The 112,032-nt window shown below is 71.9% G+C and carries 108 protein-coding genes and 2 pseudogenes (1 of these 110 only partly in view); 46 read left to right on the top strand and 64 right to left on the bottom strand.

From position 1 onward, the window contains the following. Window positions 1–491: the 5' portion of an NAD-dependent epimerase/dehydratase family protein gene (locus tag EJK15_RS01370; RefSeq protein WP_138708484.1), read on the bottom strand. It extends 319 nt beyond the left edge of the window; 491 of the gene's 810 nt are visible here — the first part of the coding sequence; the start codon lies at window positions 489–491; its stop codon lies beyond the left edge, outside the window. Beyond that, window positions 488–1,564, bottom strand: coding sequence for a Gfo/Idh/MocA family protein (locus tag EJK15_RS76100; RefSeq protein WP_138708483.1), 1,077 nt, complete (start codon window positions 1,562–1,564; stop codon window positions 488–490). Before EJK15_RS76100 ends, EJK15_RS01370 begins: the two co-directional genes overlap by 4 nt. A 122-nt stretch (window positions 1,565–1,686) precedes the next feature. Here EJK15_RS76100 and EJK15_RS01360 point away from each other — a divergent pair, with 122 nt between their 5' ends. Further along, window positions 1,687–2,286, top strand: coding sequence for a TetR/AcrR family transcriptional regulator (locus EJK15_RS01360; RefSeq protein WP_138708482.1), 600 nt, complete (start codon window positions 1,687–1,689; stop codon window positions 2,284–2,286). A gap of 10 nt (window positions 2,287–2,296) precedes the next feature. On the opposite strand, the gene EJK15_RS01355 is transcribed toward EJK15_RS01360, so the two are convergent. Beyond that, complete coding sequence (locus tag EJK15_RS01355) at window positions 2,297–2,944, bottom strand: class I SAM-dependent methyltransferase (protein WP_138708481.1); 648 nt, start codon at window positions 2,942–2,944, stop codon at window positions 2,297–2,299. A 114-nt stretch (window positions 2,945–3,058) separates the two neighbouring features. Between EJK15_RS01355 and EJK15_RS01350 the strand changes: the two genes are divergently transcribed. The 3 genes from EJK15_RS01350 to polX all read left to right on the top strand — a co-directional run bounded on the left by EJK15_RS01350 (window position 3,059) and on the right by polX (window position 7,460). Continuing rightward, entirely contained in the window at window positions 3,059–3,613 is a 555-nt protein-coding gene (locus tag EJK15_RS01350; protein WP_138708480.1) for a TetR/AcrR family transcriptional regulator, read from the top strand. A gap of 101 nt (window positions 3,614–3,714) precedes the next feature. Then, complete coding sequence (locus EJK15_RS01345; protein WP_138708479.1) at window positions 3,715–5,658, top strand: aconitate hydratase; 1,944 nt, start codon at window positions 3,715–3,717, stop codon at window positions 5,656–5,658. 83 nt (window positions 5,659–5,741) lie between these two features. Then, window positions 5,742–7,460 (top strand): DNA polymerase/3'-5' exonuclease PolX, encoded by a 1,719-nt coding sequence (gene polX / locus EJK15_RS01340; RefSeq protein WP_138708478.1) that lies wholly within the window; start codon window positions 5,742–5,744, stop codon window positions 7,458–7,460. A 90-nt stretch (window positions 7,461–7,550) separates the two neighbouring features. On the opposite strand, the gene EJK15_RS01335 is transcribed toward polX, so the two are convergent. After that, complete coding sequence (locus EJK15_RS01335) at window positions 7,551–8,519, bottom strand: CapA family protein (RefSeq protein WP_138708477.1); 969 nt, start codon at window positions 8,517–8,519, stop codon at window positions 7,551–7,553. Window positions 8,520–8,846: 327 nt separating this feature from the next. Beyond that, window positions 8,847–9,590 (bottom strand): SDR family NAD(P)-dependent oxidoreductase, encoded by a 744-nt coding sequence (locus tag EJK15_RS01330; RefSeq protein WP_138708476.1) that lies wholly within the window; start codon window positions 9,588–9,590, stop codon window positions 8,847–8,849. A gap of 225 nt (window positions 9,591–9,815) precedes the next feature. On the opposite strand from EJK15_RS01330, the gene EJK15_RS01325 reads away from it, so the two are divergent. Both EJK15_RS01325 and EJK15_RS01320 read left to right on the top strand, forming a co-directional pair. After that, window positions 9,816–10,370, top strand: coding sequence for a TetR/AcrR family transcriptional regulator (locus tag EJK15_RS01325; RefSeq protein ID WP_138708475.1), 555 nt, complete (start codon window positions 9,816–9,818; stop codon window positions 10,368–10,370). A gap of 282 nt (window positions 10,371–10,652) precedes the next feature. Continuing rightward, window positions 10,653–11,234 carry a carboxymuconolactone decarboxylase family protein gene (locus tag EJK15_RS01320; protein WP_138708474.1) on the top strand — a complete coding sequence of 194 codons (582 nt, stop codon included), beginning with the start codon at window positions 10,653–10,655 and terminating at the stop codon, window positions 11,232–11,234. A 97-nt stretch (window positions 11,235–11,331) separates the two neighbouring features. On the opposite strand, the gene EJK15_RS01315 is transcribed toward EJK15_RS01320, so the two are convergent. Together EJK15_RS01315 and EJK15_RS01310 are read right to left on the bottom strand one after the other, a co-directional pair. Continuing rightward, complete coding sequence (locus EJK15_RS01315; protein WP_138708473.1) at window positions 11,332–12,615, bottom strand: alpha/beta family hydrolase; 1,284 nt, start codon at window positions 12,613–12,615, stop codon at window positions 11,332–11,334. Window positions 12,616–12,640: 25 nt separating this feature from the next. Continuing rightward, window positions 12,641–13,081 (bottom strand): PPC domain-containing DNA-binding protein, encoded by a 441-nt coding sequence (locus EJK15_RS01310; protein WP_206060591.1) that lies wholly within the window; start codon window positions 13,079–13,081, stop codon window positions 12,641–12,643. Between the two features lie 343 nt (window positions 13,082–13,424). Between EJK15_RS01310 and EJK15_RS01305 the strand changes: the two genes are divergently transcribed. After that, on the top strand, window positions 13,425–15,110 hold the full coding sequence (locus EJK15_RS01305) for a DEAD/DEAH box helicase (RefSeq protein ID WP_138708471.1): 1,686 nt from the start codon (window positions 13,425–13,427) through the stop codon (window positions 15,108–15,110). 18 nt (window positions 15,111–15,128) lie between these two features. Here the strand turns inward: EJK15_RS01305 and EJK15_RS01300 are convergent, their stop codons facing one another. The 4 genes from EJK15_RS01300 to EJK15_RS01285 are packed head-to-tail and all read right to left on the bottom strand — an operon-like array spanning window position 15,129 to window position 18,971. Beyond that, complete coding sequence (locus tag EJK15_RS01300) at window positions 15,129–15,977, bottom strand: ROK family protein (protein WP_138708470.1); 849 nt, start codon at window positions 15,975–15,977, stop codon at window positions 15,129–15,131. After that, window positions 15,974–17,161 (bottom strand): sugar ABC transporter permease, encoded by a 1,188-nt coding sequence (locus tag EJK15_RS01295; RefSeq protein ID WP_138708469.1) that lies wholly within the window; start codon window positions 17,159–17,161, stop codon window positions 15,974–15,976. Before EJK15_RS01295 ends, EJK15_RS01300 begins: the two co-directional genes overlap by 4 nt. Next, window positions 17,151–17,879, bottom strand: coding sequence for an ATP-binding cassette domain-containing protein (locus EJK15_RS01290; RefSeq protein WP_138708468.1), 729 nt, complete (start codon window positions 17,877–17,879; stop codon window positions 17,151–17,153). Before EJK15_RS01290 ends, EJK15_RS01295 begins: the two co-directional genes overlap by 11 nt. Further along, window positions 17,880–18,971, bottom strand: a complete 1,092-nt coding sequence (locus EJK15_RS01285; RefSeq protein WP_138708467.1) for a sugar ABC transporter substrate-binding protein — start codon at window positions 18,969–18,971, stop codon at window positions 17,880–17,882. Window positions 18,972–19,093: 122 nt separating this feature from the next. Between EJK15_RS01285 and EJK15_RS01280 the strand changes: the two genes are divergently transcribed. Next, window positions 19,094–20,260 (top strand): ROK family transcriptional regulator, encoded by a 1,167-nt coding sequence (locus EJK15_RS01280; RefSeq protein ID WP_206060590.1) that lies wholly within the window; start codon window positions 19,094–19,096, stop codon window positions 20,258–20,260. Window positions 20,261–20,273: 13 nt separating this feature from the next. Here the strand turns inward: EJK15_RS01280 and EJK15_RS01275 are convergent, their stop codons facing one another. Beyond that, on the bottom strand, window positions 20,274–21,398 hold the full coding sequence (locus EJK15_RS01275; RefSeq protein WP_138708466.1) for an amidohydrolase family protein: 1,125 nt from the start codon (window positions 21,396–21,398) through the stop codon (window positions 20,274–20,276). Window positions 21,399–21,645: 247 nt separating this feature from the next. On the opposite strand from EJK15_RS01275, the gene EJK15_RS01270 reads away from it, so the two are divergent. Together EJK15_RS01270 and EJK15_RS01265 are read left to right on the top strand one after the other, a co-directional pair. Beyond that, on the top strand, window positions 21,646–22,113 hold the full coding sequence (locus EJK15_RS01270; RefSeq protein ID WP_138708541.1) for an anthrone oxygenase family protein: 468 nt from the start codon (window positions 21,646–21,648) through the stop codon (window positions 22,111–22,113). Window positions 22,114–22,176: 63 nt separating this feature from the next. After that, window positions 22,177–23,148 (top strand): aldo/keto reductase, encoded by a 972-nt coding sequence (locus tag EJK15_RS01265; RefSeq protein WP_138708465.1) that lies wholly within the window; start codon window positions 22,177–22,179, stop codon window positions 23,146–23,148. A 77-nt stretch (window positions 23,149–23,225) separates the two neighbouring features. Here EJK15_RS01265 and EJK15_RS01260 read toward each other — a convergent pair whose 3' ends face one another. After that, the gene (locus EJK15_RS01260; protein ID WP_171074041.1) at window positions 23,226–24,170 is read right to left on the bottom strand and encodes a DUF2157 domain-containing protein; all 945 of its coding nucleotides are present in this window, start codon (window positions 24,168–24,170) and stop codon (window positions 23,226–23,228) included. Between the two features lie 169 nt (window positions 24,171–24,339). On the opposite strand from EJK15_RS01260, the gene EJK15_RS01255 reads away from it, so the two are divergent. From EJK15_RS01255 to EJK15_RS01230, 6 genes are all read left to right on the top strand, one after another. Then, window positions 24,340–25,392: an aldo/keto reductase gene (locus tag EJK15_RS01255; RefSeq protein ID WP_138708463.1), complete on the top strand. Its 1,053-nt coding sequence runs from the start codon at window positions 24,340–24,342 to the stop codon at window positions 25,390–25,392. Between the two features lie 73 nt (window positions 25,393–25,465). Next, entirely contained in the window at window positions 25,466–25,735 is a 270-nt protein-coding gene (locus EJK15_RS01250; protein ID WP_138708462.1) for a metal-sensitive transcriptional regulator, read from the top strand. A gap of 76 nt (window positions 25,736–25,811) precedes the next feature. After that, window positions 25,812–27,146 (top strand): MBL fold metallo-hydrolase, encoded by a 1,335-nt coding sequence (locus EJK15_RS01245; protein WP_138708461.1) that lies wholly within the window; start codon window positions 25,812–25,814, stop codon window positions 27,144–27,146. 133 nt (window positions 27,147–27,279) lie between these two features. Continuing rightward, window positions 27,280–27,879, top strand: coding sequence for a rhodanese-like domain-containing protein (locus tag EJK15_RS01240; protein WP_138708460.1), 600 nt, complete (start codon window positions 27,280–27,282; stop codon window positions 27,877–27,879). A gap of 60 nt (window positions 27,880–27,939) precedes the next feature. Beyond that, window positions 27,940–28,803 (top strand): sulfite exporter TauE/SafE family protein, encoded by an 864-nt coding sequence (locus tag EJK15_RS01235; RefSeq protein WP_138708459.1) that lies wholly within the window; start codon window positions 27,940–27,942, stop codon window positions 28,801–28,803. A 71-nt stretch (window positions 28,804–28,874) separates the two neighbouring features. Then, window positions 28,875–29,714, top strand: a complete 840-nt coding sequence (locus EJK15_RS01230; RefSeq protein WP_138708458.1) for a universal stress protein — start codon at window positions 28,875–28,877, stop codon at window positions 29,712–29,714. Between the two features lie 79 nt (window positions 29,715–29,793). Here the strand turns inward: EJK15_RS01230 and EJK15_RS01225 are convergent, their stop codons facing one another. The 3 genes from EJK15_RS01225 to EJK15_RS01215 form a co-directional block, all read right to left on the bottom strand. Next, window positions 29,794–30,957, bottom strand: a complete 1,164-nt coding sequence (locus tag EJK15_RS01225; RefSeq protein ID WP_171074040.1) for a class I tRNA ligase family protein — start codon at window positions 30,955–30,957, stop codon at window positions 29,794–29,796. An 82-nt stretch (window positions 30,958–31,039) separates the two neighbouring features. Further along, window positions 31,040–32,329 (bottom strand): ArsB/NhaD family transporter, encoded by a 1,290-nt coding sequence (locus EJK15_RS01220; protein WP_138708457.1) that lies wholly within the window; start codon window positions 32,327–32,329, stop codon window positions 31,040–31,042. Then, complete coding sequence (locus EJK15_RS01215) at window positions 32,326–32,772, bottom strand: CBS domain-containing protein (RefSeq protein WP_138708456.1); 447 nt, start codon at window positions 32,770–32,772, stop codon at window positions 32,326–32,328. The genes EJK15_RS01220 and EJK15_RS01215 overlap by 4 nt, the downstream gene beginning before the upstream one ends. Window positions 32,773–32,974: 202 nt before the next feature. Here EJK15_RS01215 and EJK15_RS01210 point away from each other — a divergent pair, with 202 nt between their 5' ends. Next, window positions 32,975–34,309, top strand: a complete 1,335-nt coding sequence (locus tag EJK15_RS01210; protein WP_240776691.1) for a cation:proton antiporter — start codon at window positions 32,975–32,977, stop codon at window positions 34,307–34,309. Window positions 34,310–34,348: 39 nt separating this feature from the next. Continuing rightward, window positions 34,349–34,903 carry a hypothetical protein gene (locus tag EJK15_RS01205; RefSeq protein ID WP_138708455.1) on the top strand — a complete coding sequence of 185 codons (555 nt, stop codon included), beginning with the start codon at window positions 34,349–34,351 and terminating at the stop codon, window positions 34,901–34,903. 114 nt (window positions 34,904–35,017) lie between these two features. On the opposite strand, the gene EJK15_RS01200 is transcribed toward EJK15_RS01205, so the two are convergent. The 4 genes from EJK15_RS01200 to EJK15_RS01185 all read right to left on the bottom strand — a co-directional run bounded on the left by EJK15_RS01200 (window position 35,018) and on the right by EJK15_RS01185 (window position 41,868). After that, a complete protein-coding gene (locus EJK15_RS01200; protein ID WP_138708454.1) occupies window positions 35,018–36,055 on the bottom strand; it encodes a LacI family DNA-binding transcriptional regulator in 1,038 nt (345 codons plus the stop codon). Between the two features lie 307 nt (window positions 36,056–36,362). Continuing rightward, complete coding sequence (locus tag EJK15_RS01195) at window positions 36,363–37,907, bottom strand: SLC13 family permease (RefSeq protein WP_138708453.1); 1,545 nt, start codon at window positions 37,905–37,907, stop codon at window positions 36,363–36,365. Between the two features lie 26 nt (window positions 37,908–37,933). After that, window positions 37,934–40,729, bottom strand: a complete 2,796-nt coding sequence (locus EJK15_RS01190) for an FAD-binding and (Fe-S)-binding domain-containing protein (RefSeq protein ID WP_138708452.1) — start codon at window positions 40,727–40,729, stop codon at window positions 37,934–37,936. After that, window positions 40,726–41,868, bottom strand: coding sequence for a pyridoxal-phosphate-dependent aminotransferase family protein (locus EJK15_RS01185; protein WP_138708451.1), 1,143 nt, complete (start codon window positions 41,866–41,868; stop codon window positions 40,726–40,728). The genes EJK15_RS01190 and EJK15_RS01185 overlap by 4 nt, the downstream gene beginning before the upstream one ends. Before the next feature lie 89 nt (window positions 41,869–41,957). Between EJK15_RS01185 and EJK15_RS77360 the strand changes: the two genes are divergently transcribed. From EJK15_RS77360 to EJK15_RS77350, 3 genes and pseudogenes are all read left to right on the top strand, one after another. Beyond that, complete coding sequence (locus EJK15_RS77360) at window positions 41,958–42,671, top strand: IclR family transcriptional regulator (protein ID WP_138708450.1); 714 nt, start codon at window positions 41,958–41,960, stop codon at window positions 42,669–42,671. Window positions 42,672–42,689: 18 nt separating this feature from the next. Then, window positions 42,690–43,404 (top strand): annotated as a pseudogene (locus EJK15_RS77355) (cytochrome P450); the annotation flags it as partial. After that, window positions 43,397–43,696: a peptidase inhibitor family I36 protein gene (locus EJK15_RS77350; protein ID WP_138708449.1), complete on the top strand. Its 300-nt coding sequence runs from the start codon at window positions 43,397–43,399 to the stop codon at window positions 43,694–43,696. The pseudogene EJK15_RS77355 and the gene EJK15_RS77350, both read left to right, overlap by 8 nt. Here the strand turns inward: EJK15_RS77350 and EJK15_RS70000 are convergent. Then, window positions 43,686–43,883 (bottom strand): hypothetical protein, encoded by a 198-nt coding sequence (locus EJK15_RS70000; RefSeq protein ID WP_171074030.1) that lies wholly within the window; start codon window positions 43,881–43,883, stop codon window positions 43,686–43,688. The two genes, EJK15_RS77350 and EJK15_RS70000, sit on opposite strands and share 11 nt — an antisense overlap. Window positions 43,884–43,971: 88 nt before the next feature. Next, window positions 43,972–44,946 carry an aldo/keto reductase gene (locus tag EJK15_RS01160; RefSeq protein ID WP_138708448.1) on the bottom strand — a complete coding sequence of 325 codons (975 nt, stop codon included), beginning with the start codon at window positions 44,944–44,946 and terminating at the stop codon, window positions 43,972–43,974. Window positions 44,947–45,098: 152 nt separating this feature from the next. Between EJK15_RS01160 and EJK15_RS01155 the strand changes: the two genes are divergently transcribed. Further along, a complete protein-coding gene (locus EJK15_RS01155) occupies window positions 45,099–45,677 on the top strand; it encodes a TetR/AcrR family transcriptional regulator (protein WP_138708447.1) in 579 nt (192 codons plus the stop codon). 75 nt (window positions 45,678–45,752) lie between these two features. Next, window positions 45,753–46,913: an MFS transporter gene (locus tag EJK15_RS01150; RefSeq protein ID WP_138708446.1), complete on the top strand. Its 1,161-nt coding sequence runs from the start codon at window positions 45,753–45,755 to the stop codon at window positions 46,911–46,913. A 102-nt stretch (window positions 46,914–47,015) separates the two neighbouring features. Here EJK15_RS01150 and EJK15_RS01145 read toward each other — a convergent pair whose 3' ends face one another. Continuing rightward, window positions 47,016–47,486, bottom strand: a complete 471-nt coding sequence (locus tag EJK15_RS01145) for a nucleoside 2-deoxyribosyltransferase domain-containing protein (protein WP_171074038.1) — start codon at window positions 47,484–47,486, stop codon at window positions 47,016–47,018. Between the two features lie 89 nt (window positions 47,487–47,575). Here EJK15_RS01145 and EJK15_RS01140 point away from each other — a divergent pair, with 89 nt between their 5' ends. Together EJK15_RS01140 and EJK15_RS01135 are read left to right on the top strand one after the other, a co-directional pair. After that, a complete protein-coding gene (locus tag EJK15_RS01140; RefSeq protein WP_138708444.1) occupies window positions 47,576–48,319 on the top strand; it encodes a phytanoyl-CoA dioxygenase family protein in 744 nt (247 codons plus the stop codon). Between the two features lie 7 nt (window positions 48,320–48,326). After that, a complete protein-coding gene (locus tag EJK15_RS01135) occupies window positions 48,327–49,280 on the top strand; it encodes an alpha/beta hydrolase (RefSeq protein WP_138708443.1) in 954 nt (317 codons plus the stop codon). 143 nt (window positions 49,281–49,423) lie between these two features. Here the strand turns inward: EJK15_RS01135 and EJK15_RS01130 are convergent, their stop codons facing one another. The 6 genes from EJK15_RS01130 to EJK15_RS01105 form a co-directional block, all read right to left on the bottom strand. After that, a complete protein-coding gene (locus tag EJK15_RS01130; protein ID WP_138708442.1) occupies window positions 49,424–49,900 on the bottom strand; it encodes an aspartate carbamoyltransferase in 477 nt (158 codons plus the stop codon). Next, window positions 49,890–50,321: a MarR family winged helix-turn-helix transcriptional regulator gene (locus EJK15_RS01125; protein ID WP_138708441.1), complete on the bottom strand. Its 432-nt coding sequence runs from the start codon at window positions 50,319–50,321 to the stop codon at window positions 49,890–49,892. The genes EJK15_RS01130 and EJK15_RS01125 overlap by 11 nt, the downstream gene beginning before the upstream one ends. A 41-nt stretch (window positions 50,322–50,362) precedes the next feature. Beyond that, window positions 50,363–50,860, bottom strand: a complete 498-nt coding sequence (locus EJK15_RS01120; RefSeq protein ID WP_138708440.1) for a DUF4396 domain-containing protein — start codon at window positions 50,858–50,860, stop codon at window positions 50,363–50,365. A 94-nt stretch (window positions 50,861–50,954) separates the two neighbouring features. Next, the gene (locus tag EJK15_RS01115; RefSeq protein WP_240776690.1) at window positions 50,955–53,093 is read right to left on the bottom strand and encodes a DEAD/DEAH box helicase; all 2,139 of its coding nucleotides are present in this window, start codon (window positions 53,091–53,093) and stop codon (window positions 50,955–50,957) included. A 106-nt stretch (window positions 53,094–53,199) separates the two neighbouring features. Continuing rightward, entirely contained in the window at window positions 53,200–54,624 is a 1,425-nt protein-coding gene (locus EJK15_RS01110; RefSeq protein ID WP_138708438.1) for an MFS transporter, read from the bottom strand. A 240-nt stretch (window positions 54,625–54,864) separates the two neighbouring features. Next, complete coding sequence (locus EJK15_RS01105; protein ID WP_138708437.1) at window positions 54,865–55,533, bottom strand: TetR/AcrR family transcriptional regulator; 669 nt, start codon at window positions 55,531–55,533, stop codon at window positions 54,865–54,867. A 94-nt stretch (window positions 55,534–55,627) separates the two neighbouring features. Between EJK15_RS01105 and EJK15_RS01100 the strand changes: the two genes are divergently transcribed. Next, entirely contained in the window at window positions 55,628–56,359 is a 732-nt protein-coding gene (locus EJK15_RS01100) for a MerR family transcriptional regulator (RefSeq protein WP_171074037.1), read from the top strand. A 27-nt stretch (window positions 56,360–56,386) separates the two neighbouring features. Here EJK15_RS01100 and EJK15_RS01095 read toward each other — a convergent pair whose 3' ends face one another. Further along, window positions 56,387–56,833, bottom strand: coding sequence for a CBS domain-containing protein (locus EJK15_RS01095; protein WP_138708435.1), 447 nt, complete (start codon window positions 56,831–56,833; stop codon window positions 56,387–56,389). 182 nt (window positions 56,834–57,015) lie between these two features. Between EJK15_RS01095 and EJK15_RS69995 the strand changes: the two genes are divergently transcribed. Next, complete coding sequence (locus EJK15_RS69995; protein ID WP_171074036.1) at window positions 57,016–57,183, top strand: hypothetical protein; 168 nt, start codon at window positions 57,016–57,018, stop codon at window positions 57,181–57,183. A 162-nt stretch (window positions 57,184–57,345) separates the two neighbouring features. Here the strand turns inward: EJK15_RS69995 and EJK15_RS01090 are convergent, their stop codons facing one another. The 3 genes from EJK15_RS01090 to EJK15_RS01075 all read right to left on the bottom strand — a co-directional run bounded on the left by EJK15_RS01090 (window position 57,346) and on the right by EJK15_RS01075 (window position 59,994). After that, window positions 57,346–57,627 (bottom strand): hypothetical protein, encoded by a 282-nt coding sequence (locus tag EJK15_RS01090; protein ID WP_138708434.1) that lies wholly within the window; start codon window positions 57,625–57,627, stop codon window positions 57,346–57,348. 311 nt (window positions 57,628–57,938) lie between these two features. Further along, on the bottom strand, window positions 57,939–58,601 hold the full coding sequence (locus tag EJK15_RS01085; protein WP_171074035.1) for a potassium channel family protein: 663 nt from the start codon (window positions 58,599–58,601) through the stop codon (window positions 57,939–57,941). A 226-nt stretch (window positions 58,602–58,827) separates the two neighbouring features. Next, window positions 58,828–59,994 carry an epoxide hydrolase family protein gene (locus tag EJK15_RS01075; protein WP_138708433.1) on the bottom strand — a complete coding sequence of 389 codons (1,167 nt, stop codon included), beginning with the start codon at window positions 59,992–59,994 and terminating at the stop codon, window positions 58,828–58,830. Window positions 59,995–60,058: 64 nt separating this feature from the next. Between EJK15_RS01075 and EJK15_RS01070 the strand changes: the two genes are divergently transcribed. Next, window positions 60,059–61,024, top strand: coding sequence for a helix-turn-helix transcriptional regulator (locus tag EJK15_RS01070; protein WP_171074034.1), 966 nt, complete (start codon window positions 60,059–60,061; stop codon window positions 61,022–61,024). Between the two features lie 21 nt (window positions 61,025–61,045). Beyond that, window positions 61,046–61,618, top strand: coding sequence for an NADAR family protein (locus EJK15_RS01065; RefSeq protein ID WP_138708431.1), 573 nt, complete (start codon window positions 61,046–61,048; stop codon window positions 61,616–61,618). 1 nt (window position 61,619) lies between these two features. Here the strand turns inward: EJK15_RS01065 and EJK15_RS01060 are convergent, their stop codons facing one another. From EJK15_RS01060 to EJK15_RS01040, 5 genes and pseudogenes are all read right to left on the bottom strand, one after another. After that, complete coding sequence (locus tag EJK15_RS01060) at window positions 61,620–62,162, bottom strand: RNA 2'-phosphotransferase (protein ID WP_138708430.1); 543 nt, start codon at window positions 62,160–62,162, stop codon at window positions 61,620–61,622. Window positions 62,163–62,268: 106 nt separating this feature from the next. Beyond that, a pseudogene (locus EJK15_RS77345) lies at window positions 62,269–62,580 on the bottom strand (ADP-ribosylglycohydrolase family protein); the annotation flags it as partial. Further along, the gene (recD2, locus tag EJK15_RS01050; RefSeq protein ID WP_240776689.1) at window positions 62,469–64,613 is read right to left on the bottom strand and encodes an SF1B family DNA helicase RecD2; all 2,145 of its coding nucleotides are present in this window, start codon (window positions 64,611–64,613) and stop codon (window positions 62,469–62,471) included. The gene recD2 and the pseudogene EJK15_RS77345, both read right to left, overlap by 112 nt. 23 nt (window positions 64,614–64,636) lie before the next feature. Continuing rightward, window positions 64,637–65,890: an erythromycin esterase family protein gene (locus tag EJK15_RS01045; protein WP_138708429.1), complete on the bottom strand. Its 1,254-nt coding sequence runs from the start codon at window positions 65,888–65,890 to the stop codon at window positions 64,637–64,639. Next, window positions 65,887–67,026 carry an acetate/propionate family kinase gene (locus tag EJK15_RS01040; RefSeq protein ID WP_138708428.1) on the bottom strand — a complete coding sequence of 380 codons (1,140 nt, stop codon included), beginning with the start codon at window positions 67,024–67,026 and terminating at the stop codon, window positions 65,887–65,889. Before EJK15_RS01040 ends, EJK15_RS01045 begins: the two co-directional genes overlap by 4 nt. A 114-nt stretch (window positions 67,027–67,140) precedes the next feature. On the opposite strand from EJK15_RS01040, the gene EJK15_RS01035 reads away from it, so the two are divergent. Genes EJK15_RS01035 through EJK15_RS01020 form a run of 4 tightly spaced genes read left to right on the top strand, consistent with a single transcriptional unit; the run spans window position 67,141 to window position 71,180 of the window. Then, the gene (locus EJK15_RS01035) at window positions 67,141–67,629 is read left to right on the top strand and encodes a (2Fe-2S)-binding protein (protein WP_138708427.1); all 489 of its coding nucleotides are present in this window, start codon (window positions 67,141–67,143) and stop codon (window positions 67,627–67,629) included. Continuing rightward, window positions 67,626–68,597 (top strand): FAD binding domain-containing protein, encoded by a 972-nt coding sequence (locus EJK15_RS01030; RefSeq protein WP_138708426.1) that lies wholly within the window; start codon window positions 67,626–67,628, stop codon window positions 68,595–68,597. Before EJK15_RS01035 ends, EJK15_RS01030 begins: the two co-directional genes overlap by 4 nt. Further along, complete coding sequence (locus EJK15_RS01025) at window positions 68,594–70,624, top strand: xanthine dehydrogenase family protein molybdopterin-binding subunit (RefSeq protein ID WP_138708425.1); 2,031 nt, start codon at window positions 68,594–68,596, stop codon at window positions 70,622–70,624. Before EJK15_RS01030 ends, EJK15_RS01025 begins: the two co-directional genes overlap by 4 nt. A 52-nt stretch (window positions 70,625–70,676) precedes the next feature. Beyond that, a complete protein-coding gene (locus EJK15_RS01020; RefSeq protein WP_138708424.1) occupies window positions 70,677–71,180 on the top strand; it encodes a DUF6328 family protein in 504 nt (167 codons plus the stop codon). Window positions 71,181–71,354: 174 nt separating this feature from the next. Here the strand turns inward: EJK15_RS01020 and EJK15_RS01015 are convergent, their stop codons facing one another. Beyond that, entirely contained in the window at window positions 71,355–72,545 is a 1,191-nt protein-coding gene (locus tag EJK15_RS01015; RefSeq protein ID WP_276615344.1) for an alpha/beta hydrolase, read from the bottom strand. Window positions 72,546–72,885: 340 nt separating this feature from the next. Here EJK15_RS01015 and EJK15_RS01010 point away from each other — a divergent pair, with 340 nt between their 5' ends. Together EJK15_RS01010 and EJK15_RS01005 are read left to right on the top strand one after the other, a co-directional pair. Next, a complete protein-coding gene (locus EJK15_RS01010; protein WP_138708423.1) occupies window positions 72,886–73,257 on the top strand; it encodes a hypothetical protein in 372 nt (123 codons plus the stop codon). A 154-nt stretch (window positions 73,258–73,411) separates the two neighbouring features. After that, window positions 73,412–74,017, top strand: a complete 606-nt coding sequence (locus EJK15_RS01005; RefSeq protein WP_138708422.1) for a hypothetical protein — start codon at window positions 73,412–73,414, stop codon at window positions 74,015–74,017. A 20-nt stretch (window positions 74,018–74,037) separates the two neighbouring features. Here EJK15_RS01005 and EJK15_RS01000 read toward each other — a convergent pair whose 3' ends face one another. The 4 genes from EJK15_RS01000 to EJK15_RS00985 form a co-directional block, all read right to left on the bottom strand. Continuing rightward, window positions 74,038–75,051, bottom strand: a complete 1,014-nt coding sequence (locus tag EJK15_RS01000; protein ID WP_138708421.1) for a LacI family DNA-binding transcriptional regulator — start codon at window positions 75,049–75,051, stop codon at window positions 74,038–74,040. A gap of 148 nt (window positions 75,052–75,199) precedes the next feature. Beyond that, entirely contained in the window at window positions 75,200–76,636 is a 1,437-nt protein-coding gene (locus EJK15_RS00995; protein WP_206060589.1) for a glycoside hydrolase family 32 protein, read from the bottom strand. A gap of 21 nt (window positions 76,637–76,657) precedes the next feature. Continuing rightward, the gene (locus tag EJK15_RS00990; protein WP_171074033.1) at window positions 76,658–76,795 is read right to left on the bottom strand and encodes a LacI family DNA-binding transcriptional regulator; all 138 of its coding nucleotides are present in this window, start codon (window positions 76,793–76,795) and stop codon (window positions 76,658–76,660) included. Between the two features lie 80 nt (window positions 76,796–76,875). Further along, window positions 76,876–77,268, bottom strand: coding sequence for an SRPBCC family protein (locus tag EJK15_RS00985; RefSeq protein WP_138708419.1), 393 nt, complete (start codon window positions 77,266–77,268; stop codon window positions 76,876–76,878). Window positions 77,269–77,436: 168 nt separating this feature from the next. On the opposite strand from EJK15_RS00985, the gene EJK15_RS00980 reads away from it, so the two are divergent. From EJK15_RS00980 to EJK15_RS00965, 4 genes are read left to right on the top strand one after another with little or no spacing between them, the layout of a single operon-like run. Beyond that, window positions 77,437–79,002, top strand: a complete 1,566-nt coding sequence (locus EJK15_RS00980; protein WP_206060588.1) for a TIGR02677 family protein — start codon at window positions 77,437–77,439, stop codon at window positions 79,000–79,002. Continuing rightward, complete coding sequence (locus tag EJK15_RS00975) at window positions 78,999–80,210, top strand: TIGR02678 family protein (protein ID WP_138708418.1); 1,212 nt, start codon at window positions 78,999–79,001, stop codon at window positions 80,208–80,210. The genes EJK15_RS00980 and EJK15_RS00975 overlap by 4 nt, the downstream gene beginning before the upstream one ends. Continuing rightward, window positions 80,207–84,346, top strand: a complete 4,140-nt coding sequence (locus EJK15_RS00970) for a TIGR02680 family protein (RefSeq protein ID WP_138708417.1) — start codon at window positions 80,207–80,209, stop codon at window positions 84,344–84,346. Before EJK15_RS00975 ends, EJK15_RS00970 begins: the two co-directional genes overlap by 4 nt. Beyond that, window positions 84,343–85,494 (top strand): TIGR02679 family protein, encoded by a 1,152-nt coding sequence (locus EJK15_RS00965; RefSeq protein ID WP_138708416.1) that lies wholly within the window; start codon window positions 84,343–84,345, stop codon window positions 85,492–85,494. Before EJK15_RS00970 ends, EJK15_RS00965 begins: the two co-directional genes overlap by 4 nt. Window positions 85,495–85,517: 23 nt before the next feature. On the opposite strand, the gene EJK15_RS00960 is transcribed toward EJK15_RS00965, so the two are convergent. Further along, window positions 85,518–86,456, bottom strand: a complete 939-nt coding sequence (locus EJK15_RS00960) for a carbohydrate kinase family protein (RefSeq protein WP_138708415.1) — start codon at window positions 86,454–86,456, stop codon at window positions 85,518–85,520. A gap of 148 nt (window positions 86,457–86,604) precedes the next feature. On the opposite strand from EJK15_RS00960, the gene EJK15_RS00955 reads away from it, so the two are divergent. From EJK15_RS00955 to EJK15_RS00940, 4 genes are read left to right on the top strand one after another with little or no spacing between them, the layout of a single operon-like run. Continuing rightward, entirely contained in the window at window positions 86,605–87,597 is a 993-nt protein-coding gene (locus EJK15_RS00955) for a sugar ABC transporter substrate-binding protein (protein ID WP_138708414.1), read from the top strand. A gap of 10 nt (window positions 87,598–87,607) precedes the next feature. Next, on the top strand, window positions 87,608–88,570 hold the full coding sequence (locus EJK15_RS00950) for an ABC transporter permease (RefSeq protein WP_206060587.1): 963 nt from the start codon (window positions 87,608–87,610) through the stop codon (window positions 88,568–88,570). After that, complete coding sequence (locus EJK15_RS00945) at window positions 88,567–89,382, top strand: ATP-binding cassette domain-containing protein (RefSeq protein ID WP_138708412.1); 816 nt, start codon at window positions 88,567–88,569, stop codon at window positions 89,380–89,382. The genes EJK15_RS00950 and EJK15_RS00945 overlap by 4 nt, the downstream gene beginning before the upstream one ends. A 9-nt stretch (window positions 89,383–89,391) precedes the next feature. Next, the gene (locus tag EJK15_RS00940; protein ID WP_240776702.1) at window positions 89,392–90,423 is read left to right on the top strand and encodes a LacI family DNA-binding transcriptional regulator; all 1,032 of its coding nucleotides are present in this window, start codon (window positions 89,392–89,394) and stop codon (window positions 90,421–90,423) included. A gap of 82 nt (window positions 90,424–90,505) precedes the next feature. Here the strand turns inward: EJK15_RS00940 and EJK15_RS00935 are convergent, their stop codons facing one another. The 3 genes from EJK15_RS00935 to EJK15_RS00925 all read right to left on the bottom strand — a co-directional run bounded on the left by EJK15_RS00935 (window position 90,506) and on the right by EJK15_RS00925 (window position 92,834). Continuing rightward, window positions 90,506–91,402, bottom strand: coding sequence for a TIGR03620 family F420-dependent LLM class oxidoreductase (locus EJK15_RS00935; RefSeq protein ID WP_138708411.1), 897 nt, complete (start codon window positions 91,400–91,402; stop codon window positions 90,506–90,508). Window positions 91,403–91,622: 220 nt separating this feature from the next. After that, window positions 91,623–91,955 carry an ArsR/SmtB family transcription factor gene (locus EJK15_RS00930; RefSeq protein ID WP_138708410.1) on the bottom strand — a complete coding sequence of 111 codons (333 nt, stop codon included), beginning with the start codon at window positions 91,953–91,955 and terminating at the stop codon, window positions 91,623–91,625. 222 nt (window positions 91,956–92,177) lie between these two features. Next, window positions 92,178–92,834 (bottom strand): TetR/AcrR family transcriptional regulator, encoded by a 657-nt coding sequence (locus EJK15_RS00925; RefSeq protein WP_171074032.1) that lies wholly within the window; start codon window positions 92,832–92,834, stop codon window positions 92,178–92,180. A gap of 97 nt (window positions 92,835–92,931) precedes the next feature. Here EJK15_RS00925 and EJK15_RS00920 point away from each other — a divergent pair, with 97 nt between their 5' ends. Then, complete coding sequence (locus EJK15_RS00920) at window positions 92,932–93,456, top strand: hypothetical protein (RefSeq protein ID WP_138708408.1); 525 nt, start codon at window positions 92,932–92,934, stop codon at window positions 93,454–93,456. Between the two features lie 76 nt (window positions 93,457–93,532). Here EJK15_RS00920 and EJK15_RS00915 read toward each other — a convergent pair whose 3' ends face one another. The 3 genes from EJK15_RS00915 to EJK15_RS00905 form a co-directional block, all read right to left on the bottom strand. Then, entirely contained in the window at window positions 93,533–93,853 is a 321-nt protein-coding gene (locus EJK15_RS00915; protein WP_138708407.1) for a hypothetical protein, read from the bottom strand. A gap of 172 nt (window positions 93,854–94,025) precedes the next feature. Continuing rightward, window positions 94,026–94,721: a crotonase/enoyl-CoA hydratase family protein gene (locus tag EJK15_RS00910; RefSeq protein ID WP_138708406.1), complete on the bottom strand. Its 696-nt coding sequence runs from the start codon at window positions 94,719–94,721 to the stop codon at window positions 94,026–94,028. A gap of 56 nt (window positions 94,722–94,777) precedes the next feature. After that, window positions 94,778–95,605 carry a PIG-L family deacetylase gene (locus EJK15_RS00905; RefSeq protein WP_138708405.1) on the bottom strand — a complete coding sequence of 276 codons (828 nt, stop codon included), beginning with the start codon at window positions 95,603–95,605 and terminating at the stop codon, window positions 94,778–94,780. On the opposite strand from EJK15_RS00905, the gene EJK15_RS00900 reads away from it, so the two are divergent. Beyond that, complete coding sequence (locus tag EJK15_RS00900) at window positions 95,606–95,833, top strand: hypothetical protein (RefSeq protein WP_138708404.1); 228 nt, start codon at window positions 95,606–95,608, stop codon at window positions 95,831–95,833. Window positions 95,834–95,841: 8 nt separating this feature from the next. Here the strand turns inward: EJK15_RS00900 and EJK15_RS00895 are convergent, their stop codons facing one another. The 13 genes from EJK15_RS00895 to EJK15_RS00835 all read right to left on the bottom strand — a co-directional run bounded on the left by EJK15_RS00895 (window position 95,842) and on the right by EJK15_RS00835 (window position 108,449). Further along, entirely contained in the window at window positions 95,842–96,726 is an 885-nt protein-coding gene (locus tag EJK15_RS00895; protein ID WP_138708403.1) for a tyrosine-type recombinase/integrase, read from the bottom strand. Between the two features lie 570 nt (window positions 96,727–97,296). Further along, the gene (locus EJK15_RS00890; RefSeq protein ID WP_138708402.1) at window positions 97,297–98,697 is read right to left on the bottom strand and encodes a tetratricopeptide repeat protein; all 1,401 of its coding nucleotides are present in this window, start codon (window positions 98,695–98,697) and stop codon (window positions 97,297–97,299) included. Between the two features lie 129 nt (window positions 98,698–98,826). Next, entirely contained in the window at window positions 98,827–99,921 is a 1,095-nt protein-coding gene (locus EJK15_RS00885; RefSeq protein ID WP_240776687.1) for a glycerophosphodiester phosphodiesterase, read from the bottom strand. A 106-nt stretch (window positions 99,922–100,027) separates the two neighbouring features. After that, window positions 100,028–100,555, bottom strand: a complete 528-nt coding sequence (locus EJK15_RS00880; RefSeq protein ID WP_206060586.1) for a hypothetical protein — start codon at window positions 100,553–100,555, stop codon at window positions 100,028–100,030. A 78-nt stretch (window positions 100,556–100,633) separates the two neighbouring features. Continuing rightward, window positions 100,634–101,359 (bottom strand): helix-turn-helix transcriptional regulator, encoded by a 726-nt coding sequence (locus tag EJK15_RS00875; RefSeq protein WP_240776686.1) that lies wholly within the window; start codon window positions 101,357–101,359, stop codon window positions 100,634–100,636. A gap of 220 nt (window positions 101,360–101,579) precedes the next feature. Next, window positions 101,580–102,578 (bottom strand): hypothetical protein, encoded by a 999-nt coding sequence (locus EJK15_RS00870; RefSeq protein WP_171074031.1) that lies wholly within the window; start codon window positions 102,576–102,578, stop codon window positions 101,580–101,582. 153 nt (window positions 102,579–102,731) lie between these two features. Continuing rightward, the gene (locus EJK15_RS00865) at window positions 102,732–104,123 is read right to left on the bottom strand and encodes an amidase (protein WP_138708400.1); all 1,392 of its coding nucleotides are present in this window, start codon (window positions 104,121–104,123) and stop codon (window positions 102,732–102,734) included. An 82-nt stretch (window positions 104,124–104,205) separates the two neighbouring features. Then, window positions 104,206–105,021 carry an amino acid ABC transporter permease gene (locus EJK15_RS00860; protein ID WP_138708399.1) on the bottom strand — a complete coding sequence of 272 codons (816 nt, stop codon included), beginning with the start codon at window positions 105,019–105,021 and terminating at the stop codon, window positions 104,206–104,208. Further along, a complete protein-coding gene (locus EJK15_RS00855; RefSeq protein ID WP_138708398.1) occupies window positions 105,018–105,686 on the bottom strand; it encodes an amino acid ABC transporter permease in 669 nt (222 codons plus the stop codon). The genes EJK15_RS00860 and EJK15_RS00855 overlap by 4 nt, the downstream gene beginning before the upstream one ends. A gap of 4 nt (window positions 105,687–105,690) precedes the next feature. Beyond that, complete coding sequence (locus EJK15_RS00850; RefSeq protein ID WP_240776685.1) at window positions 105,691–105,975, bottom strand: type 2 periplasmic-binding domain-containing protein; 285 nt, start codon at window positions 105,973–105,975, stop codon at window positions 105,691–105,693. 7 nt (window positions 105,976–105,982) lie between these two features. Beyond that, window positions 105,983–106,726 carry an amino acid ABC transporter ATP-binding protein gene (locus tag EJK15_RS00845; RefSeq protein ID WP_138708397.1) on the bottom strand — a complete coding sequence of 248 codons (744 nt, stop codon included), beginning with the start codon at window positions 106,724–106,726 and terminating at the stop codon, window positions 105,983–105,985. A 101-nt stretch (window positions 106,727–106,827) separates the two neighbouring features. Next, complete coding sequence (locus EJK15_RS00840) at window positions 106,828–107,667, bottom strand: glutamate ABC transporter substrate-binding protein (protein ID WP_240776684.1); 840 nt, start codon at window positions 107,665–107,667, stop codon at window positions 106,828–106,830. Between the two features lie 95 nt (window positions 107,668–107,762). Next, window positions 107,763–108,449 (bottom strand): response regulator, encoded by a 687-nt coding sequence (locus tag EJK15_RS00835; protein WP_138708396.1) that lies wholly within the window; start codon window positions 108,447–108,449, stop codon window positions 107,763–107,765. 159 nt (window positions 108,450–108,608) lie between these two features. On the opposite strand from EJK15_RS00835, the gene EJK15_RS00830 reads away from it, so the two are divergent. Beyond that, window positions 108,609–111,467 carry a hybrid sensor histidine kinase/response regulator gene (locus EJK15_RS00830; RefSeq protein WP_138708395.1) on the top strand — a complete coding sequence of 953 codons (2,859 nt, stop codon included), beginning with the start codon at window positions 108,609–108,611 and terminating at the stop codon, window positions 111,465–111,467. A 118-nt stretch (window positions 111,468–111,585) separates the two neighbouring features. On the opposite strand, the gene EJK15_RS00825 is transcribed toward EJK15_RS00830, so the two are convergent. After that, the coding region (locus EJK15_RS00825; protein ID WP_206060585.1) for an NBR1-Ig-like domain-containing protein at window positions 111,586–112,032 on the bottom strand (447 nt) is incomplete at its 5' end.

The raw sequence follows: 112,032 nt of genomic DNA, 5'->3' as shown, positions 1-112,032 counted from the left end.
TAGAGGCCGGTGCCGCGCTCGGCGGCCTTGCGGGCCAGGAGGCCGGGGACGATGCCGGCGCCGTTGCCGTACACCATGCCGGGCCTGATCACCTGGCCCCCTGCGGCGAGGACGCGCCGCTCGGCCTCCGCTCGCCAGGCCACGATCGGGTGGGGGTCGGGCGCGCTGTCCTCGTCCACCGGTCCGCCGCCCAGCACGGCGGCGCCGGTCGTGTGGACGACCGGGACGCCGGCGGCGATAAGGGCGTCCACCCCGGCCAGGTCGGCCTGCTCGCCGAGCGGCGGACCGGCGTGCACCACGCGGTCGAACCCCTGGGCGGCGCGCGTCAGCGAGGCCGGATCGGTGAGGTCCCCCTCGACCGGCAGGCGTCCCTTCGCCGGGGCCCGGCCGTCCGGCCGCCGCAGGACGGCGACCGCGTGCCCGGCCCGCTCGAAGGCGGCCGTCACGGCCGAGCCGATGTGGCCGGTGGCGCCGATGATCAGGACTTTCATGCGATCTCCTTCTTGACACCGGTCTGCGCGGCGCGCTCGATGGCCGCGATCAGCCGGTGGTGGCGGGCGGCGGTGCGGAAGCCGGGGTGCGGGTCGCGGCCTTCACCGATCGCCCGGGCGAGGTCCCGGTAGAGGGCCGCGATGTTCGCGGCGGGGCCGTCGGCCGGGTGGAAGGGAACGGTCCGGTACGTCTCGGGCACGTCCACCCGCTCTGCGCCGACGTGGATGTCCCAGTCGGTCCAGTGCAGGTAGCTCCCCGGCCGGGCGGGGGTGACGGTCAGCGCGCCCTCGGAGCCGACGAGCTTGACGAAGAACCCGTCGGGGGCGCCGCCGGCGCCGTGCACGGCGACGGACGCGGTGGCGCCGCCGTCCAGCGTCCCGTGGAGCAGGACCTGGTTCGGCACCCCGTTGGCGATCGTCTGGCCGGTCCCGGCGACCTCGACCCGGTCGTACAGCCGGGGCAGCCGCGCCGCCACCTCCACCAGGCTTCCCACCATGCGCTCCAGCGTGGCCAGGAAGTGCCCGGCCATGATCGTCAGGACCGAGGTGCCGCCGGCGGGATCGGCGCCCCACGCGAGCTCCGGCGCGATGGCGGCACCGCCGAGGGAGCCGCCCGAGGCGACCATGATGGCCGACTCCAGCCGTCCGATCCGGCCGCCGGCCACCAGGTCCGCGACGAAGCGGGCGTCCGGTGAGTGGTAGCCCTGCAGGACCACGGCGTTCGCCACCCGGGCGGCCGAGGCGGCCGAGGCCAGCTCGTCCGCCTCTGCCGGGTCCACGGTCAGCGGCCATTCGGAGAGCACGTGCTTGCCCGCCTCCAGCGCGGCCCTGATCACTTTCGCGTGCCGCGGCGCCCGTACCGACACCACGACGAGGTCCACGTCGCGATGGGCGATCAGGGCCCCCGCGTCGCCGAACGCGAGCGGCACGTCGAAGGCGGCGGCGACCCGGTCCGCGCTCGCCTGGTTGGTCGTCGCGACCGCGGTGACCTGGAACTCGGCCAACCCCGCCAGCGCCGGCAGATGCGACACGCTCGCCCAGCCGCTCGCGCCGACGATTCCTATTTTGATCACGTGGTCCGCCCTCCAGTTTTATACCGGTCGGTATGAAACTAGGGGAGGCGCGGCGTGGATTCAAGAGGTAACGTACCGATAGGTAAAAAACGCGGAGGTAGAAAACCCGGAGGAGGTACGGCATGCCAGGCGGACGCCCGCGCGCCTTCGACGCCGACGCCGCGCTCGACCGGGCCTTGGAGGTGTTCTGGCGGCAGGGGTACGAAGGGACCTCGCTGTCGGACCTGACCGCGGCGATGGGCATCAACCGGCCCAGCCTGTACGGGGCCTTCGGCAACAAGGAGCAGCTGTTCGTCAAGGCGCTGGAGCGCTACGTCAGCGGCCCTGGCGCGTTCGCCGCCGACGCGCTGGCGGCGCCCACCGTCCGGGAGGTCGTCGAACGGCTGGTCCACGGGGCCGTCGAGCTGACCTCCGGCCCGGACGCGCCGCGGGGATGCCTGAGCGTGAACAGCGTGCACGCGTGCGGCCCGGACTCGGCGCCGGTTCGCGACGCGGCCGTCGCGTGCCGCATGGCCGGTGAGACGGCCCTGCGGCGGCGCCTGGAGGGTGCCCCTGACCTGCCCGACGGGTACGACGCGGCCATCTTGGCCCGGCTGGTTCACACCGTCACGGACGGCATCGCGGTGCAGGCGGCCGGCGGGCACACCCGTGACGAGCTGCGCCAGGTCGCCGATCTCGCCCTGCGCACCCTCCTCCCGCCGGCCCCCAGCACCGGACCTTGATTCACCGGTTCTACGGCCGTGTGGCGCGGACGTAGTACAGCAGGTACGGCAGGTCGCCTTCGGACTCCACCTCGAACCCGGCATCCGGGATCATGGTCCCCAGCAGGTCGCGAGGGTCGTGCCGCATGGCGGGACCGGACAGCACGCCGACGATGTGCCTGGCCAGGCGGTTGACCGGCGGGCGGAACTCGGCGATGAGCAGCCGCCCGCCCGGCCGCAACACCCGGAACATCTGCCGCATCGCCTCGGGCCGGGCATCGGCGGGCATGTGGTGCACGGCCAGGCTGGAGACCACCAGGTCGAACGAGTCATCGGGGAACGGCAGGCGCTGACCTTCCCCCACCACGTAAGCGCAGTTGGCCGGAGCGTGAGCGGTGGCGTAGTCGATCATCGCGGGGGCCGGGTCGATGCCGGTGACCTGGCCGTTGGGCGTGACGACGGGGGAGAGGATCCGGCTGAGGTAGCCGGTGCCGCAGCCGACGTCCAGGACCCGATCGCCGGCTCGCGGCCGGGCCGTGGCGGCCACGCGGGCGAAGGCGGCCCGGCGGCCGCCCAGGAAGCCGATCGAGGCGAAGATCTCGTACGCCCGTGGATGGTCGATCGTGCCGCCCGCGTCGACGTGTTCCGAGTGGTTGTGCAGCAGCTTTCCCAGGCCCATGGCATTGCCTCCAGAATCGAACAACCTGTTCAGTTATGAATGATGCGTTCATAATGAGGAGGGGTCAACGAGCAGATCGGCCGTGCTGTGCCGTACTGAACAGGAAGCGGGAAAATGTCCGGAGACCGGAGGGTACGGCGCACGCGGCGGGCCGTCCAGGAGGCGCTCGTGGCGCTGATCCTGGAGAAGGGCTATGACGCGGTGACCGTCACCGACATCATCGACCGCGCGGACGTGGGCCGGTCCACGTTCTACGCCCACTTCACCGACAAGCAGCACGTGCTGTTCAGCAACCTCGACGAGCTCGCCTTCCTGCATCCCGCACCCGCCATCCGCCCAGGGGAGCTGTTCGCGTTCAGCCTGCCGATGTTCGAGCACGTGTGCGAGCAGCGGCAGCTCGTGCGGGCGCTGCTGGGACGGCGCAGCGGCGGCCTGGTGGTGGCGCGCGGCGAGCAGTTGCTCAGCGGCATCGTCAGGAGCGAGCTCGCCGCCGCGGGCGCCCGGGCGCCGGCCTCGCTCGACCTGCTGGTGATCTGCGTGGTCGGCGCCTTCATGGGGCTGCTGCGGGCGTCGGTGGACGGCGAGACCTCCGCCTCGCCCGCCGAGCTGGACGCCGCCTTCCGCGCGGCGGTCGCGCCCGGGGTGCGGGCGGTGCTGGGCCAGGAGTAGCTCACGCGGAGAACCTCCAGGCCCGAGCCCTCGGCGCGGGTTTGCGGGCGCCCGCCCCGGGTAGTCGGCCACGGCTCACGAGCGGCGAATGGGGGACGCGGATGGCTCGCGCCGAGGGGCGTGGACCGGTGAACCTGGCCCAGAAACTGATCAGCGCGCATCTGGTCGGCGGCGAGATGCGGCCGGGCGAGGAGATCGGGCTGCGCATCGACCAGGCCCTGATTCAGGACGCCACGGGCACCATGGTGATGCTGGAGCTGGAGGCGCTGGGCCTGGACCGCGTACGCACCGAGCTGGCGGCCCAGTACGTCGACCACAACCTGCTGCAGTCCGACGAGCGCAACATGGCCGACCACCTGTTCCTGCGCTCCGCCTGCCAGCGTTACGGGATCTGGTACTCACCACCCGGCAACGGCGTCTCCCACCCCACCCACATGCAGTACTTCGGCGTGCCGGGCAAGACGATGGCCGGCGCCGACTCCCACACCTGCGCCGCCGGCTCGCTGGGCATGCTGGCGATCGGCGTGGGCGGCCTGGAGGTGGCGATGGCCATGGCCGGGCAGCCGCTGTACGTGACCATGCCGCGGATCTGGGGAGTACGGCTGACGGGTGAATTGCCGGACTGGGTGAGCGCCAAGGACGTCATCCTGGAGCTGCTGCGCCGCCAGGGCGTGTCGGGCGGCGTACACAAGATCATCGAATACCACGGCCCGGCGCTGGGCACGCTGAGCGCGATGGACCGGCACGTGATCGCCAACATGGGCGCCGAGCTGGGCGCCACCACGTCGGTGTTCCCCTCCGACGAGCGGGTCCTGGAGTTCCTCGACGCCCAGGGACGGGCCGGCGACCACGTCGAGCTGGCGGCCGACCCGGACGCCGGATACGACCTGCAGGACGAGATCGACCTGTCGGCGCTGGAACCACTGATCGCGCGTCCCGGCTCGCCGGGAAACGTGGTCCCGGTACTCGAAGCGGCCGGTGAGCCGGTCCACCAGGTGGTGGTGGGCTCATCGGCGAATCCGGGGCTGCGCGACTTCCTGGTGGTGGCGGAGATGTTGCGCGCCCGGCAGGTGCATCCGCAGGTGTCGCTGGAGATCAATCCGACCTCCCGGCAGATCCTGGCCGACCTCGCCAAGAGCGGCGCCATCACCGCGCTCGTCGAGGCGGGCGCCCGTATTCACCAGACCGGCTGCCTGGGCTGCATCGGCATGGGCCAGGCCCCGGCCGTCGGCCGCAACAGCCTGCGTACCTTCCCCCGTAACTTCCCCGGCCGCTCCGGCACCCGCGACGACTCGGTCTGGCTCTGCTCTCCCGAGACCGCCGCCGCGGCGGCGCTCACCGGCGCCATCACCGACCCGCGCGCCCTCGGCCTGGAGTACCCGGATGTACGGCCGCCGCGAACGGTCAGTGCCATCACCGGCCCGCTCCAGCCGCCCCTGCCGATCGAGCGGGCCCGCCAGGTCGCCCTGGTCAAGGCCGACAGCATCGGTTCGCTGCCCGAGCTGGATCCGCTGCCCGACTCACTCACCCTGCCCATCGTGCTGAAGGTGGGCGACGACGTCTCCACCGACGAGATCATGCCCGCGGGCGCCCGGGCGCTGCCGTACCGCAGCAACATCGCGGCGCTCGCCGGCTTCGCCTTCGGCCAGATCGACGAGACCTACCCGGAGCGGGCCCGCGCCGCGGGGCCGCACGCCATCGTCGGCGGGCGCAACTACGGGCAGGGCTCCTCCCGCGAGCATGCCGCGATCGTCCCCCGCCACCTCGGGCTCCGGGTCGTCATCGCCAAGTCCTTCGCCCGGATCCACTGGCAGAACCTGGCCAACTTCGGCGTGCTGGCGCTGGAGTTCGCCGACGAAGCCGACTACGACCGGCTCGCCGCGGGCGCCGAGCTGCGCCTGGACGGGCTGCGCGAGGCGGTGGAGACCGGGAGCGAGATCACCGCCGACGGCGTCCTCCTCCGGCATCGCCTGTCCCCCCGCCAGCGCGCCATGGTCCTGGCCGGCGGCTGGATTCCCCAGGTCAGGAGCGCCGTACACAGGTAAGCGCCACGCCGGCCCAGTCCCTTCATCCGGATATTTGCCGAGATTTCGGGATAGGGGAGTTCAGGAGGGAGGCGATGATTCGCATGGCACGTACCAACGACGACGTGGCCGCTGTGCTGGAGGAGTACGCCGACCTGCTCGCCATCACCGGTCACGAGGACTTCAAGATCCGCGTCTACCAGAAGGCCGCCCGGTCGATAGGCGCCTATCCGGACGACATCGCCGGCTACGACGCCGGCGCGCTGAGGCAGATCCCCAACGTGGGCGAGTCGATCGCCGCCAAGGTCGCCGAATACCTGAGCTCCGGCACCATGACGAAATTGGAGGAGCTCCGCGGCCGCGTCCCCGCCGGGGTCCGCGCGCTCACCCACATCCCGACGCTCGGGCCCAAGCGGGCGATGGAGCTGCACCGGCACCTCGGCGTGGACTCACCGGAACGCCTGGAGGCGGCCATCCAGGCCGGTGCCCTGCACGGCCTGCCGGGCTTCGGCCCCAAGACCGAGGAGAACCTGCTGCACGGCATCGCCCTGATGCGCGACGCCGGCGAGCGGGTCCACCTGGGCGTGGCCATGCCGCTTGCGGAGGATGTCGTGGCGGCACTCCAGGCGGTGCACGGCTGCCGGCGATGCGACTACGCCGGGTCGCTGCGCCGGATGAAGGACACCATCGGCGACATCGACGTCCTGGCGACCTCCAACCGGCCGAGGGTGCTGATGGACGCCTTCGCCGGCCTCCCCCAGGTGAGCGAGGTCATCGTCCGTGGCGACAAGAAGACCTCGGTACGCACCGTCCAGGGGCTGCAGGTGGACCTGCGGGTGGTGCCGCCGGACGCGTGGGGCGCGGCCATGCAGTACTTCACCGGCGCCAAGGCGCACAACATCCGCACCCGCGAGATCGCCCTCCACCACAAGCTCAAGCTGTCGGAGTACGGCGTGTTCGACGCCGTCACCGAAGAGAAGATCGTCTCCAAGACCGAGGAGGAGGTCTACCGGCGGCTCGGCCTGCCCTGGATCCCGCCGACGCTGCGCGAGGACACCGGCGAGATCGAGGCCGCGCTGGCCGGGGAGCTGCCCGAGCTGGTCACGGAGGCCGATGTGCGCGGTGACCTGCACACCCACACCGATCTCACCGACGGCCACGCGCCGCTCGAGGACATGGTGGCGGCCGCGGCCGAGCGCGGGTACGCGTACTACGCCGTCACCGACCATGGGCCCGACCTGTACATGCAGCAGATGACGCTGGACAAGGCCACGGCGCAACGCGAGCGGCTGCGCCGGCTGGACGGCACGGCCGGGCTGCGGCTGCTGCACGGCATCGAGCTCAACATCGACCCCGACGGCGAGGTGGACTGGCCGCCCGACGTGCTGGCCGATTTCGACCTGTGCGTCGCCTCGGTGCACTCCCACTTCGACCTGCCGCGCGCGAAGACGACCCGGCGGCTGGTCCGCGCCGCGCGGAATCCGCGGGTCAACATCATCGGCCATCCCAGCGCCCGGCTGATCGGCCGGCGGCCGCCGATCGACGCGGACTGGGACCAGGTCTTCCAGGCGTGTGCCCGCTCCGGCACCGCACTGGAGATCAACGCCTTCCCCGACCGCCTCGACCTGGCCGCCGAGCTCATCCGGCGGGCCCGGTCGTACGGGGTGAGGTTCGCCGTCGACAGCGACGCCCACGCGATCGGCCATCTGGCCAACATCCGCTACGGCATCGGCACGGCGCAGCGCGGCTGGCTCACCGCGGAGGACGTGATCAACACCTGGCCGTTGGACCGGCTCACCGCCTTCCTCCGCAAGAACCGGTGAAGACCAGCCCGGTGAAGAGGAGCGCGGTAGCCCGGCCATGGACTCCAGCCGCTGGATCCGGCCGGCGATGGGCGGGTGCGTGAACGCGGGTCAGCGCATGTCCGTGATCAGCAGGTCGTCCTCCCACGTGGCGGTGGTGCCGAGGTCCGCACACGCCTTGGTGAAGCGCTGGGCCAGCCAGGAGCGCTCCTCGCCGGTTGCCAGGACGGTGCGGCAGTACTCGAGCTTGATCGGTATGGCGCGCAGCCGTATCGGGCCGATGTCGTCGACCGTCACCAGGAACAGCAGTGACAGATCGTTGCGCAGGTCGGGGTCCACGATGTAGTCGTCGAGGAAGTCGCCCAGGTCGTACAGGACGGGCGGCGCGACACCGTGGACCACGTGCGCGGAGTGGCCGGCGACCATGGTCGCTCCGGACTCGACCAGGGTCTCGGCGGCCGCGCGGATGTAGGGCTGCGGAGCGGCCGTCATGTTGGGGCCCCAATGGGGGATGACCAGCACGGCATCCGTTTCGGCCCGCATCCTGGCCACCGTGCCGGTCAGCCAGGACGGCACGCCGGAGGGCAGGTCGGCGTAGGCCACACCCGGCCGGTCGGGCAAGGCCGCGTAGTCCGCCGGATGATCGGTCGCGCCGATGACGGCGATCCGCAGTCCGCGGACGGCGAGGACGACCGGCTGCCGCGCCTGGGCCTGATCGGCGCCCGCGCCCACGGCGCGGATCTCCACGCGTTCGAGATGCGCGCGGGTGTCCAGCAGCGCGTCATGGCCGTAGTCGAGCGCGTGGTTGTTGGCCAGCGTGACGCAGCTGACGCCGATTTCGGCGAGCAGGTCCGCGGCCTGCGGCGGTGCGCGGAAATGGAACGGCTTGCCGGGTGCCGCCCATGGGGTTCCGCGGTCGGAGATGCAGCATTCGAGGTTCAGCAGCACCGCGTCGGCCTCGGACAGGTGGGCGCGGACGCCGTCCGACAGGTACTCGGCCGGGTCGGTGGACATGGCCAGCAGGTCGGCGACGCCGCGGCCGAGCATCGTGTCACCTGCCAGCGCGAGCGTGACGGTCACAGGAATCCCCTGCCTCGGGGCGGCGTGCTCAAACGCCTCCGGCGGGCTCCGCCTCGCCCGCGCGCTGCACCGGATCGGCCCCGGACCTGACCTGGCTCGACACCCGCGTCGCGTTCGGCGATCTGGACGCGCAGATCTCGTGGCGCGGGGCCTGGGACAAGGTCGCGGAGGCCACGGACGCCCTGGTCGGCCGCAGATTGCACGGCAAGGCCGTCCTCGAGGTCCAGCTCTCGCGCGGATGACCTCGGCGCGCCGGCGGGGCTACTCGGCGCCCAGGACGGTCCGGCCGCCCTCCTCGGGCGGCGAGCGGCTCGCGATCGTTGACCGTCAGGCCGCCGACCAGCCACCGTCCACCGGGACGATCGCGCCGTTGATGAACGAGGCGGCGTCGGAGGCGAGAAAGAGCGCGGCGTCGGCCATCTGCTCGGGCTGGGCGAGGCGCTCGCCGAGGGCGAGCACGGGGCCGAGCCGGGCCGCGCCGGTCTGGTCGAAGGTGGCGTTGGTGGCGATGTTGGTCATGGTGGGACCGGGCAGGATGGCGTTGCAGCGGATGCCGTCCTTGGCGTACGCCCAGGCCACGCTGCGCGTCAGGCCGACCACGCCGTGCTTGGACGCGGTGTAGGCCACGCCCGCCGCGCCGCCGCGGATCCCGGCCTCCGAGGCGGTGTTGACGATCGCGCCGCTGCCCTGGCGCAGCATGTGCGGCAGCACGGCGTGCGTGACCAGGAACGTGCCGGTCAGGTTGATCCGCAGGACCCGCTCCCACATCTCGACCGTGGTGTCGGCGGGCAGGGCCATGGTGTCCATGATCCCGGCGTTGTTGCACAGCACGTCGATGCGGCCGTACGTGCTGATCGCGGTCTCGACCAGCCTGGCGACCGACGCCTCGTCCGAGATGTCGGCGGCGACCGCGATGGCGGAGTCGCCGAGGTCCGCGGCGGTGCGCTCGGCGCTGTCCGGGTCGACGTCGCAGACCACCACGCGGCCTCCGGCCTTGGCGAACGCGATGGCCATCGCCCTGCCGATCCCGGAGCCCGCTCCGGTGACCAGGCTGATGCGGTTGTCGCTCAAGGGTTCGTCCTTTCGATCGGGCGTTCGCCGTGTACCGGGCCGGACAGCGACGGGTGCGCTGAGCCTGGGCAGCTGTGACCCATGACCGTGTTGCCGGCGACATGCCTCTCATAACCGGACACTATTGTCCGGTTGCCATACCGTAACCGCTGCCACCTGCGCGTGTCGAGCCGTCGGGGCGGCCAAATTTCCGGACAACATTGTCCGGTTGCTACCGTGGCGGCTATGCCTGATGTGCGTCGAACCAACAGAGGACCCAGTGCCGCGGCGGAGAACCGGGCGGCGCTGATAGCGGCGGCCCGCGAGGTGTTCGCCACGGCCGGGTACGACGCGCCGCTCAGCACGGTCACCCGCGTCGCCGGGGTCGGCCAGGGTAGTCTCTACCGGCACTTCCCTGATCGGATCAGCCTCGCGCTGGCGGTGTTCGAAGACGGTGTCGCCGAACTGGAGGCGCTGGCCGCCCAGCCCGGGATCGTCCTCGACGACGTGCTGGCCCTGATCACCGAGCAGGCCATCGGTTCGACCGCGTTCATCGACATGGTCACCGTGGGCCCGATCGACGCCCGCATGATCGAGGTGCGCGACCGCGTGGCCGAGCTGCTGGCGGGCGTGCTCACCAAGGCCCAGCAGGCTGGTGAGATCCGCGCGGACGCCACGGCCGAGGACCTGGTCCTGGCGGTCGGCATGCTGGCCGGAGTCCTCGGCAAGACCCCGGCGCCCGACCGGCCGGCGACCGCGGAACGGGTGTGGAGGCTGCTCCGGGAGGGGCTCGACGCCTGATTCGCGCCTCGACGATCCGTCCTGCGCCACGGCGGGACCAAGGCGACCGCGTTCGGCATCCACTTCGCCACCGCCGTCGTCGTCCTCATCAGCGCGGCCCTGCTGTTCGCCGTCTGAGCGCGCGGCTCCTCCGTCCCTATCGACGATCTCCGGCCTCACCTCGCGCGGCCGGCTGGATCCGGGCGCCCGTGGCACCCCATGCGTCTGGCATCATCGTCGCGTCCGTTCACGCGATGACCTTGGAGGCCAGGTGCTGCACATCGACGGTGGCAGGACGCACGCATGACCGCGCGGCTGCCTGGGCTGCTGCCCGGCGACCTGGACGAGGAGCAGGCCGAGGTCTACCGCGCCATCGCGGGCGGACCCCGGGCCGCGGGACCGCAGGTGTTCGCCCTCACCGACGAGGAGGGGCGGCTGCGTGGCCCGTTCAACGCCATGCTGCTGAGCCCGTCCGTCGGCCTGGCCCTGCAGGCGGTCGGAGCGGCGGTCCGCTACCGCTCCGTCCTGACCGACCGGATCAGGGAGCTGGCGATCCTGGTCGTGGCCGCGCATTGGGGCAGCGACTTCGAACGCCAGGCGCACGAGGCCGTGGGCAGGGCATGCGGCCTGACCGAGGCCGAGCTGGCCGCGCTGCGCCAGGGCCGGCTGCCCGAGCTGCCCGACCCGGGCGAGACGGCCGCCGTACGGGCCGCCGCCGCGCTGACCGGGGCGGGCGCCCTGACCGACGAGGAGTACGGCGACGCGGTGGCGGCGCTGGGGGAGCGGGGCCTGTTCGAGCTGACGACGCTGGTCGGCTACTACGCCACGCTGGCCCTTCAGCTGAGGGTCTTCGCGGGGGAGGGCCATACCGGCGATCGCGCTTGATCGTTCCTCAGGTTACGGGCCTTGGACAAGGGGCAGCAGGTCAGTCCCGCGCCCGGATGCGAGCGGTCTGTCAAGGGGGATGACCCGGTTTCGTGCTTCACCTCGATCCCGCGTGGCTGCGGAGGAGGTGGCGGGCGAACCAGTCACTGGCCAGCTCGGCCACGCGCTCCAGAGCGCCGGGCTCCTCGAACAGATGGGTGGCGCCGGGCACGATCTCCAGCTGGCTCTCGCCGCCCAGCCGCTGCTGCGCGGACCGGTTCAGCTCCAGCACCGCCTCGTCGTGCTGGCCCACGATGAGCAGCGTGGGGGCGGTGACCGCGGCCAGGTGAGGACCGGCCAGGTCCGGCCGTCCGCCCCGGGAGACCACGGCGGCGACGCCGGATTCCCGGCCGGCGGCGGCCCACAGCGCCGCCGCGGCGCCGGTGCTGGCGCCGAAATAGCCGATGCGGGCGGCAGGCGCCCGCTCGCGCAGCCAGGCGGTGGCCTGCCGCAGCCGCTCGGCGAGCAGCTCGATGTCGAAGACGTTGCGCCGATCGGCCCCCTCGGCGCCGGTCAGCAGGTCGAACAGCAGCGTGCCCAGGCCGGCCTGGTTGAGCACCCCGGCGACGTAGCGGTTGCGCGGGCTGCGCCGGCCGCTGCCGCTGCCGTGCGCGAACACGACGATCGCGTCGGCCCCGTCCGGCAGGACCAGCGTTCCGGGCAGGTCCGCGGCCCCTGCCGGCACGCGTACCTCCTCCTCCCGGTACGGCCGGTCGCCCGCGCGGCGCAGCAGGTCCGCGACCTCGTCGTCGCCGACCTGGCGGAAGTCGTGGTACCACAGGCCGATGCCGCCGAGGTCGGCGGGCGTCTCCAGGCAGATCACCTCGTCGGCGTCGGCGCGCAGCAGCTCGGCCGCCTCCGGCGGGCACACCGGCGCGGCCAGGACGATGCGGGAGGCGCCCTGGGCCCGGGCGACCTGGCACGCCGCGCGGGCGGTCGATCCGGTGGCGATCCCGTCGTCCACGATGACCGCGGTCCGGCCGGTCAGGGAAACCTTCGGCCGCCCGGCGCGCACCTGCTCGGCGCGGCGCCGGAGCACCGCGTGCTCGTTCTCCTCCACCCGTGCCATGTCCTCCGGGCTCAGGCGGGCGGCGCGGATGATGTCCGGGTTGAGGACGCGTACGCCGTCCTCGCCGATCGCCCCGAACCCCAGCTCCGGCTGGATCGGCACGCCGAGCTTGCGGACCAGGATGACATCCAGCGGCGCCCCCAGCGCCTGGGCCGCTTCGAAGGCGACCACCACCCCGCCGCGCGGCAGTCCCAGGACCACGACATCCTGCCCACGCAGGTGCTCGAGCCGGGCGGACAGGCGGCGTCCGGCGTCTGTGCGGTCGGCGAACATGGTCGATCCCCCCAGCTGTTTCGGTTCAGGTGCCGGCGTCGAGGTCGATGAGGGTCAGTCCGGTACGTGGATCGTGGCGGCGGCGCAGATATCGGGGCGACTGGGTGACGATCACCTCCAGGGTGGGCCACACCTCCCCGGCGAGCAGATGGCCGCCGCGCGCGTCGCCGTCGGGCAGCCCGACGACCACGTGGGCGTGCAGCTGCGGCTGACTGCCGTCCTCGGCCATGGCGAAGTCGCCGACCAGGGCCAGCACCTCGGTCTGCCGATCGACCGAGATCCGGCGGAAATCCTTGGTCGACGGGTCGAAGAAGCCCAGGGTGGCCCGCCGGAACCCGCCGATCCCGGTCAACCGCGCGGCCCGGATGCCGCTCTCGGCAGCCCACCTGGTCAGGCAGTCCACCGCCTCGTCGCCGGATTCGAGGATGACCGCGTAGGTCTGCTCATCCTCGGTGGAAAGCCGCATGGCCTGCATGAGGGCACCCTGCCCAGAGGTCCGAGAAGCCAACATCGGACCGTGAGCAAGGTCGCATCACTCGGGAGAGGCGATGTGTTTCCCCGGTTCTCCGGCGACGACGCAGGTCATCGCAGAGCGGCGCTACCCCGCAGGTCAGGACTGTCACATCCGGATCAGCAGGCCGGCTTTTCCCCGGTGGAATGGGGCAGTGAGCGGCCGGGGACGGCCTGAGCGGGGGTCTCGGTTGCAGCCTGTACTCAGGGCAGATGGGACTATGGCAGGCGGCGGCGATTGCCACGCCCCGGCAGCAGGGGCTGTCGACGTAGCCGTGGGAGTCCGTGAGGAGTCGGCGATGACCATGAACGAAACCGGCGGCGAGGCCACCTTCGCCGATCTCGGGCTACGACCTGAGCTGTTGCAGGTGCTGTCCGCTCTGGGCTACGAGGAGCCCACCCCGATCCAGCGGGAGGCGATCCCCCCGTTGGTGGAGGGGCGTGATCTGCTCGGGCAGGCGGCGACGGGCACCGGCAAGACCGCGGCGTTCGCGTTGCCCGTGCTGCAGCGCATGGCCGGGCCGGGGGCTGCCGGGCCGGTGACGCTGGTTCTCGTGCCCACCCGGGAGCTGGCCATTCAGGTCTCGGAGGCGTTCCACCGGTATGGCCGCGAAATGGGTGCCCGGGTCCTGCCGATCTATGGCGGAGCACCCATCGGCCGGCAGTTGCAGGCGCTCAAGCGCGGGGTGGATGTCGTGGTCGCGACACCGGGACGGGCCCTCGACCACATCGGCCGGGGGACGCTCGACCTCGAAAGTCTGCGCACCGTCGTGCTGGACGAGGCGGACGAGATGCTCGACATGGGGTTCGCCGACGACATCGAGGCGATTCTGGCTTCGACTCCCGAGGATCGCCAGACCGTGCTGTTCTCCGCGACCCTTCCGCCGCGCATCGATGGGATCGCCCGCCGTCACCTGAACGACCCCGTCCGGATAGAAATGGGGCACAAGGCGGCGGAGGGCGGCCAGACGACTCCGTTGGTGGAGCAGAGCGCGTACCTGGTCGCCAGGGCGCACAAACCCGCCGCACTCGGGCGCCTGCTGGACATCGAGGCGCCGGCCGCGGCGATCGTCTTCTGCCGCACCCGTGACGAGGTCGACCAGCTCACGGAGACCATGAACGGGCGCGGCCACCGCGCCGAGGCCCTGCACGGTGGGATGGACCAGGAGCAACGCGACCGAGTGATGTCACGGGTGCGGGGCGGGACCGCAGACCTGCTCATCGCGACCGACGTGGCCGCGCGAGGTCTCGACATCGAGCAACTCACCCACGTCGTCAACTACAACGTCCCGTCCGCGCCCGAGGCGTACGTGCACCGCATCGGCAGGGTGGGCCGCGCCGGCCGCGAAGGCGTGGCGCTGACCTTGGCCGAGCCGCGCGAGCACCGCATGCTCAAGGCCATCGAGCGGGTGACCGGGCAGCGGATCTCGGTGGAGCGGCTGCCGACCGTCGCCGACCTGCAAGCGCGCCGGATGGAGCTGACCCGGGCCGCGCTGGAGGAATGCCTCCTTCAGGACGACCTCGGGCCCTTCCACGTGGTGGTCGAGTCGCTCACCGATGAGTTCGATCTCATGGAGGTGGCGCTCGCCGCGGTCAAGCTGGCGCACGAGTCCAGCGGGGCCGCACTCGACGAGCAGGAGATTCCCGAGGTGGCCCCGCGGACCGTGGACAAGGGGCGCGGGCGCCGGGAGGCCGGCCCCGGCAGGGAGCGGGCTGCTCGTGCCCCGGCGGGTGGAATGGCCCGCCTCTTCTTCAGCCTGGGACGCAGCGCGGGGATCCGGCCGCAGGACCTGGTGGGCGCGATAGCCGGCGAGTCGAGCCTGAGCGGGCGCGACATCGGCGCGATCGAGATCGCCGACCGGTTCTCGCTGGTGGAGGTGCCGCAGGACGCGGCCGACGAGGTGATCGCCGCCCTCCGGCGGACCACCATCAAGGGAAGGCGGCCAACCGTCCGCCGCGAGCGCGACATGCGCGAAAGGCGCTGATCGCGCGAGCGGGCGGGCTCAGATCAGGGCGTGGGCGAGGGCCAGGGCGCCGAGCAGCGGGGCGTCGTCGGTGAAGCGGGCGGCTCGCAGCTCCGGCGGGAACGGCACGACGCGCCGCACCTCCCGCGTCAGCGGCGGCAGGATGCGTGCCCCCTCGGCCATCATGCCGCCGCCCACCACCACGCGCTCCGGGTCCAGGGCCACGCACAGGTTCGCGACGGCCATGGCCAGCGTGCGCAGCGCCTCGTCCACGAGCACGGCCGTCTCGGGCAGCCCGAACAGGGCGCCCGCCGGCACGGTACGGCCCAGCAGGGTGGAGCCGTGCGCGACCAGCGCCCCGCCCGAGAAGCGCTCCTCGAGTGGGGCGTGCCCGTCGGCGAAGGACGGCTCGCCGGGCTCGGCGAGCAGATAGCCGATCTCGCCCGCCGCGCCGTGCGCACCGTCGACCACCTGCCCGCCGACGACCAGGGCGGCCGCCAGTCCGGTGCCCAGGTTGAGGTAGAGGCCGGTGGAGACGCCGCGGAGCGCTCCCCAGCGGAGTTCCGCCACGGCCGCCGCCTTGACGTCGTTGCCGATCGCGACGGGGATCTTCCCGTACTCCTCGCGCAGCAGCCGGGGCAGCTCCAGGCCGTTCCAGCCGGGTACGTTCGGCGCCAGCAGCACCCGGCCGCCACTGATCACCCCGCAGGTCGAGAAGCCCACCGCGGCCGGGGCGCGATCCAGCCCCCTGGCCGCCTGCAGAGCTCTGGCCAGGGGGTTCTCGCCGGTCTCCAGGCGTACCCTCGTCGCGATCTCGGGCCCGTCCGCGCCGGACAAGCCGACGGCGATCTTCGTGCCGCCCACGTCGATGCCGAGGACCCGCCTCACCTGGCGCTGCCCCTGCGGGCGACCGAGTCGATCGCCACGGCCAGGGCCAGCACCGCCGCGGTCACCATGAACCTGACGGAGGAGTCCACGTTGAGCAGCAGCATCCCGTTGGTGATCGACTGGATCACCAGGATGCCGAGCAGCGCCGCGTACGGCCGGCCACGGCCCCCGAACAGCGACGTCCCGCCGATCACCGCGGCGGCGATGGCCATGAGCAGGATGTCGCTGCCGCCGGACGCCTGGTTCACCGCGGACAGGCGGCTGGCCGCGAGGATCCCGCCGAATCCGGCGAGCACGGAGGCCAGCACGAACGCCATCACCCGGATCCCGGTCACGTTGATCCCGGCCCGGCGGGCGGCTTCGGCGTTGCCGCCCACCGCGTACGTCCACCGGCCGAACACGGTGTGCCTGAACACGAGGTCGAGCGCGATCACCAGCGCCCCGAAGATGACCAGCAGCAGCGGCACGCCCCGGTCGGCGGACAGGATGGCGACGGTCCCCGCGAGCACCGCTGCCATCCCGCCGATGCGCAGCGCGGTGAGGTACCCCGCAGGCGCCGGCAGGTCCGCCGCCCGCCGCGCCCGCCTGCCGATCGTCGCGGCCGCCGCCCAGCCACCGGCCAGCGCCGCCACCAGAGCCCAGGCGAGCCACGCCGGCAGCCATGTGTCACTCAGCTTCGAGACGAACCCGTCGAACGGCAGGTTGATCGTGCCGCCCTGGCCGAGCAGGTAGAGGAGCAGCCCCTGCCAGCCGATCAGCCCGGCCAGCGTCACGACGAACGACGGCATGCCCAGCCGGGTGTGCATCAGCCCGTGCAGCAGGCCGATGGCGCCGGCCGCCGCGAGCGCGACCGCGATGGCGGCCACGGGGTTCCACGACTGCTTGACGTACAGGATCGTCATCACGACCGCGCACAGGCCGCTGACGGAGCCCGCCGAGAGGTCGATCTCGCCGAGCAGCAGCACCATGATGATGCCGAGCGAGATCGTGCCGGTGGCCGCCAGCTGCAGGGCGAGGTTGGTGAGGTTCTCGGGGGACAGGAAGTGCTCGTTCAGCGTGCCGAAGACGGCCGCGATGACGACGAGCCCGGCGGCGACCGGCCAAGCTCCGAGGTCTCCGCGTCGCAGCCGCCCCACCGCCTCCTTCGGCGTGTACGGCCTGCGCGCCAGCGTGTCAGCGTTCATCTGTGCTCGCTCCGGTGATCGCGGCGACGATGGCCTCCTGGGAGGCGTCGGCCGTGGGGAACTCGCCGGCGTTGCGGCCGAGCCTGAGCACGACCACCCGGTCGCTCATCGCCCGCACGTCGGCGAGGTTGTGGGAGATGACCAGCACGGCGAGGCCCCGGTCGCGCAGGCGGCCGATCAGGTCGAGGACCTGGGCCGTCTGCTCCACGCCGAGAGCGGCGGTGGGCTCGTCGAGGATGACCAGGCGAGGCTCGCCGATCAGGGCCCGGGCGATGGCCACGGACTGGCGCTGGCCGCCGGAGAGCATCGCGACGGGCACTCTGATGTCCCGGATCCGCACGTCGAGGGAGGTCAGCAGGTCGCGGGCGGCGCGTTCCATGGCGAGGTGGCCGAGCACCGACCAGCGGCGGCGTTCGGCGCCGAGATACAGGTTGGCGACCACGTCGAGGTTCTCGCAGAGGGCGAGATCCTGGTAGACGGTGGAGACGCCGAGGGCCTGGGCGTCGCGGGGAGTGGCGATCCTGACGGGACGGCCGTCCACGGTGATCGTTCCGGTGTCGGGGGTGATGACCCCGGCCAGGGCCTTGACGAGCGTGGACTTGCCGGCTCCGTTGTCGCCGACGAGGGCCACGACCTCCCCTGCGCGCAGGTCCAGGCTCACGCCGTCGAGGGCCTGGACCGCGCCGTACGTCTTGGAGATGCCGGTGACGGAGAACATCTACTGGATGCCCGCCTTCGCGCACGCGTCCTTGACCTCGGGGGTGCAGATGTCCGCGACCTTGTAGAACCCGTCCTTGACGATCGTGTCCTTGATCTTGTCCTTGGTGACGGGGATGGGGTCGAGGAGGAAGGCGGGGATGTCGGCGGTGCCGTTGTTGACCTTGGTGGGCGCGGCGGGCCCCTGGCCCTTGGTGAGCGCGACGGCGAGCTCGGCGGACTTCTCGGCCTCGGCCCTGATGTCGAGGTAGACGGTCATGTACTGCTCGCCGGTGAGGATCCGCTGGACCGCCGCGAGCTCGGCGTCCTGGCCGGTGATCGGCGGGAGCTCCGTGTAGCCGGCGCGCTTCATCGCCGCGATGGCGCCGCCGGCCATGCCGTCGTTGGCGGACAGCACGCCCACGACGGTGTCGCGGCCGAGCGCGGTGATCGCCTGCTCCATCTGCTGCTGGGCCTTGTCCGGGCTCCAGTCCGGCGTGTCGAACTCCTTGCCGATCTGGACCTTGCCGTCGAGGATGTTGTGCGCGCCCTTCTTGTAGTCGGCCGAGCTCGGGTCCGTCGGGGCGCCGTTGATCATCACGATCTGGCCCTTGCCCGTGCCGCCCTTGGCGGCGAGCGCGTCGAGCAGCGCCTGGCCCTGCATCTCGCCGACCCGCACGTTGTTGAACGAGACGTAGTAGTCGTAGCCGATGCCGGAGATCAGCCGGTCGTACGCGATGACCGGGATCTTCTTCTGCTTGGCCTGGTTGACCAGCGGGGCCACCGCGGCGGCGTCGACCGCGTCGAGCACCAGCACGTCGGCGCCCTGGGTGAGCGCGGCCTCGACCTGCTGTTGCTGCTTGGCGGCGTCCTGGTCGGCGTTGCCGTAGAGCACCTTGCAGGCGGGGCAGAGGGCCTTGACCTTCGATTCGAAGAGCGGCCGGTCGAAGGCTTCGTATCTCGTGGTCTTGGACTCCGGCAGGAAGAGGGCGATCGTCGCCGCCTCCTCCTGGGGGACGGCGGACGAGGTGCCGCCTGCGCCGCCGGATCCGGTGCCGCAGGCGGCGGCCAGCAGGACCGCCACGGCGGGAAGCGCCTTCCATCCTCGGTGCATCGCATTGTTCCTTTCGCGCGGATTCGCCGGCGTCGGCAACCCACTATGGTGGTAAGAAAGGTAGTTTACTATCAAGGGCGTTGGCTACCCTTTCGTTGGTTCACATCAAGAAGGAGGCCGGAGTGCGTGGTGAGCTGGGGAACCCGCGGCTGTTGCGGGTGATGAACGAGCGGCGCCTGCTCGACCGGCTGCACGACCACGGCCCGGCGTCCCGCGCCGACCTGGCCAAGGTCACGGGGCTGTCGAAGCCCACGGTCTCGGCGGCGCTGGCCGGGCTGGCGGAGGACGGGCTGGTCCACCTGGTGGGCGAGGTGTCCGGCCGGCCGGGACCGGTGACCTCGCTGTACGACATGAACGCCGGCTCCGCGCACGTGGCGGGCATCGACATCGGGCGCGACTGGAACCGCGTCGCCGTGGCCGACCTGAGGGGCACGTTCGCAGGGCGCAAGGACGGCCGCAACGACGCCCGCAACACGGCCGACCTGGCCCGCCACGTACGCGAGCTGGCCCACGCGGCCGCCGCGGAGGCCGGCCTGGAGTGGTCCGCCATCACCTGTGCCGTCGCCGGCACGCCGGGCGTCTACGACCCGGTGGCGGGACGGCTGGAGTTCGCCTACAACCTGCCGGGCGCCGACCTGGTCGAGCATCTCCGCTCCGCGCTCGAGTCAGACCTCCTCATCGAGAACGACATCAACCTCGCGGCCGTCGGCGAGCACGCGTACGGCGAGGGCAGGGGCAAGCAGCACTTCGCGCTCGTCTCCATCGGCACCGGAGTGGGCATGGGCATCGTGGTCAACGGCGAGCTGTACGTCGGCGCCCGCGGAGCCGCGGGTGAGGTGTCGTACCTGCCTGCCACCGAGGACCCGGCCGCGGCGGGGGGCCCGGACGCCCTGGAGCACGGCTCCACCGAGGCGGTGGCGTCCGCGCCCGGCGTGGTGCGTGCGGCCCGCGCCGCCGGGCTCGACCTGGGGAGCGCGAAGGAGGTCTTCGAGGCGGCCGGGCGGGGCGATCCCACCGCCCTGGCCGTGGTCGAGGCCGAAGGGCAGCGCATCGGCGGGCTGGTCGTCGCGGTCGCGGCGGTCCTCGATCCGGAGGTGATCGTGCTGAGCGGCGGCGTCGGGCGCAACCTCGATCTGCTCGGCGGCGCGATCGAGCGCCGCGTGGCCGCGCTGGGTCCGCTCCGGCCGCAGGTGGTGGCGAGCGCGCTCGGCGACAGCGGGGTGCTGCTCGGCGCCGTCGCCCGCGCCAGGAAGCGGGCCTGGGAGCTCATCTTCGAGGCCCGCCTATGAAGGTCGGCGTGCGTCAGGCGGAGGGTCGCCCCATCCGGTAGACGGCCAGCGGACGCCGCAGCGCGGTGATGTCGGCCAGCGGATCGCCCGCCACGGCCAGCAGGTCGGCGTCGAACCCGGGCGCGATGCTGCCCTTGCGCTCTCCCACGCGGCAGGCCCGGGCCGCGACCGAGGTGATCGATCGCAGCACGTCGACGGCCGCGTACCCGTGCTCGACCAGCATCTCCGCCCCGTACGGCAGCACCCCGTGCGGCTTGGGCGGCGCGATCCCCGCGTCCGTCCCGATGACGAAGTCCACCCCGGCGGCGTTGATGGCGCGCAGCCCCTCCATCATGCCGGCGATCCGCTGCTGGATGCGCGGTGGCGGCGGCACCGGGCTCGGCGCCAGCCCCGCCGTGAGCGACACGACGACGTCGGAGGCGGCGAGCCGCGCGATCAGCCCGTAGTCCACCTCGTAGGACTCCTCGGTGAAGAACGAGCAGTGCTCGATCGAGTCGAACCCGGCCTCCAGGGCGTGCGTGATCCCCTCCGCGCAGTGGGCATGCCCGGTGATCGGCAGGCCGTGCGCGTGGGCCTCGTCGGCCGCCGCCTTCAGCTCGGCGGGGCCGTACTGGAGCCGGTGCGAGTGCGTGCCCGGCGTCATCTCGCCGCCCGTCACCATCATCTTGATCACATGTACGCCGCGCGCCGCCCGTTCCCGTACGGCCTCGCGCACCCCCTGCTCGCCCGCCGCCTCCCCGCCCAGGAACCAGCAGTGCCCCTTGGGCGGGGTGATCGGCGGCCCGGCGGAAAGGATCTCCGGCCCGTCGAGCCCGAGGCCGAGCCCGAGCGCCAGATAGTCCCGATCGCCCAGGTCGCGCACCGTGGTCACACCGGCCGCGAGGTGCCGCCGCGCGGCCGATCGCATCCGGTCGGCGAGCCCCGGCTGCTCCAGCGTCCCCACGACGTCGAGGCCGGCGTCGAAGGCCAGGTGGACGTGGCAGTCGATCAGCCCGGGCAGCAGCGTGACATCACCCAGGTCGACCGTGGCGGGCCCGTCGCCGGCGATGTCGGCGACGCGCCCGTTCTCGACGGTCACCACCTGGTCGTCGTGCATTTCCCGGCCGTCGAAGAGACGGCGAGCACGTATTGCGAGCATGCGGCCACCGTCCCAGAGCCGCGCCGGAAGCGCCTGAGTATGCCCTACTCAATCGATGCGGACTCCCGCGCATGGACCGGCCCGTCGACGGCACCGTCGTCAAGGGAGCCGCCCGCCAATAAGGTGGAAGGACCCCGCCCCGTGCTCTCCTGGCGGGCCGCACGCGACAGCCCGGCGACAGGCCCACGAGAACGCGATGTGAGCCCCTGAGCCGATCCTTCGCCCGCTTGGAGGACACGTGGAAGTGATGCGGATCATCGCGCTGATGGCCGCCACGATCTCGACAGGGCTCGTGGCGGGGGTGTTCGGCCTGTACGCCCATACGATCATGCCAGGCCTCGGCAGGACAGACGACCGCACCTTCGTCGGCGCGTTCCAGGCCATCGACCGGGCGATCATCAACCCGTGGTTCCTGGGCGGCGGCTTCTTCGGCGCGCTGGTCTTCACCGTTCTCGCCGCGATCACTCACGCCGGCCGGCCGGCCCTGCCCTGGATCGTGGCGGCGCTCATCCTGTACGCCATCACGTTCGTCATCACCGTCGCCGTCAACGTGCCGCGCAACGACGCGATCAAGGCGGCCGGGGACCCCGACGGGATCGACCTCGCCGCTGTCCGCAAGAGGTTCGACGAGGCGCGCTGGCGGAGCTGGAACATCATCCGCGTCATCACCTCCACGACCGCCTTCGGCCTGCTCGCCTGGGCGCTCACCCGGTGACCGATCTCGGGCGGCCGGTACGATCATGTTGCGGAATGTCGGAGACGAGGAGGGGTTCGCGGGATGAGGACCGACCGCCTGGGGCGCGGCGCGATCGAGGTGACGGAGCTGGGGTTCGGCGGCGGGCCGCTCGGCGGGCTCTTCGAGCCCCTGGACGACGACACCGCCGCCGGGGCGCTGGCGGCGGCCTGGGACGCCGGGATCCGCTACTTCGACACCTCGCCGCACTACGGGATCGGCCACTCCGAGCGCAGGATCGGCGAGTTCCTCCGTACGAAGCCCCGGGCGGAGTTCACCCTGTCGACGAAGGTGGGCAGGCTGCTCGTCCCGCAGGAGGCGGCGGGCCGCATGGACGAGAGCTTCCAGGTGCCGGCGACGCACCGCCGCGTGTGGGATTTCTCGCGCGACGGCGTGCGCCGCAGCGTCGAGGACTCCCTCGCCCGCATGGGCGTCGACCGGATCGACATGCTGTTCCTGCATGACGCGGAGCAGCACTTCGAGGCCGCGCTGCGCGACGGCTACCCGGCGCTCGCCGAGCTGCGCGCGGAGGGCGTGGTCGGCGCCGTCGGCGCGGGCATGTACGACAACGTCAAGCTCACCAGGCTCGTCGCGGAGACCGACGTCGACGTGGTGATGCTGTCCGGCCGCTACACGCTGCTGGACCAGCGCGCCCTCGACGACCTGCTGCCCGCCTGCGCCGAGCGCGGAGTGTCCCTGCTGGCCGCCTCGATCTTCAACTCCGGCCTGCTCGCCACGCCGCGGCCGGCCCCCGGCGCGCGTTTCGACTACGAGCCGGCCTCCGCAGAGCTGCTGAAGCGGGCGCACCGCATCGCCGACGTCTGCGAGGCGCACGGCGTGACGCTGCCGCAGGCGGCGATGGCGTTCCCGCTGCGTCACCCGGTCGTCGCCGGCATCGTGGTCGGCATGCGCTCGTCCGAGGAGGCGCGCCGCAACGCCGAGTCCTTCGAGGCGGAGATCCCCGAGCTACTGTGGGCCGGCCTGCGCGCCGAGGGCCTCCTCGACGAACGGCACTGATCCGCCCCTGCGAGCCTCCGCGACTCCACGTCGCCGGACTGCCCGATGGACGACCGGGGGAGCAGGCGACCTCCCGCTCAGCCATCCGTCCCCGAGCGTGACGCGCGGTGCAGCCGGATGCCGAGCACGGAGGAGGCGACGAGGACGGCGCCCGCGATCATAAGGACGAGCGAGCCGCCGACCGCGCCGTCGGTCCAGTCCCAGATCGCCTCCGGCATGGACAGCGTGAACCCGGCCACGCCGGCCACGAGCAGCACCCACGCCCGTTCCCACCGGTACAGCACCAGACAGCCCACGGCCACGGCGAACGTCAGCCCGTACGCCCAGGCGGTCCCGTCCGCATCGCCGAGCCCCCACTGGCCTCCGAGCAGGGCGATGGCCGCGCCGAGCCCCAGCCCCAGCCGCCGCTGCCCGATCACGCCGGCCAGCACCAGCGCGGTCCACAGCACGCCCGTGGCGACGAGCGACACTCCGACCCCCAGGGCGGAGCCGTCCGTGATCTCGCCGGCGACCGCCCCGGCGGCGAGCGCGGCGAACCCCGCGCACGCGAGCGCCCCGGGCACGGCGGGCAGCACGGCATATCCGCCCACGGCCACCACCAGGCCCGCCACCGCCGCGATCATCGACTCGTGAGCGCCGGCGATCTCTCCTGCGGCCAGCGCGGCCGTGCCCGAGGCGAGCGCCAGCGCCACCGAGCCGGAGCGGCCCCGTACGGTGGCCGTCTGCTCCCGCGGCCGGGTGCCGGCCAGCGCGATCCCGGCGGCGAGCAGCGCCGCGGTGGTGGCCAGCAGAATGACGATCCGCGCGGTGTGCGTCAGGTCCTCCCACGACGTGCCCACCAGGGAGAGCGCCCCGGCCAGCAGCAGGCCGCCGCCGACGTACCCGGCCACCTCCGCCCACCGCGCCCGCGCGGGCCGCGGCGCCGCCTCGTCGAGCGCGTCCCGCACGGCCATGGCCTGCTCGGCGGAGAGCACGCCCTCGCGTACGAGCCGCTGAAGCACTTCGTCCCGCGTCTTGGTCACCTCGTGCTCCTTACCCGTCCTGCGTCGCCTTACAGGCCCAGGGCGGCCCGATCGCCGGCTCATCCTGCCGGGTCGGCCGCGGCCGGTCCACGAACATCTAATGGAACAGTTATCCCGTTAGTGCGCTATGCTCTTAACGGAAATATTGACCCGTTAAAGAATGGAAATCATGGAATATCGGCAGTTGGGCGCGTCCGGGCTCAAGGTCCCCGCGCTGAGCTTCGGCGCCGGGACGTTCGGTGGCAAGGGCGAGCTGTTCGGCGCGTGGGGCAACACCGACGTGGCGCAGGCCGGCCGGCTCGTGGACATCGCCCTCGACGCGGGGGTCACCATGTTCGACACCGCCGACGTCTACTCCGACGGGGCCTCCGAGGAGGTGCTCGGCCAGGCGATCAAGGGGCGGCGTGACCGGCTCCTCATCTCGACCAAGGCCGGGCTGCCCACGGGCGACGGCCCGCACGACGCGGGCACCTCGCGACCCCGCCTGATCAAGGTGGTCGACGACGCGCTGCGCCGCCTCGGCGCCGACCACATCGACCTGTTCCAGCTGCACGCCTTCGACGCGGCCACACCGATCGAGGAGGTGCTGTCCACGCTCGGTGACCTGGTCCGGGCCGGGAAGCTCCGGTACGTCGGCGTGTCCAACTTCTCCGGCTGGCAGCTCATGAAGTCGCTCGCGACGGCGGACCGGTACGGCTACCCGCGCTACGTGGCCCACCAGGTCTACTACTCCCTGGTCGGCCGCGACTACGAGTGGGAGCTGATGCCGCTCGGCCTCGACCAGGGCGTCGGCGCCCTCGTGTGGAGCCCGCTCGGCTGGGGCCGCCTCACCGGCAGGATCCGGCGCGGCCGCCCGCTTCCCGAGGGCAGCAGGCTGCACCGCACCGCCGCCTTCGGCCCGCCGGTCGACGACGAGCGCCTCTACACGGTGGTCGACATCCTCGACGAGATCGCCGGGGAGACCGGCAGGACCGTACCGCAGGTCGCGCTGAACTGGCTGCTCCAGCGGCCGACCGTGGCCTCGGTCATCGTCGGCGCGCGCAACGAGGAGCAGTTGCGCGACAACCTGGGCGCCGTCGGGTGGAGCCTCACCCGCGACCAGGTGGCCAGGCTCGACGCCGCCAGCACCGCCACGGCCGCGTACCCCTACTACCCGTACCGGAGCCAGGAGGGCTTCTCCCGCCTGAACCCGCCCATCGAATCCCTCGTCCACGCAGGCTGAACGCGCCCGGGCGGCCGCTCGCCGGCGGCCGCCCGTTTGCGTGCCGCATACCCCCTGGGGTACCTTCGGCTCCATGGAGCTGAACGAGAGCATGGTGGGTGACGCGGTGACCCGGCTGCGCAGGGCGCATGGCCAGCTGGCCGGCGTGATCGCGATGATCGACGCGGGGGAGGACTGCGCGAAGGTGCTCACCCAGCTCGCCGCCGTCTCCAAGGCGCTGGACCGCGCCGGATTCAAGATCGTCGCGAGTGGGCTGCGGCACTGCCAGGCGGCCCAGGATCGCGGGGAGGAGCCGCCGATGAGCCTGGCCGAGCTGGAGAAGCTCTTCCTCGCCCTGGCCTGAGCGGCCTCCCGGGGCTCATGCGGGCCCCTTTTATGTCTTTTGGATACCCCCTGGGGTATGGAGAGGATGGACGCACATGGATGTCACGACGTTCCGGACCCCTGGCCTCGGCGACCAGACGTACCTGCTGTCGCACGACGGCAAGGGGATCCTGGTCGACCCGCAGCGCGACATCGACCGCTTCCTGCGGGCGGCGGCCGAGCGGGACGTGGAGCTGCGGTTCGTGCTGGAGACGCACCTGCACAACGACTACGTCTCGGGCGGTCAGCAGGCCGCGCGGCGCACCGGGGCCGAGCTGGTGCTGCCGGCCGCCGCGGCGGCGGCCTACCGGCACACGGCGGCCTTCCACCTGGAGGACATCGAGGGCGGCGGCGGGCTGACGATCCGCCCGGTTCACACGCCGGGGCACACGCCCGAGCACACCAGCTACCTGGTGCTCGTCGACGGGGAGCCGGTGGCGGTGTTCTCGGGCGGCAGCCTGCTGGTGGCCTCCGCCGGGCGGCCCGACCTGCTCGGCCCCGGACGCGCCCGCTCACTGGCCCGCCTCCAGCACGGCTCGCTGCGCCGGCTGGCGGCGCTGCCGCCCGAGGCCGGGCTGTTCCCGACGCACGGCGAAGGGTCGTTCTGCACGGCGACCGGTGCGGGCCGGTTCACCTCCAGCATCGGGGCGGAGGCGGAGGACAATCCGCTGCTGGCCATCGAGGAGGTGGAGGAGTTCGCCGACCGGCTGCTGGCCGCGCCGATGCCGATCCCGGCCTTCTACCGGCACATGGGGCCGGCCAACACCGCCGGCGTGCCGCCCATGCCGTCCGTACGGGTCCCCGAGCTCGACCGGGCGCCGGACGGCACGCACGTCGTCGACATCCGGCCCCGGCAGGCGCAGGCCGGTGGCATGCTGCCCGGCTCGCTCGGGATCGAGCTGAGCGACGACTTCGGCAGCTGGGCGGGCTGGCTGCTGCCGTACCAAGAGCCGATCACGCTGGTCGCCGAGCCGGGCCAGGACGTCGCCGAGGCCGTCACCCAGCTCGCGCGGATCGGCATCGACACCGTCCAGGGGGTCGTCCGCGACCTGGGCGAGGCCGCCGGGCAGGCGTACTCGCTGGCGGAGCTGCCGGCCTTCGCGACCCTGCTCGCGCAGCCCGGCGCCCAGCTCCTGGACGTGCGCATGCCGAACGAGCGGGAGGACGTCCGCTTCGAGGGCGCGGTGGAGCGCTTCCTGCCCGACCTGTTCACCGAGGGCGTTCCCGCCGAGCTGGACCGGTCGCGGCCCGTGCTCGTCGCCTGCGGCTCCGGACGCCGGGCGGCCATCGCCGCGAGCGAGCTGGCCCGCCAGGGATACCGGCCCGTCGCGCTCACCGGCGCGGGGATCCCCGACGTCGTCGAAGCCCTGCGTACGAACCAAGCCGCCTGACCGAAAAAGACCGGCGGCCCTGCGTACGAACCAGGCCGCCTGCCCCAAAACGACCGGCCGCTTTGAACCGGGCGGCTCCCTCGAGCCGAACGGCCCCACGAACCGAGCAGCACTCTGAAACGGAGCGACACCCTTGTCCCACATCGACCCCACCTCCGCCCGATCCCTGATCGCGGCCGACCCCTACGTCCTGGTCGTGGACGTCCGCACCCCGGCAGAGTTCGAGTCCGCGCACATCGACGGGGCCGTCAACCTGCCGCTGGACCAGGTGGACGCGCACCTGCGGCGCATCGTCACCAGCGCGGGCGGGCGCATGCTGCTCATCTGCCAGTCCGGCAACCGCGCCGAGCGTGCCAGGACGGCTCTGGCCGGGGCCGGGCTCGCGGACGTCGCGGTCCTGGACGGCGGCATGAACGCCTGGATCGCGGCCGGAGGTCCCGTCAACCGGGGCCGCCCGCGGTGGGCGCTGGAGCGGCAGGTCCGCCTCGTCGCCGGGAGCATCGTGTTCACCGCTGCCGTGGCCGGCTTCTGGGTGCCCGCGGCCGCGCTCGTGGCGGCGTTCATCGGCGGTGGGCTGACCGTCGCCGCCCTCACCAACACCTGCACCATGGGGCTGCTGCTGTCCAAGCTGCCCTACAACAGGGTCGGCGGGGCGGACGTCGAAGCCGCCATCGCACGGCTACGCGGCGGGCGGTCGAGCGCGGATGCCGTCGTCCGGCAGCGCGGCGCCTGACCGGCCACTCGTCCGTACTACGTGCCGACCCATGACCTGCCTATACCCCAGGGGGTATGCTTGATCGCCCTGACCCTTGCCGCCGCCGTCCTGATCGGCATCGCGCTCGGCCTGTTCGGCGGCGGGGGGTCGATCCTGGCCGTGCCGGTGCTGGTCTACCTCGCCGGGGTCCCGGCCAAGACGGCCATCGCCATGTCGCTGTTCATCGTGGCCGTCACCAGCGGCGTCACCGCCATCGGGCACGCCAGGGCCGGGCGGATCCGCTGGCGGACCGGGCTGGTCTTCGGCGCGGCGGGCATGGCGGGCGCGTACGGCGGCGGGCTGATCGGCCCGCACCTGCCCGAGGCGCTGCTGATGGCGGCCTTCGCGGCGATGATGCTGGCCACCGCCATCGCCATGATCCGCGACCGCCGCGCCCCGGCTGTCGCGCCACCCCGGCGGGACCTGCCCATCGTGCACGTGATCGCCGAAGGCGCCGTGGTCGGCCTGGTGACGGGGCTCGTCGGGGCCGGGGGAGGGTTCCTGGTGGTGCCCGCGCTGGTGCTGCTCGGCGGGCTGCCCATGGGCGTGGCGGTGGGCACCTCGCTGCTCGTCATCGCGATGAAGTCGGTGGCCGGGCTGGCCGGGTACCTGCACAGCGTGCCCGTCGACTGGTCGCTGGCGCTGCCGGTGACCGGGGCGGCCGTCGCCGGCGGGCTCGTCGGGGGCGTTCTCGCCGGTCGCCTGGACGCCGACCGCCTGCGCAGGGCGTTCGGCTGGTTCGTCCTCGTCATGGGCGCCTTCGTGATCCTCCAGCAGGCGCCAGCCGCGCTGTTCCACACCCCTTGGGTCCTCGGCGTGCCGATCGCAGTCACGGCCGTGATCGCCGGGGTCCTGTGCCGCAAGGTCTTCCGGACGGGCGCCCGCACCCCGGGAAGGACATGACCGCCCGCCGATCTGGGAGCGGCCGGGTCGCCACCGCGCGAAACTGGAGGTGAGAGCGGAGGAGGTGCGTGATGACCAGGCACATCATGGTCGGCGTGGACGGATCCGCGCCGGCGACCGCAGCCGTGGAGTGGGCCGCCGCCGACGCGCAGCGCAGAGGGCTGAGCCTGCGGATCGTACACGTCTGCCAGCAGTGGCCCTACGCCGCGAACGGGACCGATTCCTGCGCCGGGAAGCTGGCCGCGGCCGGCGACCGGGCACGTGCCCTGACGCGCGACGTCGAGGTGACCACGGAGCTGCTGCCCGGGAACGTGATCGACACCCTGATCGGCGAGTCGGCGTCCGCGGACAGCGTGGTGCTGGGCAGCCGGGGACTCGGCGGGTTCGCCGGGATGATCCTCGGCTCGGTCGGCCTGGGCGTCGCCGGGCACGCCACCGGGCCGGTCGTGATCGTCCGCCGGCCCTCCGTGGTGCAGCACGGGCTGGTGGTCGTCGGCGACGACGGCTCCGGACACTCCGACGCGGCCATCCAGTACGCCGTCGACCAGGCCCGGGCCCGCCGCGTCCCGCTGCACGTCGTCTACGCCTGGCAGGTCCCGGTGTACTCGCCGTACGCGCCCGCTTACTACGTCCTGCTGGATGAGGCCTACGAGCAGCAGGCCCGGGCGGCGGCTGAGCGGGTGGCGCCGTGGCGGGCGAAGTATCCCGACGTCCGGATCACCGACGACCAGGCACGGGGGCATCCGGTGAGCGTCCTGATCAAGGCGGGCGAGACGGCCGACCTGGTGGTGCTGGGCTCGCGCGGGCTGGGCGGCTTCGCCTCCGCGGTGCTCGGCTCGGTCAGCCACGCGGTGCTGCACCACCTGACCTGCCCGATCGCGGTGGTACGGCCCCGCGGCTCAGGGGTGTGAGCGAGGCTCGCGCGGAGGAACTCCAGCACCCGCGCGCTCTACGGCGTCGCCGTGGCGCTGTTTCCTGGGTCGGCTGCCGTCAGGTGAGGGCCAGGACGGCGAGGATCGTGCGGGCGGTGAGGCCGCCTTCCGTCTCGGCGATGCGCAGGGCGGCAGGTACGTCCAGGTCGTCCAGCAACGCGCGCACGGCGGCGTCGCGTGCGGCCACCGAGGTCCCCGGGGCGCCGGCGGCCGTGTTCAGGCGCTCCAGCCGGGCGGCGGCCACGTCGCAGGCGTCCGGCGTGTAGGCCCAGTCGTCGGCCCACGGATGATCGAGCAGCATCAGCCGCAGCGCCGCCGCGGGGTAGCGGCGCAGCAGGTCGGCGGTGAAGACCAGGTTGCCCGCCGACTTGGCCATCTTGGCGCCGTCCACGCGCACCATCCCGACATGCAGCCACGCCCGCGCGAACGGCCGTACACCGGTCACGGCCTCGGCCATCGCCGACTCGTAGGCGTGATGCGGAAAGCGCAGATCGGTGCCGCCCACGTGCACGTCCAGCGCCGGCCCGAGCGTGGTCAGGGCCATGGCGGCGCACTCCGCGTGCCAGCCGGGACGGCCCGAGCCCCATGGGCTGGGCCAGGCCGGTTCGCCCGCCCCGGACGGCGTCCACACGACGACGTCGAGCGGGTCGCGTTTGCCGGGGGCGGCCGGGTCGTCGCCGTACTCGGTGAGCAGGCGCAGCGCGGCGTCCCTGCCGAGGCCGGCTCGCTCCGGCACGCCCGCGCCCCGGAAGTGCACGGCGCCGTCGTGTGCGTAGGCGTGCCCCGCGTCGACCAGCGCGGCGGCGAGCGCGATGACCTGCGCGACGTGGTTGTGCGCCCGCGGCTCGTACGTGACCGGGGCCACGCCCAGCGCCGCCATGTCGTGGTCGAAGTGGAACTGCTGGACCGCGGCGAAACTGTCGTACGGACTGCCGGCCCGCCGCGCCGCGCTGGTCAGCACGTCGTCGACGTCCGTGACGTTCCGGCACACCTCCACCCGCACACCTGCGTGCCGCAGCACCCGGGCCGCCACGTCGGCCCACACGAATGTCCGGGCGTGCCCGAGATGCGTGGTGTCGTACGGGGTGATCCCGCACACGTACATGCGGGCACGGCCCACCAGCGGCAGCGGCCGGCCGCCGAGGACGGCGGGAGGGCTGATGGGTCCGGTGGCGTTGGACACGTCGTTCTCCTTCAGGCCGGCGCGGTCACGCTCAGGCATTTGGAGGCTACCGGGCGGTGAGCGCCGGCGTCACGAACACGGGCACGGGCGCGGCCTCGGCGCCCCGAGCGCGGATCCGTTGTCAGAGGTAGCGCAGCCACAGGTATGGCGCGACCAGGACCACGGTCACCACCGTGACGATCAGGCCGTACTTGGTGAAGTGCCAGAAGCTGATCGGGGTGCCGTTGCGGGCGGCGATGCCGAGCACGACCACGTTGGCCGCGGCGCCCACCGCGGTGGCGTTGCCGCCCAGGTCGGCGCCGAAGGCCAGCGACCACCACAGCACCTGCGCCGGGCCGTCGCCACCGCCCGCCTGCACGAGCTGCTCCACGATCGGGCTCATCGTGGCGACGTACGGGATGTTGTCCACGATGGCCGACAGCACGGCCGAGATGCCGAGCAGCCCCATCGTGGTCAGCTCCGGCTGCCCGGCGGTCGCCGCGACCGCGGCCTTGGACAGCGCGCCGATGACGCCGGTCTCGACCAGGGCGCCGACCATGACGAACAGCCCGGCGAAGAACACGAGCGTGGGCCACTCCACCTCGGCGATGGCCTGCTCGGTGCGGATCTTCGTCACCGCGACCAGAACCCCGGCCCCGAGCAGCGCCACGATCGACGGCTCGTAGTGCAGCACCGGGTGCAGCACGAACGCGGCCATCACCAGCGCCAGCACGGCCAGCGACTGCCACAGCAGCCGCCGGTCGGCGATGGCCTCCCGCTCGTCCAGCGCCATGATCGCCTCGGCGCGCTCCGGGTCGTAGCGGAACGTGCGGCCGAACAGCAGCCAGCACAACCCGACGAACACCACCATCAGGACGATGATCATAGGCGCCATGTGCACGAGGAAGTCGTTGAAGGTCAGCCCACCCCGGCTGGCGATGATGATGTTCGGCGGATCGCCGACCAGCGTGGCCGCGCCGCCGATGTTGGAGGCCATGGCCTCGGCGATCAGGAAGGGGGCGGCGCGGAGGGCGAGCCGCTCGCACACCAGGAACGTGACCGGCGCGATGAGCAGCACCGTGGTGACGTTGTCCAGCAGCGCAGAGGCGATCGCGGTGATGAGCACCAGCAGCACCATCAGCCGGAACGGCCGGCCCCGCGCCCGTTTGGCCGCCCAGATGGCCAGGTACTCGAAGACGCCGGTCTCCTTGAGGACACCGACGATGATCATCATGCCGAGCAGCAGGAAGATCACGTTCCAGTCGATCCCGGCGTGCTCGGAGAAGAAGGCCGCCTCCGCGCTGGTGGCGTGGATCAGCAGCATGATCGCCGCGCCGCCCAGCGCGGCCGCGACCCGGTGGATCTTCTCGGTGGCGATCAGCGCGTAGGCGGCCAGGAACACCGCCACGCTCACCCAGGAGAGCGCGCTCACCCCGCGAGCACCCGGTCCAGCAGCGCCTGCAGAGTCACGGCCCCGATCAATCGCCGCCCGTCGCCGAGTACGGCGACCAGCGGGCTGCGGGTGCGGGCCATCAGCGCGGCCAGTTCCAGCACCGTGGCGTCGGGGTCGGTGACCGGGAGCTCGCGCGGCTGCCGCGGCAGCGCCTCGCGCACGGTACGGCCGTTCAGCGCGCCCAGGAAGGCGTCGGCGTGCGCCTCGTCCACCACCCGGGCCAGGGCGGGGTCGTCCTGGCAATAGGTGGGCACGGCCAGCCGGAGCACCTCGGTGCCGGGCAGGATCGTGAACGGCGTGCCGTCGTCTTCGATGACGATGAGGCCGGGCAGATCCTGATCGGCCAGCATCCTGGCCGCGTCGATGATGGGGGAGTCCAAGCCGACCGTGGGAAAGTCGGCAAGTAGGTCTCGGGCGCGCACGAGCACATCCTTCGGACATAAGGGATAAGGAACCCGCCGACCAGACTTCCCGGCACACCAGTAGACAACGTATCAAGAACCGTCAAGATCGCAATGAGCGGGATCGGCTGCTCCTGGCAAGACCGAGGCGGCGGCCTGCTGAGGTACGCGTCAAGAATCCGCCTGTGCGCGGGCGACACCGCTGCTGTTAAGGTAAGCGCCGGTGCGCCGGGAAGTCTGGTCGGCAAAGATTTCGACGACGATCCGGCCGGAGGCCCCACGTGACCAGTTCCCTGCGGTGCTGCTGATGGGCGCGTTGCTGACGGCGTTCGCGGGCCTGCTCCTGCTGGCCGTGCTGGTGTCGAGCCTGGCCCACCGGACCATCCTGTCCACGGCGGCGCTGTTCCTGGTGGCCGGCTTCGTGCTCGGCGACGGCGCGCTGGGCGTGGTCTCGCTGCGGCCCGGCGACGACCTCGTCGCCACGCTGGCCGAGCTGGCGCTGTTCACGGTGCTGTTCACCGACGGCATGCGGGTGGGCTGGGCCGATCTGCGCAGCGCCTGGCGCCTGCCGGGGCGGGCGCTCGGCTGGGGCCTGCCGCTCACCCTGGGCATCACCGCCGTCGGCGCGCACTACCTGCTCGGCCTGGGCTGGATCGAGTCGCTGCTGGTCGGCGCGATCCTGGCGCCCACCGACCCGGTCTTCGCCGCCGCCCTGGTCGGCAACGAGAAGGTGCCGCCGAGGCTGCGGCAGCTGCTCAACGTCGAGTCCGGCGTCAACGACGGGCTGGCGCTGCCGTTCGTCATCCTCTTCCTGGCGATCGCGTCCGGCTCGGAGGACCTCCACCTCGGCGAGCTGGGCATGGAGCTAGGCGTGGGCATCCTCATCGGGGTCGCCGTCCCGTGGCTGGCGATCAAGCTGGAGCAGACCCGCTGGTTCTCCGCCTCCACCCAGTACGAACCGCTCAACGCCCTGGCCATCGGCCTGCTCGTGCTCGCGCTCGGCAAGGCCACGCACGGCAATCTGTTCCTGGCCGCGTTCTCGGCAGGGATCACCGTGGCGACCTTCGGCCACCGGCAGCGGGAGTCGTTCGAGCATTTCGGCGAGCTCATCGCCGAGCTGTTCAAGCTGGCCGCGCTGCTGGTGTTCGGCGCGCTCATCACGCCGGCGCTGCTCGGCTCGGTGGGGTGGCAGGGCTGGCTGTTCGCGGTCCTCGCGCTGGTGTTCGCCCGCCCGGTCGCCATCTGGCTGTCCTTCCTGCGCTCGGGCCTGTCCATGCGCGAGCAGGCGGCGGTGGCCTGGTTCGGGCCCAAGGGCTTCGCCTCCGTCGTGTACGGCCTGCTCGTGCTCGCCTCCGGCATCGCCGCCGCCCAGCAGGTGTTCCAGATCGTCGCGGTCACCATCGTGCTGTCGATCCTGCTGCACTCCTCCACCGACATCGTGGTGGCGCGCGGCTTCGACGACGAGCGGGAGGTCCCCGCCTGGTTCGGCGTGGCGCGGCGGCTGCGCAGGACCAATCGGGGCGCGTCCGATCGGGGCGCGGACGAGACGCCGTCGTGACGCGCGCTGAGCCGGCCCGCGATCATCGGTGGTGAGGTCATGAAATTCGGAGTTCGCCAGTTCGAGCTGGCCCTGATGCACCGCATGCGCGACCTCGACGCCGCGAGGGTCGAGGTCGCGCTCATGGCCATGGGCGCCTCCCGCGCCGAGCTCCGCGCCGCGCACACCCAATGGACGGCCATGCTGCACTCAGAGCGGGCCCCGAAGGGGCGGGCCTTGGTACGGATGGTGCTCGGCCCGCCCGCCTACGAGGGCGTGAAACCGGCCGGGAGCCTGACGTGCGAGGTGGCCCGCTGGAGGCTGCCCTCCTGGCCGGACCTGGAGTTCGAGGTCCTGCTCGGCCCCGGCGGCGAGGTGTGGAACCAGTGGTTCGTCCGTCCCGGCGGCGGCAGGGCGCTGGCGTTCGCGGAGCTGATCCCCTGGAGATGCGTCGTCGCCGACGTCGGCGCGAGTTTCCCCGGGGCCTCCCACCTGGAGGGCTCGGCCCCGCACCACTGGACGGTCGGCTTCACCCACGAGGGCACGCACTACCACGCCCGCTTCGTGTACGGCCTTTATCAGCGCCTCGACCGGGCTGACGACCGCCCCGCCTGACCCCGAACCGGATCCCGGCCTGCATCGACCGGTGACCGTAGGCCCGGCTCGCCGCCCGGCCTGCTCCAGCCCGCCGAGCAGCCGGTCATCGCCTCCAGCCGGCCGAGCAGCCGGTCACCGCGCCGCCTTCTCCGCTTTCCGCGGGGTCCGCAGCTGGGCGGTGGAGGTGCGTTCCACCAGCTCGGGCTGGAAGATGACGTGGCGGTGCTGGTGCCCGGCGAGCCGGTCGGCCTCCTCCAGCAGCATCAGGGCGGCGGTGAGGCCGATCTGCTCGCGCGGCTGCCGGATCGACGACAGCGGTACGGCCGCCGCGGCGGCGAAGTCGATGTCGTCGTAGCCGAGGATCGCCACGTCGTCAGGGATCCGCAGGCCGCGCTGCGTCAGCTCCTGCAGCACGCCCAGCGCCACCAGGTCGTTGGCGCAGAAGACCGCGGTGGGCCGCGCGGCGCGGGGCAGGCCGGCGATCTCCTGCCCGGCCGTGCGGCCGGTGGCGACGTTGAGGTCGGGCAGCGGGATGACGGTCAGCGTCTCTTCCCGGGTGAGCACGCTCGCCAGGCCGTCACGGCGGTCCTCGACCTGGCGGACGGTGAACGGCCCGCCGGCGAAGGCGATGCGGCGGTGCCCCCGCTCGCGCAGGTGCCGCCCGGCCAGGCGGCCGCCGAGGACGTCGTCCACGGCGACGGCGCACCCCGAGCTGAGCCGGGTGGAGTTGTCGAACAGCACCACCGGGATGCCGCGGGCGATGAGCCGGTCCAGCCGTTCCTGCTGGCCGCCGTCGCTCACGGGGGTGATGAGCACGCCCAGGGGGCGCTGCTCCTCGAGCATCTCCAGCAGCCTGGCCTCGCGGTCGGCGTCCTTGCTGCTGTTGAAGACCATCACGGTGACGCCGACGCGGTGCGCGGCGGTCTCCACGCCGCTGAGCACGTCGATGAAGAACGGGTTGGCCAGGTCGAGCGCGACCACGGCGATGGTCCGGCTGCGCCCGGCCCGCAGCTGCCGGGCGGAGCCGTTACGGACGTAGCCGAGCTGCGCGATCGCCGCCTGCACCCGCCGCAGCGTCTCTGGCGCTACCAGGTCGGGCCGGTTGAGCGCGTTGCTCACGGTGCCGACGGATACCCCGGCGAGCCGGGCCACCTCTTTGATGCTCGACATCGTTCCTCGTGTCTGGTGGGCGAACCACGGGCGCACCGTGCCGACGATCGGCACGGCAGCGGGACTTGAATCGTGTCAATGCCTGGAGCGGTGCATCGTCACAGGTCGAACCCGTGTCCACCGGCGTGATCATAGCCTATGCGGCCCACCGCGCCTGTGGAACGATTTACTGGTGTGGTAGTGGGGCCTGGCGAGACACAGTGGACCAGCCGGCAGTCCATGCCGCGTCATGATCATAGTGCCGTCCCCGCGCCCGGACGCCAGCCGTCGGTACAGCCCGGCCTGGCGCGGACGCCGGGACGAACGTCTAGCCGAGCCAGCCGGGCGCGACCAGGACGGCCCAGGCCGCGAGCGGGCCCGCCACGACGATCATCGCGCCGTACGCGAGCAGCCTGCGGTAGAACACGTCCCGATGCATGCCCCGGACGTTGGCCACGAGCAGCGCACCCGTCGTGGAGAACGGGCTGACGTCCACGATGGCCGACGACACCGACAGCGCCGCGATCATCGCGATCGGCCCCAGGGCGCCCGTCCCCAGCAGCGGCACGGCCAGCGGCACCAGCGCGCCCAGGATGCCCACCGTCGAGGCGAAGGCGGAAACGACGCCGCCGACGTAGCAGATCAGCAGCGCCACCAGCAGCGGGATGCCGATCGCGGCCACGGACGTGCCGACGTAGTCGACGGTGCCGATCTCCTGCAGCACGCCCACGTACGTGACGACGCCGCAGATCAGCAGCACGGTCGGCCAGGCCACCTTCTCGACGGCGCTCTTGTTCGCCTTGGGGGAGGTGAGGGAGAGGACGACGGCGACGGTGACGGCGGTCAGGCCGACGTCCAGCTTGAACACCAGCACCGCCAGGCAGAGCGCGACGATCCCGGTCAGCGTCAGCGCCTGGTGCGGCGTGAGCCGGAGCCCGCTCGCGGTCCCGGCACCGGAGCCGGGCTCAGGGATCGTGCGGGTGCCGGGGTCGGTGGCGGGCGCGGACGAAGTGCCAGGGGTGGGGTCCGGCGCGGCGGTGACCGTGGCTGCGGGCACGGGCGCCGCGCCGGGGTCCCCGGTCTCAGAGGTGGTGCCGTCTCCCGCCGAGCCGGCGCCTCCCGGGGCACGGACGGCCTCGGAGGCGCGGGAGGCGCCGCCGGGCTCGGAAGCGCCGCCGGGCGCGGGCACGCCTTCCGGAGCGGGCACGCCGCCGGGAGCAGGCGCGCCGTCGGAGGCGGACGGGCCCGGCACGGCGACGGCGCCGCGCCGTACCAGGTGGGGGCCGCCGAAGACGAAGAAGACGGCCACCGCCGCGGCGGCGTTGAACGCGAAGCTCGACAGGAACAGCACCACATTGTTGGTCGGCAGGTTGGCGTCCCTCGCCACCCCGTTCACGATCCCGCCCAGCACGCTGATCGGCGAGAACGCGCCCGCCTGCGTCCCGTGCGCCACCATGAGCCCGATCAGCAGCGGATGGATCTTGTAGTCGGCGGCGAACCCGAACGCGATGGGCGCCAGGATCGCCGCCACCGCGGGAGCCGGCGCGCCCACGGCCGTGAGCAGCGCCGAGATGGCGAACACCACCAGCGGGATGGCCGCGATCCGCCCGCGCACCAGGTGCACGGCGGCGCGTACCAGCCAGTCGACCGTCCCGTTGTTGGTGGCGATGGCGAACAGCAACGTCACCCCGACGAGGATCACGAACAGGCTGCCGGGGAACGCCCCCATGATGTCGTCGGTGCTCATGCCCGCGGCCAGCGTCCCGACGAGGAACGCGCCGACGAGGGCCAGCGCGCCCAGGTTCACGGGGAAGAGGGTGGCCACGACGAACATGACGATGAGGGCGAGAATGGACAGGAGCTCTGCGGACACTGCGTACTCCGTTCTCCCCCGATACGTTAGGGCAGGTCGGCCGCCTGATGAAGGAGCTCGACCGGGTGGCGGGCAGGGCGTCCCGCGCCGTGGGCGATCTGCTGGCGGCACGACACCCCCGTGGCCGCGAGCAGGGTGTCGGGCGAGGATGCGGCGATCGCCGGGAAGAGCCGGAGACCGCCGATCCTCATGGACAGGTCGTAGTGCTCGCTCTCGAAGCCGAACGAGCCGGCCATGCCGCAGCAGCCGGCGTCGATCTCTTCCACCTCCGCTCCGGGGATCCTGGACAGCAGTGCTCGCGTGGCGCCGGTGCCGACGACGGCCTTCTCGTGGCAGTGGCCGTGCAGGAGGATCCTGCGCCCGCGCAGCGCGCCGCCCAGCGTCAGCGAGCCGTCGTCGATCGCCTCCGTGAGCAGCTCGGGAATGAGCCTGGCGCGGGCCGCCACCGCGGCCACCCTGGGGTCGCCGGGCAGCAGGGCGCTGTATTCGTCCTTCAGCGTGAGCAGGCAGGACGGCTCCAGGCCGACGATGGGCGCGTCGGAACCGGCCAACTGACCGACCATCGCGCCGGCCATCGACCTGGCCCGCTCGAGCAGGCCCTTGGAGATGCTGGAGCGGCCGCAGCAGCCCTCGGCGGCCAGCCGTACCCGGTAGCCGGCGCGCTCCAGCAGCTCGACGGCGGCCTTCCCGATTCCGGGCTCGCTGTAGGTGGTGAAGGAGTCGGCGAGCAGGATCACCTCCCTGCCCCCCGCGGGCTCCGGCCTGCGCCGGAACCAGCGGATCAGGTTGTCGTGGCGGAAGCGGGGGAGCGGCCGCCGCCTGCTCAGGCCGAGCGGGCCGCGCAGGGGGGCGGCCAGCCGGTTCGACAGCGGCGCGGTGGCCGAGCCCAGGCGGTTGAGCGTCCTGATCGCCCCGAACAGACGGGAGCGCAGCGGTACGCCGTGGGCCTGCTGGTACTGGTGGAGAAACTCGCTCTTCAGCGCCGCCATGTCCACGCCCAGCGGGCATTCCGACTGGCAGGCCTTGCACTCCAGGCAGAGGTCGAGGATCCCGTGCAGCCGCTCGTCGCCCATCGCCTGCCGGGGATCGGCCGACGACAGGGCCTTGACCAGGGCGTTGGCTCGGCCGCGGGTGGAGTGCTCCTCCTCGCGGGTGGCCATGTACGACGGGCACATGACCCCGGAGTCGTCCTTGCGGCAGACGCCGACGTTCATGCACCGGTCGGCGGCGGCGTGCATGCCTCCGTCAAATGCCAGCGTGGTACGCAGCGGGCGCGGCTCCGGCAGGCCCGGGTCGCGCAGGTGCGCGGTCATCGGCGGTGCGTCCACGATCTTGCCGGGGTTCAGCAGCCCGCCGGGATCGAAGATCCGCTTGACCCGCCGCATGGCTTCGTAGATCTCGTCGCCGAACAGCCGCCGGTTGAACTCCGAGCGGGCCAGGCCGTCGCCGTGCTCGCTGGAGTTCACGCCGCCGTGCCTGGCGGCCAGCTCGGCGATCTCCTCGGCGACCGCGCGCATCCTGCCGATCTCGCCGGGCGCGCGCAGGTCCACGAAGGGGCGGATGTGCAGGCAGCCGACCGAGCAGTGCCCGTAGAAGCCGGCCTTCAGCCCGTGGCCCTCGAGGACGCGCCCGAACTCCTCGACGTACGGCAGCAGCCGCTCCGGCGGGACGGCGGTGTCCTCGACGAACGCCAGCGGCCTGCGGCTTCCCACGCTGGAGGCCATCAGCAGGCCGAGCCCGGCCTTGCGGACCTTGAGCACGGCCTGCTGCTGCCGGTCGGTGGTGGCCCGGAGCGTGTGGTAGCCGTGGCCGTTCGCCTTCCAGGTGGCGGCCAGCTTGTCCACCCGGTCGGCCACCTCGGCCGGGGTGTCGCCGAAGAACTCGACGAACAGCAGCGCCTCCGGGTCGCCCTCCAGGATGCCGCCGAGCCCGGCGTAGTCCACGCGCTGCCTGGACAGGTCGAGAATGGCCTTGTCCATGAGCTCGACCGAGGCGGCGTCGAAGGCCAGGGCGTCGGCGGTGGCCGCCACGGCGGCGAGCGTGGAGGTGAAGTGCCCGACGGCGATCGCCTTGGCCCGCGGCCGCTCCACCAGCGCCACCGTGGCCTCGGTCACCACGGCCAGCGTCCCCTCCGACCCGACGATCAGCTTGGTGAGATCCACACCGGTCGGGAGGCCACCGGCCGGGAAGGAGCCGATGGCCCGGTCCAGGCGGTAGCCGCCCGAGTGCCGCCAGAAACGCGGGAACCCGGCCAGATCGAGCCCCCGGAGGACCTCGGCCACCTCCGACGTGAGCCGGGCGTCGGTGGCCAGATCGGGCGTGGTGGCGTCGGCGAGGACCACGCGGAGCGACTCGACGTGGTCGATCGTGGAGCCGTACCGGACGGAGTGGCTGCCCGCCGAGTTGTTCCCGATCATGCCGCCGATCGTCGCCCGGTTGCTGGTCGACGTGTCGGGACCGAACATCAGCCCGTGCCGCCGTGCCGCCCGGTTGAGCTGGTCCTGCACGACCCCCGGCTGCACCCGCGCGCTGCGGCCGTCGATCTCCATGATCTGGTTCATGTGCCGGGAGAAGTCGACGATCAACGCCGCGCCCACCGTCTGCCCGGCCAGGCTGGTGCCCGCCCCGCGCGGCAGCACCGGCACCCCCAGCTCCGCGCACGCCGCCACCAGGACCTGCACGTCGCCGGCATCCCGGGGGAAGGCGACGGCGAGCGGCTCGATGGCGTACATGCTGGCGTCGGACGAGTACAGGTGCCTGGTGTAGGGATCGTCCCTGACGTCACCGCCGATCAGCGGCGACAGCTTCCCCGCCAGGCTCATCCGGAGCCCTCCTCCAGGCAGGCCAGTGCCGCGCGCACTCCGCCCTCCTTGATCGGCACCCCGGCCCCGAGCAGCCCCATCTCGACCCCGCCAAGCGTCCCCGCCAGCATCAGATCGTTGAAATGGCCGAGATGTCCGATTCGGAACACGCGTCCAGCCAGCCGCCCGAGCCCGGTGCCGAGCGACATGTCGTACCGCTCCAGGATGTGCCGCCGGACCGCGTCGGCGTCGTGCCCGTCAGGCACGAGCACCGCAGTGAGCGTGCTGGAGTACTCCCGCTCGTCGGCGCAGAGCACCTCCAGCCCCCACGCCCGCACCGCCCGGCGGGTCGCCTCCGCGTGCCGGTCGTGGCGGGCGAACACCTGCGGCAGGCCCTCCTCCTCCAGCATGATCAGCGCCTCGCGCAGCCCGTACAGCAGGTTCGTGGGCGGCGTGTACGGGAAGAACCCTTGCCGGTTGGCCGCGATGATCGGCTCCCAGTCCCAGTACGAGCGCGGCAGCCGCCCCCGGCGCGCCAGCGCCTTCGGCCCGACGGCGTTGAACCCGAGGCCGGGCGGCAGCATGAGCCCCTTCTGCGAGCAGCCGACGGTCACGTCCACGCCCCACTCGTCGTGGCGGTACTCCATCGAGGCCAGCGACGAGATCGTGTCCACCAGCAGGAGCGCCGGATGCCCGGTCGCGTCGATGGCGTCGCGGATCTCCGGGATGCGGCTGCGCACGCCGGTCGAGGTCTCGTTGTGCACCACCATGACGGCCGCGTGCTCGCCGGTGAGGAGATCGCCGATCGCGTCCGGGTCGGCGCCGTGCCGCCAGTCGCCCGGCACCAGGTCGACGACCAGACCCAGCCGGGCGGCCATCTCGCACCACAGCGTCGAGAAGTGCCCGGTCTCGAACGCCAGCACCCGATCACCGGGCGAGAGCGTGTTGACCAGCGCCGCCTCCCACGCCCCCGTCCCCGACGACGGGTAGACGACGACGTCGTGACGGGTGCCGAAGACGGGCTTCAGCCGTTCGAGCAGCTCGCGCGCCAGCCGGGCGAAGGCGGGGCCGCGGTGGTCGATCGTGGGCTGGGCGATGGCGCGCAGCACCCGGTCGGGGACGTTGGTCGGTCCTGGGATCTGCAGGAAGTGGCGGCCCACGTCGTGTTGCTCCTTCGTGCCGTGTCACGGCACAACGTGCCGTGTAGCGGTTCACTAACATTAAATTCGGCCCGCAGAGGAGTCAATGGATGCAGAACGTGATCACCGCCCTCCGAGTGCTCGAAGAGGTCGCCAGCCGCCAGCCCGCCGGCGTGGGCGAGCTGGCCCGCGGGCTCGGCCTGCCGAAGAGCACGGTGCAGCGCTCGCTGCGCACGCTGCACGACGCCGGGTGGATCAGGCCCGCCGGGGGCGCGGTCACGCGCTGGCAGGTGACCAGCAAGGCACTGCAGGTCGGGCGGCGGGCCGAGCTGGGGTTGCGCGACGTGGCCCTGCCGGTCATGGAGGAGCTGCGGCAGCGCACCGGCGAGACGATCCATCTCATGGTCCCTGAAGGGGACGCGGTCGTGCTGATCGAGCGGCTGGAGACCGACAAGCCGCTGCGCATCGTGCTGCCGCTCGGCATCAGGCTGCCGCTGCACGCCTCGGCCAACGGCAAGGCCGTGCTCGCGCACCTGGACCGGCCGATCGCCGAGCTGCCCGCGTACACCGGCACCACGATCATCGACCCGGAGCTGCTCCGCGCCGAGCTGGCGGAGGTCCGCGCCCGCGGCTACGCGGACAACCGCGGCGAGTGGCGCGCCGACATCGCCGCCGTCGCCTCCGCCGTCCTGGGCCCGGAGGGCCCGGTCGCCAGCCTCAGCGTCTCCACCCCGGCCAGCCGCATGCCGGACGACCTCAGACCGGAGTACGGCAAGCTCGTCACCCAGGCGGCCCGGACGCTCACCGAGTCACTCCGGCAATAGCAACCGACCAGTGCCCGGGTTGCGCACGTGACGCTGGCCAGCGGGGACGAGGCGGCGCTGGTCACGCGCTACGAGGATGTCAAGCGGGTCTTGAGCGATCCGCGGTTCACCCGGCCGACCGGAGCGGACGACGCGGCCAGGGCCGCGGACGTCGAGTCGGGTGGGCTGTTCAACAGCGAGATGGCCACCGTGCTGCCCCAGCACGGCGAGGCGCACCTGAAGTGGCGGCGGATGATCGGCAAGTGGTTCCCCGCCAAGCGGATGAACGCGCTGCGGCCGGGAATCGAGGCGATGGCCGAGCAGCTCATCGACGAGATGGTCAAGCAGGGCGCTCCGGCCGATCTCAAAGCCAGTCTGGGGTTCCCGCTGCCGGTGTGGGTGATCTGCGACATCCTCGGCGTCCCTGACACCGACCGCGACCGGTTCGCCCACTGGTCGGACATGCATAGTCCTGATCAGCACCGGCATCGGCCTGCTCGTCGCCGGGCACGAGACCACCGCCAACATGATCGGCAAGATGATGGCGATGCTGCTCGCCGACCGGCGGCGATGGGAGCAACTGCTGGCCGACCGGTCACTGGTGCGTTCCGCGGTGGAGGAGGCGCTGCGGCTGGACGCCAACGCGGGCTTCGGCATGGCGCGCTACCTCACCGAGGACGTCGAGATCGCCGACACCGTGCTGCCGAGCGGCACCACCGCGGTGTGCAGCATGGCCGCGGCCAACCGTGACGAGCAAGGGCAGCCTCTGCGCCTACAGCGGAGTGAGCGGCTCAGGGAAGCGGTGCAATTGGGCCGGCAACGACGCCAACTGGGCCGGCGGCGCGCGGCCGTGCCCTTTCAGCCGCAAAGTGAAGTCGCTATGGAACAACGGTTACGCAGGCAATCTCGACGATGTCCATCTCGTCAACTGCAGCGGCGCGCACTGGGGCATGCACAACGGCGAACAGGTTGCGTGGACCAACCCCACTGAAGACGCAGGTAGAGGCCATCTTTGCATCAAATCCCATAAATGGTTCAACATGTAGCAGCAAGTGTCGCCGCCGCCGCGAAGGCAAGGTCGCCATGCCGTACGTGGAGGACCTGTACGAGGCCACTCACCAGCACGTCCAGCTCGCCGTCCTTGACGGCCTCGACGTCGTCTACCTGGAGCGCATCTCGAGCCGGGCCGCGGTCGGCGTGCGCAGCCGGGTGATCAGCGAGCCGGCAGGTCACGCTGGGAGCGGCCGTTGCTCCGGCCGCGGCGAGTCGCGCCGCGGCCGGGGCCTGGGAGGGCCGTCAGACGTGGCGTCGGTGCCGGGCGCTATGCGTCGACCCCGGCCTCCTTGGCGGCCCGGTCGATGGCCGCCAGTTCGTCGGTGGTGAAGTCGAGGCGGTCGACGGCGGCCACGTTGGTTTCGAGTTGTTCGGGGCTGGAGGCGCCGACGATCAGTGAGGTGATGCGGGGGTCGCGCAGGGCCCAGGCCAGGGCGAGCTGGGCGACGGATTGGCCGCGGGCGGTGGCGAGGTCGGCGAGTTGGCGGACGAAGGTGAGCACCTGCGGGGTGACCCGGTCGGGGGTGAGGAAGCGGCCTTCGGCGGCGCGGGAGTCGGCGGGGATGCCGTCGAGGTAGCGGTCGGTCAGCAGGCCCTGGGCCAGCGGCGAGTAGACCACGCAGCCGACGCCCTCCTGCTCCAGCACGCCCAGCAGCGACTCCTCGATGCTCCGGTTGAGCAGGGAGTAGGAGGGCTGGTGGACCAGGAGCGGGGTGCCGAGGTCGCGCAGCAGGCGGGCGGTCTGGGCGGTGCGTTCGGGGGAGAAGTTGGAGACGCCGGCGTAGAGGGCGCGGCCGGTGCGGACCATGTGGTCGAGGGTGGCCGCCTGCTCCTCCAGTGGGGTGTCGGGGTCGTCGCGGTGCAGGTAGAAGATGTCGACGTAGTCGAGGCCGAGCCGGGTCAGGGAGCGGTCGAGGGTGGCCAGCAGATGTTTGCGGGAGTTGCCCTTGCCGTAGGGGCCGTCCCACATGGGGTTGCTGCCCTTGGTGGTGATCACGACCTCGTCGCGCAGCGATTTGGGGAAGATCTGGCCGAAGGCGGCTTCGGCGGCGCCGATGGGCGGGCCGTAGCGGTCGGCGATGTCGAAGTGGGTGATGCCGAGGTCGAGTGCCTTGTGCAGGATGGCGCGCTGGCCGTCGACGGGTTTGCCCTCGCCGAAGTTGTGCCACAGGCCGAGTGAGATGGCGGGGAGCAGGAGACCGCTGCGGCCGCACCTGCGGTACGGCTGGCGTTCGTAGTCCAAGGGTTACCTTCCACCTGTGATCTTAATGAAACGTTTTACGGGGCCACGTTACCGAGGTGAGAGCACCTTCTCCACCTCGTCGTCCGACACTGCGACACCTGGAGGGGTCCCGTTCTTTACTGTTCTGTACAAAATCCGGTAGCCTCCTCCTCATGGGCAGGCCACGCGAGTTCAGTGACCAGGCCGCGATCGACGCCGCGATGGAGGTGTTCTGGGAGAAGGGCTACGAGGCCACCACCACCCAGGACCTGTGCGCCCGAACCGGCCTCGGGCGCGGCAGTCTCTACAACGCGTTCGGCTCCAAGCATCGCCTCTACGAGGAGGCGATCCGCCGCTACGCCGAGACCCGGGCCGAGGCCCAGCTGTCGATGCTGGCCGAGCCGGGATCGGTGCGTGAGCGGCTCAGAGACCTGATGCTGGGCGTCATCGACGCCGACATGGCCGACCCCGGGCGGCGCGGTTGCCTGGCGCTCAACGCCGCCTCCGAGGCGAGCGGCCGCGACGAGGCCGTCGCCGGCCTGGTGCGCCGGCAGTTCTCCGGCCTGGAGCAGGCGCTGTGCCGGCTGGTGGCGATCGGCCAGAGCACGGGCGAACTGTCGTCCGACCGGCCGGCGCTGCAGGTGGCGCGGGCGTTCCAGAGCGCCTACTACGGCCTGCGGGTGCTCGCGAAGGTCACCGACGACAGAAAGGCCCTGCTGGACGTCGTCGAAGGCGCCGTCGCCGCCCTGTAACGCGTCATCCGGGCCCGCTGGGGCCTTTTTGCGCCCATTTTCTGTACTGATCAGTCAAGAAAGAGTCGATTTCGAATGCGATCAGGTGTGATTCCCTCGCTGATGTTGTGCGTCTTCGGCATCACGACCGGCGAGTTCGTCATCGCCGGCATCCTGCCCGACGTCGCCGGCGACCTGGCGGTGTCGATACCGGCCGCCGCCCTGCTGGTGACGGCGTACGCGATCGGGATGATCGTCGGCGGGCCTGTGCTGACGGCGCTCACCGCTCGCTTCCCGCGCAAGCCGCTCATCCTGGCCCTGCTCGGGATCGCGATCGCCGGGAACCTGGCCTCCGCGCTCGCGCCCGCCTACGAGGTGCTCTTCGCGGCGCGGATCGTCACCGCGCTGGTGACGTCCACGTTCTTCGCCAACGCGATCGTCATCGCAGCCTCCACCGCCCCGCCCGGCAGGCAGGCGTCGGCCGTGGCCAGGCTCGCGTTCGGCATGAACCTGTCGATGATCCTCGGCGCGCCGATCGGCACCTACATCGGCAACGACCACGGTTGGCGGGCCACGTTCGCCGTCATCGCCGCGTGCTGCGCGCTCGGGTTCCTGCTGGTGCTGTGGCTGGTGCGGGACGTCCGTGACGCGATCCCGGCCACGTCCGCCGTGGCCGAGCTGCGCGTGTTCCGCGGCCGGGATGTGCAACTGGCCATCGCCGTCACCGCCGTGGCGAACGCGGGCCTGCTCATGGTGTTCACGTTCTTCGCGCCCCTGGTCACCGAGGTCGCCGGGTTCACCACCGAGGCGGTGGCCGTGCTGCTGCTCGTGTACGGCGCCGGCGCCGCCGCGGGCAACCTGGCGGGCGGGTGGCTGTTCGACCGCGCGCCGATGCGGTCCCAGATCGGCCTGCTGGGCGGCCTCACCGCGGCGCTCGTGCTCATGTGGGCGGCCGGCGCCGGCCCGGCGGTCGCCGCGATCATGGTGTTCGTGCTCGGCGCGCTGGGCTTCTCCGTCATCCCCGGCATGCAGGCCCGGGTCCTGACCACCGCCGCCGCGGCGCCGACCCTGGCCATGGCGGTGAACGCCTCCGCCTACCAGCTCGCCGCCGCCTTCGCCGCCTGGCTCGGCGGCCGGGTCATCGATGGCGGGCTGGGCCTGCGGTCGATCTACCTCGTCGCCGCCGTGGCCACCGCCGCCGGGATCGCCGTCAGCGGCTACGCCTGGACCCGTGACCGCCGCCGCGTACCCGCCTAGCCCTGATCGCTGGAAATCTCACCCGCGACACCGCGCTGACCCCGCGCCCGGCGGGCCGCGGCGCCCCTTCGAGCCGGAGGTCGAGGGGCGGAGCTGACCGGCTCAGCACAACCGCGCCCGGGCGGCACCCAGCGTGTCGTCCAGCGTGGCGTGCACGACCTCGCCGGGGCGGGCGAGCCGGGCCTGCCAGCGAACGTCCTCGACCCGCCGGTACCCGGGATCCGCCCCGACCACCAGCCGGCGGGCCGGATTGTCCAGCGCGGCCCCAAGCTCCAGCAGCGCGATCGGCTGGTCGCTGTCGCCCGGCGGGAACCAGAACATCGTCAGCACCTCCGGCAGGTGCAGGTGACGATGCTCCCAGGCGATCTGCACCGGGGCCTGGGCGGGATCGTCCATGGGAAAGCGGCGGCGGCGCGGATTGAGCACGATCACCCCGAGCCGTCCCAGTGCGGCCGCCGCCCGCCGCTGCCAGTCCTCCACGCCGGTGATCCCGCCGGCCAGGAAGACCGCGGGCGGGTCCCCGGCCGCCGGCTCGTAGCGGTCCGGGGCCTCGTAGTACGTACGGACGGCCATGGGCGCTCCCTTCTGCATGCTGAGTTCATCGCTCCGATGGGCAGGAAACGTCACAGAGGCGGACGGCACCGATGCGCGGGGAGTATGGCATGACAGATCCATCGATGGTGCGGTTCTACCGCGACAACGGCTACGTACTGGTCAAAGGGCTGCTGACCGCGGAGGAAGCGCGGGCGTACCGGGACGAATGCCATGCGGTGCTGGCGCGGTTGCGACGGACGGACCCCACCTGGGGCAGCGCCCGCGAGCTCGCCGGACACGCCACCGAGCTGCGGCACTGCCACGACGCGCAGTTCTATTCGGCGGCGTTCGCGCGGCTCATGGTCGATCCGCGCTTCACCGATGTGGCGGCGGCGCTGATGGGGTCGGAGAACGTGCAGCTCCACCACACCAAGATCTTCGTCAAGCCGGCGGAGAAGGGGTCGCCGTTCCCCATGCACCAGGACGCCGCGCACTTCCCGCACACCAGGCACACGCCCGGCGCGGCCATCTTCCACTTCGACGACGCCCCCGAGGAGAAGGGGTGCGTGCGCGTGGTGCCGGGCAGTCACCGGAACGGGCCGCTGCCGCACATCGAGGAGGGCGGCTGGCACCTGCCGCTGTCGCGGTGGCCGCTGGAGGACGCCGTTCCCGTCGAGGCCGAGGCGGGGGACGTGCTGTTCCTCACCTATCTCACCGTGCACGGATCCGGGGTCAACCGGGCGGCCGAGGCCCGTACGACCCTGCTCATCCAGTTCCGCGACCCCGAGGATCTCCCCGCCGGCGACGTGCACCACTCGCGCGGGCAGGGGATGATGTTGCGGGGTGTCGATCCGACGATGCGCGGAGGGTGATTGGCCCATGCGGGTGCGGTGGTGGTGGGCGGCCCTGGCCGGGGTCCTGGCCGTGGTCGTCGTGATCGTCGCCGTCGTGGTGTCACGCGGCCGCACGGCCGCGCCCGAGCAGGCGGCCGGCGCGCGGATCGTGGCACGGGAGGAGGCCGGCGAGCGCGGGCGGGATCTCACCGTGCGGTCCCCGGCGCTCGGCCGGACGACTCCGGTACGTGTCCTGCTGCCGAAGGGCTGGACGCCCGGCTCGGGCCCGTGGCCGGTGCTCTACCTGCTGCACGGGTGCTGCAGCCCGAACCATCTCGTCTGGGACGAACAGGGCGGCGCGGAGCGGCTCACGGCCGGCATGCCGGCGATCGTCGTGGTTCCCGAGGGCGGCCCGGTCGGGTTCTACTCGGACTGGCTGCGCGGGCCGAAATGGGAGACGTACCACATCAAGGAGCTCATCCCGCTGGTCGAGGCCGAGTTCGGGGCGGGACCCGAGCGGGCTGTCGCGGGGCTGTCGATGGGCGGGCTCGGCGCCATGGGGTACGCCGCCAGGCACCCCGGCATGTTCCGCGCGGCGGCGTCGTTCTCCGGGGTCCTGGACACCACCGGCGACCGCAGCGGGCTGCGCCAGCTCGTCAGCCGGAACGGCGAGAACCCCGACGATCTATGGGGCGACCTCGACAGGGACCGGCACGTGTGGGAGGCCCACAATCCCACCGCGCTCGCCGGGCGGCTGAAGGACGTCCGGCTCTACGTGTCCTGCGGCAACGGTCAGCCGGGGCCGCTCGATCCACCCGGCGCGGGGGCCGACTACGAGGGCGCGCTCTTAGGCCAGGCGGTGACGTTCACCGAGCGGGCCCGGGCCGCGGGCGCGCGGATCACGACCGACTTCTACGGGAACGGCACGCACACCTTCCCCTACTGGCAGCGCGCGCTGGAACAAGCGCTCCCGATGCTGCGCGAGGCCATCGGCGCCTGAGGCACCTCACTGTCGCGGGCGCTCCGGTGCGGCGCACCCGGGCAGGACTCAGGCCTTGAGATGCTGCGTCACCGGATCCACCGCGTGGCGCAGCGGGCGGCCGGTCACGATGTCAGCTGCGCGCCGACCGGGCCCCGTCGGCGTCAGCCGTGCTCGGCGTGGGCGCCGTGGTCGCTCACCTGCGCGTCGAACCAGGCGTGCAGGGCCTTGACCAGCGCCGGATCCTCGGTCCGGTACGTGATGCGCGCCCCTGCCGGCACCTCGGCGTAGGACGTCGTGATCCGCGCGTACCCCTGTGACAGGGCGGTCAGCCCCGGCATGCCGTCCCCGTGGATGGCGGCCGGGTCGCCGAAGTCGCCGCGCGCGAACTTGGCCGCCTCCTGCGTCACATGCTCGCGGACGAGCCGGATCTGGCCGGAGTCCGACGGATCGTCCGCGACGACGGTCTGCACGCCGCCGTCCGCGCCCTTGGCGAACGTGTGAGTGGTGCGCTCCAGGTCGAACGGCATGACCTGGCTCCCCTTGGCCGCCACCTCCGCCTGCCGGTCGCCCTGCCCGCCGCATCCGGCGAGGGCCGCCATCACGATCACGGCCGTCGTCATCCAGCGGTCACGACTCATCAACGGCCTCCGTCAGCAGGGAAAGAGCATGCAGAACGCTCTCGCGCTCCACTTCGGGGATGCGGGAGAGGGCGGATTCGAAGCGGGTCTGCCGGGCGGCGGCCAACTGCTCGGCGGCCGCGCGTCCGGCGGGCGTGAGCCGGACGAGGACACCGCGGCCGTCGTCGGGCGCCCGGTCGCGCTCGGCCCAGCCGCGCCCGGTGAGCTGCGCGACGATGCGGCTGGTCGTGCTCTTCTCCAGCCGCAGCCGGTGCACCAGCTCGGCCTGCCGCAGCTCGCCCTCGCGGGCCAGCTCGGCCAGGGCGTGCGCCTCCGACACCGGAATGGGCCGCCCGCACGGCGTCTGGCCCGGCTGGTGCAGGCCGAACGCCCGCACGAACCGCGCCACGGCCTCCTGCAACTGCCTCGGATCCACTGTCATGGTTCGACCATAGAACCAAATGGTTCGATCGTGCAACTACTTTAGTGCTGGTGGTACTGATGGATCACCGCGTGCCCCTTGCCGCGCGAGATCAGCCACTTGTTGATCGGCGTGGTCAGCACGAACGCCACCAGCAGCGACCCCGCCAGCGCCCCCCAGAACAGCCAGCTGGCCAGCCCGGCCTCCATCGCGCCCGGCACGGTGACCATGACCGCGTTGTCCAGCACCTCCATCACGGCGATCGACACGGTGTCGGCGGCCAGCGCGACCTTCAGCGCCGCGCGGAAGCTCACCCCGGCCCGCAACACGCCGCGCATGGTGAGCGCGTACCCGAATACGAACGCCAGCGCCACCGCCAGCACCACGGTCGCGACGTTGGACAGGCCGGCCGCGGTGCCGATCACCATGCCCAGCACCTCGCCGATGGCACAGCCGGTCAGACAGTGCGCCGTGGCCTGCGCCGCCATTCCCCAGGTCGCCGCCGGGGGCTGATGTCCGGTCTCGTGCTGTTCGTGGTGGTGGTGAATGCTGCTATCCATGTACGGCCTCCTCGTTAGCGTTTTCATACGGGGTAGGGGTATACGGAAAGCTATCGGCATGAGGCCGGAAATGTCTACTTCGTTTGCCCGTAGATCAGTCGCCCGCCGAGTCGTCAGGGGTGGCGGAGCCGAGCACGAGGCGGCGTTGCTCCTCCTCGACCACCAGCCGGGCCAGCGCCTGTTCCGAGATGTCGACGGCCTCGGCCGCGGACTCGGCGAGGTCGCTGCGTCTGGCGTAGGCGTCGAAGAGCGCGGACTTGCGGTGCAGGATGTCCAGCATGCGCTGGTCGACGGAGTCCACCGTGAGCAGCCGGTGCACCTGCACCTTGCGTACCTGCCCCATCCGGTGGGCGCGCGCCACGGCCTGGGTCTCCATGCTGGGCTTGACCTGCGGCTCGCACATGATCACCACGGAGGCGGCCTGCAGGTTGAGCCCCACGCCGCCCGCCTGCACCTGGCTGAGCAGCACCGCGTGCCCTCGCGCCGCCGAGAACGCGTCCACCACCTGCTGGCGCCGCACCGCGCTCAACCCGCCGGAGATCGGCCCGTGCGCCCGCCCGTCCAGCGCGGCGCCCACGGCGGCGAGCACGGCCCGGAAGTACGAGAACACCACCACCTTGAGCCCGTTGGCCGCGGCGTCCTCGACCAGTTCGAGCACCCGCTTGAGCTTGGCCGACGTGGCGGGCTCGGCGTAGGCGGCGCGGCGCATGGCCATGAAGTTGCCGGCTGCGACCGCCTGCCGGTAGGCCTCGAAGTCGGCGCCGCTGAACTCCACCCACTCGTCCGCCTCGACCCGGTCGGGCAGCTCCGCGAGCACGTCCTGCTGGTTGCGCCGCAGGTAGACCGGTGCGACCGCCTTCCTGAACGCCTGCGCCCCCGCCACGACGTCACTGCTGCGCAGCTCGGCGGCCAGATCGGGCTTCAGGTACGAGATCAGCGTGCGGAACTCCTCGACCCGGTTCTCCATGGGCGTGCCGGTCAGGAAGAGCACGCGCTCCGTGCGGGCGCACCAGGCGGCGACGGCCCTGGAGCGCTTGCTCATCGGGTTCTTCACGTAGTGGGCCTCGTCCACGACCAGCAGGCCGACCTCGACCGCGGGCGGCACGTCCAGCCGCTGGAGGCCGTCCATGGTGGCCACGGCGACGCCGCCCTGGCGTACCCAGTCCTCCTGGGCCGCGAGCCGGTCCTGGCCGTGCAGCGGGCAGGCGCGCAGGGTGCTGCGCGACTCGATCTCGCGTAACCAGTTGATCAGCACGCTCGTCGGGCAGACCACCAGGAAGTGCGTCATCCCGAGGGCCTTGAGATGCGCCAGTGCGGCGATCGCCTCGATCGACTTGCCGAGCCCCATCTCGTCGCCGAGAATCGCGCGGCCCTGTGCGAGGGCGAACCGGGCGCCGAACGCCTGGTAGCCGCGCAGCGACACCCGGCGGTGCGTGTCGTCGAGCGGCTGGGCGCCGACCTTCGCCGCCAGGTCGTCGGGGAGCAGGCCCTGGCCGGTGCCGACCGGCTCGCCGGCCAGCTCGGCGAGCAGGCCGAAATACTCGGGGGAGCGGGACTCGAAGTCCGTCCACGCCTCGAAGTCGCGTGCGGCGGGACGCAGCAAATCCGTGGTGACCTGGGCGAGCAGCAGCCGGGTCGCGCGGGCGCCGGCGAGCAGCTCCTCGATCTCAGCCACCGCCTCGCGGGCGCGGCGGCGACGCTCGGGCAGCGTGAACAACATCCGCAGCCGGCTCCGCGCCGGGCGCGCCCGCGCCAGTAACGGCGCCAGCCGCTGGTCCAGGTCGCGGGCGGCGTCGAGAGCACGGGGGAGGTCGGGGCCGACGTCGACCATACGGTGCAGGGCGATCACGAGGTCCGTGGTCGCCTGGTCGCGCCGCTCGACGTCGATGCGGATGCTCGCGGCCTCGGCGGCCGCCTGCTCGATCTGGCGGGCGGCCGCGTGGATCTGCCCCGCCGTCCGCGCACCGATCCCCGGCAGCAGCTGCAGCTGGTACGGCGAGGCCTCCAGCACCTGCCGGACCGTGGCGTACCCGGCCTTCTCCAGCGTCGCGATGCGGAGCCGGCCGTCGGTCACGTCCCTCAGCCGCGAGACGGGGATCTCGCCCAGCCCGGCCCTGGCCACGTCGACGCGCAGCGCGTCGAGCGCGTCCCTGGCCTGGCGGCGGACGGAGGAATGGTCGTCGAGCAGGGCGCGCGCGCCGGTGAGAAGTCGGTCGGCGTCACGGAATTCCACCGGACCTAGAATGCCCTAGCTTGCGGGCACCCGTATATCCACCGATGACCGACCCCGGCACCTCCATCTCCACCTCCCAACCCCGTCGTGCTGCTCGGCCACCCGGTCAGTGGCCGTGACCATGGCCGACGAACGCCCCAGCCGGCTTGCCGGGCGGCACCAGTCCGAGCGAGACCACGGCCGCGACGGCCGCCACGATGGCGCACAGCGTGAGCCCGGAGACGAACCCTCCGATGCCCGCCGCCGAGCCGGGCGCCAGGCTCGCCGCGGCGACGGTGGAGACGACGGCCACGCCGATCGAGCCGCCCAGCTCGTGGAAGGTGTTGATGACACCGGACGCGACACCGTTCTCACCGGGCGGGATGTTCGCCATGGTCGTCGTGGTGGCCGTCACGAACGCCGGTCCGATCCCCAGCGCGGCCAGCGCGAACCCCGGCAGCAGCGTGGTGTACGCACTCGCGTCGGGCGAGATGCGCGTCATCAGCGCCGCCCCCGCCGCCGTCAGCACGAACGAGGCCACCGCCACCGGCCGGCCACCGATCTTGCCGATGAGATGCCCGCCGATCTGCGCGCCGAGCGTGATCGCGATCGCCACGGGCAGGAAGAGCAGCCCGGTCTCCAGCGCGCTGAACCCCAGCGCGTGCTGCAGGTAGAGCGAGCTGAGGAAGAACAGCCCCAGCATCAGCCCGGTGGCCAGCAGCATGACGAACGTCCCCGAGATCACCGGACGCCGGGCGAGCGTCTCGGCGCGCATCAGCGGCGACCGTACCGACCGCTCGACCACCACGAACAGCGCATAGAGCAGCGCCGCACCGGCCAGCGGCAGCAGCGTGCCCGCCGCACCCCACCCGGCGTCGCCCGCGGTCACCAGCCCGTAGATCAGCAGAGCCGTCGCCGTCGTGACGATCAGGGCCCCGGGTATGTCGAGCCGCTCCCCGCGCCCGGGAGCGGCGGCCGGTACGACGGCGGGCACGGCTGCGAGGACCAGCAGCCCGATCGGCACGTTGATGTAGAACACCCAGGCCCACCCCGGACCCGCGGTCAGCACGCCGCCGAGCAGCACACCCAGGGCGGCACCCGTACCGCCGATGGCCGCCCAGACGCCGAGCGCCCGCGCGCGCCGCTCACCGTGGAAGGTGGTGGTGATGACGGCCAGCGCCGCTGGGGAGAGCAGCGCCGCGCCGATCCCCTGCAGCGCCCGTCCCGCGATCAGTACGGTGCCGCTCCCGGCCAGCCCGCACATCAGCGACGCCGCCGTGAACAGGGCCAGTCCGGTGATCAGCGTGCGGCGCGCACCGAGCGCGTCCGCGAGCCGCCCGCCGAGCACCATCAGGCCGCCGAAGCACAGCGTGTACGTGGTCACCACCCAGGTCAGCGCCTCGCGGTCGAGCGCCAGCTCCGTGCCGATCGTCGGCAGCGCCACCTGCACCACCGTGATGTCGACGATCAGCATGAACTGGGCCAGGCAGAGCAGCACCAGCACGAACCACCCGCCGGCCCGCATCTTGGCGGGAGACGTATCGATACTCATCCAGAGCTCCTTAACTCGAACATTGATGTTCAAGTTAACACGCCAACACCATACGTCGGTAGGGTTTCGGAAGCGGCGCCACGACATGCCTCAGGGCACGGCGCTGCGCATGGCGCATGCCGCCCTCACCCATGGCGCGTTGCCAGTTGGCGCGTGGCGCGTGGCGCGTGGCCGCCGGGCCGTCGCCCAGGACATGATGATCGCGGCCTCGCCAGGCGGAGGCCGGTCAGAGGGCGCTTGTTACTCGGAGGCCCGTGCGTCGGACGGCTGGTCGGCAGACGCCCGTCCGCCGGGCGCCTGCTCAGCGGACGCTCGTTCCCCGGACGTCAGGAGCGACAGCATCGTCGTGATCAGCACCCGCTCGACCTCCTCAGGTGCCAGCCGCCCCGCCTCCCGCTCCTGCGCGGCGCTGTGGATGATCGAGAAGAACGTCGTCACCAGCCAGGGCAGCGGCAGATCGGTACGGAAGTCGCCATCCCGCTGCCCCCGCGCGATCAACCGCTCCACCCGCCGCAGCGGCCGGTCGTGGTGCTCCCTGATCCGCTCGGTGGCCATGACCTGGTCCGCGGCCACGAACAGGCGGCGGTGCCGGTTGAGGATCTCCCAGGACGACCGCAGCAGCACGGTCATGGCCTCGGGTGCCGGGGCCGTGTCGATCGAGGCGTCCTCCAGCACCTCGTCCGCCATGCCGACCGCATGGTCCAGCACCGCGTCGACCAGCGCCTCCCGCGAGGGGAAGTGCCCGTACAGCGTGACCCTGCCCACCCCGGCGGCCTTGGCGATGTCGGCCACGCTGGCGGCCGGGTCGGAGCTGAGCAACCGGGTCCCGGCCTCGAGGATCGCGGCGATGTTGCGCTCGGCGTCGGCGCGCCGGGCGGGTACGGGCTGTCGAGCCGCGGCCTTGACCATGGGACCACCCTATGACGCCCGCCCGTACAACCAGCGGGAAAACGGGGCGACACGCTTGCACCGGACGCGACGTCAGGGCCTAGCGTCGGTCGATGTGAACGGACGACGCTGGAAGATCGGCGAGCTCGCCGCCGCTACGGGCGTGACCGTACGGACGCTGCGCCATTTCCACCAGATCGGCCTGCTGTGCCCGGCCGAGCGGTCGGCGGCCGGGCACCGGGTCTACACCGGCGACGACGTGCGCAGGCTGTACCGGATCCTGGCGCTGCGCGAGCTGCGGCTTCCGCTCGCCGAGATCGCGCACTCGCTGGACGGCGCAGACCTGCACGCGACCATCCGGCGGCAGCTCCAGCAGGTCGAACGGCAACTGGCAGCGCAGCGCGCCCTGCATCGCCGGCTGCTCGGCATCGCCGAGGCGCTGAGCGCCGCAAGGGAGCCGTCGATCGACCAGCTCATCGAGACGATGGAGGCGATGATGCAGGCCAAGCACTTCACACCCGAACAGCTCGCCCGGTTCGAGGAACGCCATCGGGAGCTCGGCCAGGAGGGCTTCGGGCACCGGCTGCAGGAGCTGACCGGCCTGGCCGCCGAGGCGGGCGGACACGCCGAGCGGGGCACGGACCCGGCGGATCCGGCCGTGCAGGAGCTCGCGCGCCGGTGGACCGCTGCCGTGGCCGGACTGGCGGGCGGGGACAAGGCCGTCATGTCGGCCATCTACGCCAGGATCGACGCCCGGGGACCGGAGACCGCGACGAAGGGCATCCTCAGCGCCGCCGCATGGGACTACCTCAGGCGGGCCTTCGCCGTGGGCTTCCCCGGAGCGTGACGGTTCACCGGCTCGGAGGCCGGAGGGTCACAGTTCCAGCACGTGGTCCAGCAGCGACTGCAGCGTGACCGCTCCGGCCAGTCGCCCCTCGCCGTCGACGACGGCGGCCAGCGGGCTGCGCGTACGAGCCATCAGCGCCGCCAGCTCCAGCACCGTCGCCTTCATGTCGGCCACCGGCAGCTCCCGAGGCTGCTCCGGCAGGCACTCGCGGACCGTCTTGCCGCCGAGCCTGCGCAGGAACATGTCGGCATGCGCCTCGTCCACCACCCGGGCCAGCGCCGGGTCGTCCTGGCAGTACGGCGGGACCGCGAGCCGCAGGACCTGGGTCCCGGGCAGGATGCTGAGCGGCCGCCCCTCCTCGTCGATCAAGATGAGACCCGGCAGGTCCTGCTCGGCCAGGAGCCTGGCCGCCTCCAGCGCCGGGGTGTCCAGAGTGACGGTGGGGAACTCGACGGCGAGATCGCGTGCGCGCATGGGTGGCCTCCGACCCACAGCCTAGCCAAGCAGCCGCCGACACGGCCGCGGCCGCCGACATCCAGCCGGGCACTCAGTGAGCGTGTCGCGCCAGGTCAAAGATGTCGACGTCGCACCGGAACAGCCAAACAAGAGTGGTACATTTATTGCACAAAAGGGGCAAACTACCCCTGGGAGGTACGTTGAACAGGCTGGTGAGTCTGGCCGCATCGGTCGACGATCGACCCACTCTCGCGCAGGTGGACGCGATGCTGACCGAACTCCAGCAGATGCCTCGCAATCAGTCCGTCACCGAGCTGATCGACGAGCTGCTGGACTACCGCTCCATGCTGCCTTGCACGGATTCTTGATGACTGCAGGCGATGACCTCGCTCCCTCTTGAAGGCCCGGGCGTCCGATGGGCTGGCCGGGCGGTGCCCTGCCGGTCCACGTCCGATCGACATCGCCTGACCAACCCATCGCCTCACGTCTGACGCGCTCACGGCGTTACTGCTCGCTCGCGAACGGCGCGTCTACTGGCCGATCCGCATGCCCTGCTGCTGGCCCATCGAGACGCCGAAGGGCTGTCCCTGCGGGCCGCCGCCGCCACCGGCGAGTTCCAGCAGCCGTGTCTCGACGTACCGCTGGGTGTGGTGTGACTTGTCCGCGATTCTCTCGACGAGGTCGTTGACGTTGCGGGCGAAGTCGAGGTCCGATGGGCTGACCTCGGCGAACTGGTCGAGAATCCGGTATCTGGTCTGCTGCCAGTTCTGCCGCAACTGCTGCTCGACCTGCTGAGCCTGCTGCTGTTCCATGGAGCGTCCTTTCCTAGTCGGAACGCCGGGAACCTACCCTTCGTAGTGAGATAATTACTCATTTGACTCCTAAGGATGTCTTAGATCGTTAGGAGAGAGTCGATCGCCCCCGGCCTTCGCCGCTCCATCGCCGGTGGGCACGCTCCACGGGGCGCATCCGCATGATCCTGTTGCCCGGCAACGCCCCGGTCGTCAGAGTTTCCATCCCTTGCAGGTCAAGACTGGGCAAGTGTCTTCCACCTGGCCCCACCTGGCCCTAGGGGAGCCAGGTGGGGGCGGCGCTCACCAAGCTGTGGACCCCGCCGGATGCCTCATGGCAGCTCGGCGAAGCGCTCGACCGCCTCCGTGCGGCCGGAGACCAGGATGACGTCGCCGTAGGTCAGCTCGGTCTCCGCGGTGGCGTACGTGAAGTCCTCGCCGGGTGCCTTGACCGCGACGATCGTGACGCCGAACTTGCGGCGCAGGTTCGACTGGCCCAGGGGCACGCCGACGTAGTCCTTGGGCGGCTTGGTCTTGGCCAGCGCGAAGTCCTCGTCCACCTGCATGTAGTCGAGCATCCGGCCGCTGACCAGGTGCGCGACCCGCTCGCCCATGTCGTGCTCGGGGAAGACGACGTGGTGGGCGCCGATGCGGCTCAGGATGCGGCCGTGCTGGATGCTGATCGCCTTGGCCCAGATGTCGTTGATCTCCAGCTCGACCAGCAGCGACGTGGTCAGGATGCTGGCCTCGATGTCGCTGCCGATGGCCACCACCGCCCGGTAGAAGTCGGGCACGCCCAGCTGGCGCAGCGCCTCGATGTCGGTGGCGTCCGCGGCCGCGATCTGGGTGATCTGGCCCGCCAGCGCTTGGGTGATCTTGGGCCGGTTGTCGATGGCCAGGACCTCGGTGCCGCGCCGGGTCAGCTCCAGGGCCAGCGAGCTGCCGAACCGGCCCAGCCCGACGACCACGACCGGGCCGCTAGTGTAGTCAGCCAACGATGACTCGCTCCTCGGGTAGTTCGTAGTGGCGGGCGCGTGTGCAGTGCCAGGCCCGCGAACATCAGCAGGACGAGCAGCAGCCGTCCGGCCGTGCCGGCGTCCACCGTGATGCCGGTGGACAGACCAATCGTCACGAATGCCGACACTATCTCGAACAGCGCCTGGTCCAGCGGTGCGGGGTGAGCGTGAGCAGCGCGTAGGGGGACAGGCGACGTCGTGGCGCTCAGGAGAGGGAGCGGAAGAACTCGCGCAGCTCACTGACCAGCACGCCGGGCGTCTCCAGGGCGGCGAAGTGCCCGCCGTGGTCGAACTCCGACCACCGCACCACGTTGTGGACCTGATCGGCCAGCGGGCGGATCGAGAAGTCGGGCGGGAACACCGCCGCCGCCGTCGGCACGGTCCCGCGCTCCTTCGGCGCCCACGCGCTGAAGTCGTTGAACCGCTCGAAGTAGGTGTGCGCCGCCGACCCCGCCGTCTCGGTGAACCAGTAGATGCTCACGTCGGTGAGGATGCGGTCCCGGTCCACGGCGTCCTCGGGCAGCTTGGCCGCCGGGTCCGTCCAGTCCTTGAACTTCTCCACGATCCAGGCGAGCTGCCCGGCGGGGGAGTCGTGCAGCGAGGCGGCGATGGTCTGCGGGCGGGTGCCCTGAAGGCGCATGTACGCGCCCAGCTGCTCCTGCCACTCCTCCATCCCGGCCAGCCGCCCGCGCTCGGCCTCCGTCAGGGAGCCCATGACCGCCGGGTCGCCGGCCGGGAACGTGAGCAGGGCGTTGACGTGCACGCCGATGACGTTGTCCGGCGCGGCGCGGCCCATCAGCGGCGCGATGAAGGCGCCGACGTCGCCGCCCTGGACCCCGTACCGCTCGTAGCCGAGCCGGGCCATCAGCTCGACCAGGGCGGCGGCGGTGCGGCCGTCGGTCCAGCCGGTGCCGGGCAGCGGGCCGGAGAAGCCGTAGCCCGGCAGCGACGGGATCACCAGGTGGAAGGCGTCGGCGGCGGCGGCGCCGTGCGCGACCGGGTCGGTGAGCGGGCCGATGAGGTCGAGGAACTCGACGACGGAGCCCGGCCAGCCGTGGATCAGCATGAGCGGGGTCGCGTTCGGCTCGGCCGAGCGGACGTGCAGGAAGTGCACGTTCGCTCCGTCGATCGTGGTGGTGAACTGCGGGTACGCGTTCAGCGCCGCCTCCTGGGCGCGCCAGTCGAAGCCGTCGGCCCAGTACTCGGCCAGTGCGCGCAGGTAGCTCGTGGGCACGCCGCGTTCCCAGCCGGTGCCGGGCAGCTCGGGGGCCCAGCGGGTACGCCGGAGCCGGTCGCGGAGGTCGTCGAGTCCGGCCTGCGGGATCTCGATGCGATACGGCGTGACCTGGGGTGTTATGTCACTGTTCGTCATGTCTTCGACAGTAAAAGGAATTGGTGACAGCTTCCGGCACCAATGTCACGGCAAAATGGGTCCCATGTTGGAGACCTCCGCCCGGCTGCTCCGCCTGCTGTCCCTGCTCCAGTCGCGCGCCGACTGGACTGGCGCCGAGCTGGCCGAGCGGCTCGGGGTCGGCCTGCGTACCGTGCGGCGCGACATCGACCGGCTGCGCGAGCTCGGCTACCCCGTGGACGCCACCCCCGGCGTGGCCGGCGGCTACCGGCTCGGCGTGGGCGCCGCCCTGCCGCCGCTGCTGCTCGACGACGAGGAGGCGGTCGCGGTGGCGATCAGCCTGCGGACGGCCGCCACCGGCAGCGTCGCCGGGCTGGAGGAGGGCTCGCTGCGGGCGCTGGCCAAGCTGCAGCAGGTGCTGCCGTCGCGGCTGCGGCACCGGGTGAGCGCGTTCCAGGCGGCCACGGTGCCGCTGGCCGGCGCGGCCGGCGCGGCCGCCCCGGCCGTGAACGCCGACCTGCTGACCGCCATCGCCGCCGCCTGCCGCGACCACCGCCGGCTGCGGCTGCGCTACCAGGGGCGGGACGGCATTTCAGAGCGCGAACTGGAGCCGCACCGGCTGGTGCACACGCCGCGCCGCTGGTATCTGCTGGCGTGGGACGTGGGCAGGCAGGACTGGCGGACGTTCCGGGTGGACCGGATCCAGGTGCCGCTCGGGATGCCGGGGGCCCGGTTCACGCCGCGGACGCCGCCGCAGGAGGACGTGGCCGCGTACGTGTCGCGGGCCATCACCTCCGCGCCGTACCGCTACGAGGCCCGCATCCTCTTCCACGCGCCGCTGGAGTCGGTCGCGCCCCAGACCTCGCCGGGGGCGGGGCGGCTGGAGCCGGCGGGCGCGGACAGGTGCGTTTACCTGACCGGCTCGAACTCGCTCGACGAGCTGGCCGTCTACGTCGCGGTCAAGGGCTTCGACTTCGAGGTCCTGGACCCGCCGGAGCTGGTGCCGGTGCTCCGCGAGCTCTCCGACCGGCTGCGCCGCGCCGTCCGATGAAATTTGTGGCACGGTTGGGGCATGTCCGACGAACTCGCCCTCCCGATGACCGTCGAAGAGGCCATCGCCGCCGAGCGGTCCGGCCGGCGGCTCAAGTTCATGTATTTCTGGGGTCACCAGCCAGCCCGCGACGGCGGCGCCGGCCCCGGCTGCCTCAGCCAGTGGTGGCCGGTCACCTTCGCCGAGGACGGGCACGCGTTCGCCTCGGCGGAGTACTACATGATGGCGCACAAGGCGTGGCTGTTCGGCGACGAGGAGAGCGCGGCCAAGATCCTCGCGGCCGGCCATCCCGGCGAGGCCAAGACGCTCGGCCGGACCGTGCGCGACTTCGACGAGGCGACGTGGGAGGCCCGCCGGTTCGAGATCGTGGTGCGCGGGAGCATCGCCAAGTTCGGGCAGCACGCGGAGCTGCGGGAGTTCTTGCTCGGCACCGCGAACCGGGTCCTCGTGGAGGCCAGCCCGCGCGACCGGGTGTGGGGGATCGGGCTGACGGCCGCCGACGAGAGGGCCGCCTCCCCGGCGACGTGGCAGGGTCTGAACCTGCTCGGGTTCGCCTTGATGGCCGCGCGCGACGCGCTGAGCGCCCGCACGTAAGTCAGGAAGGAAACCGCAGGTAGCCGGGCGGCACGAGGTCGACCAGCCACACCCCGTTGGCGCTGCGCCGGAACTCGTGCCCGTCGGCGTGCATCGCCCCCGCCCCCACCACCAGCACGACCGGTACGCCCCGGCGCGCCCCCACCCGCGTCGCCGTCTCCCGGTCGGGCGACAGGTGCACGTGATGGCGGCTCATCGGCCGCAGCCCTTCCTGCTTGATCGCCCCGACGTACCGAGCCACGGTGCCGTGAAAGAGCACCTCGGGCGGCTCGACGGCGGGCAGGCCGAGCTCCACCGGCACCGAATGCCCCTGGCTGGCCCGGATCCTGCCGTCCTCGATCGCGTACCGCCGCTTGTCGTTGCCCTCGACCACCCGCCACAGCTCGTCGGCCGTGATCGGGAACCCGTGCTCGGCGGCGGCCCGCAGCAGCACGTCGACGGACACCCAGCCGTTGGCGTCGAGCGTGACGCCGATGCGCTGCGGATCGTGCCGCAGATGCCTGGCCAGGTATTTCGAAATGCGAATCAAGCGCCGCTCGTCCATCACCCGCCATGCTCCCGCGCCCGCCGGGCCCCCGCCAACCCATTTCCGCCACCGCGCCCGCCGTCGCCTCCGGGTGCGTGTGCGTGACCTCGGCGGACAGCCGCGCCTGCGCCGCCGCCCGCGGCACGTCGCCGGCGAACCACGCGCCCAGCGGCGCCACCCGCATGGCCGCGCCGTTGCCCCACGAGCCCTTGCCGTCGAACAGCTCGGCGGCCAGCTCCCGCCAGTCCCCGCCCTCGCGTACGAGCCGGAGCAGCCGGTTGGTGGCGGGGCCGTAACCGCGGTCGAAGTCGTGGTGGGCGGCGGTCAGGTCTCGAGGCTCAGGGACAGGCGGCGGGCCAGGCCTGTGTTGCGGCGGTGCCCCACCCGGTGCACCGCCATCTCCAGGGCCTCCCGCTGCCCTACCAGCACCACCCACGCCTTGGCCCGGGTGACCAGCGTGTAGAGGAGCTTGCGGCGCAGCATGATCCCGCCGGACTCGGCGACGATCGGCGCCACCACGAACGGGTATTCGCTGCCCTGCGACCGGTGCACGCTGATCGCATAGGCATGGGTCAGGTCGTCCAGCTCGTCGAAGCCGTATTGGACGCTCTCCCCGTCGTCCGTGCGGATCTCGATCGTGCGCTCCGCCGGCACGACCGCGGTCACCGTGCCGGTCTCCCCGTTGAAGACGCCCTTGTCGTAGTTGTTGCGGATCGGCATGACCCGGTCGCCCACCCGGAACACCGTCGCCCCCGACCAGTGCTCGGGCTTGTCGTCGGCGGCCGGGTTGAGCTGGTCCTGGATCAGCCGCCCGAGCGCGGTCGCGCCGGTCTCGCCCTTGCGCATCGGGCACAGCACCTGGACCTGCCCGGGATCGACGTTCTGCTTGCGCGGGATCGCGACCATCGCGAGGTGCGCGACCCGCCGGGCGACCTGCTCCGGATCGTCGAGCTCCTCGAACCAGAACCCGCCCCGGCCCGGCGTCACCGGCATCCGGCCGGTGCGGATGCGGTGGGCGGCGTCGATGATGCCGCTGCCGTCGGCCTGCCGGAAGACGTGCGTGAGCTGGACCCGCGGGATCTCCGCGACGCGCAGCAGGTCGGCCAGCACGTCGCCGGGGCCGATGCTGGGCAGCTGGTCGCTGTCGCCGATGAGCAGCAGGTGGCTGCCGGTGGGGACGGCGGCGGCGAGCCGGGTGGCCAGGTGCAGGTCGAGCATGGACGCCTCGTCCACCACGATCAGGTCGGCCTGCGAGGGCCGCTCGTCGAACAGCGTCTCGGGGTCGGGGTCGGGCTGCTGGGCGAGCATCCGGTGCAGGGTCATCGCGGGCAGCCCGGTCAGCTCGGACAGGCGCTTGGCGGCCTTGCCGGTGGGCGCCGTGAGCGTGACCGTGCCGCCGCCAGCCCTGACGATGGTCGCGATGGCCTTCACCGTGTGGCTCTTGCCGCACCCAGGACCGCCCGTGATGACCGAAACGGTGCTGGTCAGGGCCATGGTGACGGCCGCGCGCTGGTCGTCGTGCAGCCCCGGGTCCTCGTGGAACGACCGCAAGGGCAGCGTGGACCGGGCCTGCGCGAGCCGGGTCAGCTGGGCGGCCAGCGCCGTCTCGCGGGCATGGACGTATTTCGCGTACGCCACCATCTGCCCCGGCTGGTCGGGGGAGGTCTCGATGACCAGCCGGCGGTCGGCGACGAGCGCGTCCAGCATCGGCCGCACCAGGTCCTGATCTTGCTCGATCAGCTCCGCCGTCTCCCTGACCAGCGTGGACACCGGCAGGAAGCAGTGCCCGTCGCGGGTGCCGGCCGCCTCCAGCCGATCCAGCAGCGCCGCCTTGACCCGCTGCGGGCTGCGCTCGGGCACCCCGGACTGCAGGGCGATCCGGTCGGCGATGCGGAACGCGATGCCCCTGACCCGTCCGATCAGCCGGTATGGGTCGGTGGCGAGCACCTCGTCGGCGTCCGGCCCGAACGCCTGGTAGATCTTGGCCGCCAGCAGCGGGCTGACCCCGAGCCCCTGCAAGGTCACCATCAGCGCGGCGATCGCCTTCTGCTCACGCCACGCCTCGACGATCTGGGCCTGCCGCAGCGGCCCGATGTTGACCACCTCGGTGAGCCGCGCGGGCTCGGTGTCGATCACCTTGAGCGTGGCCTCGCCGAAGTGGTCGACGATCGCGTACGCCAGCCGCGGCCCGATCCCCCTCACCAGCCCCGACCCGAGGTAGATCCGGATCGCCCGCACCGACGACGGCGTCACCCGCTCGCACCCGGTGGCCGCGAACCGCCGGCCGTAGCGCGGATGCCGGCTCCAGTCGCCGAAGATCCGCAGCGTCTCGCCCGGCTGCACCCCGGCCAGCGCCCGGCCGGTGGCCACGAAGTCGGGCATGCCGTCGGCGCTCATGCGCGCGACGGTGTATTCGTCCTCCCGGACGTAGACGAGCTGCTCGACCGACGCCTCCACAAGGGAGATCAAACCATCAGCCACCGACAATCGGCTCACATGGCGGTCGGAAAGGTCTCCGGCTCCGCGTCGCCCCACGGCTCGCTGTGCAGCGGATGCAGCGCCTTGGTCTTGTCGATCCAGATGAACGCGTCGTAGCGGCGCCCCACCACCGTCGGCACGTAGTTTCCCCACCGCTCCCGCTCCGGCCGGTACACCACGCCGATGGCCCGGTGCCCCATCGGCTCGTCGTACCAGTCGGCCCGGGGAGCGTTGGGCACCACGAACAGGGCCTGATCCGCGAGAAGCGCCTCGTGCAGCAGTGCCTCCAGCGACGCGGGCCGCGCCGGCGGCACCGGCATGACGTGGTGCTGCGTGCCCCACCGGTCGCCGGCCACCACCGACCCGCGGTGGCTGCCGAATCCCACCAGCACGGCGTCCGCGCCGTGGCGCTCCCTGGCCAGCTGCCCGAGGTTGGTCATCCCGGCGGCCGCCATGTCCGTCGCGCGGGCGTCGCCGACGTGCGTGTTGTGCGCCCACACGACGCCCTTGGCCCCGTGGTGCTCCGCGAGCCGGTCGAGGGTGTCGGCCATGTGCACGTCCCGGACGTTCCACGAGTCGGGGCCGCCGCGCACCATGGCCCGGTAGTAGCGCTCGGCCCCGGCCACGACCTCGGCGTTCTGCCGTACCTCGAGGTCGCCGGGCGCGGCGCGGACCACGGCGGCCAGCAGGTTCACGACCTCGTCCTCGCACGTGTCGGGGACGAGGCGGATGGCCAGGCCGTACTGCTGCGGGTCGTGGCCGTAGGACTCGAAGCAGTAGAGGGCGTCCAGCACCGCGTCCAGCTGGCCGGGCAGGTGGGCGGTGGCGTAGCGGCGTACGGCGCGCAGGGAGTCCCACAGGCTGTAGACGTCCAGGCCGTGGAAGCCGCAGCGCTCGCCGGGCGGCCGCCCGGCGTTCCAGCGCCGCAGCCAGCGGCAGAACTCCACGACCTCCTCGTTGGCCCACATGAACGTCGGCCAGCGCACGAAGGTGTACAGGGCCTCGAACGGGTCGACGTCGCCGGCGACCGCCCGGTGCACCCGCTCGCAGTCCGGCCAGTCGCCCTCGACCGCGACGAACCCGAAGCCCTTCTCGGAGATCAGGCGGCGGGTCAGCTCGCCCCGCCAGGCGTAGAAGTCATGCGTGCCGTGGCTGGCCTCGCCGATCAGCACGAACCTGGCCCGGCCCACGCGGTCGAGCAGCGGGTCCAGGTCGCCGGGGCCGGTCAGCGGGAGCGCGGAGCGGCGTACCGCGTCGAGGTCTGTCATTGGTCCTCCTCCGCGAGCAGGCTCAGGCATTCGCGGGCGAGCTGGAGCTCCTCGCGTACCTGCACCACCAGGACCGGGACGGCGGCGCCGGCCGCGCTGATGGGGCCGTCGTCGTGGCGGTTGCCCCGGACGGGCGGCTCGACGCCGAGCAGGCCGAGGCGGCGGCAGACCGCCTCGCGCACCTCGGGCTGGTCCCAGCCGATCTCCCCGGTGAACACGAGCGCGTCGATCCGCGGGAGCGACGTGGCGGCGGCCGCGATCTCGCGGCCGATCCGGTGGCTGAAAACGCTCAGCGCCAGCGCGGCAGCCTCGTCGCCGTCCCGCTCGGCGGCGACCAGCTCCCGCGTGTCCCCGGACCGCCCGCCGGACAGGCCCAGCAGCCCGGACCGCCGCTCCAGCCCCTCGGCCAGCTCCGCCACGGACAGGTGGCCCTCCGACAGCAGCCACATCAGCATCCCCGGGTCCACGCCGCCCGAGCGCTTGCTCATGGGCACGCCGTCCAGCGGCGTGAACCCCATCGAGGTGTCCAGGCTGCGCCCGCCCGACACCGCGCACACCGAGCAGCCGCCGCCCAGGTGCGCCAGGACCAGCTCCAGCTCGGTCACCGGCCGGCCGAGCAGCTCCGCCACCCGATCGGCGGCCCAGGCGTAGGACAGGCCGTGGAAGCCGTAGCGGCGCAGGCCGTACCGCTCGCGCCACTCGCCCGGCAGGGCGTACGTCGCGGCCGCGTCCGGCAGGCCGGCGTGGAAGGCGGTGTCCGGGCACAGGACGTGCGGCACCGCCGGCAGCTGCTCGCGGGCCGCCTCCAGCAGCGCCAGCGACGGCGGCAGGTGCAGCGGCGCCAGGCTCGTCACGCCGCGCAGCGCCGCCACGGTCTCGTCGTCGGCCACCGCCGGGGTGCGTACGATGTCGCCGCCGTGCACGAGCCGGTGCGCCACGGCCATGATGTCGCGGTCGAAGTGGCCGCCGAGGAACGCCGCCAGCTCCTCCCCTGCCGCCTCGACGGCCCGCTCCGTGTGCGCGCTGTCCAGCACGCTGCCGCCCTGCACGAGGTCGAGGCGGAGACTGGAGGAGCCGGCGTTGACGGTGAGTATCGCCGCTGACTCGGTCACCATCTCGTCCATCGCCCGGCTCATGCGGCTCGGCTACCCCGCACCGTCTACACAAAACGGACGCACGGGGACGAATGGCAGAGCCGCTTTACCGCGCTCGGAGGTTGTCTCGCGAGGAGGTCGGGTAGGCGTGCGCTTATGGACATCACCCTTCAGGTCAACGGCGTGCCGCGCACGATCGACGTCGACCCCCGGATGTCGCTGCTCGACCTGCTGCGCGAACGGCTCGGGCTGATCGGCTCGAAGAAGGGATGCGATCACGGGCAGTGCGGGGCCTGCACGGTGCTCATCGACGGGCGGCGGGCCAACTCCTGCCTGGCGCTGGCGGTGGCCGTGGACGGCTCGGAGATCACCACCGTCGAGGGCCTGGCCGGCAGGGACGAACTGCATCCGCTGCAGGCCGCCTTCATCGAGCACGACGCCTTCCAGTGCGGCTACTGCACGCCCGGACAGCTCTGCTCGGCGGCCGGGATGCTCGGGGAGCCGGGGCCGAGCGCGGTCACCGAGGACCTCCTCACCGACCCCGGCCTGACCCCCGGGGAGATCAGGGAGCGGATGAGCGGCAACCTGTGCCGATGCGGCGCGTACGTCAACATCGTGAGCGCGATCGCCGAGGTGGCGTCGTGAAGCCCTTCGAGTACGCCCGCGCCGGCAGCCCCTCGGACGCCGTGCGCCGCTTCCGCCCCGGCACCATGTACCTCGGCGGCGGCACCAACCTGGTCGACCTCATGCGCCTGGGCGTCGCCGAGCCCGACCACCTCGTGGACGTCAGCCGCCTGCCGCTCGACGCGATCGAGCAGGTCCGCGACCGGCTGCGCATCGGCGCCGCCGTACGCAACAGCGACCTGGGCGCCGCCCCGCTCGTCCGCGGCCGCTACCCGATGCTCGCCCGTGCGGTGCTGGCCGGCGCGTCCGGCCAGGTACGCAACATGGCGACGGTGGCCGGCAACCTGCTGCAGCGCACCCGCTGCGCGTACTTCCAGGACGTGACCAGGCCGTGCAACAAGCGCCGGCCCGGCTCCGGCTGCCCCGCCATCGACGGCGACCACACGAACCTGGCCGTGCTCGGCGCCTCGGACGCCTGCGTGGCCACCCACCCGTCCGACCTGGCGGTCGCGCTGGCCGCGCTGGACGCCGAGGTCCACGTCACCGGCCCCGGCGGCGACCGGATCATCCCGATGCCGGGCCTGCACCGCCTGCCCGGCGACGCCCCCGAGCGGGACACCGTGCTGGAGCCCGGCGACCTGATCACCGCCGTGGAGCTGCCCGCGCCGCCGCCCGGCGCCTCGGCCTACCGCAAGGTACGCGAGCGCGCGTCGTTCGCGTTCGCGCTCGTGTCCATCGCCGCCGTGCTCGACGTCCGCCCCGACGGGGTCGTCGGCGACTGCCGCATCGCCCTCGGCGGCGTCGCGCACGCACCTTGGCGGGCGGAACGCGCCGAGCGGGCGCTGATCGGCGGCCCGGCGACCGGCGAGGCGTTCCTGGCGGCCGCCGAGGCCGAGCTCGACCAGGCCCGCCCGCTGCCGCGCAACGCCTTCAAGGTCCCGCTGGCCCGAAACCTGATCGTTCACACGCTCGAGGAGCTGGCATCGTGAACCGCATCGAGGGCCGCGTCAAGGTCACCGGGCTGGCCACGTACGCGGCCGAATACCCGGTCGAGGCCGTCACCTACGCCTATCCCGTGCAGTCGCTGATCGCCAAGGGCCGCGTCACCCGCGTCGACGCCGGCCAGGCCCTCACCATGCCCGGCGTGCTGGCCGTGCTGTCCGTCGAGGACCCGCCGGAGCTGGCCGAGGACGCGGACGGCGAGCTCGCCCTGTTCCAGAGCCGCGACGTCGCCTACCGCGGCCAGCTGATCGCCGCCGCCGTCGCCGACACCTACGAGAACGCCCGCGCCGCCGCCGACGCCGTCCGCGTCTCGTACGAGGCCGCCGGCCACGACGTCGGACTGCGTGCCGACCACCCTGGCCTGTACCGGCCCGAGATCGTCAACCCTGACTACCCGTCCGACATCGAGCAGGGCGACGTCGAGGCCGGGCTGGCGGAGGCCGCGACCACCGTCGACGTGACCTACACGACCCCGGTCCTGCACAACAACCCGATGGAGCCGCATGCCTCGCTGGCCCTGTGGGACGTCGAGGGCAGGCTGCTCGTCTACGACTCGGCGCAGGGCGCGTCCATGGACCGCGACACCATCGCGAAGACGCTCGGCCTGCCGCCCGCCCGGGTACGCGTCGTGTCCAGGCACGTCGGCGGCGGCTTCGGCTGCAAGGGCACCACCCGCCCGCAGGCCGTGCTCGCCGCCCTGGCCGCCAGGGCCGTGGGCCGCCCGGTGAAGGTGGCGCTGACCAGGCAGCAGATGTTCGACCTCACCGGCTACCGCACGCCCACGATCCAGCGGCTGCGCCTCGGCGCGGACTCCGGCGGGCGGCTGACCGCGCTGGAGCACGTCGTGTACGAGCAGAGCTCCACGCTCGTGGAGTTCGCCGAGCAGACCGCGACCCCGGCCCGCGTCATGTACGCCGCGCCCGCGCACCGCACCGCGCACCGGCTCGTCCGCCTGGACGTCGCCACCCCGTCGTGGATGCGCGCCCCCGGCGAGTGCCCCGGTATGTACGCCCTGGAGTCCGCCATCGACGAGCTCGCCTGCGCCGCCGGCATCGACCCCGTCGAGCTGCGCGTGCGCAACGACCCGGAGACCGAGCCGGAGAGCGGCCTGCCGTTCAGCTCCCGCAACCTGGTCGCCTGCCTGCGGGAGGGCGCCCACCGCTTCGACTGGGACCGGCGCGACCCGGCGCCGGGCGTCAGGCGCGAGGGGGAGTGGCTCGTCGGGACCGGAGTGGCCGCCTCCACCTATCCGGCCAGGCGCCGGCCGTCGAAGGCCCTGGCCGCCGTGCGGGACGGCGACTTCCTGATCCAGGTGGCCGCCGCCGACATCGGCACCGGCGCGCGTACCGCGCTGACCAGGATCGCGGCCGAGACGCTCGGCGTCGCCCCCGGCCGGGTGCACGTCGAGCTGGGCGACAGCGACCTGCCGGACGCGCCGGTGGCGGGCGGCTCCATGGGCACGGCCTCCTGGGGGTCGGCCGTGGTGCGCGCCTGCGAGGAGCTGATGAAGAACGGCAAGGAGGGCCGCGCCGACACCACCGAGGAGATCAAGGCCGAATCGGAGCTGGCCAGGCACGCCTTCGGCGCCCAGTTCGCCGAGGTCCGGGTCAGCGCGGTGACCGGCGAGGTACGCGTGTCGCGCCTGCTCGGCGTGTTCGCCGCCGGGCACATCGTGGACGCCAGGCTGGCGAGGTCCCAGTTCATCGGCGGCATGACGATGGGCCTGGGCATGGCGTTGATGGAGGAGACGCTCACCGACGACGAGTTCGGCGGCTTCCTCCGGCGCGACCTGGCGCAATACCACGTCCCGGCCTGCGCCGACGTGGAGCGCGTGGAGGCGGTCTGGCTGGACGAGCAGGACGACCGCCTCAACCCGATGGGCAGCAAGGGCATCGGCGAGATCGGCATCGTCGGCACGGCCGCCGCCATCGGCAACGCCGTCCACCACGCCACCGGCCACCGCGTCCGCGACCTCCCGATCACCCCGGCCAAGATCCTCATGCCGACGTTTTGAACCCTCTTGGGGAGGAAGGAGAGGTCTCTCGTAGTAGAGGGCGGGAGGCGGCGTGAAACACGAGTCGCACGAGGAGCGGGCGGATCGCAACTTCGTCGAGCTCCTGCAGGGCGCGCGCGTGGCGGTGACCGGCGTGCAGGTGCTGTTCGCGTTCCTGCTGACCGTGCCCTTCTCGCCCGGGTTCGCCCGGCTGGACCTGGCCGACCGGTGGCTGTTCTACGTGGCGCTGGTCGGCGCCGCGATCGCGTCGATCTGCTACATCGCACCCGCCTCGCAGCACCGCGTGCTGTTCCGGCAGGGCCGCAAGGAGACGCTGGTACGCCGCTCCAACTTCTACGGCATCGTGGGCGCGCTCGCGCTCGCCGTGTCGATGACCGCGGCCACCACGGTCGTGATCGACTATCTCTTCGGCGCCACCCTCGCCTGGGTCACCGCCGGGATCATCGCCGTGCTGGCCCTGTGGACCTGGTTCGGCCAGCCCGCCCTCAGCCGGTCGGACGGCGCCGATCAGGAGTCCTCGGCCGGCGACTCGGTCCGGTCGTCGAGCGACGACTGACGCGCCCGGCCGCGCCCCGGCCCGCCAGGTACGCCGCAAGCTCCTTCGCCGCACCTGCCGCCGTCACGCAGGCACGACGGGGGTTGACCCGAACGCCTCCGGTCCCTCACCCCGTGCTTGATCGGGTGAGGGACCGGAGGCGACAGGTCGTGATCGGGTGAGGGACCGGAGGCGTCAGGCCTTGGCCGTACAGGCGCCCGGGCGCGGTGCCGCGGCCGTGATCAGGTAGCGATCGATCTGCCGCTCCAGGCAGGAGGGGCCGCCGTGGTACGCGGTGTGCCCGTCGGCGTCGTTCGTGAGCAGCACGCCCTTCGACAGCTGCGCGGCCAGCGCCTTGGCCAGCGCGTACGGCGTCGCGGGGTCGCGGGTCGTGCCCACGACCACGATCGGCGGCGATCCCTTCGCCCGTACCTTCTTGGTGAACCTGGTGCCCTTGACCGGCCAGTACGGGCACGCCGACTCGGGATGGTCGACGCAGTTGACGGCCATGAGCGCCTCCAGCTGGTTGCTGTAGGTGCCGTCGGGCCGCCGGCCGTTGTACACGTCGGCGAAGCGCAGCAGGACCGTGCCGTCGCCCTTGAACGCGGCGGCCAGCGCCTGGCGCAGATACGGCCAGTCGGACTGCGAGTACAGCGCGACCATCACACCGGTACGCACCACGGCCTCGCTTACCTGCCTGCCGTCGTAGGTGTTGCGCAGCGGCGCCCGGTCGGCCCGCTTGTACAGCGCCTCGAGCCGCTTCATCGCCGCGGCGACCGTGTGCTTCTTGAACGGGCAGTCCGCCCGTTTGAAGCAGTCGCGCAGGAACGACTCCGTCGCCACGCGGAACCCGGTCTGCTGCGATCGGGAGAACTCGGCGCCCGTCTGGCTCGGGTTCTCGGCGCCGTCGAGCACCATGGCGCGGATCCTGGTGGGGAACAGATCGGCGTACCTGGCGCCGAGGTAGGTGCCGTACGACCAGCCGAGGTACGTCAGGCGCGCCTCACCCAGCGCGGCCCTCATCACGTCCATGTCCCGAGCGGCCTCACCCGTGCCGACGTGCCGGAGCAACTGCTTGCCCGAGTTGGCCTCGCACGACTTGGCGAACCTCTTGACCCACTGCGTGGCCTGCTCGGCCTCCTGGCGCGTGTCGGGGGTCATGTCGGCGGCGAAGTAGGCGTCGAGCCCCAGCGTGTTGAGGCAGCGCACGGGGGAGGACCCGCCCACGCCGCGCGGATCGAAGCTGACGACGTCGAAACGCTGCCGAATGCTCGCCGACATAATGGATTTATCCGCCTTGAGCGCATCAACCCCCGACATGCCAGGACCACCGAAGTTCAACACGACCGAGCCGATTTTCTTACCGGTGGCACGGAGCCGAACCATGCTGATCTTAATCTGCTTGCCGCCCGGCTTCGAATAGTCGAGCGGCACCCTTAATTTCGCGCATTCGTACCCGCCGCCGCACGCCGACCAGGCCAGGCGCTGACCGTGATAATCGCCGATCCGGCCGGGCGTGCCGGCCCGAGCCGTACCGGCGAGCCCGGTCATGGCGATCAACCCGGCGATGACCGAGGAAATGATTTTGATTGAGCGTCGCATGAACAAAAACTGAAGGGAAATCCTTGCGAGCCCCTTTAAGGGTGCTGGAATAGATCACTTGCAAGAAGCGCGACGACGCGGGTAGCGGATGGGGGAGGATGCGACGAGCAGGGGGCAAGGTCCCATGTCACAGCAGCAGCACCGCCCCGTCCGAGGCGACCACAAGGACGAACAGGAGATCACCTCCACCGGTGAGCGCGAGGAACGGCCGGGCCGCAGCCTCATCACCACCGACCACGACGTGATCTGCCAGTGGGCCGAGGAACGCGGCGCCCGCCCCGCCAAGGTCCCCGGCACCGAACATGAGGGGAGACCTGGGGTGCTGAGGTTCGACTTCCCCGGCTACGGCGGAGCCGACCTGGAGGAGATCAGCTGGGAGGACTGGTTCAGAACGTTCGACGACCGCAAGCTGAACTTCATCTACCAGGAGCACAAGAAGAGCGGCGCCCAGAGCAACTTCTTCCGCCTCGAAAACCCCGGCCGCGAAGACGTCTGACGGCCCCGGAGAGCCGGCCCATCCGAGAAGGCCGGGCCGGCCGATCACTCAGCCCATGCCCGGAGCGTAGGCGGGGAGACCACTTCCCAAAGTTTTCGGACATCATGGACGCGGACGCTCGGTGTCCGGCGGGGCCGGCTGCCATGGTCGAAGCATGACTCATACCTCCCCGGGGTATCCAGCCCGCGACCGAGACGGGCACCCCCACAGCACCGTCCGTCGTATCGCATCGGCGGTCGCCGGCCGTTGGCCCACCTATCTGGGGATCGCCCTCGCCGCCGCGACACTCTTCGACGGGGACGGCGGACCCAACGGCGCGCTCATCGTGACCGTCGCCGCGCTGTCGTACCTGACCGTGGCGGTCCTCGACCGGCCCGGCGCCGTCTGGCTCGTGATAGTCGTGCTGTTCGGCATCGGGACGGCCGCCGACACGGTGGGAATCGGCTACTGGCTGGCATTCGGCCCGATCGCCCTCATCGTCACCGTGATCGGCCTGGTACGCGGACAGCTGCGCAGGCCGGGCCTCTACGTCCTCCAAGCGCCGCAGATGCTGGTCGTGGGCGTGGTGGTGCTCCTCGCCGAATACGGCGGCCTGGAGTTCGCCGGCTATCTGGTGGCCGCGGCGCTGATCGGTCACGCCGTCTGGGACGTTGCCCACTGGCGCGCCAACAAGGTCGTCACCCGCTCTCTGGCCGAGTTCTGCTTCGTCATCGACTCGCTGCTCGGCCTGGGCATCATCATTCTCCTCGTCTTGGCGTGACCGTGTCCGATCGCTGCCGCTCACGAGCGGTAGGCGGACGCCGTGCTGTGGCGTTCGACGAGGACGCTCGGCACCAGCCGCTGGGCCGGCCGGGCGTCCGGAGTGGCCAGGTGGTCGATGAGCGCCTCCACGGCGGCCGTGGCGATCTCCGTGGCGGGCGGGGTCGCCGTCGTCAGCTCCGGGTCGGTCGACTCGGGTTCGCCGTTGGAGCAGAGCACGAGTGACAGGCGTTCCGGGATCGGGCGGCCGAGGGCACGGGCCTCGTGCATCGCCCCCAAAGTGGCCTCCCAGTTGTAGGAGATGACGGCCGTCGTCGCCGGTGCCGTGTCGAGGAGCTGCCGGAGCGCCGCCCGGCCCGCCCGGACGGTGTGCTCGCTGGCGACGACGGCGCAGCCGAGGCTGAGCTCCGCACAGGTGCGCTGGACGGCGTCGGCGAGGCGCACCGCCGCGCCGATCCCGTGCGTGCCGCGCTCGTACGGGGCGTTGAGCAGGCCGATCGTCCGGTGCCCGAGGCCGGCGAGGTGGTCGACCACCAGCCGCGCGATCTGGTCGAAGTCCCCGTCCGCGTAGGGGACGTGGCCGGGCGTGCGGGTGCGCCCGATCAGCCCGACGGGGATGCCGGCCGCCTGGAGGAATTCCACCCGCTCGTCCGAGAGCGTGACCTGCATCAGCAGGAACCCCTGGACAAGACCCGCGCGGACCAGCTGGCGCAGCTCGTCCATGTCGTCCGGCCCGGAGGTCCAGAGGACGACATGGAAGCCCCGCTTGCGGGCGGCGTCGGCGGCGGCCAGGACGTACTCCAGGTCCGACCCGACGATCGTGCGCGGCTGGGACGGGAAGACGATCGCGATGATCCGGCTGCGGCCACCGGCAAGGGCGCTGGCCATGGCGTTCGGGGTGTAGCCGAGCTGCTCCATGGCGTCCAGCACCTTGCGGCGGGTCTCCGGGCGGATCGACCGCGCCCCGGTGAGCACATGCGAGACGGTGCCGGTCGAGACACCGGCGAGGCGGGCGACGTCAGCTCTGGTGACCATGCGAGAAGTGTCCTGAGGGTTGGAGGGCAGGAGGTTTGCGTTGCCACACGTGACGCAAATGTTACCTGCTGGCCGATCGCCGTCACTGTCAAAAGGCTCATGGGCCAGCAGGGGCAGGGCTGGCAACCGGTCACCGCGGGCGGCGTGGTCAGCGGAGGGCTTCCCAGACCGAGCCGAGCGGCTGGACGACGAGCGAACACAGCAGCGCGGTCCCGCCTTCGGTGAACAGGCCCAGCCCCCGCCCTGCGGGCTCGGGGAAGACGAGGTCGGTGACGGCGGTCCGCCCCCCGTCGCCGAAGAGCTCGACGGAGGAGGTGTCGAGATAGGCAGTGAACCTCACCCTGCCCGCCTCGACCGGCGCGGCTCCGCCGTGCCGTCCCGCGGCGGCCTCACGAGGACCCCGTTCGACGAACAGCTCACCGGCCGGCACGTCGTACCCGATCATGATGGCGCCGCCGACCTGGAGTCCGAAGCGCTCGGCCGTGCCGGGCTCGAACTCGGCGACGATCTCGAAGGCACCGTCATGTGCCTGGCCGGGCAGGATCGACGGGCCGCTCACCTTCCGCTCGCCGAGCCGGACGGCCTGGCCGGTGCGCAGCCCGCCGAGCGCGGCGATGGGGCGCTGCGCCAGCCGGAGGCGACCGCCGTCGGCGGCCAGCGAGAGCTCCCGGGGCAGGGACATGGCGCCGCGCCAGGGATGCGTGCGGATCGACGCGGCGTCGTCCCAGTTGCCCATCCAGCCGATCCAGTACCGCCGGCCACCCGGGGCGCCGTTCCAGGAGACGGCGGCGTAGAAGTCGCGGCCGTGATCGGCCCAGGTGGTGGACGTGTCGTCGGGCACGAACGTGACGCCGTCGAAGTCGCCGACGAAATACTGCACCCCGGAGCCGCCTGCAGGGCCGCCGGGGTTGAGACTGACCACCATCACCCACTTGGACCCGCCGCCGTCGACGGGGAGCTCGAACAGGTCCGGCATCTCCCAGACGCCGCCCGTCGCCCCGGCGGGGCCGAACTCGCTGAGCGGCGTCCAGGATTTCAGGTCGCCGGAGCCGTAGAGGGCGACCTTCCTGTCCTCGGCCAGTGCGACCACCATGATCCAGTAGCCGCCTTCGTCGTACCAGAAGACCTTCGGGTCGCGGAACTCCTTCGAGCCGATGTCGAGGACCGGGTTTCCGGCGTACCGGGCCCAGGTCCGGCCACGATCGGTGCTGTAGGCCAGGGCCTGCGCCTGGAGGCCGGTCTTCGGATACCACGCGGTGTAGACGGCGACGGCGGCCGCCTTGCCGAATCCGGCGGTGTCCTGCTCGTCCACGACGATGCTGCCCGAGAAGACCTGCTCGTCCTCGGTGGCCGGGATGGCCGTGCCGAGTTCCTCCCAATGCAGCAGGTCAGGGCTGACGGCATGGCCCCACGACATGTTCCCCCACTCGTCGCCCTCGGGGTTGTACTGGTAGAAGAGGTGGTACTCGCCGTCGTGCCAGACCAGGCCATTGGGGTCGTTCATCCAGTTCCGCGCGGGGGTGTAGTGCACCTGCGGCCGGTACGGCTCGCGATAGGGCACGCCGGGGCTCGAGGGCTGGCGCAAGGGAATCCTCCTGCGAGGTCGTCAAGGGGTCGTTGCGGTCGGCCGGTCACGCCGGCCCAGAAGCTCGACCGCGGCCCGCCTGGCATCCTGGCTGTTCAGCACGAGGGAGACGGTGGACACCGGCACGGCGGCCCGCGCGGCCACATCCTTGAGTGTCACCACGGCACCGCATACTCTCACGTCAAACGTTTGACATCAATGTCGCGGCTGGTGGTCGCGTGCCTGCTGTACCAGCGATCTCAGCCGGCGTCGTGGACGCGGTGGGCCACCTCGTCGGCCAGCCGGTCGAGGGAGCGGTCGAGCAGCTCACGCACCTCGTCCGCCCGGGCACCGGAGTCGGGTTCGTCGAGGAGGGAGATGTGCACGGTGACCTCGCTGGTGCCGCTGGCCGCGTCCGCCACCTGCAGCCAGCCGGCGTAGTCGGGGTGGTCGCGGCCGCCCCATTCCACCCGTAGCTGCTCCTCTGAGGTGCGGAACAGCCCCTCATGGGCGCCCTCGCCGGGCACCAGGTCGCCCTCCGCCTCGACGGTGCCGGGGCGGGCGTCGCTGACGTGCAGGCCCTGCGGCAGCCACCTGTCCATGACCTGGACGTCGGACGCGACACCGTACACGACCATGCTCTCTGCCGGCATCCCACGCGTCGCCTCGAATTCCGCCACTTCAGCCCCCCGGGTCTCAGGTTCCGGCCCGTTCCAATGTTGGCGCGTACCCGTGCGATCTGGTCGCAAACCGCGGTCGTCCTCCCGGGGTTCCCCGCTAGGTTGGCGATGAGGTAATCGTGCGGCGAGGGGAGCAGGGCGATGGCGGAGCTGCCACGGGTGCCGCCGGAGATGTTCCGGTTCACCACCACGGAGCGGGCAGATCTGCACACTGCGGTGCTTTACGCCTTCGGGGAGGCCAACGAGCGGCTGGAGACCGCGCTCACCGTCGATGAGGTGCGGGAGCGGTTGCGGGCCGTGGGGTGGTACGCGCCGGTCGGCGAGGTGGACCTGGCCGGGACGCTCAAGCAGCTGGTCGGGTGGCGGCTGCTGGATGTGATCTTCAACCATGCGGGCAGCTTCGCCACCGCCGAGGAGTACGAGCGGAAGAACCTGCAATATTCCCTGACCAAGCGGGGGGAGGCCGCGTTCGCCGGTGTGCAGCATGCGATGGCGATGCTGGCCTCCGCGGGGGCGTTGCAGACCGCGGTGCTCGATGCGATCGCCGACCGGCTGGGGGAGCTGGAGGAGCTGCTGCGAGATCCCGATCCGGGGCGTAACCGGCGGATTTTCAGCAGCCTGCAAGAGCTCGAGGGGCATCTGGACGGGCTGCGCAACAACACCAAGCAGTTCAACGGGGAGCTGCAGCGGCTGCTGCGCGTCGAGGGGACGGATCTCACGACGTTTCATGAGGTCAAGGCCGCTACGGTGGCCTACCTGCAGGAGTTCGTGACCAATCTGGAGCAGCGGGGGGACACCATCGCCGCCGCCCTGGGCGGGGTCGCCCGGCACGGGGTGAGCGTGCTGCACGATCGGGCGCTCGACGGGGCCGATCTGCCGAAGGTGCCGGGGGCCGATCATGCGACGCCGTGGCTGGCGGTCCGGGTGGCGCGGTGGGAAGGGCTGCGGCTCTGGTTCGCGCCGGGGGATGGGGCGGTTCCGCGGGTGCGGCAGCTGCATGACGTGGCGCGGCGGGCCATCGTGTCGTTGCTGCAGGTGCTCGATCGGATCACCGACTCGCGCCGCCGGTCGTCCAGCGCCGCGGCCGACTTCCGTACGCTGGCCCGCTGGTTCGCCACCGCGGCCAGCGAGGACGACGCGCATCGGCTGTGGGATGCCGCGTTCGGGCTGGGACCGGCCAGGCATGCGCATCTCGGGCACGCCGACGCCGAGCTGATCCCGGCCGGGGTGCCGTGGGCGCAGGCGGAGCCGGTCGAGGTGTCGGCGTTGCTGCGGTCGCGCGGGCGTACCGAGCGGATGGGACGCACCGGGAAGGTGCGCGACGTGGTGGCGTTGCGCGCCGAGCGCAGGGCCCGGGCCGAGAAGGAGCGGGCGGAGCTGGAGGCCGCGTGGTCGGCGCTGGCCACGACGGGGGCCATGTGGCTGTCGCAGCTGGAGGAGCTCGATCATGACACGTTCGGCAGGCTGCTCGATCTGCTGGGGCGCGCCCTGGCCGAGCGGCCAGATTCGACCGGGTTCCGGCGGGCCGTGACCTCGGACGGGCGGGTGGAGATCGTGCTGCGGGCTCCCGACGACGGGGCGGTGGCGGTGCTGCGCACGTCGGAGGGCTGGTTCCGGGGGCCTGACTATCTGATCGACATCCGGTCCCTCGGGCAAGGCCACGATCGGGCACGAGGGGGTTCGCGGAGCGGGGTGGTCGGGGCGTGAGCAGTCTCGCCAACCAGCTCGTCAGGGCCGAGAAGGAGGAGATCGCGCGGGCGATCAAGACCTTGCTCGGCCGGCCGCTGGTGTCCCTGCACGACGACCCCGCCGCCTTCGACCTGATCAGGAAGCGGCGGCAGCCGCTCACCCAGTGGTTCGACTACTTCTGCGGGTGGCGGCTGGTCGTGGAGCCGCGCCAGGGTTACGCCCGCCTGGTCAAGGTGCGATCCGAGGCCGGCGCGACCCGGCCCGCCCGGCGGCGGCGTACGACGCGGGCGCCGTTCGACCGCCGCCGCTACACGCTGCTGTGCCTGTGCGCGGCCGAGCTGCTCACAGCGCCGGTCACCACGATCGGGATGCTGGCCCAGCGGGTGGTGCAGGCGGCCGCGGTCGAGGCGGAGGTGCCGGCGTTCGACCCGGTCAGGGCCGACGAGCGGGCGGCGTTCGTCGATGCGCTCAAGCTGCTGGAGCACTACGGCGCGGTCACGGCGATGGACGGGACGACCGACTCATACCTGAACGACGAGGACGCGAAGGTGCTCTATCGGGTCGACACGACTCGGGTGATCAGGCTGCTCGCCGCACCGGTGCCTCCGTCCAGGATCGCCGCGGCCGAGGACGCCGCCGTTGACGCCGACGTCCTCGCCGCGCTCACCGTGGAGGCCCGGTACGGCGGTGACGAGCCGACCGAGACCCAGCGCAACCTGTGGGCCAGGCACTCGCTCATCCGCCGCCTCCTCGACGAGCCCGTCGTCTACCGCGACGAGCTGACCCCGGCCCAGTCCGCGTACGCGGCCTCGCTCACCGGCCGCCAGATCATCCGCCGCGCCGCCGAAGAGGCCGGTTTCGTGCTGGAGGAACGCGCGGAGGGCTTCCTGCTCGTCGACGGCGACGCCACCGCCACGGACACCAAGTTCCCCGACGACAGCAGCCACGCCAAGGTCGCCGCCCTGCTCCTGCTCGACCTGCTGGTCTCCGCCGGCCCCGTGACCGCCGCCCGGCTCGACGCCGAGGCCACCGAGCTGCTGCGCCGCTTCCCGCAGTGGGCCAAGGCGTACCAGTCGGACGGGGGCGGCCCGCGGCTGGCCGCCGACGCGCTGGAGGTGCTCACGCTGTTCGGGCTCGCCCGCCGTACGGATGACCGGGTCGCCGCCCTGCCCGCCGCCGCCCGCTACCGGGTCGATCGCGCTACGGACCTCGTGGAGGACGAATGACAGTCACCGAGCTCACCCCCGCACGGGCCGCGGACGGGGGAGACGCCCGCTGGATGCCCGTACGCGCCGGGATCGTCAACGTGTGGCGCTACTACGACGAGGTGTTCGAGTTCCACCGGGGACGGCTGCTGCTGCGCGGGCCGAACGGCAGCGGCAAGTCCAAGGTGCTGGAGCTGCTCCTGCCGTATGTGCTGGACGCCAGCCTCAAGCCGAGCAGGCTGTCCACGTTCGGCGGCACCGAGCGGACCATGCACTGGAACCTCATGGGCGACGGCGCCACCGGCACCACCCGGGTCGGCTACGTGTGGCTGGAGTTCCAGCACTCCGACGGGCGCTGGTTCACCTGCGGCGCCCGGCTCCAGGCCACCGTCCACACCAAGAACGTCACCGCCGCCTACTTCACCACGGAAGCCCGCATCGACATGCCGGACGGCATCCGGCTCAGCGGCGAAGCCGGCCAGCCGCTGACCAAGGCCCAGCTCGCCGAGGAGCTCGGCACGTCCGGCAAGGTCCACGAGTCCGCCGACGCCTACCGCACCGTCGTCCGCCAGACGCTCTACCGGGGGCTCAACGAGCAGCGCTACGACTCGCTCCTCACCGCCCTGCGCCAGCTTCGCACCCCCAAGCTGTCCGAGCGCCTCGACCCCGGCCTGCTGTCCGAGCTCCTGTCCAGCGCCCTGCCGCCGCTCGGCGAGGGCGAGATCCACGAGATCGCCGAGGGGTTCGAGCGGCTGGACCGGCAGCGCGAGGAGCTGCGCCTGCTCGACCGCGACGTGGAGGAGGCCGACCGGCTCGCCACCCGGCAGCGCGGCTACGCCCAGCGCGTCCTGCGGGCCGCGGCCGCCGCCGTGAGCTCGGCCGGATACACCATGGAGTCGCTGGCAGCCGAGGCCAAGGCCAAGCGGGAGGCGCTCAAGGAGGGCGAGAACGAGCTCCAGGCCGCGACCGTGCGGCTGGGCGAGGAGGAGGCTCAGGAGCTGGCGCTGGCCGCGCAGATCGACGGGCTCAAGGAGAGCGAGGCTTACAAGGCCGGCAGCGATCTGCACCGGCTCCGTACGGAGGCGCAGTCCGCCCACGAGACGGCGGCCGGGCTCCGCGACCAGGCGGGGGCGGCGGCCCGCTCCGCCGCCGCCAAACAGGAGTTGTCGGCCCACGCCGAGGCCGCCGCCCGCACGGCCGCCCAGCTCGCCGACCGCGCCAGAACGGAGGCCCGCCAGTCCGCCGAACGCGCCGGCCTCCTCGGGGTCCACGAGGAGTGCGAACGCGCCGGGCGGCTTGAGGCTCGCGAGGAGAGCGACAGTGGGGGATGGCGTGGCGATGGCGCCGATGAGCCGGGCGGCGGCGCGCGCCCCCTGGCGGGTGGCGTCCACCACGCCGGTGGGGGCGCGCGAGGCGGTGACCGCGAGGAGGGTGTGCGCAGGGCGCGGGAGCTGCTGCGGGCCGCCGTGACCAGCCGCGCCGCCCAGATCCGCGAGGTCAGAGCCGGCGCCCTGGCCCACGAGGAGGCGATCAAGCGCCGCACCGCCGCCGAACAGGACCGCGACCGGGCCCGAGACGACCTCGCCACCGCTCAGGACGCCCACGACCAGGCCGAACGCCTCCGCGACGACCGGCTCCACGACCTGGCCGCCGCCCTGGCCGAATGGGCGGCCGGCTGCACCCAGCTCCAGCTCGACCCCGACGAGCTGGCCGGCCTGGCCGACCGGTCCGAGCAGGCCGACGATCTGGTCGGCACGGCCCGCACGACCGCCGCCGAAAGGCTGGCCGCCCGGGAGCAGGAGCTGGTGACGCTCCGCGACGGGCTCCTGGACGAGCGCGCCCAGCTGGCCGGCGAACGCGAGCGCCTCAACGACCAGGCCGTGCTGGAGCCGCCCGCCCCGCACACCCGTACCGCCGCCAGGGAAGGACGCCCGGGCGCGCCGCTGTGGCGGGCGGTGGCGTTCAGGTCCGGCGTCGACCTCGCCGCCCAGGCGGGCGTGGAGGCCGCGCTCGAGGCCGCGGGCCTGCTCGACCTGTGGCTGCTGCCCGACGGCGGGTTCGACGCGGGTGAGCACGACGCGTTCGCCGTGGCGGCGCTGTCCAGGCCCGCGCCCGGCTACAGCCTCGCCCACGTGCTGTACACCGAGGCGGACTCCCCGGCCCCGGCCGACGCCGTGCTGGCCGGGATCGCCTTCGCGCCCACCGCGATGGGCGTCGACCACCCCGCCGTCGTCGGCGCCGACGGCACCTGGCGGCTGGGTCCCGCGGCGGGCCGCTGGGTCAAGCCCGAGCCGTCCTACATCGGCGCCACCGCCCGCGAGCGGGCCAGACGGCGCCGCATCGCCGAGCTGGACGACCAGCTCAGCGAGCTCGCGGGCCGCATCGCCGAGTGCGACCACGTGCTCGCCGTGCTCGCCGGCGACCGCGACACGCTGGCCGCCGAGCTGCGGCGCAGGCCCGACAGGAGGCCCTATGCCGACGCGGTCCAGGCCCTCGACGGCGCGGTCAAGAAGGTCGCGCTGCTGGAGGACCAGCTGCGCACGTACGAGGGACGGCTGCACGAGCGCGAGAAGGAGGTCGGCAGGTCGCTGCGGCGGCTCACCGAGCTGGCGGCCGGCCACGCCCTGCCGACGGCCCTGCCCGCGCTGGACAATCTGGAGGAGGCGCTGCGCACCGCCGAGACGACCGGCACCGTCTGGCACGACCGCCGCGGCGACGCCCGGGTCGCCCTCGAACGCGCCGAGCACGCCGCCGAGACCGCCGGCGAATACCAGGACCTCGCGGTCAGCGCCGTCGAACGCGCCGAGGAGGCCGCGGCAGCCGCCGTCGTGCTGGCCGAGCGGCTGGCGGCCATCGAGTCCACGATCGGTGTCGAGCACCTGCGCGTCCTCGAACAGCTCCAGGAGACCCAGGCCGCCTACCAGGCCTGCCGCCGGCTGATCAAGTCCGTCAACGACGAGCTGGGCCGGCTCAACGGCAGGCTCGGCCGGCTCAAGGGCGAGCTGGGCACGGCGGAGGAGCGGCACGCCGAGGCGGGGCGGGTACGGGAGGCGGTGTCCGAACGGTTTCGCCGCCTGGCGGCCGGTCACCTGCCGGCGGACGCACGGGTGGCGATCGAGCTGGCCGCGGACGCCGGGGTGAGGGCCGTGCTGGAGGCGGCCAGGGCCGTGGCCGAGCAGCTGGCGGCGGTGCCGTACGAGCAGAAGAACGTCAGGGAGGCCGAGGCGCGGCTGCAGGACGCCTTCCACCACGCCAGGGAGATCCTGGCGAACCGGGCGGATCTGGAGCTGGCGCCCGACGACGACGTGCAGGTGCTGACCGCCACCGTCAGCGGCGTCCGCGCGGGAGCGGCGGCGCTCAGCAAGGCGCTGCGCAAGGAGCGCGACGAGCGGCGCTCGGACATCACGGAGGCGGAGCGGGACCTGTTCGACCGCACTCTGGCCGGCGACACGCGGCGGCACCTCGCCGACCGGATCAGGCAGGCCACCGCGCTGGTCGAGGGCATGAACCAGCGCCTCGAACGCGTCCGCACCGCCTCCCGGGTGGCGGTGCGGCTGGTGTGGCAGGTCGACCCCGCCCAGTCGGCCGGCACCCGGGCCGCCCGCGACCTGCTGCTCCGCGACCCGGCCGGGCTGAATGAGGCCGACAAGGAGGCCCTGTACGTCTTCTTCAGGGACCGGGTGGAGGAGGCGCGGGCCGACAACTCCTCGGCGAGCTGGGAGGACCAGCTCATGAAGGTGCTCGACTACACGGCCTGGCACCGGTTCATGGTCAAGCTCGACCGCGGCGACGGGCAGGGCTGGCTGGACCTCACCAGGAAGCTGCACGGGGCGCTGTCCGGCGGGGAGAAGGCGATCGCGCTGCACCTGCCGCTGTTCGCCGCCGTGGCCGCGCACTACCAGACCGATCCCGGGTGCCCGCGGTTCATCCTGCTGGACGAGGTGTTCGTGGGGGTGGACAAGACGAACAGGGGGCAGGTGTTCGATCTGCTGGTGGACCTGGGGCTGGATCTGGTGCTCACGTCCGACCACGAGTGGTGCGAATACCGGGAGCTGGACGGGATCGCGATCCACCAGCTCATCACGGGGGACGGGGACGACGCGGTGACGACGGCCCGCTTCGTCTGGAACGGCTACCGGACGGTGCCGGCGGAATGAACGTTCCCGAGCGGTTGCGGGTGGCGGGGCTGCGCCCGGTGTGGCGGGCCCTGCACGAACGACTCTCCTCGGGCCACCAGGTCAGCCGGGTCAAGGTGACCGGGCTGGCGGACGACCAGCAGGCCGCCGTCGCCGACCTGCTCGGCCTCGACCGCTACCCTGGCCCGTCGATCACCATCGACGTGGCCCGGCTGGAGGGCGTGCTGGGCGGGCTCGACGTGCGTACCGTCACCGAGCAGCTCATCGGCCCCCTCGACGATCGCCGGCGCCGGCGGGCGGAGCGGCGGCTCGAACGCGAGGCGCTGCTCGACTGGTTCGCCGCGCATCCGGTGGTCGCCGCCGAGCCCGCGCTGCTCGCGCTGTCCGCCGTCCGCGCCGGTCGCGACCTGCTCGAACAGGCCCTCGCCGTGCTCGCCGCGCTGCCCGCCTCCGGCCGGCCGCTGGCGGCGGTGGCGGCCGACGTCACCGGCGACCCGCACGCGCTCGACGAGGGCACGCGGCTGTCGTCGCTGGTCCTGAAGGCCCTGTCCGTGCTCTACGACGTGCCCGCGCCCGAGGACGCCCAGGCCCGGCGGGCGCTGTGGGAGCGGGCGGGCGTGGCCTGCGACGCCCTGTCCACGACGGTTCTGGTCGCCGGCTTACGGCCCGCGGGGCACTCCGCGCTGGCACGGGTGCTGCGGATCTGGGACGGCCAGGCCAGCGTGATCACGCTCGCCCAGCTCCGGGAGACGCTGGAGGTGCGGGAGCGGGACGTGTGGGTGGTGGAGAATCCGACCGTGCTGGCGCTCGCCCAGCAACGCTTCGGTACGTCGTGCCCGCCCATGGTCTGCACGTCCGGCTGGCCCAACAGTGCCGCCATCCGCCTGCTGCGCTCGCTGCCCGGGGCCCGGCTGCACTACCACGGCGACTTCGACGGGGAAGGGCTGCGGATCGCCGCGTACACCATGGCCAAGACGGGCGCTGAGCCGTGGCGCATGTCCGTCGCCGACTACCTGCGAGCTCTCGCGGATCGCCCGCCAGGAGACCTTCCGCCCGGCCGGGTGACGGACGCGCCCTGGGATCCGGGGCTGGCCCCGGCGATGCGCACGCACGGCGTCGCGATCCCGGAGGAACTGGTCGCGGAGCGCCTGCTCGACGATCTGGCATGACCGGTCGGCGACGACGACCGCGATCACCGGTTCGCGGCGGCCAGCTGGCGCGCCCAGGGCGGGTTGGCGCCGGCGACCGAGCACGTCAGCGCCGAGACCCGCGCCGCGAACATCGCCGCCTCCACGGCCGTGGGCAGGTCGAGGGCGTCGAGGCGGCCGCCCAGCAGCTCCTTCGCGCCGAGATGGTGCAGCAGCCCGGCCGTGAAGGAGTCGCCCGCGCCGACCGTGTCGACCACCTCGACCTCCGGCGCCGGCACCGTGGCCCGCTCCCCGTCGAGTGACACCAGCGCGCCGTCCGCGCCCCGGGTGATGACGATCAGGCGGGCGCCGGCGGCGTGCCAGGTGTCGCAGGCGCGTTCCATCGGGACGCCCGGCAGCAGGAATTCGAGGTCGTCATCGCTGAGCCTGAGGATGTCGGTCCACTCGCACCACCGGGTGACGCGGTAGTCGTCCCTGGAGGCGAGGCTGGGGCGGACGTTCGGGTCGATGGAGATCGTGGCGCGCTCGGCGGCGGCCCGCGCGAACTCCTCGACCGCCGCCCCGCCGGGCTCCCTGACCAGCGCCAGCGATCCGGTGTGCAGGCAGGCGGCCCCGCCCAGGCGGGACAGGGCCAGCTCGTGCGGGGTCCACTGCCAGTCGGCGGTGCCCGCGGCGTAGAACGTGTACGCGGCCTGGCCGCCGGGATCCAAAGCCGCGACCGCGAGCGTGCTCGGCTCCCCGGCCTCCACGGACGCCGACAGGTCCACGCCCGATGAGGCGAGGTGCTCGCGGAACAGCCCGCCGAACACGTCGCCGGAGATCCGGCCGAGGAAGCGCGTGGGGGTGCCGAGCCGCGCCAGCGCCACGGCGGTGTTGGCGGGCCCGCCGCCGGGCAGCACCCGCAACGCCAACCCGGCCGCCGCGTCGGCGGGACGCCGGTCGGTGAAGCCGTCGGCGACGCACTCGCCCAGGACAGCGATCATCGGACCTGCCTTTCTGGCACGTTGCCAATTTGTTACGGCACAGGGGCATTGACGTTTCTCGGATCGGAGTCCATCATCGCAGCACAGCGGATGTCAACGTTGACATATGTCAACGATGACATTGAATCATCCCTGATAGGAACCGCGCATGAATGCAAAGCTCTCGGCCGGCATCCTGGCCACCGCGCTTCTCGTCACCGGCTGCGGCGGCGGCAGCGAGGGCGGTGGGCAAGGCACCACCACCACGCCCAAGGTCGGCCTCATCACCAAGACCGAGACGAACCCGTTCTTCGTCAAGATGAAGGAGGGCGCGCAGAAGGCCGCCCAGGCCAACGGCATGGAGCTGATGGGCGCCGCGGGCAAGTTCGACGGCGACAACGCCGCCCAGATCACCGCCATCGAGAACATGGTCGCCGCCGGAGTGAAGGGCATCCTCATCACGCCGAGCGACACCAAGGCCATCGTCCCGGCCATCAAGAAGGCACGTGACGCGGGCGTGCTCGTGATCGCGCTCGACACGCCCACCGAGCCGCAGGACGCCACGGACGCGCTGTTCGCCACCGACAACCTCAAGGCGGGCGAGCTGATCGGCCAGTACGCCAAGGCCGCCATGGCGGGCAAGCCCGCCAAGATCGCGACGCTGGACCTGGCGCCCGGCATCTCGGTCGGCCAGCTCAGGCACGACGGGTTCCTGAAGGGGTACGGCATCCAGGAGGGCGACCCGTCCATCGTCTGCTCCCAGGACACCCGCGGCGACCAGGCCAAGGGCCAGACCGCGATGGAGAACTGCCTGCAGAAGGCCCCCGACATCAACCTCGTCTACACCATCAACGAGCCGGCCGCGCTCGGCGCGTTCACCGCGTTGAAGGCCAAGGGCCGCGAGAAGGAGGTGCTGATCGTGTCCGTGGACGGCGGCTGTACCGGCGTCAAGGCCGTGCAGTCCGGACAGATCATCGCCACGAGCCAGCAGTACCCGCTCAAGATGGCCGAGGACGGCGTCAAGGCGGTGTCCGAGTTCGCCAAGACCGGCAAGAAGGCCTCCGGCTACACCGACACCGGCGTCACGCTGATCACCGACAAGGCCGTCTCCGGGGTCGAGTCCAAGGACACCGCCTTCGGCCTGGAAAACTGCTGGGGCTGACATGGCCGTCATGGAAGCGACGCTGCCGCGCCGCCTGATCAGTACACCCGTCGCGGGGCCCACGGCCGCGCTCCTGCTGGCCTGCGTGTTCTTCGGGGTCAACTCCGACCAGTTCTTCACCGGCGGGAACTTCTCGCTGATCATCCAGCAGGTCATGGTGGTCGGCACGCTCGCCATCGGGCAGACCTTGATCATCCTCACCGCGGGCATCGACCTGGCCTGCGGCGCGATCATGGCGTTCGGCGGGATCGTGATGACCAAGCTGGCTGTGGAGAGCGGCCTGCCGCCATTGCTCGCGGTGGCCGCCGGGCTCGCGGTGTGCGCCGGGTTCGGGCTGGTCAACGGGCTGCTGGTGATGAAGATCTCGCTGCCGCCGTTCATCGTGACCCTCGGCATGCTGAACGTGGCCTTCGCGCTCACGCACATCTACTCCAACGAGCAGACGGTGACGGACCTGCCGGCGCTGCTGACGTTCCTGGGGCAGACGTTCCCGATCGGGCAGACGAACGTCACGTACGGGTCGCTGCTGACGATCCTGCTGTTCCTGCTGTTCGCGTACCTGCTGGGGTCCACGGCGTGGGGCCGGCACGTGTACGCGCTCGGCAACAGTCCCGAGGTCGCCCGGCTGACCGGCATCAGGACGCGGCGGCTGACGGTGGGCGTCTACACGCTGGCCGGCTTCGTCTACGGCATCGCCGCCCTGCTGCTCGTCTCCCGCACCGGCGTCGGCGACCCGCAGGCCGGCCAGACCGACAACCTCGACAGCATCACCGCCGTCGTGCTCGGCGGGACGAGCCTGTTCGGCGGCCGCGGGCTGGTGATCGGCACGCTGGTGGGCGCCCTCATCGTGGGGGTCTTCCGCAACGGCCTGCAGCTGATGGGCGTACCGTCGATTTATCAGACGCTCATCACCGGCATCCTGGTGATCCTCGCCGTCGCGGTCGACCAGCTCTCCCGAAGGAGGAACCGATGACCACCCCGGTGCTCCAGGCCCGCGGCCTGGTCAAGCGGTACGGCCACGTGACCGCGCTCGACGGCTCCGACTTCGACCTGATGCCCGGCGAGGTGCTCGCGGTCATCGGCGACAACGGCGCCGGCAAGACCAGCCTCATCAAGGCGCTCACCGGTGCGGTGCAGCCGGACTCCGGCGAGATCCTGCTCGACGGCAAACCGGTACGCTTCCGCGACCCCCTCGACGCGCGCCGGCACGGCATCGAGACCGTCTACCAGGACCTCGCGGTCGCGCCCTCGCTCGACATCGCGACGAACATGTTTCTCGGCCGGGAGCTCCGCAAGCCGGGCATCCTCGGCAGCGTCTTCCGCATGCTCGACAAGAAACGCATGCGCGAGGAGTCCGCCCGGCACATGGCCGCGCTCAAGATCGGGCTGCGCTCGCTCACCCAGGCCGTCGAGTCGCTGTCGGGCGGGCAGCGGCAGGGCGTGGCCGTGGCCAGGGCGGTGGCGTGGGCGACGCACGTCGTGGTCATGGACGAGCCCACCGCGGCGCTCGGGGTCAAGGAGTCCGGCCAGGTGCTCGACATGATCAAGCGGGTCCGCGACCGCGGCACGCCGGTCGTGCTGATCAGCCACAACATGCCGCACGTCTTCGAGATCGCCGACCGCATCCACATCCAGCGCCTGGGCCGCCGGGTCGCCGAGATCGCTCCCGGCGACCACAGCATGGCCGAGGTGGTGGCCATCATGACCGGGGCGCTCCAGGTGTCGAAGGAGGGCAAGGCCGTAGTGGCGGACCAGGACGCGGCCGACGCGATCGGTCTGTCCTGATTGAAGATCGTGAGCCGTAAAATGGGCGAAATGCGGCGTCCGACAATGACTGATGTGGCGCGTGAGGTCGGGGTCACAGCGAAGACCGTCTCGCGGGTGCTGAACGACGACGGCCCGGTGGCCGTGGAAACCCGCGAGCGCGTCATGGAGGCCGTCAGGAAGCTGGGCTACCAGCCCAACCTGATGGCCCGCAACATGCGGGTCGGCGCGCGGGACGCCGCGATCGGCCTGGTCATCCCCGAGATGGGCAACCCGTTCTTCGGGGCGGTGGCGGGCGGCGTCGAGAGCGTCGTCCGCGCCCGCGGCCTCACCCTCATCGTCGGCTCCTCCAGCGAGACGGCCGACCTGGAGCAGTCGCTGATCGCGACGTTCCTGGCCCGCAGGGTGAGCGCTCTCATGGTGGTCCCGTCGGCCGCCAGCGACCATCGCCACCTGCGTACCGAGCGGGTGGCCGGCCTGCCCATCGTCTTCCTCGACCGCCCCGCCGTCGGGCTGACGGCCGACTGCGTGGTCACCGCCAACCGGGACGGCGCCAGGGCCGGAATCGCCCACCTGATCACCCACGGCCACCGCCGGATCGGCTTCATCGGCGACCTGCCCGTAACCCTCTACACCCGCCGCGAACGCTTCCAGGGCTACCGCGACGCCCTCGACCAGGCCGGCCTTCCGTTCGACCGTGCCTTGGTGGAGAGCGGCCACGACCAGGAGGCCGCGGTGGCCGCCACGATGCGCCTCCTCGCCCTCGCCGACCCGCCGACCGCCCTCTTCGCGGCCAACAACTTCGCCTCGATGGGGGCGGTGGTGGCGCTGTCGCGGTCGGGGCGCAGAGATGTGGCATTGGTCGGCTTCGACGACATCCCCTTGGCGGAGTGTTTAGACCCACCGCTGACGGTCGTGGCCCAGGACGCGGCGGGGTTGGGGGTGGTGGCGGCGGAACTGATGTTGTCCCGCCTGGACGGCGACAAGTCGAAGGCCCGCAGGTCCCTGGTGCCTACCCGCTTGATCGTACGGGGATCGGGCGAACTCCCCGCGCCTCGGTAAGCCTGCCCGGGTCCGCAGCCGCGGGTCGGCCGGAACGAGGTTCGGCCGGCCGGTGTCTTCGATAGGACGGTGTCTCGGGGTTCTAGGGACGGCCAGAGGGAAGTGGACGCAGGAGCGCGTCGCCGAGCATGCGCCAGTACGGCATCGCGGACCGGCCCGGCTCGATCCCGATCACCTGCACGCCGACATGATCGGCGCCGGCCTCGACATGGGCGTGGAGCTTCTCCGCGATGGTGTCCAGGTCGCCCCAGAACACAAGGTCGTCGACGAAGCGGTCGCTGCCGCCGTTGGTGAGCTCCTCCTCCGAGTAGCCCAGCCGGCGGAACTTCGCGATGTTGTACTTGGCGTTCAGGTAGGTGTGCAGGTGCTTGCGCGCGATCTCGCGGGCCTTGCCGGGGTCGGACTCGAACAGCACCGCGTGTTCGACGCCCAGGAACGCGTCCGGCCCGAGGATCTCCCGCGTCTGCGCGGTGTGTGCCACGTTGGCGTGGTAGACGTGGGCGCCGGCGGAGCGGTCGCGAGCCAGCTCGATCATCTTGGGCCCATACGCGGCCAGTATGCGGTGCATCGGAGCCTTGGGCATGGGGTTGGGCGTCTCGGCCGCATCCAACTCGTCGAGATACTTGATCATCGCCGCCATGGGCTTGGTCCCAGGCCGCGGGCCGCCGAATCCCAGACCGAGCACGTGCCGATTGGGATAGGCGTCGGCCAAAAGGAGGCCGGCCCCGTACGTCCACCGGGCTTCGCGCGACCAGATCTGTGCGATGCCGTTGATGATGTGCATCTGCTCGGTGCAGGAGAGCAGATAGCCGGCGTGCGTGAGCGCCTCGCGCCCGAGGAGCTCCGGAATCCAGAACGCCCGCCATCCCTGCCCCTCGAGTTCCTGAATCGACTCGCGCATCTGCGCGGCCGGCTGCTCCTCGAAGTCAAAGGTCCATACCCCGAACGTCCCAAGATCCAGGCCATCGATGGTGCCCATCGAACATCTCCTCATGTACGTCGCCGATCCGAACATATCGGACTATCGCAGAATGACGATGTGATGTGCAACCCGCTCGGGCTTCGATGTAGTGGGTCAGGAGCAACGACGTTGCCAGGCGGACCGTCGGACCCCATGCTCGAGCGCTGGTTACGGAAAGAACTGAACCGTGTCCATCGTCACGTCCAGCAGGTGCGCGGCGTCACGCGACGCCGCAGCCCTAGAGCGTCTGCCCGAGCACGGTCACGAGCTCGGCAATGCGCTGCTCATCGCGCTTGTAGTGGGTCCACTTGCCCACTCGCGTCGCCCGCACCAAGCCTGCTCGCTGCAGTTCGGCCATGTACGCCGACACCGTCGACTGGGCCAGCCCCACCTTGGCCTGGATGTGGCTCACGCAGACCCCCACTTCGACCGGGTCGGCGATCGCTCCCTCCAGCGAGAAGTGACGCTCCGGCTCGCGCAACCACGACAGCAGCTGAAGTCGCATCGGGTTCGACAGTGCCCGCAACGCGTAGACCACGTCGAGATCCGGTGCATCCGCAGTCTCCGCCATAGGCCCAGGATATAGGTCATTGCCTACGTTTCGGACGATTCCGATATGAGCGACGCCGCCGGCTCCCACCCGCCGCGCATCATGGCAAGGGCCTCGTCACCGCCGGCACTGAGCGCCCCCAGGTCGAACCCGCCCGTCAAGACCCCGCCCCTGCGTGGGCCGGCTGACCGGCACGGGCCGGGACGGACATCTGGGCAAGGAGCAGTCGCCGGCGCAGGCCGGTCAGCGCATGGCGGCGATCCCCGCGACCAGCATGTCCAGCGCTGACTCGAACAACTGGTCCGGCTCCGTGGAGGCGGTGGCCGGCTCGTGCCGGTGCCAGGCCGCCGGATCGGTGCCCGGAGGAGGGCGGTCGTGCCAGCCGTCCCAGATCTCGGCGAAGCCGGCCACCTGGAGAACGGTGATGGCCCAGGCCCGGTAGGCGTCCTCCGCGGAGAGCCCGATGGCGAGGAAGAAGTCGACGACGGCCTTGTCGGTCTCGGGCGCGGCGAACGTGGTCAGATCCTCTGCGCGGGCCAGGGCGAGCAGGCCGGGATGGGCGCGGTACCAGGCGCGCAGGTCGTGGCAGTAGTGGCGCAGGCTGTCCTGCCAGCAGGCCGGGTCGAAGTTCGCGGCCGGACGTGCGGCCTGGCTGACGGAGACGATGAGCTGGAGCAGGCTGTCGCGGTCGGTCACGTAGTTGTACAGGGCGCGCGCTGAGACGCCGAGCCGCGCGGCGACGGCCCGCATGGTGAGGCCGGCCGGTCCGCCGTCGGCGAGCACGTCCAAGGCCGCCTTGGCGATTCCTTCCCTGGTAAGCGTCGGGCGTCCCGATCGGTACGCAGGGCGTCTGCGGCGCCTGACCGGGACGTCGGGCTCTTCGTCCGTGGTGGAGGACACCGGCACATGTTAGCCACTCCCGTTGAACTTCACACTATGTTGACTTTAATGGGGCGAGCGCGTGATCCTAGGAGCTCCGCCTACGAATGGAGCGCGCATGCAGTGGAGTTCGGTCGCCGGCCTCGGCGTCGGGTACGGGCTCGTGGTCAGCGTGCTGTTCACGCTCGCGCTGATCGCCGGCTTTCTCGTGAGCCGTGACTTCCTGCTCGGCGACTACCCGCCCGCGATCCAGGAGCGCTACGGCAGGCCGAGGAGCGCTCGCGGCCGGCGAGTGGCCTTATGGGTCGGAGTGGTCTTCTGGGGTTTGTGCTTTCTTCCCCTGCTGGCTGTGGCGATCCTCCACCTCAGAGCCACGGTGGGAGGCGACCTGGGATTCCTGGCGGCGGCGGTCTGCGCGGCGATCGTGTTCGGCACGATGTCCGTCTTCGACCTCGTGGTGCTCGACTGGCTGATCTTCGCGGGGCTGCGTCCGCGTTTCATGGTGCTGCCCGGCACCGAGGGCATGCCCGAGTATCGAGATCTGAAATTTCACCTCGTCGAGGGTGCCAAGGGCAGCCCGCTGATCGTGGTGGTGGGACTGGTGGCGGGCGGGGTGGTCGCGGCGGTCGAGGCGGTCGTCTAGGCGCGTTCTCGCCTCCGCCGAGGTGACGGGCGCGTGGTGTGCTCAGGGATCGGCGACCGGAGCGCGGCTGTGACCCTCAGTGCGGGCGTCGCGCCGGCACCGCGCTGTCCGGTCCCAGCGTGCTCACCCCGTCGCGTGCTGCGATGGCCAAGGCGATGAAATCACGAAAACGTGCGAACTGCTCTCCGTCCATCTTCAGTCTCACCCCGCCGATGACCTGGTCGTCGCCCCGCCTGGCGCCGAGGTGAACTTTGAACCAGTCGCCGTGCGGTTGGACATCCACCCCGAGAAACGCCACATGGTAGCGCCTGCTCTCGGACAGGCCCTGATGAAAGACTTCGAGGGTCCTGCCGTCCTGCACCAGGATGTAATCGCCGAACTCGAACTCTGCCGCCATAGCTCCCGCTTCAAAACGTGTGGAGACCGGTGGCCCCCACTGTCCCATACGACCGATCCTGCTGATCGCTTCGGCAGGCCGAGTTCCCGGAGGCCGGACGTGACGCCGCCCACCGCCCAGGCGCCGTTCTGTCCAGCCGGGAAGACGAGGAAGGCGGTGATCGCATCAGACTCTAGAGGAGGGTCGCGTCTCCGAACTCCTTCTCGATCCCGGCGCGTACGGCCTCCAGCACGTGCTGCCGGGCGCGCAGCTTGCTCGCCGCGTGCGCCCCCATGTCCAGCTTGCTCAGCGACTCCGCGGTGGCGCGGGCGGCGTCCCAAACCCGGGCGGGCTCGACCACCCGGTCCAGGAATCCGGCCGCGACCGCGTCGCCGGGGGAGAAGATCTCGGCCAGCGCCACGGCCCGGGTGAAGCAGGCGGGGGTGAGCCGCTGCCGGAGGATCTCGACCGCCGCGTACGGCATCGTGATCCCGATCGCCACCTCGTTGGCGGCCAGCCGGTACGGCCCGGCCGCCCCCACCCGGTAGTCCCCGGACAGCAGCAGGAACGCGCCCATGGCCACCGCGTGACCGGTGCAGGCGATGACCACGGGCGTCGGGAACGACAGCAGCCGCGCCGCCAGTTCGAACCCGCCGCGCACCATGGCGACGGCCTCGTCACCGCCGGCGCTGAGCGTCCCCAGGTCGAACCCGGCCGACAAGACCCCGTCCCGGCCCCCGAGCAGCACGACCGCCGAGTCGGCGGCCGCCTGGTCGAGGGCGGCGCTTAGCTCGGTGACCATCGGGAGCGAGAACACGTTGACCTTGCCGTCGTCCATGATGATCGTGGCGACGGAGTTTTTGAGCTGGTAGGTGACGATGGTCCCCATGGCGGCCTCTTCCGGTCGAAGTAGCCTCCAGAATAATGTTCCAGACGTTCTGGGTGCTAGCCGTCACGCAGGCCCGCGAACAGGTCCTCCTCGTGGCCGGGGGCGTCCACCTTGCTCAACACCCGCTCGAACGCCTCATGTGAGAACGCCTGGTGCTGCGCCTCCTCCGGCATGCGGAAGAAGAAGATGTTCTCCCCCTGGCTCTCGTGTGCCTTGAGCGCTTTGAGCTTGCGCTCGACGTATGGTGTGACGTCGACGACGCTCGTGACCCGCTCGTCGGGGGTGCCGAAGTCGTCGGAGGGCTCGAACCCGCCGAGGTCGACCCCGTGCTCCTGCATCGTCTCGAACATCCGCTTGATGGCGGACCGGGGGATAGCCGTGTAGTAGAACTTGTCGGGAATGCCGGTCGACTCCACCGCCGCCACCGTGATGCGGTGGGCCTGGACGTGATCCGGGTGGCCGTAGCCGCCGCCGCCCGTCTCGTCGTAGGTCACCACGACCTGCGGCCGGTAGTGCTCCATGAGCGCGGCCAGCCTGCCGGCGGCCACCTCCAGGGGTACGTTCGCGAACGCGTCGGGGTGGCCGTTGCCCGCCCAACCGTCCATGCCGGAGTCGCGGTAGCCGAGCAGCTCCAGGTGGTCGATGCCCAGGTGGGCGACCGACTCGCGCAGCTCGGCGAGCCGGCGCGCGGCCACGGCCGCGTCGTCGTGGCCCGCCTCGCCCGGCTTGACGCCGTTCTGGTCGTCGCCCTGCTCGCCGTTGGTGCAGGTGACCAGAACCGTGCGGATGCCCTCCTCGGTGTAGCGGGCCAGGACGCCGCCGGTGCTCAGGCACTCGTCGTCGGGGTGGGCGTGCACGACCATCAGGGTGAGTTGCCGATCCATGTGGCGAAACACTACCCGCCGCCACCGACAAGCCCGCGTCCGCCCGGGCCGTCCGCCCGGGCCGTCCGCCCGCGCCGTCCGCTCGCCTGGGCCGGCCTGGGCGATCGATGCCGGACGGACCCGCGTGCCCGGCGAGAAGCGGCGCTCGGGCGGGGAAGGGCGCCGGTCAAGGACGATCCCGGCGGCCAGGAGATCTTCGTGCTGGTGATCGCCGCGCTGGAGCGGTGAACCCTGCTTCAGGGGGAGGCGGCCTCGTGTAAGAGCTCCGTGACGGTGGTGGCGCGCAGCAGGTGCGGGTGCAGCTGCCGCGCTCGCTGCTCCGGGATCCCCCCGGCCAGGGCGGCGTCGGTGAGCGCGGCCCTGAGCCACTCGAGGTCCACGGGACGGCCGTCGGGCCGCCTGAGCAGCGGCTCTCCGGCGGGCCGGCTGGCGCACAGGATGCGGAGCGGCGGGCGGGCCAGCGGGGGGATCGGGAAGGCGGCGATGTCGTGGCGGCCGTGGTGCACGGTGATCACGGCGGGCTGGCCGCCGTCGCGACCGGCCACGGTGTGGATGTCCTGGGACGTCAAGCCGGCCAGCGCGTCCACGGAGGCGCCGGTGGCCTCCAGCAGCGCGACGGCGGCGGCCTCGGCCGTCCTTCCCTCGGCGGCCAGCCGCGCGATGCCCTGGCGGATCAGGCGCCGTTCTTCCCGGGGAAGCGATCGCGCGTCCCGGGCCTTGGCCGCCGGTGGGCTGGAGGTCGGGTTGTGGCGGACCACGCCGTGCCGCCAGGCGAAGGCGTAGAAGGAGAGCAGCACGGCCCGTTTCCTGGCCACCGTCGTGTTCGCCAGGGGCTTGCGCGCGAGGGTGCCGGTGCGGGCGGCGTCGCAGTAGGCGTCCAGGTGGGCTCCGGTGACGGCGAGGGGCTCCACGCCGCGCAGCCAGCGCAGGAACGACGTCAGAACCTGCAGGCCGGCCTGCCGTGTGGCCGTGGAGGGCCGGTCGCGCAGCCAGGCGATCACCGTACGCCAGGTCAGCGGGTCCAGGGCGTCGATCAGGTCGACGTCGGCGCCGGGCACCTCGCCCCCGTCACGGGGACGGCGGCGCGGCCGCAGGCCGGCCAGCCCTCCGACGCTGGTCACTCCCGGGGCGGGCAGCGGCGGCGGCGACTGTCCGACGCTCGTCGCACGCGGGGCCGGCGACTGTTCCGCACTGGTCCTGCCCGGCGCGGGTGGCGGCTGCCCGACGTCGGTCCTACCCGGGGCGGGTGGTGGCTGCCTGACGTCGGTTCTGCCTGGGGCGGGTGGTGGCGCGGACTTGCGCCGGCCCTCTGGGCGAGTGTCGCCGGAGTGCGGGGGGCCAGGTGCCGTGTCCGGGGTCGAGGTCGGGTCCGGGGTCGGTTCGGTGGGGTCCCCTCGGCGCATGGTCAGCACGCGACGGGGGTCGCGCGGACGGACTGGAGGGGACGGTGATCGAACGCCCGCGAGCACCCCGCATGGCCACGCGCCACATCTGGCGACAGGACACCGGCCCGGGCAGGCATCCATGGACGTGGCATGAGGATCACGGGGGTGGCCGTCGCAAGGGCATGGCAACCGCGACGGCCCGAGCCTGGCAGACCGATCATGATCTCGATCTTCTCACGGAACGCCGCTTGCCGGACACACCTGGTGGAGGGGAAACCGCGGTCAGATGGCGCGGCAGGACCGTGGTCAGGCGGTGCGTACGAGCTCGTCTGCGCGCACCCGGGCGGTCGCGGCCGCGGCCCGGTCTCCCAAGGCGTCGGCCAGCGCCGCCTGCTTGAGCCAGTTGTACGGGCTGCACGGCCGTACGTTGATCCGCTCACTCACCAGCACCCGCGCCACATCCCGCGCCCCAGCCCGCAGCGCCGCCTCCAGCAGCGTCTTCTGCACCGCGTCGCGCTGCGCGTGGCTGCCACCGAACTCGTTGATCCTGTGCCGGATCGGGTACAGCAGATCGACCACCGATGCGTAATCGCCCCGCCCGAACGCCACGATCGCCCGGCACACCGGCAGCCCAACCCGCAGCGTCATTTCGCGGTTGGTCACCCCGGGACGCGGCTCCTGCACGTACGCCTCCCGCGTCGCGATCAGCTTCTCCGCTTCCCCGATGCGCCCGGCGCCCACATACGACATGACCGCGTGCATGTCGTTGAACGCGTAGAACGGCTCGGCCACCCGCATCGGCCACTCCCCGGCCAGCGCCCGCCAGCGCTCGTCGAGCTCCGGCTGGTCGGATCCCTCCAGGTGGAGCCGCCAGAGCAGGGCGGCCGCGTCGAGCAGCTCCATGCACGACTGCCCGTCGGCCAGCACCGAGTCGTAGATCGCCAGCACCCGCGGCAGGTCCCCGGCCTCCAGCGCGTACAGGCAGTAGTGCCACCAGCTGTGGACGTTGAAGAACGTCCCGGTGGACCAGTCCGGCACCCGCGCGTCGAGGTAGCGCAGGCCGTCGCCGAACCTCCCCTGCATCTCGTACGTGTGCACCACCGCGTGGATGCCCCACACGTCGCGCGGGTTCAGCTCGACCGCCCGCAGCCCGGCCTCCTCGGACCTGTCGTAGTGCCCGGCCTCCTCCAGGCCGAAGGCGTACATGCCGAGCACGTGCCCGAAATGCGGGTCGTCCTCGCGCCAGGCGTTCAGCGCCCCGCCGATCCGGTCGCGCAGCGAGCGGGCGTCGCCGGTGAAGAAGTCGATCTGGTGCCCGGCGGCCAGCGCCAGCGCGTCGCGCGGATGCTCCACCGCGATCTCGCCGAGCAGCGCCCCGCACGTCAGGAAGTCGCCGTCGAGCAGCGCCTGCACGGCCGCCAGATGCGCGCGCTCGCGCGGGAGCAGCGACGTCTCGTCGATCCTGCGGCGGAAGGCGCCGAACCGCACCCGCGCCGTGCGCGCGTCCTCCACCTCGGTGGTCAGCAGCCCCAGGTACGCGGCCAGGACGTTGCCCATCGGGAAGTCCGGCGACTCGGCCAGCGCCGCGTTCGTCTCGGCGTCGACCTCGGCCCGGAAGTGCAGCAACTCGTGGATCGCCCGGTCGTAGTGCCGTGCGGCGGCGCCGCTCGCCTCGCTCAAGGCCAGGCCGTGCTGGTCGGTGGTCATCGATCCACTGTAACCACCCGCCCGCCGGGTGAGGGGAGCGGCGCCGACGTCTGGGAGGCCGTTTGCTGGGCACTTCCGCTCGCCGCCTACTGCCTCGGCGAGTCCCGCCGGCGCCGCACCTGAGGGCCGTCAGACGGACAGCTTGGCCACCACGGCCCTGCCCATGGCCGGGTCGTCGCAGAACGCGCCGTCGATGCCCAGCTCGACGAGCCTGGACAGCCAGCCCGTCACGTCGCCGGTCGCCCGCGCGTACACCGGACTGGCCGGGTTCCCCATCCGGTAGTCGGCCGGGAGCTGGGAGTTCTCGTTGCGGACGGTCCAGACGTGCACGTCGAGCCCCTTGCGGTGGGCGTCGGCGACGAGCGTCGTGGGCGGCTGCGTCTTGCCCGCGGCGTCCACCGGCACCACGCGCCGCGTGTCCACACCGATCCCGTCGGCGTACCCGGCCACCTCGCGCAGCCCTTCCGGCTTCACCATGTCGTCGTAGGTGCGGGTGCTGCCGGCGGCCACCCAGTCGTACGGCGCGCCGGTGGCCGTGATCAGCTGGATCAGCGGCAGCCGCGTCTTGCCGCTGAGCTCGCGCAGGTTCGCGGTCTCGAACGACTGGATGTACGCCTTGCGCACCCGGTGCCGGTTCAGCACGTCGAGCAGCGGCTCCTCCAGCGACAGGCCGATGGAGTCGAAGTACGTCGGGTGCTTGGTCTCGGGGTAGACGCCGACGCCGTGCCGGAGCGCGAGCTGCACGACCTCCTCGAACGTCGGGATCTCCGGCAGCCCGTCGAACGCCGTGTTGTCCGGCCGCAGGTCGGGCACGCGTTCCTTGGCGCGCAGCGTCTTCAGCTCGGCCAGTGTGAAGTCCTCGGTGAACCAGCCGGTGACGGGCCGGCCGTCCACGGTCTTGGTGGTGCGCCGGCCGGCGAACTCGGGCCGCGCGGCCACGTCCGTCGTGCCGGAGATCTCGTTCTCGTGCCTGGCCACCAGCACGTGGTCCTTGGTGGCGACCAGGTCGGGCTCGATGTAGTCGGCGCCCATGGCGATGGCCGCCTCGTACGACAGGAGGGTGTGCTCGGGCCGGTGAGCGCTGGCGCCCCGGTGCCCGATCACGATGGGAGCGTGGCCGCGGCGGTCCGCCGTGGCGGGTGGTGTCTGGATCAGCACGACGGCGACCGTACCGCCGGCGAGGACACCGGCCAGCACACTCGCGAATAACCTGCGCATCATCATGCGCGCACGGTAAACCGGCGAGGTGGACCGCGAGTTACGCGTGAGCGCACAGTGAAAGGCGTACAACAGAGATGAGCATGAGGGATCTCAACGGCCGCGTGGCGGCCTAGGTCGTCCGAGCCGTGACGGCACGCCAGCCGAAGGTGATGGTGCCGCTCAGAAGAACCACCCCCGACAGCACACCGCTGACGAACGGTACCCAGGCGACGGCGGCTGTCGGGGCCAGGACGAGACCGGCGGCGCCGAGCAGGGTGAGAGCCGCACCGGGTACGGCGATGCTCCAGTCCTTCCAGATGGGCGCCAACGCGATGAAGTGCACACCCACGCCGAACGCCACCCAGCCCACGTTGGCCTGCTCGGGAAGTCCCCAGGCGGCGAGCACCCGGACCCCGCCGAAGAGCAGGATCGCCTCGGCGGCGACGATGATCAGGTAGCCGCGGCCGAACATGTTCCGCCGCGGGTCCCCGGTGGACTGCGCCTTCCTGGCTGTGGCGAACCACATGGCGATGACACTCGCGGCCCCCAGGCAGGCGGCCACCCGCAGGAGATTCACGGTCACCGTGTTCAGCGGGCTCTGCGCGTTGACGACGACGAAGACCGCGCCGAAGATCGCGCCAACCAGTAATCCAGTCATTCGTTGCATGACGTCATTGAAGTCCGCGCCGGGTCCCGTTCGCATGGGGGCTGGGGCGAGGACGAGGTAGGCCTGGCCCTACCTCGCCGCGCCGCGCAGATAGGCGAGCACCGCCAGCACCCGCCGGTTGTCGTCCTGAGTCGCGGGAAGCTCGAGCTTGGCGAACACTCCGGCCACGTGCTTGCCGACGGCCGCCTCCGTGATCGACAGGGCCCGGGCGATGGCGCTGTTGGAGCGGCCTTCGGCGATCAGAGCGAGCACCTGGCGCTCACGCGGGGTCAGCCGGTGCGCGGACTCGGTGACCTCCCGGGCTCTGGTCCAGGTCTGCTCGAACAGGTCGATGAGGGTGGTGATCAGACTCTGCTGTCTGATCATCAGGGCGCCCGGCGAGTAGGGGACGGGGGTGATCCGGACGAACGCCACCGCGCGGTCGAAGATGAGCAGCTGCTGGATCGGCTCGTCGACGACTCGGTGGAGATCGCCGGAGGCATGCAGCTCCCTGATCCGGGCCGCCTTGCGCGGGTCGTCCAAAACGCTCGCGTGGATGATCGTGCGCATCGCCATGCCGCGCCGCAGGGCGTCGAGCACGGCGCGCCTGCTCTTCTGCTCCTGGCGGCCCTGCTCCGGCGAGCCCACCGGGTGCATGGCGCGTAGCTCGCCGGCCGAGTGGGCGGCCTGCGCGATCTGCTGCCGGACGAGCTCGCTGTCCTCCAGCCGCTCGACGTCGACGGGGATGCCGCGCAGCTCACCCACCACCTCTTCCAGCCGATGGGCAAGCTGGGCCAACGACACGCTCTCGTCCACACGCCTCCTTCGCGGACCGCGCCGGTCTTCTCACCCGGCGCGGGTCCTGCCGGCAGACCCTGACCGGTGCGATTCGCGCGGTGTCAGCAGAAGATATCCGAACCTGCCTCGTAGGCGCGGGGACCCTTGGTCTCCCCGGTCTGCCGGTGATCCTGGAGCGGCGGCCACAGCCGGTGCGTCAGCTTCGCGTGCGTCGCCGCATGCGAGCCTTCATGAGGTGTCATGCCCAGGGCGCCATCGGGTACCAGGGAATGATCTCCCGGCGAGCGAGAACGCGAACGTCCCAGTACATCACCATGAACACGCCGGCCACGATGAACGCGGCGGCGATGATGACCGCGGACCGGCTCGGCTTGGCGCTGATCCACTGCTGCACCCGGCCGCCCATCATCAGGCCGAACACGACGAAGAGGATCGTGATGACCGCGATGTTGCCGATGGACTGCAGCATGAAGGCCGCGGCTCCGTACAGGATGTTGCCGCTCTCCGCCGCGTCCCGGAACATCTGCCGGAACAGCGAGAAGGGCCGGCCGATCAGGAACGCGCCGATGAGCGCGCCCATGAGAACCATCGGGGCGTTCGGATAGCGGGCCGAGATCCGCGCCAGCGGGTCCTTGACGACGCCTGCGGCGGCCAGCCCCAGGTAGATCATGACAAGCCCGATCAGGCCGTAAATGATCATGGTTTGCACGGTGCGGGCGTTCAGCTGACCCGCGACGCTCGGCGCCGTGGAGAACTGGGGCAGGCTCGTGCCGACCAGTGCGACGATCACTCCGTACGCCGCCGACACCACGAGCATCCCGGCCGACATCCAGCCGAGCGGCTTGAGCATGTGCGCGATCCGGGCCCTGATCGAGTGCGTGCCGCCGACCAGGGGGGCCAGCGCGCCGAACGCCGCGATGTTGCAGGCGGTGAACGTTCCGGCGACTCCGGAGACCAAGGCGAACGCGATGCCCGCCGCGACCCCGGCGATGGGCGTCTCCTTGGCGTCGTGGCCGAGCAGCGTGTTGGCCACGTTGTCGCCGATGACGCTGTCGACGAGCTCCGCCGACCAGATGACCGTCAGCAGGAACCCGGCCAGCGCGCTGAGCCCGATGACCAGCGCACGACGCCTGGGGAAGTGACCGTTCACGAACAGGGACGTGGCCTTGGGGGCGGCGTCGAGCTCGATGCGATCGGGCGCCTTTTGAAGATTCGCGTTCTTCGAAATCTCTACCATGTGGTGTCTCCAGTTGCGGGGACGCGGCGTCGCTCACAGTTCGGGCGCCTGCCTCGCAGGGCCGGCGAACTCGGCGGTTCCAGCTGATCCATTTCATTGAACTGGACGTGCCCGGCTTCGACATCCGCCGTGCGGGGGATGTGATCCACCCGCTCATCCGCTCCGGGGTCCGCACGACTCGGCCTCGAAGAGCAGGAGCTCCCGGCCGGGACGGCAGACGAGTTGCAGGCCGACCGGCAGGCCGTTCACCGTCCCGGCGGGCACGGTCAGCGCGGGCAGGCCGAGCACGTTCCACGGGCTGGTCAGCGCGAGCAGGGCGGCGAGCACGGCGACGGGCGCGCCGTCGATCTCGGTCTCGCGCCGGCCGAGCGGCTGGGCGGTGATCGGCACGGTCGGCAGGGCCAGCACGTCATGGTCGCCGAACAGCGCGCCGACCGCCTCGGCGAGCCCGGCGCGCGCGTCCATGGCGCGCACGTACCGCCAGCCGGGCACTTCCGCGGCGGCGCGCAGGCGCTCGAGCACCTCGGGGTCGAACAGCTCGGGCGCCTCGGCCAGGCGGTCGGCGTGCACGGCCGCCGCCTCACACCTCTGGACGGCCGTGTACGTCTCCCGCAGCGCCGCCCCGACGTCCTCGGGCAGCCGTACCTCCTCCAGCGCCCCGGACGCCGCGCGCACCGCCTCCACAACGCGCGGATCGCCGGCGAACAGCCCGGCGGGATCCAGCCAGGCCACCCGGACGGGGCCGGTGCCTTCCGGGCCGGCGGGCCGGGCGAGGTCTGCCGGGCTGCCGAGCCGGGCCGGATGTGCCGGGCCGATCTCCTTCTGCCCGTTCGGGCCGGCCAGGCAGCGGTAGGCGAGCAGGCAGTCGTGGGCGTCCCCCGCCAGGACGCCCACGTGGTCGAACGTGCGTGACAGCGGGAAGACACCGTCAGCCGGGATCGCGCCGTACGCGGGCTTGAAGCCGGCCACCCCGCACAGCGCGGCCGGGATGCGCACGGAACCACCGGTGTCGGTGCCGAGCGCGAGCGGCACCAGGCCCGCCGCGACGGCCGCCGCGCTGCCGGCGCTGGAGCCGCCCGTCATGCGCGCCGGATCCCACGGATTGCGCGCGGGACCGGCGGCGGAGCGGTCGCCCGTAGGGCCGTACGCGAACTCGTGGGTCGTGGTCGTGCCCACGATGACGGCACCGGCGCGCCGCAACCGCGCCACGCATTCGGCGTCGGCGTCCGGGACGTGCCCGGCGAAGTGCCGCGACCCCATGGTCACCGGCAGCCCGGCGACCATGATGAGGTCCTTCACCGCGACCGGCACGCCGTGCAACGGCCCCCGGTCGGTGCCGCCGGCCAGTTCCTCGTCCGCCCGCCGCGCGGCGGCGAGCGCGCCGACGGCGTCCACGGTGACGAACGCGTTGAGCACCGGATCGAGCGCGGCGATCGCGTCGAGTGCCCGCTCGGCCAGCTCGGCCGACGTGGCTCGCCTCTCGCGGAGGTCCGCGGCGAGGCCGGCGATGGTGCGGCCGGTGAAGGGACCGGGGGTGGGTGGCATGGGATCCTTTCCCGGGTCCGGCGGCGTCATGAAGGCCGTCGAATCCGTGTGTCACGACATCCGGGCAGACTCCACCTGAATATCACCCCGAGCGGGAGGGGCGGCCGCCCGCGCCCAGCCGGTGCGCCAGCCGGTCCAGCGACATGTTGATCACGATGAAGATGGCCGCGATCAGTATCGCCGCGGGGATGACGTTGGAGAAGTTGGCCGCGATCCCGTTCAGGCCCCGATCCACCAGCTCGTCGTAGCCGACGATGAGCCCGAGCGCCGAGTCCTTCAGCAGCACGACGAACTGGCTGACCACGGCGGGCATCATCGCCCGCAATGCCTGCGGCAGCAGGACCAGCCGCATCACCTGCCCCTTGCGCATGCCCGTCGCGTACGCCGCCTCGCGCTGCCCCTTGGGCAGGCTCAGCACCCCGGCGCGGACGATCTCCGCGAGCACCGAGCCGTTGTAGAGCGTGAGCCCGAAGACGACCGCGGCGAAGGCCGAGATGTTCACGCCGATGAGCACGTACGACCCGAAGACGGCGAAGAAGATCAGCAGCAGCAGCGGCACGGACCTGAAGAACTCCACCACCATGGCCGCCGGCACCCGGATCCACCGGTGATCGGACATCCGGGCGGTCGCGAACACCAGCCCGAACAGCCCGGCCAGCACCACCCCGGCCACGGCCGCGGCCAGCGTCCCGGCCAGGCCGGGCAGGATGAACGTGGCCCAGACGTCGCCCCGCAGCAGCGGCGTCCACTTGTCCGCGGCCCACTGCTCCTTCGCGTCGAACCGCACGTACACCACGTACGCCAGTGCCAGCAGGACGGCCGCGACGCCCGCCGCCAGCGTCCGGTTCCGGCGGATCCCGCGCGGCCCCGGCACCTCGTAGAGGTTGGCGTAGCTCATCGCGCCACCGCCATCCGCCGCGACAGCCAGCCGAAGGCCAGCCCCATCGGCAGGCACAGCAGCACGAACCCGCCGGCGAAGCCGAGGAAGATCTCGATCACCTGGTCCCCGTACGTCTCGATCATCTCCCGCATCCGCACGGACGCCTCGCTCACGCCCACCACCAGCGCGATCGTGGTGTTCTTCGTCAGCGCGATCAGGATGCTGCCCAGCGGCGCCACGACGGCCCGGAACGCCTGCGGCAGCGTGATCAGCCGCAGCGTCTTGACGAAGCCCAGCCCCAGCGAGCGGGCCGCCTCCGCCTGGCCGACGGGCACGGTGTTGAGCCCGGAGCGCAGCGCCTCGCAGACGAACGCCGAGGTGTAGGCCGTCAGCCCGATCACCGCGAGCCAGAAGTTGTTGGTCGCGATGTCGTCCGACAGCTCCACGCCCAGGTTCGCGCCGACGCCGAGCCCGGTGAACAGCAGCACCAGTGTGAGCGGCGTGTTGCGGGCCACGGACACGTAGCAGCTCGCGGCGCCCCGCAGGGAGGCCAGCGGCGCCACCCGCATGGCGGTCAGCAGCGTCCCCAGCACCAGGGACCCGAGCGCGCTGACCGCCGTCAGCCGTACCGTCATCCAGAACGCCGCCAGGACGGTCTCGCCCTCGATCAGCAACGCGTCCATGGGATCAGTACCGCTCCAGCTGCGGGGCCTGCGGCAGGGCGAAGCCCGAGGCACCGACGCTGCCCTGCAGCGCCTTGGTCCAGCTGCCGTCCGAGAACATCTTCTCCAGCGCGTCGTTCACCGCGTCGCGACCGGCGGTGTCGTCCTTCTTCAGTCCGATGCCGTACTTCTCGGTGCTGAACGGCTTGCCGACCACCTTGAGCTTGCCGGCGTGCTGCGCGGCGTAGCCGGCCAGGATGACGTTGTCGGTGGTGATGGCGTCGAGCTGGCCGCCGATCGAACATGACATGCGCTCCTTAGTGCGTGAGGATCTTGGCGAGGAAGGACTGGGCGCGCCCGCTGCTCGGCGCGCCGAAGAAGCCGTCGGGGGTGGCCTGCTCGACGATCTCGCCGTCGGCCATGAACACGACCCGGTCGGCCGCCCGCCGGGCGAAGCCCATCTCGTGGGTGACGACGACCATGGTCATGCCGTCGCGGGCGAGCCCTGTCATCACCTCGAGCACCTCGTTGACCATCTCCGGGTCGAGCGCCGAGGTGGGCTCGTCGAAAAGGATCACCTTCGGGTCCATGGCCAGCGCCCGGGCGATCGCGACCCGCTGCTGCTGCCCGCCGGACAGCTGGGCGGGGAACTTGGCCGCCTGCGCACCGATGCCGACCCGGTCGAGCAGCTCGCGGGCCTTGCGCACGGCGGCGTCCTTCGGCCGCTTCAGCACGTGGACCTGTCCCAGGACGACGTTGTCCAGGACGGTCTTGTGCGCGAAGAGGTTGAACGACTGGAAGACCATGCCCACCTCGGCGCGCAGCCGGGCCAGCGCCCGCCCCTCGGCGGGAAGCGCCGTGCCGTCCACGCTGATCGTGCCGGAGTCGATGGTCTCCAGCCGGTTGATCGCACGGCACAGGGTCGACTTGCCCGCCCCGGACGGGCCGATGATCACGACGACCTCGCCCTGCCCGACGGTCAGATCGACGTCCCTGAGGACGTGGTGGTCGCCAAAGCGCTTGTTGACCTGGTCCAGGACGATCAGGTCCGCCTGGGTCATGCGTCACGCTCCTTGTCTCGGTCGGCGTTGGCGCAACCGTAGGAGCCGCATGTTCTGTGAAAGGACTTATGTGCTTTCTGCTCAGAGATTGGGGATTCTGATCATCTTTGCGCAGGTTTGGATTGATCGGACGTCGCCCCGGAGACGCCGATGGTGTCCCGGTAGGCCCTGTCCCACTGGCCGTCGGCCAGCCAGCGCGCGATCAGCCCGTTGAGGTGGTCGCGGAAGACCGTGTCCTGCCTGCGGACCCCCATCCCGTACGGCTCCCGCCCGAACGGCTTGCCGACCAGCCGCAGCGCGTTCGGATGCTGGGCCTGCAGGCCGAGCAGGATGGTGTCGTCGGTGCTGACCGCGTCGACGCGCCCGGCCAGGAGCGCCGGCACGCACACGCTGTAGCCGTCGACGATCGCCAGCTCGGCGCCGGGGACCTCGGCGCGCAGATTGTCGACGGAGGTGGAACCTGTGGCCGTGCACACGGTCTTGCCGTCCAGGTCCGACAGCTCGTCGATGCGGGTGTCGCCGGACCTGACCAGCACGTCCTGCCCGGCGTAGTAGTAGGGGTCGGTGAAGGTCACCCGCTCGGCGCGGGGCTGGGTGATCGAGTAGGTGGCGATGACGAGGTCCACGACCTGCTGGGCGAGGAAGTTCTCCCGCTCGCGCGAGACGGTCTCGACGAAGCGGATGTTGCGCTCGCTGCCGGTCAGGTCCTTGGCCACCAGCCGGGCCATCTCCGCGTCGAACCCGATGATCCGCCCGCCGGCCGGGTCCTTGTAGCCGAACATCGGCTGGTCGAACTTGATGCCCACGATGAGCACGCCGCGGTCCCTGATGCGCGCCATGGTCGAGCCCTCGGGGAACCCGTCCGCCTCGCCGCAGCCTGCGGGAAGGAGGCACAGCAGCACGGCGAGCAGCGTCCGGAGCACGGTCTCAGAAGTCGGCATGAGATCGCCATGTCGCAGTGGTCTCAGAAGTCGGCATGAGATCGCCATGTCGCAGTGGTCTCAGAAGTCGGCATGAGATCGCCATGTCACAGCGGTCACCGTGCCCGGTACCGGTGCTGCGGCCGGCCGGTTGGCCCGTATCTCGGCCGCGCCTCCACCAGCCCGCGGTCCGCGAGGTGCTCCAGATAGCGGCGGGCGGTGGCGCGGCTGACACCGATCGACGCGGCGAGCTCGTGCGCCGACACGTCGTCCGCGACGGCCGACAGCGCGTCGAGCACCGCCTGCTCGGTGGCCGCGGAGATGCTCTTCGGCCGGACCGCCTGGTCGAGATGGAGCGAACGGAAGATCTTGTCGATCTCCTGCTGCTCGGCGAACCGGCCGCCGGACTCCAGCTGCTCGGTCGTGGCCGCGTACCGCAGCAGGGTCTGCTCCAGCGTCCCGGCGCGGGTCGGCTTGACCAGGTAGTAGAGGGCGCCGCGCTGCATGGCCGCGCGTACCGTCGCCGACTCCTTGCGCCCGGAGATCACGATGACGTCGGTGGGCGGCTGGTCGGGCCGCCGCAGCCGGTGCGCCACCTCCAGCCCAGGGAGATCCGGCAGGTGCAGGTCGAGCAGGACGAGCCGGGGCGCGAACCGGCCCGCGGCCGCGAGCGCCGCGTGCCCGGTGTGCGCGATCCCCACCACTCTGAACCCGAGCACCCGGTTCACCTGCGCGTGCAGCGCCGCCGTCACGACCGGGTCGTCGTCCACGATGAGAACGGTGATGTCTCTCGGCTCAGTCACCGCGACGCTCCTCGCTCATCTGACAAGAGATTCAGGGCAGCTTAGGCCGCTTTTGTTGAATAAAATCATCTTTTGCGCGTTCTGCTCAGCGTGATCCTCCGTGTGCGCCCGCTTCCTCCTACTCTGTACCCCGGGTGACAGGGGAGGAGACAGACGCCGGTGAGATGGCTGCTCGCGGTGACGGCCCTGTGGACGCTGCTCGGACTGCTGCCCCTGGCGCTGCTGACCTCCTCCAGCATCTCCCTGTCCGATCGGGCGGTGAGAGAAGAGGTCTTCGACCGGGTCAAGACCACCGCCTCGGTGAGCCGGGTCGTGGTGGAGCAGCAGATGGGCTCACTCAGGCAGCTCGTCACCGCGTTCGCGGAGCAGCCCCGGATACGCGACGCGGTGGACCACGTCACCGCCGGCGACCTGCGCGACTACCTCGCCGAGCTGAAGCGGACGCGCGACGGCGTCAGCGGCCTGATCCTGACCTCGCCGGATGGCCGCATGCTGGGCGCCGAGCCGCCGAGCGCGCTGCCCCAGGACATCAACAACACCGACTGGCACCGCGCCGTGCGCGACCGGCGCGAGTCCCACATCTCGCAGGCGTACACGCCCACGATGAAGGACATGTCCAGGGCCGTCGCCGTGGCCGCGCCGATCCCCAGCGCCGACGGCAAGCGCATGCTCGGCATCCTCGCCGTGATCTACAGCCTGGACGCCATCCAGAAGTTCGCCGAGGAGGCCGCCGACGCGCAGAACATCCAGCTGCTGATCACCGACCGGGCCGGCGTGCTCATCGCCGACCCCGGCAGGAAGCTGTACGCCCTCACCTCCCTGCGCGAGGACCCGCGTGTGGACGCGGCGCTGGCCGGCCGCACGTGGAACGGCCCCTTCCGCGGCGTCGACGGCGCCGTGCTGTCGGCGTCCGAGCCGATCCCCGGCATCGGCTGGACGGTGACCGCCGAGGTGTCCGCCGCCGAGGCGCTGGCCTCAGCGGAGCAGTTGCGGGCCAACGTCCTGACCGTCGCCGCCCTGCTCGCGCTGCTCATCCTCATCGGGCTGGGGCTGCAGATCCATTCCACGCGCGTCCGCCGCCGCGCGCAGGCCACGCTGGCCAGGTACGCGGCCGCGCTGGCCGCCGCCAGGGACGAGGCGGTCAGCGCCTCCAGCGCCAAGTCCGAGTTCCTGGCCAAGATCAGCCACGAGATCCGCACTCCGATCAATGGCGTGCTCGGCATGAACTCCCTGCTCATCGGCACCCGGCTGGACGACGAGCAGCGCCACTACGCCACCACGGCCCAGGAGTCGGCCCAGAACGTGCTGCGCCTGCTGGACGACTTCCTCGATCTGTCCAGGATCGAGGCGGGCCATCTCCAGGTCGATGCGGTGCCGTTCGACCTGCCGCGCCTGTGTGACGAGGTGGTCGCGCCGCTCGCGCCCCTCGCCTACGAGCAGGGCCTCTGGCTCACGCTGCGGCTCGACGAGCACGTGCCGCGGCAGGTGGCGGGGGACCCGGCGCGGCTGCGGCAGATCCTCACGAACCTGGTCGGGAACGCGCTGAAGTTCACCGTCCAGGGCGGCGTCGACCTGCACGTCACCCTCGACGAGGGCGAGCCGGGCCGCTCGCGGGTGGTCCTCAGGTTCGCCGTCTCCGACACCGGCATCGGCGTCGGCCCGGACGACCGGGAGCGGGTCTTCGGCGTCTTCCGCCAGGTCGACTCGCCGATCACGCGCAGAACCGGCGGGAGCGGCCTGGGCCTGGCCATCGCCAGGCAGCTCACCGAGCTCATGGGCGGGGAGATCGGGCTGGACAGCGTCGAAGGTGTGGGCAGCCGGTTCTGGGTGCGGCTGCCGGTGGACGTCCTGACGTGGTCGGAGCCGGGGGCCGGGGTGCTGGAGGGGCGGCGCGCGCTCGTCGCGGACGCGCGTCCCGAGGACCGGTCGCTGGCCGGGCGGTTCCTGTCGGACGCGGGTCTCGCCGTGGAGGAGACCAGGGACGCGAAGTCCGCGCTGGCCGTCCTGCGCGCCGCCGCGACCGGCGGCAGCCCGTACGAGCTGGCCGTCGTCGCCCTCGACCTCGGCGCCGAGGAGCTCGGCACGGCCGATGACGGTGAGACCGGATCGCTCGCGCACGCGATCCTCAGCGACCCGCTGCTCCAGGCCACCAGCGTCGTGGTGGTCGTCACGCCGGGCCGGGCGCGGTTCGGCTGGCCGGCCGCCGGGGAGCGCGCCGTGCAGTCGATCACCCGGCCGCTCAGCCGGCGCCGCCTGCTCGCCGCCGTGGAGAACGCCCTGGGCACCGCGGAGGGCCCCGGGGAGCCGGGCGAGGGGACGCCGGACGCCGGTGGGACGCCCGGGGCGCGGATCCTGGTCGCCGAGGACGACGAGGTCAGCCGCCAGGTGGCGATGCTCGTCCTGCGGCAGGCCGGGCACGAGGTCGACACGGTCGACGACGGTGAGCAGGCCGTGCGGGCCGTGCTGGCCGGCGGCTACGACCTGGTGTTCATGGACTGCCAGCTGCCCGTGCTCGACGGCCTGGCCGCGACCGCCGAGATCAGGATGCGCGAGGAGGCCCGCACCCCGATCATCGCGATGACCGCGGCGGCGATGCCGGAGGACCGGATCCGGTGCCTGGAGGCGGGCATGGACGACCACCTGGCCAAGCCGGTGGACTGGCCGCGGGTGCTCGCCCGGATCCCGGAGTGGGCGGCGTACGCGGGGCTCCCGCCCGAGCTGGCCGGCCTGTCGGCGGAGGCGCTCGCGGACGTCGCGCAGGCGTACGTGGCGACCGCGCGGCGCACGTTCGAGCACCTGCGGCAGGCGGCGCTGGCCGGCGACCTGGGGGAGGTGGCCGAGCTGGCGCACCGCCTCAAGGGCAGCTGCGCCACCGTCGGCGCCGCCCGTGAGGCCGCGCTGTGCGGGCGCGTCGAGGAGCAGGCCCGTACGGGGGGCAGCGTCGAGGAGGAGGTCCTGGAGGAGCTGCACGAGCTGCTCAGGGAAACCCCGCACTGGATGAACGCACCATATTTCTGATTCCCTCCGCCCCTGGCTCCCGCGACCGGGTCCAGATCGACTGGGACGTCGATCCGCGAGCCGGCCGGCCTCTTCGACAAGATCGGCGACGACGATCTTCGGGACCTGAGCCGAGGCGTCAGGCGACGACGACGTCCAGGAAGATCGGCTTCTTGGCGGAGAGCAGCTCATGCCCGGCCTCGTTCGTCATCTTCCAATAGATTTTGCAGCGGCCGGGGGAGCTGGAGGTACGGACGCGTACCGAGATGTCGACGGACTCGCCGGGCTGGACCGGGCGGATCGCGACCCGCTTGGGCGCCTGGCACCTGGTGTCGTTCAGCCGGGTGAGATAGCGTCCGCGCCACGGGACGGTGCCGGTGTTCCTGATCCGCCAGACCTTCGTGAACTCCGTCCCCTTCTTCACCACCGTCCCGTCCGGATAGGTGACATCCCGCTCGAAGACGGAATCGTCATGCGGCGAGACGGCCTGAGCCGGGGTGCTCGGCGCGGCGGGCTCGCCCCCTCCGGCGAGCGGGGCGAGCCAGGCGAAGAGGGCGGCGCCGACGCCGGTCGCAACGGTAACGAC

Origin of the sequence: Nonomuraea basaltis (genome assembly GCF_005893125.1) — a bacterium.
In the GTDB taxonomy this organism is placed as follows: domain Bacteria; phylum Actinomycetota; class Actinomycetes; order Streptosporangiales; family Streptosporangiaceae; genus Nonomuraea; species Nonomuraea basaltis.
This window is presented reverse-complemented; position numbering and strand designations above follow the sequence as displayed.

Bases quoted from the DNA above. Each gene is read 5' to 3' on its own strand.
- EJK15_RS01360 (WP_138708482.1), top strand. From the start codon at position 1,687: ATGCCAGGCGGACGCCCGCGCGCCTTCGACGCCGACGCCGCGCTCGAC.
- EJK15_RS01355 (WP_138708481.1), bottom strand. From the start codon at position 2,944: ATGGGCCTGGGAAAGCTGCTGCACAACCACTCGGAACACGTCGACGCG.
- EJK15_RS01350 (WP_138708480.1), top strand. From the start codon at position 3,059: ATGTCCGGAGACCGGAGGGTACGGCGCACGCGGCGGGCCGTCCAGGAG.
- EJK15_RS01345 (WP_138708479.1), top strand. From the start codon at position 3,715: ATGGCTCGCGCCGAGGGGCGTGGACCGGTGAACCTGGCCCAGAAACTG.
- polX (WP_138708478.1), top strand. From the start codon at position 5,742: ATGGCACGTACCAACGACGACGTGGCCGCTGTGCTGGAGGAGTACGCC.
- EJK15_RS01325 (WP_138708475.1), top strand. From the start codon at position 9,816: ATGCCTGATGTGCGTCGAACCAACAGAGGACCCAGTGCCGCGGCGGAG.
- EJK15_RS01320 (WP_138708474.1), top strand. From the start codon at position 10,653: ATGACCGCGCGGCTGCCTGGGCTGCTGCCCGGCGACCTGGACGAGGAG.
- EJK15_RS01315 (WP_138708473.1), bottom strand. From the start codon at position 12,615: ATGTTCGCCGACCGCACAGACGCCGGACGCCGCCTGTCCGCCCGGCTC.
- EJK15_RS01310 (WP_206060591.1), bottom strand. From the start codon at position 13,081: ATGCGGCTTTCCACCGAGGATGAGCAGACCTACGCGGTCATCCTCGAA.
- EJK15_RS01305 (WP_138708471.1), top strand. From the start codon at position 13,425: ATGACCATGAACGAAACCGGCGGCGAGGCCACCTTCGCCGATCTCGGG.
- EJK15_RS01295 (WP_138708469.1), bottom strand. From the start codon at position 17,161: ATGAACGCTGACACGCTGGCGCGCAGGCCGTACACGCCGAAGGAGGCG.
- EJK15_RS01290 (WP_138708468.1), bottom strand. From the start codon at position 17,879: ATGTTCTCCGTCACCGGCATCTCCAAGACGTACGGCGCGGTCCAGGCC.
- EJK15_RS01285 (WP_138708467.1), bottom strand. From the start codon at position 18,971: ATGCACCGAGGATGGAAGGCGCTTCCCGCCGTGGCGGTCCTGCTGGCC.
- EJK15_RS01275 (WP_138708466.1), bottom strand. From the start codon at position 21,398: ATGCTCGCAATACGTGCTCGCCGTCTCTTCGACGGCCGGGAAATGCAC.
- EJK15_RS01270 (WP_138708541.1), top strand. From the start codon at position 21,646: ATGCGGATCATCGCGCTGATGGCCGCCACGATCTCGACAGGGCTCGTG.
- EJK15_RS01265 (WP_138708465.1), top strand. From the start codon at position 22,177: ATGAGGACCGACCGCCTGGGGCGCGGCGCGATCGAGGTGACGGAGCTG.
- EJK15_RS01255 (WP_138708463.1), top strand. From the start codon at position 24,340: ATGGAATATCGGCAGTTGGGCGCGTCCGGGCTCAAGGTCCCCGCGCTG.
- EJK15_RS01250 (WP_138708462.1), top strand. From the start codon at position 25,466: ATGGAGCTGAACGAGAGCATGGTGGGTGACGCGGTGACCCGGCTGCGC.
- EJK15_RS01245 (WP_138708461.1), top strand. From the start codon at position 25,812: ATGGATGTCACGACGTTCCGGACCCCTGGCCTCGGCGACCAGACGTAC.
- EJK15_RS01230 (WP_138708458.1), top strand. From the start codon at position 28,875: ATGACCAGGCACATCATGGTCGGCGTGGACGGATCCGCGCCGGCGACC.
- EJK15_RS01225 (WP_171074040.1), bottom strand. From the start codon at position 30,957: ATGCCTGAGCGTGACCGCGCCGGCCTGAAGGAGAACGACGTGTCCAAC.
- EJK15_RS01205 (WP_138708455.1), top strand. From the start codon at position 34,349: ATGAAATTCGGAGTTCGCCAGTTCGAGCTGGCCCTGATGCACCGCATG.
- EJK15_RS01200 (WP_138708454.1), bottom strand. From the start codon at position 36,055: ATGTCGAGCATCAAAGAGGTGGCCCGGCTCGCCGGGGTATCCGTCGGC.
- EJK15_RS01190 (WP_138708452.1), bottom strand. From the start codon at position 40,729: ATGAGCCTGGCGGGGAAGCTGTCGCCGCTGATCGGCGGTGACGTCAGG.
- EJK15_RS77360 (WP_138708450.1), top strand. From the start codon at position 41,958: ATGCAGAACGTGATCACCGCCCTCCGAGTGCTCGAAGAGGTCGCCAGC.
- EJK15_RS01155 (WP_138708447.1), top strand. From the start codon at position 45,099: ATGGGCAGGCCACGCGAGTTCAGTGACCAGGCCGCGATCGACGCCGCG.
- EJK15_RS01150 (WP_138708446.1), top strand. From the start codon at position 45,753: ATGCGATCAGGTGTGATTCCCTCGCTGATGTTGTGCGTCTTCGGCATC.
- EJK15_RS01145 (WP_171074038.1), bottom strand. From the start codon at position 47,486: ATGGCCGTCCGTACGTACTACGAGGCCCCGGACCGCTACGAGCCGGCG.
- EJK15_RS01140 (WP_138708444.1), top strand. From the start codon at position 47,576: ATGACAGATCCATCGATGGTGCGGTTCTACCGCGACAACGGCTACGTA.
- EJK15_RS01135 (WP_138708443.1), top strand. From the start codon at position 48,327: ATGCGGGTGCGGTGGTGGTGGGCGGCCCTGGCCGGGGTCCTGGCCGTG.
- EJK15_RS01130 (WP_138708442.1), bottom strand. From the start codon at position 49,900: ATGAGTCGTGACCGCTGGATGACGACGGCCGTGATCGTGATGGCGGCC.
- EJK15_RS01125 (WP_138708441.1), bottom strand. From the start codon at position 50,321: ATGACAGTGGATCCGAGGCAGTTGCAGGAGGCCGTGGCGCGGTTCGTG.
- EJK15_RS01120 (WP_138708440.1), bottom strand. From the start codon at position 50,860: ATGGATAGCAGCATTCACCACCACCACGAACAGCACGAGACCGGACAT.
- EJK15_RS01110 (WP_138708438.1), bottom strand. From the start codon at position 54,624: ATGAGTATCGATACGTCTCCCGCCAAGATGCGGGCCGGCGGGTGGTTC.
- EJK15_RS01105 (WP_138708437.1), bottom strand. From the start codon at position 55,533: ATGGTCAAGGCCGCGGCTCGACAGCCCGTACCCGCCCGGCGCGCCGAC.
- EJK15_RS01095 (WP_138708435.1), bottom strand. From the start codon at position 56,833: ATGCGCGCACGCGATCTCGCCGTCGAGTTCCCCACCGTCACTCTGGAC.
- EJK15_RS01090 (WP_138708434.1), bottom strand. From the start codon at position 57,627: ATGGAACAGCAGCAGGCTCAGCAGGTCGAGCAGCAGTTGCGGCAGAAC.
- EJK15_RS01075 (WP_138708433.1), bottom strand. From the start codon at position 59,994: ATGACGAACAGTGACATAACACCCCAGGTCACGCCGTATCGCATCGAG.
- EJK15_RS01070 (WP_171074034.1), top strand. From the start codon at position 60,059: ATGTTGGAGACCTCCGCCCGGCTGCTCCGCCTGCTGTCCCTGCTCCAG.
- EJK15_RS01065 (WP_138708431.1), top strand. From the start codon at position 61,046: ATGTCCGACGAACTCGCCCTCCCGATGACCGTCGAAGAGGCCATCGCC.
- EJK15_RS01060 (WP_138708430.1), bottom strand. From the start codon at position 62,162: ATGGACGAGCGGCGCTTGATTCGCATTTCGAAATACCTGGCCAGGCAT.
- EJK15_RS01045 (WP_138708429.1), bottom strand. From the start codon at position 65,890: ATGACAGACCTCGACGCGGTACGCCGCTCCGCGCTCCCGCTGACCGGC.
- EJK15_RS01040 (WP_138708428.1), bottom strand. From the start codon at position 67,026: ATGAGCCGGGCGATGGACGAGATGGTGACCGAGTCAGCGGCGATACTC.
- EJK15_RS01035 (WP_138708427.1), top strand. From the start codon at position 67,141: ATGGACATCACCCTTCAGGTCAACGGCGTGCCGCGCACGATCGACGTC.
- EJK15_RS01015 (WP_276615344.1), bottom strand. From the start codon at position 72,545: ATGGTTCGGCTCCGTGCCACCGGTAAGAAAATCGGCTCGGTCGTGTTG.
- EJK15_RS01010 (WP_138708423.1), top strand. From the start codon at position 72,886: ATGTCACAGCAGCAGCACCGCCCCGTCCGAGGCGACCACAAGGACGAA.
- EJK15_RS01005 (WP_138708422.1), top strand. From the start codon at position 73,412: ATGACTCATACCTCCCCGGGGTATCCAGCCCGCGACCGAGACGGGCAC.
- EJK15_RS01000 (WP_138708421.1), bottom strand. From the start codon at position 75,051: ATGGTCACCAGAGCTGACGTCGCCCGCCTCGCCGGTGTCTCGACCGGC.
- EJK15_RS00985 (WP_138708419.1), bottom strand. From the start codon at position 77,268: ATGCCGGCAGAGAGCATGGTCGTGTACGGTGTCGCGTCCGACGTCCAG.
- EJK15_RS00980 (WP_206060588.1), top strand. From the start codon at position 77,437: ATGGCGGAGCTGCCACGGGTGCCGCCGGAGATGTTCCGGTTCACCACC.
- EJK15_RS00970 (WP_138708417.1), top strand. From the start codon at position 80,207: ATGACAGTCACCGAGCTCACCCCCGCACGGGCCGCGGACGGGGGAGAC.
- EJK15_RS00965 (WP_138708416.1), top strand. From the start codon at position 84,343: ATGAACGTTCCCGAGCGGTTGCGGGTGGCGGGGCTGCGCCCGGTGTGG.
- EJK15_RS00960 (WP_138708415.1), bottom strand. From the start codon at position 86,456: ATGATCGCTGTCCTGGGCGAGTGCGTCGCCGACGGCTTCACCGACCGG.
- EJK15_RS00955 (WP_138708414.1), top strand. From the start codon at position 86,605: ATGAATGCAAAGCTCTCGGCCGGCATCCTGGCCACCGCGCTTCTCGTC.
- EJK15_RS00950 (WP_206060587.1), top strand. From the start codon at position 87,608: ATGGAAGCGACGCTGCCGCGCCGCCTGATCAGTACACCCGTCGCGGGG.
- EJK15_RS00945 (WP_138708412.1), top strand. From the start codon at position 88,567: ATGACCACCCCGGTGCTCCAGGCCCGCGGCCTGGTCAAGCGGTACGGC.
- EJK15_RS00935 (WP_138708411.1), bottom strand. From the start codon at position 91,402: ATGGGCACCATCGATGGCCTGGATCTTGGGACGTTCGGGGTATGGACC.
- EJK15_RS00930 (WP_138708410.1), bottom strand. From the start codon at position 91,955: ATGGCGGAGACTGCGGATGCACCGGATCTCGACGTGGTCTACGCGTTG.
- EJK15_RS00920 (WP_138708408.1), top strand. From the start codon at position 92,932: ATGCAGTGGAGTTCGGTCGCCGGCCTCGGCGTCGGGTACGGGCTCGTG.
- EJK15_RS00915 (WP_138708407.1), bottom strand. From the start codon at position 93,853: ATGGCGGCAGAGTTCGAGTTCGGCGATTACATCCTGGTGCAGGACGGC.
- EJK15_RS00910 (WP_138708406.1), bottom strand. From the start codon at position 94,721: ATGGGGACCATCGTCACCTACCAGCTCAAAAACTCCGTCGCCACGATC.
- EJK15_RS00905 (WP_138708405.1), bottom strand. From the start codon at position 95,605: ATGGATCGGCAACTCACCCTGATGGTCGTGCACGCCCACCCCGACGAC.
- EJK15_RS00890 (WP_138708402.1), bottom strand. From the start codon at position 98,697: ATGACCACCGACCAGCACGGCCTGGCCTTGAGCGAGGCGAGCGGCGCC.
- EJK15_RS00885 (WP_240776687.1), bottom strand. From the start codon at position 99,921: ATGATGATGCGCAGGTTATTCGCGAGTGTGCTGGCCGGTGTCCTCGCC.
- EJK15_RS00880 (WP_206060586.1), bottom strand. From the start codon at position 100,555: ATGACTGGATTACTGGTTGGCGCGATCTTCGGCGCGGTCTTCGTCGTC.
- EJK15_RS00870 (WP_171074031.1), bottom strand. From the start codon at position 102,578: ATGGTAGAGATTTCGAAGAACGCGAATCTTCAAAAGGCGCCCGATCGC.
- EJK15_RS00865 (WP_138708400.1), bottom strand. From the start codon at position 104,123: ATGCCACCCACCCCCGGTCCCTTCACCGGCCGCACCATCGCCGGCCTC.
- EJK15_RS00860 (WP_138708399.1), bottom strand. From the start codon at position 105,021: ATGAGCTACGCCAACCTCTACGAGGTGCCGGGGCCGCGCGGGATCCGC.
- EJK15_RS00855 (WP_138708398.1), bottom strand. From the start codon at position 105,686: ATGGACGCGTTGCTGATCGAGGGCGAGACCGTCCTGGCGGCGTTCTGG.
- EJK15_RS00850 (WP_240776685.1), bottom strand. From the start codon at position 105,975: ATGTCATGTTCGATCGGCGGCCAGCTCGACGCCATCACCACCGACAAC.
- EJK15_RS00845 (WP_138708397.1), bottom strand. From the start codon at position 106,726: ATGACCCAGGCGGACCTGATCGTCCTGGACCAGGTCAACAAGCGCTTT.
- EJK15_RS00840 (WP_240776684.1), bottom strand. From the start codon at position 107,667: ATGCCGACTTCTGAGACCGTGCTCCGGACGCTGCTCGCCGTGCTGCTG.